Below are 86247 nucleotides of genomic sequence, written 5' to 3' on the forward strand. Positions count from 1 at the left end.
AAGCGACGAGAGGTCTCCATAGTCGCCTTTGTCGGGGGATTTTGTATTTGCATCGGGATATTGTTTTAGAAATAATTTTGATTAAGGTGTTAACGATGTATAGACGGAACCCTTCATGTAGAGAACTATGGAGATGTCTCGCGATGCTCGACATGGCAGGTGACACCCACCTCGAGTGAGCGAAGCGACGAGAGGTCTCCATAGTCGCCTTTGTCGGGGGATTTTGTGTCTGCATCGGGATATTTTATAGAAACCAAATTCAAAACCAAATTTAAAAATAAATTTAAAACCAAAACGCCTAGTATTTAATCAAGTACTAGGCGTTTGTCATTATTCTAATAATTATTTCTATCTTTTTATTTTCTTTAAAAACTTTTCTTTCAATTCATCCGCACCGTCTACTTTTAGGGAAAAAATTATCGCTAGGTAAACTATGGCTCCACAAAGGATTGTAACTAGAAGCCAGGAGTTTGATGGCCTTAGCTTATAGGTATAATTTGTCACAAATCCGAGGGCAAGTCCCCCTATAGCAATTTTTCCAATATTTTTAATGATGTAGGCGTGGTTTAATTTGCCAAAATATTTCCTATACATGATTATGGCGAGTCCTACAAGAACAAATTGACTTAGAGTTGTGGCAAGGGCAAGACCTACTAGGCCGTATTTTCCGCTTAGGGCATAGTCCAAAAAGACGTTTACACAAAGTTGTATAAAGGAGATGATAGTTGGGATTTTAGTATTTTGTACCGAGAAAAACGATAGGTACAAGAGATCCGCAACAGCTGGTCCTATGAGGTAGATGGTGTAATAAAAAAGCACATCAGCAGTCCTCACCATGTCATCGTAACCAAAGGCTCCACGCATATAGACGAAGGAAATTATTGGCCTTGATAAAACCATGAGTCCTACAAGAGATGGGATAAACAATATCATAATCTTAACCAAGGTCTTTGAGGTGATATTTTTCACTTCATCAAACTTGCCTTCAGCAGCGAGTTTTCCTATAAGGGGATAGGCTGTGATTTGGAAGGGTACGATAAAGGTTGATGAGACTATTCTTAAAATTTTTAAAGAATAGTTTATAACTGACACACCCCCGTCATTGGCAACAATAGAAGCAAAGGACTGGTCAACTATTGTTGAAATATAAACTGCAGCCATGGAAAAGATGGTAGGGATTGATAATTTGATCAAAGTCCTGATGTCTTCATCGATTTTTGCCTTGGCTCTTTTTCTCTTAAAACCAGTTTCCTTGATTCTTTTTGGGAAAACTGCAAATTGGATGAAGTAGGCTAGGAAAATTCCTCCTGCCATGATGTAAATATTTCCCTTTGAAAACGCAACGGTGATTCCCAAAATTATATTTAAGATAAGTAGGGGAAGGGCTGGAGTTATGAAATCGCCCTTGATTTGTAAATATGATGAAAAGATAGCTGCGTAAATATTTGGATACATTGTTAAAATCACTGCTCTCATGAAAAGTGAAGCGATTTTAAGCTTTTCTCCGTCATAGCCAATGGCAAACATCTTTACTATAAAAGGTGCAAAGAGAAGACCTAAGATCATAATTACAGTGCACAAAAATAGGGAGAAGTTTAATAGCTTATTGGTAAAGGCATCTCCCTCTGCTTCGCCCCTTTCCTTGCTTATTTTTGAAAAAGTAGGGATATAAGTCTTTGATAGGGCGTAGGTTATTACAGAGAAAATCAAAGTCGCTGCGGTAGTCGATGTATTAAAGGCATCTGTGATGGCACCTGTCCCATAAAAGTAGGAAAAGACCATTTCTCTGAAAAAAGAAAAGAGTTTGCCTATGAGGTTTAGGACCATGAGAATGAGGGTGTTATTCATAGTAGCCTCCAAGCTTAATAAAAAAGCTAAAAATCTCAACAAAAAGTAGATAAGCAAGGAAAATTCCTAGCTTATCTACTTTTATTTTTTTTATTAAATTTTTTTTATAGGTTGGATTTAGAAAATTTCCTATTTTAAAATTTGTAATATTAGTCATTAGTTGTTTAAGAATCTCTTTAAGAATTCTTGTGTCCTTTCATGTTTAGGGTTTTCAAACATATCTTTAGCAGAACTGCTTTCTAAGATTATACCCTTATCCATGAAAAGTACCCTATCAGATACATCTCTTGCAAAATCCATCTCGTGGGTTACAACTACCATGGTCATGCCTGATTTGGCAAGAGAGGTCATAACGTCAAGAACTTCGCCGACTGTTTCTGGGTCAAGAGCACTTGTTGGCTCGTCGAATAAAAGGACATCTGGGTCCATGCAAAGGGCGCGAGCTATGGCAACTCTTTGCTGTTGACCACCTGAGATTTGGCTTGGTTTAGCATTTATATATTGGGCCATGCCTACAGATTCCAAGTATTTCATGGCAGTAGCCTTGGCTTCTTCCTTGGACCTACCAAGGACTTTTTCTTGGCCAACCATACAATTTTCTAGGATGTTTTTGTTGGCAAAGAGGTTAAAGTTTTGGAAAACCATGCCAACCTTGGACCTATATTTTCTCCTATCGAAGGAATGGTCTAGGATGTTTTCGCCTTCATAGATAATTTCTCCACTTGTAGGTTCTTCAAGAAGGTTTAGGCAACGAAGGAGGGTAGACTTACCAGAACCTGATGAGCCAATGATTGTAACTACTTCGCCCTTTTCAACTTCCATATTTATATCTTTTAGGACTAGGTTGTCCCCGAATTTTTTTTCTAAATTATTTACTTTGAGTATTAACATTTATCGCTCCTGTTGATGATTCTAAGATAAAGTCCCTATCATTAAATCTTCTTTCTAGTAGTAGTAATAGTCTAGTAATAGTAAAGGTTAGAACTAGGTAAATTACTGCTGTGATTAGGTAGGTTGGGAAATATTGGTAGGTTGATCCTGCAATAGACTTAGACATGAAGAATAATTCTGTAACAGAGATTACGTTAAGAACTGATGTATCCTTGATATTAATAACAAACTCATTTCCAAGAGATGGAAGGATGGTTTTAATAGTTTGTGGAAGTATGATACCAGTCATAGTCTGCCAGTTGGTAAGGCCAATTGCCTTACAAGCTTCAAATTGTCCACTATCAACCGCATTTATACCACCACGGACAACCTCTGAAAGGTAAGCACCAGTGTTTATTGAAACGATTAAAATCGCTGCAAACATGGTTGATAGGTCGATGTCGAAATATTGCTTTAAGCCGTAGAAGATGATTACGGATTGAACCATCATTGGGGTGCCCCTAAATACTTCTACATAAACTGAAAGCAAGATATTTACAAGTTTGTGGAAGTAAAATCCGATTGGATTTGTCTTCTTATTTACATCTATTCTTCTAATAATAGCTACAAGTAGACCGATTATAAAACCTAAAATGGTTGATAAAATGGCTATAAATAAGGTATTAACAACACCCTTTAGGAAGAGGGGGGAGTATTTGCTCCAAATATCTTTTACTTCTGTGATGAAAGATTTTGGTGCTTCATCCTTGGTAGTTATTGCTACCATCTCGGTCATGATTTCATCTTGGACCTTGTCAATGTCAAGCTCTTTTAGGTAATTATTAATTTCTTCTGTCAATGGTGAACCTTTGGCAAGACCAACTGCAATTGTTGTATCAGAATCAGAAGTTTTAAAGTTATGGGCATCGTCAAACTTTATATAGGTGAGGTTTGGATTTGAAGAAATTGCTGATTCTGCACCAGCTTCTTCAGAAACATAACCATCAAGGGTGCCAGCGTTTGTCGCAGCAATCATAGTTGGGAAGGAATCCATAGGTTCTTGTTTATCCACGCCCTCCATCTGGTCAACCACATCTGCGTGGAAGGTACCAAGCTGGCCTGTAATCTTTGCTCCCTTAAAGTCGTTTATTGACTTAGCATTTATATATTTAGAATTTTTTGGTACAACTACGACCATTTTTGCCCTGTAATAAGGAAGGGAAAAGTCGATTTGCTCACGTCTTTCATCTGTTGGGCTCATACCTGCAAGGATGGCATCAATCTTGCCACTGGTTAGGGCAGGTATAAGTCCGTCCCATTCAATTTTATAAATTTCTAGCTTTTTGCCGAGCTTATCAGCGATGTTTTTTGCAAATCTTACATCGTAGCCGTTGGCAAACTCTCCTGGTGAATTAGCTACAGGCACGCCTCCGTTTGAATCATCTGTCTCTGAGAAGTTGTAAGGAGCGTAGTTTACCTCCATACCAACCCTAAGTACGTCTTCACTTGCGTATGTATTACCTATTGGAAATAAGAGAATAATTGCAAGCAATAAATTAACAAGTCTTTTCATAATATTCCTTTCTTAAAATATATTTGATTGTAGAATTAAAAAAGCCCTTACTATCCATTGCTGGATAATAAGGGCGAAAATCGCGTTACCACCTTAATTCATGTATTTTTCACAAAATACACCTCTGAAAGTACAATCATACTCCTTTGCTATAACGTGCAAAACTCGTTCCCGGATCAAATATCCCCGAGAAGACTCTGAGTCTTTATTCGCCAAAGCTTTCGATATCCCATCGCACCAACAGGGACTCTCTTAAATCTATTTCTTTAGTTACTCGTCTCTTCTTCGTCTTTCGATTATGTTACACCATAAGTAATTTTTTGTCAAGTTGTTTGGGAAAATATTTAAAAATTTGGAAAAATATTAATAATTAAATATCAAGAAGATCCAAGCTTACAAATATTTTAATGGAAATTTAACTCACAACCAATATAATTAAGACATGAAGTTGATAAGAAGGAGAATTTATGACTAACAAAACACCAAATTTCGATAAATTTAAAATAGAAACCCAACCAGGCACTCAAATCGGTAAGATAATCGCAGTTATGAGTGGCAAGGGAGGAGTAGGAAAATCATCTATTGCAAGCCAGCTTGCTGTTGGCCTAAAAAACAAGGGCTACGAAGTAGGAGTATTCGATGCAGACATAACTGGCCCATCAATAGCAGAAGCCTTTGGTATAGATGAGCCTGTGATGGCAACAGCAAATGGCATAATAAACCCAGCTGTAGCTAAAAATGGAATAAAACTTATTTCTACTAATATGATTATCCCAAATAAGACTGACCCAGTTGTATGGAGGGCATCTATAGTCACTGGTGTAATCAAACAATTTTACACTGATGTAGACTGGGGAAAGATTGACTATCTTGTAGTTGATATGCCACCAGGAACTGCAGATGTGCCACTAACAGTTTTCCAATCCCTACCAATTGACGGGGTCGTAGCTGTGGCCACACCTCAAGGTCTTGTGGAAATGGTTGTAGAAAAATCTCTAAAAATGGCAAAGATGATGGGCAAAAATATCATAGGCATAGTTGAAAATATGTCCTATTATGAATGCCCAGATTGTGGTAGCAAGCATGCAATTTTTGGCGAATCTAATATAGAAGGTGTTGCAGAAAAATACGGAGTAGACACCATAGTAAAACTTCCAATCGACCCAAGTGTGGCAGCAAAAATCGATGAGGGAAAGGCGTGTGATATTAAAAATGACCTCCTAAACCCAATTTTAGAAAAAATAGAAGGACTTAAAAAATGAAAAAGAAAATTTTTGGCTTAGTATTAAGCTTTTCAATAATTTTATCAAATGTCGCCTATGCAGTAGGTTTTGACAAAGATAAAGATGATGTCATCTATGGTGTGGCCTTAAATGACCAACAAAGAAAAATTGTAGACAATGCAGTGGAGATTAATTCAGAAGATTTTAATGTTGGAACTGTAAATGGAGCTGACCTTGAAAAATATTTAGGCTATGGAACAAGTGATTCAAATATGATTTCATCTATAGTTGTAAAAAGGCTCGAAAAGGGATCTGGAATCAGAGTTATGATAAAGACACCTGGCAATATCAACCAAATCACCGAAGCCCAATACACAAATGCAGCCATAACTGCAGGTCTAACTGATGCAGAGATTTTTGTAGCAAGTCCAAAACCTGTTACAGGAGAATCTGCCCTAGTCGGAGTTTATAAGTCAGAAGAGCTTCACGGCACAAAGCTTGACCCACAAAGGACAAAAACAGCGCAAAAGGAATTGAAAACTGTAATCGAAGTGTCAAAAGAAAATGAATCCAACCCGAATTTTGACAGCAAAAAGTTAGATAGGGCAGTCATTGAAGTAAAGGAAAAACTCGCTGATTATAAGGAAAAAAATGGTCAAACTGCACCAGATGATGAGATTTTAGTTTTTGTTTTAAATGCGTTAGAAAATGCTGATATGAAAGATGTCCTCTCAAATGAAAATTTAAAGAGCTTGATAACTTATTTTAAGTCCTACCAAGACCTATCAGGCATCACCAACCCTGAAGTAAGGGACAACCTATTTAAACTAGCCAAAGACATAGGTGGTAAGGCTGGTAAATTTTATGAAGAAAATAAGGAATCCATAGATAAATTTGCCAAGGATAATAAGGAAAATTTTGAAAAAATAGCCAAAGACGCTAAGGACTCCGGCCTTTTGGATAAGGTTATTAATTTCTTAAAAGATGTAGTAAATTCAATAATCAAAGTATTCAGTAAGGATAGTGATTCTTCAAATAACTAAAAAAATTGCTGGCTCGGTAGGTCGAGTTCAGCAATTTTTTTAATTTACTATTCTTTTAATTGAGATTGGATTTCTGATTGGGCTTATTATGATGCCGACTCTTGGAGATGAGGCGTGGACCATATTGCCGTAGCCATCAGCTATACCAACGTGGGTAATATTATCTAGGCTACTACCAAAGAATACCAAGTCTCCTGCTTTTTCTTGGCCAAATGGTACTTCTATACCATATCTTTGCTGGCTTTGGGCAAAGTGTGGAAGGCCAATTCCGATTGTTTGGTAGACTCTCATGGTGAAACCTGAACAGTCGATTCCATTATAGAGGTCTTCGCCACCAAATACATATGGGTTGCCTAAAAATTTCACAGCATAGGAATAAAGGTCAATTCCAGTTTGTGAGCCTGTCATGTGGACTGTAATTTGTGGCAACTTGCTAGTAGCTTCGTAAGTTTCGCCAGGATATAGGTTATAAACCGGACCATTTTCAAAACTAGGTGTCTGCCTATAGGTCATAGATGCATTTAGCAAATGGTAATAATTATAGAGCTTATCAATGACATCTTGGTCCCTGTGGGCAAGGGCTAGGTCCTTAAAATGTATGTAGCCAATCTTCTCTTTTGCATTTGCAACTTCGTCGTCAACTGTGATTGTAGTTGGACTTTTGCCATCCCTGCCAATGGTTTCAACAGGAACAGGATCTAAAGTTAGGGTTTCGACAAAACCTTGGCGAGCCTTTTTGACCCTATCAGCTAGGTTTATAAATTTATTCTCAAAACGATCTTGCTCATAGGAAACTTTCACAAAGTCATCTACATTTATAAATTCAAGGATTGTAACCTTAGTTCCTTTTTTTAGCTTATAGGAAGTAAGGTTGGTGGCTTCGTCAGTCGGATCTTTTTTGATGTCACAATCATTTACAAGGCTGGTGTGGTTTAGCTTGTAAAAATTATTTTTATCGACATAGCCAATCTTTCCCTTATATTCGATTTTATAAAAATTATCATCCTCGCTAACCATATTGTATAGGTCGGTAGTATCAATGTTTGCACTAGGATTGAGTCTTCCATTTTCTTCTGTATAGAAGCTAGCAGAATCAGCTACTTCCTTATTTATCATAACAGAATCTGCTAAAGAAGTTTTTGGAAAGAAGAGTCCTAGGCCCAAAACAAGGCCAGCGAGATATGCCTTTGGTCTTTTCAGCATATAATTCTCCTTATACACTTTAATTTTATATTTTTTCTACAAATAAGTCAATAGCTAAAAGTGCTCGTAGAGGTCGTAGGAAAACTCAACTAAGTCTTTAGAGAAAGAATTTCTCAAATACCTTGGGTCCAGGTGGTTAATTCTCACCCTATCAAGGGCATCTGCATCCTTAAAAAGTTCTGCCAAAAATTTAGTCCTGGCAAAATCATCTTCTGGACCTATGAAATTTTTTATAATCTTATCCATGGCCTCATCTTCTGGAGAATGGGCGGCAATTACGGCTTGGATTATTTTTTTATCTTCATCTCTAGCGTATGAATAGCCAATAGATTCAACAGCTGCTCTCGGACCATGGCCAGGATCATAGGAATCATCTCGCCTTCTAGTATCGTGGAGGCTTGCGGCATTTCTTAAAACATCTAGGTCATAAAAATCGAGTTTGTTGTAAAAAGCCAAGAGGTGGACGAAAAAAATCACCCTTTCAATATGGGCTGGGCCGTGGACATGGGATTTAAAAAGAATTTTTTGGTTTAATCTTTTGTAAGAATCGATTAGACTCTCATAATAGGTAGACTTCATGAAATCTTGGTAAAAATCATATTTTCTAATCCATCTTTCATTTTCTAATATATCTATAACTCTCATGGTTTTCTCCTAATTTTAATTCCTACTTATATTGTATCACTTATCCTATTAAAGTACATTAAGGTTAGTAGATAATAAAATTTAGGAGTATGACTTTATGTTTTTTGATAGAAATGAAATTGATAGGAGAATAAGGCAGTCCATTAGGAAGAGTGAGAAGTTTATTGGTCAGGGGGAAGTGGCTTCGTATATACCGGAACTTTTGAATGTAGAGCCTGACACTTTTGCCCTTTCTATCACATCTACAAGTGGGGACACATATAGCTATGGAGACATCGACAAGGAATTTTCCGTTCAATCCATATCAAAAATCCTAGATCTTTTGCTTGCCCTCCATGACAACACCATAGAAGAAGTTTATTCTAAGGTCGGAAGCGAGCCAACCAAATTTGAATTTAATTCCCTTGTTCCAATTACGGATAAACCAGCCAACCCCTTTATAAATGCAGGTGCGATTACAACATCATCTATGATTAGGGGAAGGGATGTGGATGATAAATTCCAAAGAATTTTAGATTTTTATAAGATGATATCAGGCACAGACAAGGCAAGGCTTATGGAAGATATCTATAAGTCAGAGATGGAAACATCTGATAGGAACAAGGCCATAGCCTATTACCTAAAATCTAAGGGAATTTTTGATGAAGACCCAAGCGAGGTTTTAGACCTTTATATAAGGTCATGCTCCATAGGTACAAATGTAGTAGACCTATCACATTTTGGAGCCATCCTAGCCAATAAAGGCTACGGCCTATATGAAACCAAAGACCTAATTCCAGAATCAATTGTATCCATAATTGTAAGCCAAATGTCATCTTGTGGTATGTATGAAAATTCTGGCAAATACCTAATGAACGTAGGCATCCCATCAAAATCAGGAGTCAGTGGGGCGATTTTAGGTATAGTCCCAGGACTTTGTGGCATAGCAGTATATTCCCCAAGACTCGATAAAACTGGCAACTCAGTTAGGGGTAAGGAATTGTTAAAAATTTTATCCTACGAATTGGATCTTAATATTTTTATTAGGTAGTCATGCTAAGAAGTAAAAAACTGCTCCCAAAGTTATTTAAAAAATAACTTGAGGGGCAGTTTTTGTATGGAAATCTTGCAGACCGCTTAAGCCTTAAGTTAGGCTCAATACTTGCTACAAAACTTATCTAGCATTATTTATTTTCGTATTTTAAAAATTTGTTGGATAGGTATAGGGATATTATTAATTCAGCTAGGGCAAAAATAGCCAGCAAGATTAAATCATGTGGACTTATAAACCTAAAGTTGTTAGCTTCAATTGCCAAATAGCTTAGGCCGATTATTTTTAGGGCCCTGTAGGCTGTTGCAAAACCAAATATGGTAAAGATTGTAGATAAGAGAACTATGATCCCAAAGGACCTTATCCTTATGGCAAGGGCGCCGAATATCCCTATTATCGGAAGAGCAAGCAAGATGCTAAGACCTATATAATAAAAATATATAGAAAAATCAGTGGTCGAAAATCCTCCTATATATTTTCCTCCCAGGTAGAAAAGTCCAAGAAAATATATTTGGCAAAGGCAAATTATTATAAAGGCTAAAGCCAATTTTGCTCCTACAAAGTCCATATTTTTCTTTGGGCTTAGCCTAATAAATTTTAGGCCTGCCTTGTGTTCTGTAGCCCAAAGACTTGCTATTATTATTGCAATTAATGGGATGTAGAAAAATGAAAAGTAAAACAAGCTAACCTGGGTCCACAAAGATTGCCATTCTTGGGTCAAGGTCTCCCTATTTCCCATAAAGTTTATAAGGCCAAATGCGTTAGCTAGTAGGGGTATTATCAGACTTACCAACAAGATATTTGTAAATTTTATTTTTTTTAATTCTAACTTTAACATAAGTCCTCCTAGTCCTTGTATAGATTATAAGTTTTCATTGCCTTCAAGTATCCAAGGCAGGCTATTAAAAGGATAAGGGCAATTATTGGTGTATAAAAATTTATTGGATTTAGAACCTGGATAAATTTCCCACCTTCGCTTACATAAGAAATATTTAATAAACTTGCCATCCAAGCAAAGGGATTTACAAAAGCGAGAGTCTCTGATGTTAGCATAGTGATTACTCCAGTTAGCCCTCCAATTATCGCTATAAATGATAGGGTGTAGACTCTTTTTGATTTCATTTCTATTATCATAAATAGGGCCATAAAAAATAAATTTATTATTATGGCAGATATATTTACCAAGGCATATCTTAATATCATGTCAGTGTCCATATTAAAATGAGATGACTTTTTTGCTAGTAGGAGAAAGACAATAGCTTCTATTATTTGCAATAAAACTAGCTTTAGGGATAGGTTTTTAAATTTATTTATGAGTATAGAGTTTACTTTTTCCCCAAGACTTACTTGCAACTGCCACATCTTGTTTTTTTCCTCGATTTCAATCACTTTTTTCACCAAAGATGAGATTAAAATCGGATTTATCAATAAGGAAATAAATAGATATGTGTCTAGGATGTAGGCTAGGGGATAATTTCCCTCTGCAAATGATTTTGAATGGCTGACCCCTGCCACCATTAGCATTTGAGCAAAAAATACTATTAGTGTTAAAAAATTTATCCCCAGTCTCTTATATTTTTTTCTTTCTAAATTTGCCATGCTAAGACCTGCTTTCTTCGATGAAGAGTTTTTCTAGGCTTTCTTTTTCTTCTTCAATCCTGTATATATCAACCTTACCATGTAGGAAATTCACAATTTCTGATATTTCCTTGTTTGAAACTTTGCCCAAAATAATCTTTTTACCATCTATCCTTGTTTGCCCCATATCTAAAAGGGCAAGGGCCTTTTGGTTGTCAGATGTTTGTAGGGAAATAAATGGCGGATGGAGTCTTCTATATTCTTCCAAACTTCCGTTGTAAGTTAATTTCCCTTCCTTGAGGATACCGATGTGGGTGGAAATTTTTTCTATTTCATCAAGGATGTGGGAAGAAATTAAAATGCTAGTAGAAGTGTTTTTCACTATGTTTTTAAATAAATTTCTCATCTCTTCGATTCCCTGAGGATCAAGACCATTTATAGGCTCATCCAAAATCAAAAGTTTTGGATTTCCAATAAGAGCGATGGCAATACCGAGTCTTTGCTTCATGCCCAGCGAATAATCCCTAGCCTTTTTCTTGCCTACATTATAAAGACCAACAAGGTCAAGAGTTTTTGAGATTTCTGCCTTGTTTATTCCCTTAAGGCTACAAATTATTTCTAGGTTTTCATAGCCACTTAGGTGGTCATAAAAGGAAGGATTTTCTATTAGGGCTCCGAGATTTTTGTTAAGGTCTTTTTGGTTTTTAGGACTTACTTCCTCACCAAAAACCCTAATTTCCCCTCCGTCTTTTCCCACAAGACCTAATATAAGCTTCATAAGAGTTGACTTTCCAGCTCCATTTTTGCCTATCAGGCCATAAATAGCTCCTTCCTCTATTGCCAAAGAGTCAATATCTAGGACTTTCTTCTTGTTATATGATTTTTGTAAATTATTTATTTCTAAGATTTTTTTCATAATTATTCCTCCTAAAAATAGGATACCAAGCTAAGATAACGATAAAATCTAGCCAAGGTCACTTTTACATCACAAAATCCAAAAAATATAAAGACTGGTGTATAATTAGGATAATAAGGAGATGCAAATGGATTTTAGAAGCAATTTTTCTATATTAATAGTAGATGATGAAGCAAGTTTATTAGAAAATTTATATAATTTTTTAAAAGATAAGGGTTTTGAAAAACTTTATACTGCAAAAAACATCAAAGAATCTAGGTTTAAACTCGCAAACTTCAAAATTGACCTAGTGGTCCTTGACCTAATGCTTCCAGATGGGAGTGGTTTTGATTTGCTAAAGGAAATAAGGAAGGAATCCGATATGGCAGTCATAATCCTATCTGCCCTTGATGGGATAGATGATAGGAAGGAAGGCTTTGAAAATAAGGCTGATGACTATCTAGTCAAGCCATTTTTCCCTGATGAACTCCTTTGGAGAATAGATGCAGTTTTAAGACGCAGTAAAAAAATAAAAAATGATGGGAAAATATCCTTAGGCAAGGTAATTTTCGATAAGGCCAAGGGTATCCTTATCAAAAATGGTGAAGAGATTCCCCTAACTGCCACCCAATTTAAAATCCTAGCCTACCTAGCCGATAACATGAATATGATCGTCTCGATTGACCGCATTTTGGAAAATATTTGGGAAGATTCCTATGGATATGAAAATACATTGATAACTCACATCTATAGGATTCGTGAAAAACTCGAAGACAATCCGAGAGAGCCTAAAATCTTGATAACCATAAAGGGTCTGGGCTATAAACTTGTGAAAGAAGACTAGGATGTTTAACTATATAATAAAAAGATTTAAAAAAATTGTAATTAGAATACTGCTCTTGCTATTTTTTCTGATTTTTTTGCTCATGACCTTTTTATATTTAAACTACAAGTTAAGTGTTGAATATCCAAACCCAAATGATGTTTATACTTATATAACTGATAATAAGACGGACGTTTATCTTAACGAAAAAAATAGGGGATTTTTAAAAGAAAAAAATATATGGGCGTTAAGGCTAGATAAGAGTGGGAAAGTCACCGAATCTTTTGGCAAGCCAAGGGAAGTAAAAGATAAATTTAATCTAACAGATGTTGCAAGTTTCACTAGGTATTATTTGGCTGACTACCCTGTATTTACTTATATCCTAGGTGATGGCCTGCTTGTCTTTGCCTATCCAAAAAATTCTCTGGATAAGTTGCCTTTTAATTATTATAACTACCACAACCTTATTTTTAATTTGTGGTTAGTTGTCTTATTTATAATTTTATTTTTACTCTTTGTTTATATTTTTTATAGGTTGGATATAAGGGATATCCTTAAAAATATAAGTCCTTTTCAAAAGGCGATTGATGAGCTTTTTGAAGACGACTTTGAAAAACTAGATGAAAATGGAGAATTAAGAGATCTGGCCTTATCTATTAATGAGGCAAATGAAAAATATAAGATCTTAAAACAATCGCAAAGTAAGTGGATAAGGGGAGTAAGCCACGATGTTAGAACTCCTCTTGCAAAGATTTCCTGGGAGCTTAGCAAAGCAGATAGAAAAGACCTTGACATTAGAAATATCCAAGACCAAGTCTTAAAAATTTCTAATATTTTAGAGGGCTTAAACCTAACTATGTCGCTTGCCAATTTGGATAAGGAAAATTTTGTGGAAAAAAGTCCGGTAAAGCTAATTCGAAAACTTATAGTTGATAAGTTAAATGAAAATCCAACCAGGGAAATTATTTTTGAAAATAAATTAGCAAAGCAAAATCAAGAAATAAAAATGGATCCTAACTTATTTTATAGGATGCTAGAAAATATTTTAAAAAACTCACTTATTTATACAGGTGGGAAAATATGGACTACAATAATGGATGCTGACGATAAGCTAATAATTACCATCTTAGATGAGGGTGGGGGAGTTGACGAAAGTATTATAAAAAGAATCAATGAGGAAGATCTAACCAATATAACAAGTCATGGTCTTGGTATTTTTATCGCCAAACAAATAGCAGAATTGCACGGGGGCTCTTTTTTAATAAGAAATAGAAAGCCTGGTCTTGAAGTATCTTTTATATTTGATCTAATGAATTAAATATGATTTGGATTTATAATTTAGGTTTGATTAGGAGAAATCTAGAAAAATACGTTGGAAAGATTAGGGTTTTAAATAGTAAAAAATTCCAGAGCTAGGACTCTGGAATTTTTATAAGCTTTTTTCTACCTAAGTCTAAAAGACCTTACACTTAAATATTCGTAGAAGTAAACTGCAAAAAATCCTAGATAGAGGACTGAAAAGCCCATGAAGGCCGTGGTTGGGCCCTTTAGGTTGAAAAACAAGGTCACTAAACTTAAGAAGCTTGATGCCAAAAATCCACCTAGGTTTGATCCTACAAAGATTAGGTTATTTACAATCCTTGATGAGGATGACCTGGTAACTCTCGCAACTTCTGCGAAAATATAAGGAAAACACAAACTTTGGGAGACGGCAGTAAGGGCCATGCCTACCATATAAACATAAACATTTTGCCCAAAAACGCTTAGGATAATATTTTTAAATATATAGATGAGAAGGCCAAGTAAAATGGTTTTTGACCTTAATTTCCTATTTATCTTGCCAAAGAAAAACCCTGTTGTCATGCCAAATATTGGTATAACCATGGTTAGCATATTGATGTTGGCGTTAGGACCCAGGCCTTGTGTAGCTATGGTTGAAAACCTGATAGTGACAGCTGTGGTATCCATCAAAGTCACCCCAGCAAAAACCATAAAGAAGATGGTTTGGAGCGTGATTTTAAATTTTTCCTCAGCTAGGGTTTTGGGATGGACTACATCTTCGACTGTGAGGTTAAAAAATATCAAAATCAAAAAGGCTATGGTATAGGTTAGAAAAACGTAGTGCCAGGATATTTTTAGGATGAGTCCAGCTATAAATAAGAGCAACATTAATCCTATGTACTCACAAGAATTCCTAATTCCGTGGAGACTTGCCGCCTCATCACCTTTGTAAAAAATATTTATAAGGCTGGCTGCGTGACCATTGTAAAGTCCTACCCCAAAGCCTAGTATGAGTCTAGAAATAAAAATACTTAGGTAGGTCCTTGAAAGGAGGGGCAGAAAGGCAGAAGATCCAACTAAAAAAAGCCCCAGGCTCACACATTTTTTAATGCCAATCCTTTGGCTAATCGGTTCGCTTAAAAGAATGGCGATGATGGTTGTGATGGATGGAAGGCTTACCAAAAATTCTGCTTGGGCAAGGGAAATGCCGAGTTCATCCTTAATAAAAATAAGACCACCACTTATGATTGCATTTACAGCCAAAATGATGGAAACAGATAAGATTCCTGGTTTTCTGAGCCAATTTTTATTAGAATTTTCCATTCTTCACCTCCCTTGTTAACTACCCTTATAATACCACCTAAAAATCTTTAAAGCTAGAAAGGGGAGAATTTTAACAAGGAAAAAGACACAAAAATTGGGTCGAGATTTTATCTGGCGTCAACATCCTCATATTTTCTATCTTCGTCAAATTTTTTTGCTACGTACGAACAGGTTGGAAAAATTTTCTTGTTCTCATTCCTAGCCAAATTTACCACTTCATCTAGGAGCTTCTTTGCGATTCCCCTGCCACCATAGGCCCTATCGACTTCTGTGTGGTAGATGTCAATTACCCCGTCATTAATTTTGTATTCGCAAAGACCGATTATTTTATCATCTTCAATCGCTTCAGCTCTGGATTTATCTTTATTTATTTTAATCATTATATCACCTCAGTAAATTAATACCCAATTATAGATTAATATGGTAAAATTTTATAAATTGTGGTAAATTAATATAAATGAAAAAAATTAACAATGGAGAATTTTATGAAAAGAGAATATAGATTTTCGTCTATACTTTGGATAATGATTATAGGTGGGCTTACAAATTACCTTTTGATTAAGCTAATATCTGCTATTGGTGGAGATAATTTCATCGTAGATATATTAGGAGATTTACTTACAGGAATAATTTCCTTTGTATTTGTTTTCTCTTTATCAAGTGGTCTTATTAGAAATAGGATGGGTTCAGTAGGAGACTACCTAAACCAGGTAAATTATTTAAATGGAAAGGTCCTTACAGTAGGATTTTTAATTTCTATAGCGCAAGCTATTGCCCAATACGCTTTTTCAGCAAGTGGGGCAGTCGGTGTATTTTCAGCTGTAGCAAGTCCAAGCAATAAGTCTGTTTTTGCTATTGGTACGATAATCCTTCCTATAGTGTGCGCCATAATATTTTTAGTTCTTGCTATATTTTTTGCCTACTCAAACTTTTATCTAGCCGATCATTATGATAGTGAAGATGGAGTTATGACAATTATAGGAAAGATTTTTAGCCAAGGCAAGAAACTCTTTAAAAAGACCCTAATCTTAGGTTTAAAATGGGTTGGCATACCACTTATAATATTTTTAGGTCTAATAGCGTCCGTATTTTTAATAAAGGATGAATTTCTTGTATGGGGATTGCTTAGTTTCTATATTTTAGTCTTTGCAGTTATAATGGTAATTACAACTATTATCCTAATGGCGAGATTATCCGATGCATATTTAGATGATAGATATGAAATCCAATCATAAATTTGCTGGTCCAAGTGACCAGTATTTTTTTGCCTATTATTAGCGAAAAATTTATAATCTAATAAAGCTTTACAAATTATATAATAAATTTTTTGAAAAAGAGGTATACTTTTTATAATGAGAAAATGTTGGGGGGTGTTGTATGGATAAAAATTATGAGAAATATTCTGTAGTTCTTGATGGAGTTTCTAAGTTTTTTGGAGACGAGGAAGTTTTAAAATCCGTTGACTTGGAGCTTGAAAAGGGAAAGTTTTATACTCTTTTGGGTCCTTCTGGATGTGGCAAGACTACAATTTTAAATTTAATAGCTGGATTTTTGGAACCTAGTAAGGGTTCTGTTTACATAAATGGGAAAAATGTTGGTGATGTGCCTGCGAGCAAGAGAACTGTTAATACAGTTTTTCAAAATTATTCGCTCTTTCCCCATATGAATGTTTACGACAATGTAGCTTTTGGCTTGGAAATTAAAAAAATTGACAAGGCTATAATCAAAAAAGAGGTGGAGAAGGCCCTTGAAATGGTAAACCTTGCTGGTTTTGAAAGACGTGAGGTAAGCCAGATGTCTGGTGGACAAAAGCAGAGGGTGGCGATTGCTCGTGCGATTGTAAATAAACCGGATGTACTTTTGCTTGATGAACCTCTTTCTGCTCTCGACATGAAATTAAGAAAGTCTATGCAAGTTTTACTAAGTGATATCCAGTGGGAACTTGGAATCACCTTTGTGTTTGTAACTCACGACCAGGAAGAGGCCCTAGCCCTATCTGACCATATTTTTGTCATGGATAAGGGAAAAATTGTCCAGCAAGGTCCTCCAAAAGATATATATGACGAGCCAATCAACCGTTATGTTGCAGAATTTATTGGTGAATCTAATATCCTAAAGGCAAGGATGGTTGATGACTATAAGGTAGAATTTGCTGGCAAGGTTTTTGACTGTTCTGATGCTGGTATTGCCAAGGGTGAGAGGGTAGAAGTTGTAATTAGACCTGAAGATATTGAAGTTGTTCCGCTTAATCAAGCAGACATAGTTGTAAACATTGACAATATTCTTTTCCGTGGTGTCTTTAATGAATTAATTGCCATTGATAAGATGGAGTTTTCTTGGAAAATCCATACAACTAGACGTTTTGAAGAAGGCGATGACATCGGAATTAAGATAGATGCTGAAAATATCCACGTTATGCGTTACAACGAAACCGAAGAGGCTTTCGATAAGAGAATCGAAAAGTACGCTACTGGAGAAAGTGATGACTAAAAAATACCAAAAATTAACCTTTATATATTACATTTGGATTTTGGTTTTCATAATAGCTCCAATTCTGCTTTTGCTTTACCAGTCATTTTTTGATATTTATGGTAACTTTACCTTTGATAATTATATAGCTTATTTTTCCAACAAAAACTATATAATCATGACCCTAAATTCATTTTTGACTGCCTTTTTAATTACATCCTTTACACTTTTGTGGGCCTATCCATTTTCATATTTTTTGACTAAGTCCAAGCACAAGGATTTGATTTTGCTTTTGGTAATTTTGCCAACTTGGATAAACCTCGTTCTTAAAGCCTACGCCTTTATAGGACTTTTTAATAAAAATGGAACCATAGTGGGTCTTTTGGGCCTTGCAAGCCAAGGATTTTTATTTACAAATCCAGCCTTTATCCTAGTAGCTTCTTATGTAGAGCTTCCTTTTATGATTTTGCCTATCTTTAGATCGATTGATACTATTCCTAGGGAGTATATAATTGCAAGCGAAGACTTAGGAGCAAGCAAGCTTCAAACTTTTAGGAAGATTATCCTACCCCTTTCAATGGACGGAGTTATAGCTGGATTTCAGGCAGTTTTCATCCCTTCCTTGTCCTTGTTTTTGATTACAAGGATAATTGGAGGCAACAAGATAATCACCCTAGGCACAGCTGTTGAGCAGCACTATCTTGTGACTCAAAACTGGGGCATGGGTTCAACCATAGGCCTTATCCTAATCGGGATTATGTTTGCAGTGATTTCGCTTTTGAACAAGAAGGGGGAAGTAAATGGAAAATAAATCAAACAAATTATCTAAATTATTTTTGATTTTTGTTTTTATCATTATGTACCTTCCTCTGGCATATTTAATTTTTTATTCCTTCAATAGTGGTGGGAATATGAATTCTTTTGAATCATTTACCCTTGAACATTACCAAGCAGTTTTTTCTGACAAGAGGTTGTTAAATATTGTTTTGAATACCATAATCTTAGCCCTCTTGTCATCTCTAATTGCAAGTATTGTTGGAACTTTAGGAGCGATTTCTATATACTATACAAAAAATAAAAAAATCAAAAAACAGCTTCTAAGTCTAAATTCAGTTTTGATGGTTCTTCCAGACATCATGATGGGTGCTAGCTTCTTGATTTTGTTTAGTATTTTATTGAAAATTCCTATGGGATTTTTCTCGGTCCTTCTTGCTCACATTGCTTTTTCAATTCCTATAGTTGTCCTTATGGTTTTGCCAAGGCTTTATGCTCTAAATGAGGATATGATAAGGGCTGCCGAAGACTTGGGCGCTAGTGATATGATGATTTTAAATAAGATAATCTTGCCAAATATAGCAAGTGGGATTTTTGCAGGATTTTTTATGGCCCTTACTTATTCGCTTGACGATTTTGCTGTTACATTTTTCGTGACCGGGTCAGGTTTTTCGACCCTTTCCATAGAAATTTATTCTAGGGTTAGGAGTGGAATTTCTCTTGAAATTAACGCCCTATCAGCCATAATTTTTGCTATTTCCTTAGTTATGGTAATTATCTATTATATAATCGAAAGAAGGGAGACAAAGAAATATGAACAAGGTTTATAAATTTATTTTAGGAATTTTAGGCCTAACCCTTCTCCTAGTTTTTTGTAAAGATAGATTAAATGCGAGCTCTACAGGTTCAAGTGATAAGGATATATACTTTTACAATTGGGGAGACTATGTTGATCCACAAATCCTTAGAGATTTTGAAAAGGAAACAGGCTATAGGATAGTCTACGAAACCTTCGACTCCAATGAGGCCATGATGGCCAAAATCGAGCAGGGCAAGACCCATTATGACCTCGCCTTTCCTTCAGAATATACAGTTGAGATGATGAAGCAAAAAGGGCTTTTGGAAAAGCTTGACCATTCTAAAATCAAGGGGCTTGATAATATTGATGAGAGATTTCTAGACCAGATTTATGACCCGGGCAATGAATATTCAGTACCATATTTTTGGGGAACTTTTGGTATAATTTACAATACAGAAAAGTATGGGGCAAAAGATTTGGATTCATGGGCTAAGCTTTGGGATCCTAAGTTTAAGGGAGAAATTCTTTCCTTTGATGGGGCGAGAGAAACCCTTGGCATTGGTTTGTTAAAAAATGGTTATGATATAAATGAAAAGGATGAAAAAATCTTAAGGAAGGTTAAGAACGACCTGGTGCCTTTTATGGCAAATGTTAAGGCTATCCTTGCTGATGAAATAAGGATGTATGTGGCCCAGGGCGAAGCTGACATAGGAATAACTTTTTCCGGTGAAGCTGCCAAGGCAGAGGCCTTAAACGATAAGCTTGCCTATATTATACCTAAAGAAGGGTCAAATATTTGGTTTGATACCATGGTTATTCCAAAAACTAGCAAAAACAAAGAAGGAGCTTATGCCCTAATTTCTTATCTTTTAAGACCTGAAGTTGCAGCTAAAAACGCAGACTATATACATTATGCAACTCCAAATAAAAAAGCAATGAAATTAGTAAAACCTAATCCAAGGATAGATAAGACTCTTTATCCAGATGATGATATTATTGACAAATTAACAGTTTTTAAAGATTTGGGCAAGGAAACAACTATTTTATACAATGATTTGTATTTGGATTTAAAGATTGCTCCACAAGCAGAATAGGAAAAAGGACTTAGTTTTAAAGCGCTTTTATAGATAAGAGCGATTTATTATAGACTAAGTCTTTTTGTTTTGGGTATATATAATACGATAATTAGAAAGGAAAACTTATGACAGATACTATAAAAAAATCAATATTAGCCAATGAAGAAAAAATGATAGCAGATAGGAGATATATGCACGAAAATCCTGAGCTATCTATGAAGGAAGTGAAAACCACAGCTTTTATAAAAAAAGAACTTGAGGCTATGGGTTTTAATCCTGTAGAAATCGACCCGACAGGTCTTATGGTTGAAATAAATCCAGAAAGTAAGGGCAAGACTGTACTTTTAAGGGCAGATATAGATGCACTTCCAATCAAAGAAACAAACGACTTTGATTTTAAAAGCCAAGTGGAAGGTGTAAGCCACGCTTGTGGTCACGATATCCATGCAGCCATGCTTTTAAACGCAACAAAGGCACTTTTGAAGGTGAAAGATGACCTAAATGGCAGGGTGAGAATAATTTTCCAACCTGGTGAAGAAACTGGCGAAGGTGGAAGGGCTGTTGTTAGTGGGGGTTATACAAAGGATGTAGATACAGGTTTTGCCATCCACATCCACACTGCTTGGGATTTAGGCAAAGCTGCTACTGGCTACGGGGAAGTCATGGCAAACAATACCTTTTTCACAGTGAAATTTAAGGGTACGTCTGCCCATTCATCCACTCCTTACCAAGGCAATGATGCCATGCTTATGCTTGCAAATTTTATAAACGTAGCCTACGCTATCCAGGCTAGAAAAATTGACAATGTCTTTCATCCAGTTGTGCTTAACTTGGGAGTTGTAGAAGGTGGATCTGCATCAAACGCAGTTGCAGCTGATATAAGACTTGATGGATCCTTCAGGTCTTTTTCTAATGAATCAGTAGATTTTATGGTGAAGGAACTTGAAAAAGCAGCCAAACTTTCTGCAGAGATTTACGGAGGAGAGGCGGACTTTGATTACCACATGGGAGCAGGTGCTGTAATCAACGAAGAAAAATCAACTGACCTTTCAGTAAAAATAGCAAGAGAAATTTTTGGTGAAGAAAATGTTTCAACTGACCTAAAACTCGCCGGCTCAGAGGACTTTGGTTTTTACTTATCAGGTTATAAGGATGTGCCGGGAATCAAGGGCACTTATATGTTTATAGGTGGCAGGGACCCAGAAAACAAGGCGACCTACCCACAAAACCACGCCACAGACTTTAATCCAGATGAAAGAGCTATGAAATATGGTGCAGAGCTTTTAGCACGCTATGCCTACGATTATCTAAAGAAATAAATATGGGAAAATCTATAAATGAGGTAAGGTATTAGTAAGATCTTTGAATTTCCTAAGGAGCTTTGATGAAAATAATTATTTTAGGAGCCGGCAAAGTCGGCTCTTTTGTGACAAAAGACCTCTCCAACGAGGGGCACGATATAGTTGTAATTGACAGAAATAAGGAAGTTTTAGAAGAGCTTTTGGCGACCAATGATGTAATGGGTTTAGTGGGTGATGGCAGAGATGTGGAGGCCCTAGTTGAGGCAGGAGCAAAGGATTGTGACCTCTTTATAGCAATAAGCCAGTCTGATGATGTAAACCTAATCGCATCGACTTTCGCCAAAAATTTAGGAGCCAAAAACATTATTATAAGGCTAAGGGAACCTCGCTATGTTAAGCACAGGAGATTTATAGGTGAAGTCACCGATGCCATGTCCATTGTGAACCCAGAATACATAGCAGCCAAGGACCTACAAAGGAGCCTTAAATACTCTCATGCCCTCAACGTAGAATCTTTCTTTAAGGATAGGGCTATAATGATGGAGCTTGTAATAGACGAAGGCTCAGACCTTGATGGCAGAAAGCTTTCAGATTTAAGAACCTATTCAGAAAATTATCACACCCTAATCGGTATCATAAATTCTGATGGAGATGTTAATATTCCCCACGGTGATGATATCCTAAAAGCTGGGGACAAGATTTATGTAATAGGTGCAAAGGAAGCTGTGGATAGTTTTTATAGGCACGAACAAAAGGGTGCCTACGACATAGAAAACATCTTGGTAATAGGAGCTGGAAATATTTCTAAGTACCTTGTTGGTCTTTTGGTCGACAGAGGCTTTAAGGTGACTGTTGTAGAAATTGATAGAAAAAAAGCAGAAGATATCAGCGAGATGCACGAAGCAGCTGTAGTAATAAATGCTGATGGTACCAGTCCTGAAGTCCTAGAAGAATTAAGGTTAAATCATTTTGATGCCCTTCTTGCCCTAACAGGTATAGATGAAGAAAATATTTTGATATCCCTTCTTGCCCAAAAATCAGGACTTGAAAAGGTAATTGCCAAGGTCAATAGGACTAAGCTATTAAAAATGACTGGAATCCTAGACAATGATACAACTTTTGCACCAAAGATGGCAGCAAGTGATGTGATCAATAGGTTGGTAAGAAGCAAGGTAAACGCTAGGGGCAAGTCAATTTCATCCCTATATAGGCTAGAGGAAGGTGAAGTTGAGGTGATAGAATTTAAAGCCATCGACCATTCTAGAATACTAGACAGACCTCTAAAAAATTTAAGTATTAGAGACGATAGTTTGGTTTTGGCAATTGACCATGGTCAGGTTGAAATAGAAATCCCAAATGGGTCATCAAAGATTAATCTTGGTGACTCGGTTCTTGTTGCGACAACCAACCACAGCTTTAAGGTTTTAGATGATATATTGGAGTAAGTATGAATATTAAGACGATAAATTATCTTTTGGGCAGGCTCCTCCAAGTCTTGGCACTATTAATGTTGGTCCCACTCTTGGTTGCCTTTATCTACCAAGAAGGATTTAAGGATAAGTTATACTTTATTTTGCCGATATTAATTTCTGGTCTAGGTGGAAGCCTACTTGTAAAAATAGGCGACGAACAAGGTCATATCTACACCAGAGAAGCTCTTTTTACTACAGCGGCATGTTGGGTGATTTTTTCTATAATCGGAGCCATTCCCCTCTACCTTACACCGACAAATTACCACACCTTCCTAGATGCTTTTTTTGAGATGGCAAGTGGTTTTACAACTTGTGGGGCATCTGTAGCAAACGATGTGGAATTATTGCCTCATTCAATTATTATGTGGAGGTCCCTATCCCACCTTATCGGAGGTATGGGGATTTTGGTATTTACCCTAGCGATTTTGCCAAAATCAAATAAAGAATCGTCAAACCTCCTTCAAGCAGAAATGCCAGGACCATCTTTTGGCAAACTTACACCAAAGCTTGGTAAGACTGCCAGAGTCTTATACATAATTTATTTGGTAATGACCCTCATTACAGTTATATTTTTAATGTTTGGAGGAATGAACCTATTTGATGCAATAATTTATGCTATGGGTGCAGCGGGTACTGGAGGCTTTGCCAATAAGGGTCTATCAGTAGGCTATTATGACTCAAGATATATTGAATTAGTACTTTCTGTTGCCATGATTTTATTTGGGGTGAACTTTAACCTCTATTATTACGCCCTAATTAGGTCTGCAAGAGAGGGCTTTAAGTCAGAAGAACTTTATTGGTACTTGGGAATAATCGCCATCTCTACTGGTTTGATCTTCTTTAATATCAGAGGCTATTATGATGATCTAGCCTACACTGGCATTCAATCCCTATTTACCGTCTCATCAATAATGACAACAACAGGTTATGTATCTGCGGACTATGGTGCTTGGCCGATGTTTTCAAGAAACATTTTAATCTTGTTAATGTTTATAGGTGCATCTGCAGGCTCTACTGCGGGTGGCTTTAAGGTTTCAAGATTTTTAATCTTATTTAAAGCAACCATCAACCACATAAAAAAAGTTATCAATCCAAGAAGAGTAACTATCACAAAACTTGACGGCAAAAAGATGGATGAGGAATTAGAAGAAGCAGTAAACAAGTATTTGGTTTCATATATCTTGCTCTTTATCCTCTTTATGGTAATAGTTAGTAGGGACGTAGAAAATTTCGAAGCAGCCTTCGCAGCTGTTGCTACAACCTTTAATAACGTAGGACCAGGCTTAAAAGATTTTGGTCCCGTATCTTCCTTTGCAGCCATGGCACCAACATCTAAGTTTACCCTAACCTTTGCCATGCTCTTTGGAAGGCTAGAGCTTTATCCTATGCTTCTACTCTTTTCTCCTTATACTTATAAAAAACTTGCAAAGAGAAAATAGAAAATATTGACAAAAGCTCTAAAAGCTGGTATTATATATCAGTCGACTCAGACCTTCATAAGGAATCGAGACGAATCGCATATCCTGGGAGCGATAGATAAGTGCCAGGACGAGTACAGCCGCAAGCTACTAATGCGGTGTCTAAATATAGTAGCCGAAAAAATTATAGGAGGATGAGATGAAACATCAAAAGACATGGACTGCGACTCCATCAAACATCGAAAGAAAATGGTATGTTGTTGATGCAGAAGGCATGGTTCTAGGTAGACTAGCTAGCCAAGTTGCAGCAATACTAAGAGGAAAGAACAAACCAACCTTTACTCCACACTTTGACACAGGAGACTATGTAATAGTTGTTAATGCTGACAAGGTAGTGCTTACAGGAAACAAAGAAGATCAAAAAGAATACAAGAGATATTCTGGATACACAGGTGGTCTTAAAATTACTAAGTTTAAAGACATGAAAGCTAAGTTCCCAGAAAGAATTGTAGAAAATGCAATTGTAGGAATGCTTCCACACAACAAACTTGGTCGTGCTATGGCAAAAAAACTAAGAGTTTACGCTGGCCCTGACCATGGTCATGAAGCACAATTCCCAGAAGCTTTAGATCTTAAGTAAGGAGTAAAATATGGCAGATAACATTATACAATCAACTGGTAGAAGAAAAACCTCTGTTGCAAGAGTAACAATGGTACCAGGATCTGGAAATATAATAGTAAACGGAAAAGATTTAGATCAATATTTTGATTTTGAATCTCTTAAAATTATAGCAAGAAGCCCACTAACATTAACAGAAAATCTTACAAGCTTTGACATCAGAGTTAATGTAAACGGCGGTGGCTTCAATGGTCAAGCAGGAGCTATTAGACACGCAATCGCAAGAGCGCTAATCATAGCAAACCCTGACCTAAGAATAGCCCTAAAGAGAGCTGGCTTCCTAACACGTGATTCACGTAAAAAGGAAAGAAAAAAACCAGGTCTCAAAAAGGCGAGAAAATCTTCACAATTCTCAAAGAGATAATATGCAAATCGCAGGAATGTTTATTCTTGCGATTTTTTTGCTTGAAAGGTTTATATGAACAAAATTAATTATAATAGGATGATGGAAGAAATCATACAAGGACTTGATAAAGAAGGAAGAAAGCCAAGCTTGTTGTTGCAAGTATGCTGTGGCCCATGTTCAACCCAAGTCATAGAAAGACTTAGGGAATATTTTGTTATGGACTTATACTTTTACAATCCCATGATCTATCCAAGAGAAGAACTTGAAAAACGTGCAGAAAATTTACAAATAGTTGCAGAAAAATCTGCTTTCGACGGCGAAGTTATAATTCCAGCTAATGATATGAGGGATTTTGAAAAAGTCGCCCAAAAAAGAAAAGACGACAAGGAGTTTGGTAGGGCTTGCTATGATTGCTATAAATTAAGGTTAGAAGAAACTGCAAGACTTGCCAAGGAAAAATCCTATGAATATTTCACAACCAGTCTATCAATATCTCCTTATAAAAACGCTCAATGGCTAAACGAAATTGGCAAAGAACTTGAGGAAAAATATGGCGTTAAATACCTATATGCAGACTTTAAAAAGAAGGATGGATATAGGAAATCAATAGAACTTTCAAAAAAATATGGGATATACAGGCAGGAATATTGTGGCTGTATCTTCTCAAAAAAAGAAATGGAAGAAAATAATTGTTAAATTTTTTTTAAAAATGGGTATCTTTATTAATAGGAGATGGCTATGAAAGACTTACTTTTAATCAAAAAATTAAATCCTCTAATAGATTCTACAAAAGTATTTCCTATAACCTTCCAACTAGATGGAAAATTCACTAAGAAGAAGGCGATGGAGATTTTCTGTGGCTTAAAATCAAAGGGAATAATAGCTGGGGATGAATTTATGATTAAGGATAAGAGTTTCACAGTCAATATAAATTCCGAAAATACAACACAAGTAATAAAGGAGATATTAGCAAGAAACCTAGATATATACGGTGTATATATTCCTTACGGTGAAATGCTAGAAAAAGGAGAAATAAATGAGTAAAGTATTAGATTTATTAAATGAACAAATGAATTTTGAGTATGAATCAGCATACATCTATAAAGCAATGGCTGCTTATACAGACAGACTTGAGCTTGATGGATTCACACATTGGTTTGATAGTCAAGTTAAAGAAGAAATCGAACATGGCGAAGCCATAAAACACTTCCTTCAAGAAGTAGGCTATGATGTTAGATATAAGGCAATAGCTGAACCACAATATGACTATGAAAGCCTAGTAGACGTATTTAAGGCAGCCCTAGCTCATGAAAAAGAAGTATCAAGAAGAATTTATGAAATAGCAGAACTTGCCAAAGAAGAAGATCTAAGAGTATTTTCATTTATCAAAGGCTTTATTGATGAACAAGTTGAAGAAGAAGATACAGTAGGCAAGATTGTAACAAGACTAGAAAGAATTAACGGCAACTGGGGTGGAATCTACATCCTTGACCACGAATTTGGTTATAGAAAATAGTTTAAGGGGAGCTAGGCTCCCTTTTTTTGTTCCTTACATATATTAAAACCGAACTTAAGATATAAAAGAATATCCAAAATAATATTAAGATACTTGACATAAAACTTCAATATATGTATAATATTAACAAAAGGAGTTCAATATGTTAACCTTACTTTTAATCATAGGTGCCATTTTCATTGGCATCCCACTTATAAAATTAGTTTTTAAATTGATCTTAGGAGTCCTAGGTATCACCATTGGTCTTGTAAGCCTACCATTATTAATAGTCGGTGGGTTAATAATTTTGCCAATAGTAATAATTTTTGGAATCCTAACCCAACTTCTACCTATCCTTATTGTCGGAGGACTTATATATATGGGCTATAGGTATATGACAAATAGAGAATATTATTAGAGAAAAAATAGACTAAGCTTGGTTTTCCTAGCTTAGTTTTTTGTTGCCCATCTAAGAGAGACAAGCAAACAAAAAGAGCGAAACAAAAAACCACCTGCTATGCAGGTGGAGGGATTTATAGGTTTAAAACAAATTTTTCTATGGCTTCACCTACGGCACCTTTGCTGTTGTCTAGGCTGGTGGTGTAGTCGGCTGTTTGTTTTACTTGTAGTCTTGCGTTATTTACTGCGACAGACCTGCCTACTTCTTCTAGCATGGCTACGTCGTTGTGGTTATCTCCGATGGCTAGGACGTCTTTTAAATCTATGCCATAGTAGTCACAGACTTTCTTTAAGGCTTGTGCCTTATTTACGCCCTTGGCATTTATTTCCATATACATATTTGAAGAATAGGAAATTTCGAGGTTATAGTCTGTTATCTTTGCTATATCAACTTCTTGAGCTTGGAGCTTGTTCATGTTTTTGTTTTTTATTATTACCTTTAGGATGGTTTCATCTTTTAAAAATTCAATGTTGTCAGTATCTAGGATATTGATATGCTTTTCAGCCACGATTGATTCATCAGATAGATTGATTCCGTATTTTTTATTTAGGGTATAAAGATAGAATGTGAGATTGTTCTCATAGGCGTAGGCAAAAATTTTTCTCGCATAGGCAAAATCCATGTCTACAACATTTACAATTTCCTTGGTTTTTACATTCATTATAACTGCGCCATTACAACAAATTATATACCTGTCATCGGCGATGACTCCTGCCTGATCTGGGATATCAAAGATTTCATAAGGCCCCCTTCCGGTTGCGAGGATAACAATTATGCCTTTTTCTATGGCTTTTTTTATTGCGTCTTTATTTCTTTCTGGGACCTTTTGATCGCGGCTTATTAATGTTTCATCAATGTCAGATGCAATTAATTTTATCATATATAACCTTACTTATAATTCTCTTTTAGATATTTTATTATATCATCAGATTCGTATAGGTACTCACCGTCGTGGTAGAGGCATGGCACTTGTCTTTTGCCGCCCTTTTCCATTAGCTCCAACATAGCCTCTCTATCATCGTTTATATTTACTAGGGGAATATCTATATTGTTTTCTTCACAGAAAGTCTCGACTTTTTTGCAAAATCTACAAACAGTTCCTACGTATAACTTGTAATCTTTCATAGTTTCTCCTTTTTTTCTAAAATACTTTTAATTATGCTCTGTTATGGTATATTATACTAATGAAACATACTTTTTAAAGGTGGTAAAATGAAATCAAAAATAATGGCATTAATTAGATTTGTCCTAATTTTAATAATCTTAGCCTGCGTGTCTATCTTAGGTAAGAGGGGTCTTGATTATTGGACAAACATGAAAAACAATAGATACATAGAAGATTTATCAAAGCAAGTTGAAGCGGATGTAGATAAGGGCAGTAATGGTGATATAGATGTTGAAACTGTTAAAAATCCTTTGGCTAGACTTGAAAAAATTCACTTAAGCCTTCTTAAAAAATTAAAGGAACAAAATCCTGACGTTATAGCTGTAATAGAGATTCCTGGAACAGGTATCAAATATCCAGTTCTTCAAGGGCCTGACAATGAATTCTATCTAAGAAAGGGACTTAATAAGGAATATGACATAGCTGGTTCTATATTTATGGATGTATATAATTCGCCAGATATAAATGACGACAATTCTGTAATATATGGTCACCATCTAGAGATTGATTCGATGTTTACACCACTTGACCAATATAGGAAGCAAGAATTTGCAGAAAAAAATAGGACTATCTACCTAACAACAAAAGACGGTCTAAGGGAATATGAAATATTTTCTGCCTACGGAACACCTTCTAGTTCAGATTACAGGACCTTAGATTTCACCTATGATGGGGACAAGGTGCCATACTTTAACAAACTCAGGTCAAGTTCTGAGGTTAAGCTTGATACTAGACCCTTCACTGAAAAGGATACAATTATAACCCTATCAACCTGCCAATATGATTATGCTGATCAAAGGCTAGCTATCCATGCTGTTAGGATTAGATAATGAGATATATTACTGATAAAAAAAGAAAATTAAATATCAAAGAGTCTCCTGAGGGACTTATCCTCAGGGAGGATTCTTTTAAGGTTGACCATATTTTCGAATGTGGTCAATGTTTTAATTTTAGAAAAAATGATGACGGTTCCTTTACAGCTGTTTTTTTAGGGAAAATTATAAACTTATTAGAGTGTGATGGTTACACCCTAGTCCGTAATGTAAGTTTTGATGACTTTTACGATATTTTTTACGATTACTTTGACCTGGGCACTGACTATGGGGCAATCAAACAAGCATTGTCAGAATCAGAAATATTAAAAGAGGCGAGTGATTATGGTTACGGAATTAGGATTTTAAATCAAGAATTATTTGAAACAACAATTTCTTTTATAATCTCTGCCAACAATCAAATTCCTAGGATAAAAAAGGCTGTGAGGATAATCTCTGAGAGGTACGGCACCTACCTTGGAGAATATATGGGCGAAAAATATTATTCTTTTCCATCTCCAGAAGTCCTAGCAAATGTTGATCCACTGGAGCTAAGAGAATATGCGAGAGTGGGTTTTCGTGATGTGAGGATAGTAGAAACAGCAAAGGCCTTTGTGGACGGATTTTTAAATTTTGAAGATGAAAAAACTCTCACAGATAAAGATCTGCACAATAAACTTAACAACCTTCCAGGTATCGGTCCAAAGGTGGCTGATTGTATCATGCTTTTTGCCTACCACAGGAGGGAGACTTTCCCTGTTGACGTATGGATTAAAAGGGTAATGGAAACACTTTTTATAGGCAAGGAAGTACCAAAAAAACAAGTAGACAACTACGCTAGAGAAATATTTGGAGACCTTGCCGGCTACGCCCAACAATACCTATTTTATTATGGTAGGGAAAATGCTATAGGCAAATAATAATAAAGATGAAAGATTAGAATAGAGAAGTCTATTTTGATATTTCATCTTTTTTTGATACAAAATATTTAAAGTATGCTAGAGTTAATGATAATATTTTAACTAATTCCTATATAAACTTATCTTGACATTGTAAAAAAACTATGTTAGTTTTAAATAGAGAAGATGTTTTTTTATGAATTGAGGACTTTATGAAAAAGAGCAAAAACAAAAGGCTGGCTATAATTATTATATTTGTTTTTATAATTATCACCCTATTTGTTATACTTTTAAATAATAAAAAAGAACCAGTAAGTCTTACAATGTGGCATGTTTATGGCGAACAGGCTTCATCTCCTATGGATAAGCTCGTTGATGAGTTTAACGAAACCGTGGGTAGTAAGGAAGGAATTGTTATAAATGTTACTGCGACAAGTAATTCAGCAGAAATTGGCGATGAACTTTTAGATTCTCAGGCGGGCAAGTCCGGGGCAAAAAAAATGCCAGATTTGTTCTTTTGCCATAGTGGAAATGCCGATGATTTGGGGAGTGAAAACCTAATTGATTGGCAAGATTATTTTACAAAAGAAGAACTCAGTGATTATCAGGAAGATTTTTTAGAAGATGGCAAGGTGGGAGATAAGCTTTTAGTTTTTCCTATCTCAAAATCGACCCATATGCTCTTTATAAATGGGTCTATGTTTGCTAGGTTTTCTAAAGATACAGGCCTTGATTATGAAGATTTATCAACTTGGGATGGATTTTTTGATGCGGCTGAGAAATTTTATGACTGGTCAGATGGCAAGGCTTTTTGTGCCATGGACTACATTTTAAGAGAAATTGAACTTGCTTGTCTTTCAACAAATCCAAATGCCAAACTCCATAACGACCATGGTTGGTATGATGAAAATAATAAGGAATTTAAAAAAGAATTTTATAAATTTATGACCTCTCTGGTAAAGGGCCATATCATTGTGTCAGATCTTTATGCCAATACCCAGATGATGACAGGGGAGAGCTTAGCAGGGATAAGTTCATCTGCCGCTGTTTTGTATTATAATGATACGGTGACCTACCCAGACAATAGGTCTGAGCCTATGGATCTAAAAGTTTTAGCTTTGCCAATAAGTAAGGGTGGTAATAAGGTTGATACCCTAGCTGGTACAGGGCTTTGCGCCTATAAGACTACCGATGAAAAGGCAAAGGCGGCAGCCATATTTGCCAAATGGATTACAGAAAGCCAAAGAAACTTAGATTTTGTTACAAAAACTGGCTATATGCCTGTAAGAAATGAGGCCTTTAACAAAGTTTTAGATATGGAATTTGAAAACCACGATTATAAAGACCTATACCATAGCTTATCAAAGATGGAAAAAGACTACAGCTTTCTCTCTGAGTCTTATGATTATAATAGGGTTCTAAATTTTTATGATTGGCTTAGGGCTAATCAAAAATCCTTTGAAGAAAGATATAAAAGTGGCGAAGATGTTAATAGTCTGATAGAAGAATGCTGGGAAAAGCTGATAGGATAATTTTAGGAGCAGCCCTTGTTTGATATAAATAAGAAATATCAAAAAAATTCAATGTATAGAAAACTTTTTATCTATATGATTATTTTTGCTGGGCTTTTGCTATTCTTCATAGTTTTGGCTTTGGTTTTATTTGACCAATACAAAAATGTCAGAAAAGATTATGTAAAGAGCCTTGATATCCAAGTATCTATGCTGGATAAGGAAATAAAGGGTTATTTTGATAAGTCAGCTATTTCTGCCATGCACTTATCCCAAGATACAAGTGAGTGCCTAGAAGAGATTTTGGATAAGGAAAAAATTTCTTTTGAAGATTTGAGAGATAATCAAAAACTCCTTAGTCAAATACAGGATAGGATATTCGAAAACCTGAAAAGCTCCATGTTTTACGCAGATACATCAGGAGCCTTTGTCTTGTTCAATACCACTGTTAATTCTAAAAATAAGGGGGCAAAAGATTCTAGGTCTGGTTTGTATTTAAAACTTGATTCTAGGAGCTTGAAGGAATCGTCTGTTACTGTATATAGGGGAGATGCAGAGGTGGCTAAGAAACACTCGGCAATGCCTCATAGGAAGTGGAAGTTAGAATATGATTTATCAAATCTACCTGCCTACGCTCTCCTTGCTAAAAATGTAAATAAGTCTATTTATGATTCTTATAGGATGACCAAAGTATTTACCCTACCTGGAACAAGTGAAAAGGTAATGTTAATAAGCCTTCCTATTGTGAGTAGGGATGGCAAGCTTTATGGAGTCTGTGGCTTTGAAGTAGAAGAAATGTATTTTAAGGAAAAAATTGCCCAACCATCCAAGATGAAGAGGTTGACTTCTGTATTTTTGCCAGTAGCAGATAGTAAAATAGATACCGAAAGGGCCCTCAGCAGCGGAACCCAGGAGGGATATTATTTTCTTCCAGATGATGTTTTAGAAATCAAAAATCATGGTAGGGATTTAAAGGAGTTTGTAGGCTCAAAATCCAAATACATAGGTTTATTGAGAGAAGTTTCCCTAATAGAAAACGGGGATAAGTCCTTAATTATTTCTATGATTCCTCTTGATGAATATAATAGGGATATTTTTAAAAATATATCCAATATTGCCATTTCTGTTGTCTTATTTTTATTTTTTGCCATAGTCATTAGCTGGAATTTTACTAGAAGGTACATAAGCCCAATTACAGATGGACTTTCCCTAATAGAAAACCAGGAGAAAATCTTAGACGAAGACTACAGGCAAGACATTTTAGACTCTGGTTTTTACGAGATAAATAAGTTTTTGGAAAATGTTAGGGAGAAAATTAAAGATAAGTCTATCAAGGGGCTACCTCCTTATCTGGAATACAAGTTCAAGAAATTTATTGAAGCAACTTCAAGCCTCACTCCCGCCGAGTTAAATGTTTTAGTTCTTTTGATAAAGGGTTATGACGTAGACCAACTACCTGAAATACTCTACATTAGCAAGAGCACTGCCAAACACCACATTTTGAAAATTTATAAAAAACTTAATGTATCATCTAGGGGTGAATTACTTCTTTACCTTGACCTTATTAAGGGATGTGGAATGGTTGATCAGATAATAGGAAATGTTAATGAAGAAAATGACCAGGTAAATGAAAAAATAGAATAAAAGAAAGTTATAAACCACTTCCTTATTTTAGTAATTATGCTAGCAATAGGGAGGTGCTTTTTTTATAGGTTTATTTATATAGACCAAAGGTCTATCTTTGTGAATTTCAACAAAGATTGACCTCTGGTCTATTTATTATATCAATTTAATGTGATTTAATAAAATTAAGAACAGGGGTAAAAAAATATTTTACCTAAATCCAAGATAAAAATTAGGAGGTAAAAATGGGATTTATAAAAGCATTTACAGGAGCACTCGGAGGAAGTTTTGCAGACCAATGGCTAGATTTTTACAAACCTATGCCAGGAATTTCTGCCACAGCAGGAATTTTTCCGGCAGTAAGCCAAGGAACTAATCAAGATAGAGGATCAAATACAGGGGCCAGTAAAAATATTATTTCTAATGGGTCTAAGATAATCGTGCCAGAAGGCACAGCTCTCATTACAATCGAAAATGGGATGATTACTGGCATAGTTGCAGAAGCCGGTGGCTTTATATTTTCAAGTGACGAAACAAGTTCCCAGTCAATTTTCGTAGGTGATGGAGTCATGAGTTCGCTAATTCAGTCAACTTGGGAAAAGATTAAGTTTGGCGGCCAACCAGGAGCTGAACAACTTGCCTTTTATGTTAACCTAAAAGAAATTCCAAACAACCGCTTTGGCACCCAAAGTGAAATCTATTGGGATGATGCATATTTTGGCACTCAAGTAGGAGCAGTTACCAGAGGAACATACACACTTAAGATTGTCGATCCCCTTCTTTTTGTCAAAAATTTCCTTCCTCAAAAATACTTAATTGAGGATGCACCTGTTTTTGACTTTGGTGATATGGATAATGAGCTAGGTGAACAACTCTTTAACGAGGTTGTAGGCAGCTTATCCGCAGCTTTTTCTAATTATACAAATGACCCTTCAAGGGGAAATAGGATGAGCAAAATCCAGGGTGATCAAATTGGTTTTGCGAAGTCCCTAACCAAGGCTGTTGAGGATGCCTACCAATGGAAGACAGATAGGGGACTTGAAATTATAAAAACAGCAATCCTTGCTATCGAATATGACGAAGATACAAAAAAATTATTATCAGATGTCAAAAAAGCGGATGCTCTTTCTGGAAATCGTGGAAATTCATTCTTCCAACAATCAGTTGCTAGGGGTATGCAAAGTGCAGGAGAAAATGGCGGTGGTGCAGGAATGGCCTTTATGGGTATGGGAATGAATGCTGCAGGATCCATGGCAGGTGGACTTAACCAGCCAGAGGGAGCAAATTCTTACCAACCTAATTTTGGAGTAGGACAAAATATTCCAAACCAAAACCAACAAAACCAACAAGCATCAAATAACGCACAAGTCGACCCAACAGAAAAATTAATCCAAATGAAAAAACTTTTAGATGCAGGAGTTATTAGCCAGGAAGAATTTGATAAGGCTAAATCTGATCTTTTAGGATTCTAAGGAGGAGGCTATGGTAGGCGAAAGAGATAATAATGAAAACATAAACATTATTAAAGACACAGACCAAGTAAAAGATGGCCAGGTTAAGTGCCCGAAGTGTGGTTCTACTGATATTTCTACTAATACCAAGACTGGCAAGCTTAGGTGTAATTTCTGTAGGAATGAATTTGACTTAGATTTAGCAGAGGCAGATGATGAAATATCAAGTCTTGAAGGGAGCAAGTCCCATAGTGGGGCAGCAGATATAGACTTAGAAGCTAGTAATATCATTACCCTAAAATGTGAAAGTTGTGGGGCTGAGGTAGTTATCGATACAGCAACTTCTACCCAAGCCAGGTGTCATTGGTGCAGAAATACCCTTTCAATAAATTCTAAAATTGATAATGGAGCTGTACCTGACGTGATTTTGCCATTTTCTGTGACTAAGAATGAAGCAAAAGAAGAAATTGAAAATTTTGTTGGTCAAAGAAAGACCTTTGCTCACCCACAATTTATCAAGGAATTTAATGCCGAAAATATATGTGGGGTGTATTTTCCATATATGCTTGTTGATATAAACGGCCATATGAAACTTAGTGGTAAGGGAGAAATCTTAACCAATACTAGGAAAGTAAAAGATGGTGATGATGAAAAAACCGTTTATGATGCTGATCTTTACAGGGTAGGCAGGGACTTTGACATAAGCATTGATGATTTAACAATAGAATCAAGTTTGGATAAACTTGACTATTCTTCAAAGGAAAAGACAACAAATATCATAAATTCAATCATGCCTTTTGATACAGAAAATTGTGTTAAATACAATGCCAACTACCTAAAAGGCTATACATCCGAAAAGAGAGATACCAATGTATCTGACCTTAAAAAAATTACAGACGTATGGGGCTCAGATGTGGCTAGATTTGCCATCAAAGATACCATCGAAGAATATGACAGAGGAGTTAACTGGCAAGAAGAAGAATTTATTGTAAAAGGCGATTCTTGGAAGGCTTCCTATTTGCCGGTTTGGCTTTACTCCTATATGGAAAATAAGGGCGATAAACACGTTTTACACTATGTTGCAGTAAATGCAAGGACTAAGGAAACCATGGGATCAGTGCCTATAAACTTCAAAAAACTTTTTATGGCATCAGCCCTTGTGGAAGTTATAAGCTTCTTAATAGCCCTTGTCCTATGGTTCGTTGCAGCTTTTGATATATTTGATGATACAAAGTTTCAAGATTCCAGAAACTTTTTCTGGGTACTCTTAGTTGCTGGCTTCATATATTATTTTAATGTCTACAGCAAATATAGGAATCAGGATGCAAGGCACTCCTATGAGGTTGAAAACAAACACGAAGTGACTAATCTTATAAGTCTTGATGAATTTATAAGGCATGAATACGGCCTTAAAAACTCTTGTATTGAAGGAGAAAATAGCTGTGAAATCAAGGGAAATAAGATTAAATTTGAGTAAGGAGGGGTTATGATAGGCAAAAAGCAAAAAGTTCTTCTTATTTTTCTAGCCTTGGCTCTAGTAGGCTGTGGTAAAGAAAAGCTTGACGAAGAACTTACAAAGGTAAGCGAAGAAGAAAGGGATAAAAAAGTAAATACCTTGGCAGAAAAATCTGAAGATGAAGAAGCAAATCCTAAAGAAAAAAACCTAGCCAAGAAAGAAAGCAATGAAGATATAAAATTAGTAAATGAAATAAATTTTAAAAGAAAACCAATAAAGGCTCAGGCCCTAGAAGGAGCAAAGGCTGGTAGTAAGTCAACCCTAGTAGAAGATAGGCAAGCCCGGAAGGATTTTGTAACTAAAAAACAAATGGAAAAGGCCAAGGGCCTTCGCTTTGGTATCCACCTACCAAAAATTTTGCTAGATTCAAAGGATGCGGACCTAGCCAATAAGGAAATAGAAAAGGACCTTGAAGAGTTAAAAACTATGTACAAGGATGCGGACGAATATTCTAAAAATAGCGATGAACCCTTTGTTCATGCAGAGTTTTCAACCTACCAAGACGAAGAAATCTTAAGCCTCTTTATCCATCTATACAATAATATTGACTCAAGTTTTCAAGTATATAGGACCTATAATTTTTCAATTAAGGATGGCAAGCGTCTTACAGATGATGAACTCTTATCCTATTTTGCTATTAGTCCTGACCAGAAATTAGACCTCATGGAAAAAAGCTTAGCGGACTACTATAGGCACATAATTGACCATTATGACAGTTATTTATCAAATCCTTCCTACCAGTATGACATGGGAAATAAAGAAGGTTTTGCCATCAAAGACTTGTGGCAAGATAATCCTAATATATTTTATGTAAATGAAGTAGGTAGGCTAATGTTTTTTAGCAAAATCTATCCAGATATAGGCATAGGGGAAGTAATAGAAACCCAAACCCTTGCTGGACCTGATTATAAAACTAATCGATACTCAGATGACTTTGTAAGGATGGCTACAAAGCTTGGCATAGACCCAGATGATGAAAAGGTAAATGCCTTTATAATCTATATGGGCAGGGCCAATGCTGAAGATACTCTACCTAATGTAATGAGCAAACTATTTGCCTGGCAAGCATGTTTTGCAGACTATAAAGACCCAAGACTAATCTTAGAAGGCCAGAGAGATCCTTATGATGATAATAATGCATTTTTAACTGGTAATGACTTTTACTTAGTCGTACCAAAATGGGAGAATGCAGTGATAAGTCTAAGGTCTGTTGAGAAGCGTAATGATGGTAAGGTCATCGAAAAAGATAATGACTTTCTTGATGGGATTTGCCAGAGGTCAACAGTTCTCATTTGCCAGAGCCAAGAAAAAGACACTCCAGGTGTGAAAATCAAAATCGCCTACAGGGATAAGGAAATAGAAAGCCTTGTAAGTTTAGATAAAAATGGCAATCTTACTGGTCTAAACCCAGAGATGATAGATGCAAGGAAAATTTTAGATTGGGATAAAACAGTTGTAGAATATTCATTCTCAGGGCCACTCTACGAAAAGATCCTAACAATTATGGGTAGGGGATAAAAAGAGTAAAATATTAATGATTTTAGCTCGTTTTTATAAGCTTTATCGTTTGGAGTATAGAAATGATTATTTCAAAAAAACAATGAAAATAGTTTTTTAAGTAAATATAAAAATAGTTATGCTAAAATAATCTTGAATATTAATAAAAATTTAACCCCAGGATAAAAATGACCAAGTTTTAGCTTCAATAAAAAAATCATCTCCTTGTCTATTGGAGATGATTCAGAATGTCTACAAAGTATATAAACATACGTCATTCCGACAGAGAATCCATCAGGATTCGACGAGGAATCCTATAAATTACAGGATTCTTCCTCACTTCGTTCGTCTGAATGACATCAGAATATGACTTTGTCTATAGCCTAAATCATCTCCTTGTCTATTGGAGATGATTTTTAATTTCTATTTTATAGGGCCTTGATTATTTCAAAAAGTTCCCTAGCTGATTTTAGTGGACCGTCTGTTTCCATGCCACTAACACCAAGTTGGGTTTTGATTTGACCGACTTTCTTATTGTTTTCGTATAGTTTATTGAAATATGTTTCGATTAGCTTATCACAAGTATCTTGTTTTTGATAAGGGCCGAATGGGTTGGCAAAGTAGGATTCTACGAGGCCTGTTTCTGTGGTTGTGCCCTTAGCAAATCTTGCACCTCTTTTAAAGATTTTGATAGCTTCTTTCTCATCATCTAGAATTGAGATTGAGTCTTCGTCCTTTTTTAGCTTATCGTAGTTGTTAGCATAGAGGAAAAAGTCTACTTCATAGCCTTGCATGATTGTTGCATAATCAGCAACTGGCATGATTAGCCTTGCGTTTACCTTATCAGGATTCATGAAGATGGACCTATCTATTTGCTTAAAGGCATAGCCTGCATCTAGGTCGTCTAGTCTTACAAAGGCGCCGATTTCTGTACCAAAAGCCATAACCTTGTCATCCTTTATTCTGAATGTGCCCATATCATCAAAGATTACTGTCATATCCTTGATGTAGTCTTTGGCAAGGGTTCTGAAGGCTTCGATTGATTCGCTCTTACCTGCTCCAGAGTCTCCGAGGATTACTACATTGGCAGACTTTCCATTTTGTAAAACTATGTTTACTCCTGCTCCATGGATAGGGAGGTAGGATTTTTTCATTGAAATGATGTTTGAAAGGGTGAGGCACATTTTCTTCAAATAGCCAAAGTAATCTTTTTGGTCAGTATAGTTTACATAACCAATTAGAAGTCCATTTTTATTTTCATAAAAGACGTTTTGGTCCTTAGAATTCTCTCCACCAAATAGGTAGATGGCATCTGGTCTTTTATTTAAAATTTCTTCTTCATCTGCAAGGTCAAAGAGGTTTGATGCAGAAATACCGTGGGTAATTAGGTCTTGGTGGAAGTAGATATAAATGAGATTGTCACCAACCTTGGCAGGGTAACATAAGAATTCATCTGTATCTATATCAAGGCCTTCGATTGGGTTTTCAAAAATTTCTTTGAAGTAACCATCCCTCTTGTTGGACTTAGTATAGGTGATGTAAGGTGTTTCAATCATAACCTTGGTTATAAAAGGTATTTCATTTAAAAATTGTAATTCTTCTGGATAAGAAATTTCAAAATTTTTAACTATCACAGAAGCATTGGCACCTGCTGGCACCTGCCTAAATACTTTTGGAACCTGGCCTGTAACAGAAAATTCTGCTTTTCTGTAGACATCTAGGATTAGGTCCTTAAATCTAATATTAGAACTTAGGAAGTTTTCTACCTCCAAGCCTCTTTCATAATCAGATTGTTCGATAATTGAGTATCTTTCAAGCTTTCTCCAATAGTCATATATATCTTCAACTATTCTAATTAAGGCATCTCTTTCCTTATTAAGATCATGGTACTTGTTGATTTTTTCTGAAATTTCATCAATACTCATCACTGTTAGGATTTTAGTGATATCCCTAATTTCACCTGCAAGAACTTCTATATCACTAGCCCTGAAAAATTTTTCAAGATATGTATAGATCCTTGTCTGGTTTTCCTTGTGGAACCTTACAAAAGAACAGATTACTTCAAAAAATCCTTCGCTCTTTAGTAGGTCATCAGTGTCATTAAAAAAGGCCTTTGAAAAGTTAATCACGGCCTTATTGTTTGAAATGTTTATTTCTTTTTTCATATGAACCTCATTAATTAATTCTTTTCTATATTAATACTTTACTACTATTTTAGACAAACACTAATTGAATGAGGACCATATATATAAAAGTGCCAATAGAAATTGAAAGAAAGAGTTTTCTGAACTTGGCATGAAGGATTATAACTGATAAAGAAGCTATAATTTCAGGCAGCCCGTAGGGATAAACCATAAGGTTTATATTTCTAATGGCAAAGATTACAAGTAGGGGCATGAGGGCAAAGGGTAAGTATTTCCCAAAATATTTAATAAGGTCCGGGATTTCTTTTTTTGAAAAAAACAAAAAAGGAGTTGACCTAATTAAAAAAGTTGTAAGGGATGATAAAAATATCATTATAAGTACTCTAGTCATTTTTCACCTCGATTTTATCTTTGAAACCATAAAGGCTTAGGGCTATTAGAAGTAGGGCTGGGATCATGAAATTGCCTGGCTTAAATATTAAAAGCGATGCAATAGCAATAGCTAGCCCGACTTTAAGTGGCTTATGGTTTGGTGTAGAGAAATATTGTTCAACCAATAGCACTAGGAAAAGGGCGGTTAAGACAAAGTCCATACCCATGGTATTGAAGTTAATCATTCCGCCAAGGATGGCACCAAGGTAGGAAGAAAAAATCCAAATCAAGTAGTTTATTATTCCTATGGCAAGGTAAAAATCAGCTTTGTTTACATCCTCTGGTGGTTTGACTGCTGTATCAATAGCAAAGGTTTCATCAGATAAGGTTAAGATAAAAAGAAATTTACTTCTTGAATTTTTGTAGTCTTTTAGAAGGCTTACCCCGTAAAACATCATCCTAATATTAACCGATAAGGTAAGAATGATAATTGCAATGAAAGAAATATCGGATTTTAGGAGAGGGAGGATTACAAATTGCATACTGCCAGCATACATGGTCATCGACATAAGGGGAGCAAAAAGAGGATTGTAACCAGCTTGGCTGACCATTATGCCATAAGTTATTCCCAAAAACAAATAACCGATTATTACGGGTATAGTATAGGGGAAGGCTTTTTTAAATGCTTTTTTCATAGGACTTCCTTTCTTAGTGAAAGCTTGTAGGCTGTGTAAAATTTTTATTTTTTACTTATCACTTACAAGTGATTCATTAAATTACATATATTTTAACATATATTTTCAAAAAGTAAAGGATAGTTTGAAATTAGGCATTTAACTTGTATAATATAGCAGGTTAAATTAGAAAAATGTGCCTGACTTTTATAAAATAGATGGGGGAATTATGAAAAATTATGATATTATAGCAGTAGGAGCAGGGGCTGCTGGTGCATTTCTTGCTTATGAACTTACAAAGTTAGAGACAAAGAAAAAGGTCCTTATTATAGATGGGGGACGCAGGGTTGAAAATAGAACTTGCCCTATCACAGATGGTAAGGTTGACCATTGTATAGGATGTAAACCATGTAATATCATGTATGGTTTTGGTGGTGCAGGTACTCTTTCAGATGGCAAGTATAATATCACAACTAATTTTGGTGGTGATCTTCATCGTTATGTTGGTGAGAAAAAAGCCATGGAGCTTATGGAATATGTTGATAGTGTCCTAATGAGTTTTGATGGTGGGGACGACTTGGAATTATATAGTACAGATAAAAATGACCTAAAGACTAAGTGTCTACGTCATGACCTTCACCTCTTAGATGCAAAGGTTCGCCATTTTGGAACTGATAGAAATAAAATCATCCTACATAGGATGTATGAATATGTGAAAGATAAAATTGATTTTGAATTTTCAACCATGGTAGAAGATGTTGATTATGAAAATGGCAAGTACATAGTTAAGACTGATAAGGGCGGAGAATTTTCTGCAGATGACTTGGTTTTGGCTGCAGGCAGGTCTGGATCCAAGTGGATTGGTGATGTTTGTGATAAGTTTGGTATAAAGTCTAAAAGAAATAGGGTTGATATAGGTCTTAGGATAGAAGTGCCAGCTGAAGTTTTTAAGCACATCACTGATGATGTTTATGAAGCAAAGATAATGTATCAAACTAAACAATATAACGACATTGTAAGGACTTTCTGCATGAATCCTTATGGCCATGTTGTAACAGAAAACACCAATGGTATCCTAACTGTAAACGGACATTCATTCACAGATCCAAAACTCCAATCAGAAAATACCAACTTTGCCCTCCTAGTAACTAATAGGTTTACCGAACCATTTGAAGACTCAAATGAATATGGTGAATCCATAGCAAGACTTTCAAATATGCTTGGTGGTGGGGTATTGATGCAAAGATTTGGTGACCTTGTTAAGGGTCGTCGTTCTTCAGATAGGAGAATGGAAAAATCTTTTACCAAGCCAACCATGAAGGCAACACCAGGAGACCTCTCACTTGTAATGCCAAAAAGACAACTTGATGATATAATCGAGATGATTTACCAACTAGATAAGATTGCACCAGGTATGGCAAATGATGATACACTCTTATATGGAATCGAAGTTAAATTTTATAACTCAGAAATAGAAGTTGATGAAAAATTCGAGTCAAAACACAAGGGCCTATATTGTGTTGGCGATGGTTCGGGTGCGACCCACTCCCTATCCCAGGCTTCTGCTTGTGGAATTGAAGTAGCGAGGATTTTAGCTTAATGAAATACTTTTATTCACAAATAACTAAGGAAGATGGCATAGTCATGAGGGGTGTGGTTAATACTCCTGATGACTTTGATGAAAATAAAAAATATCCAACTGTAATAATTTTTCACGGTTTTGGTGGCGACAGGAATGGTAGTGTAAATTTTAGGATAAACCATGCCAAGTACCTAACAGAAAGAGGTTTTGTTGTCTTTAGGTTCGATTTTTCAGGCTCTGGAGAGTCTGACGGTAGTTTTTATGATATGACTGTAAGTCGTGAAGAAAAAGAACTAGAAATGATCCATGACTTTGCCAAGATGAAATATTATGTGGACAAGGACAGGCTATATTGGATCGGTCATTCCCTTGGTGGAGTCCTTTCTAGCCTTATGGCCTATAAATTAAAACCCGAGGCTATGGTACTTTTGGCTCCTGCTAGCGATATGAATAATAAAGATTATTTGAAGGTCATGGCAAAGACTGTTTTTGAAGGAGAAGTTTCAGGCAAAACCAAGATAGAAAGCAACATGCCATATGAAAGCTTAATTTCAAAAGTTAAAGAAGCGGATATAGGCGGAGTTAAAATTCATATAAATTTCCTAATAGATTTTATTTTAAAAGACATATATGGGTCAGCAAGCAAATATGATGGCAATGTTTTAATTATAAGGGGTACAGATGATACTTTAGTTTTTAGAGATTCTAACGAAAAGCTAAGGGACGCTTTTAAAAACGCCAGCTACTATGAAATCGAAGGGGCAGACCACTCTTTTACCAACGAAGATTACAGAAAAAATCTTTATGAAAAATCATTTGAATTTTTAAATGAAAATTAATTGCCACGAAAGTGGCTTTTCATTTGTAAAAAAAGATGAAAAGAGTCAAAAATCTGTTATAATACAAGTATGGAAAAAATACTAATTAGTACAAGCTTTGGTCTTGAAAGCCTAGTGAAATTTCAACTAAAAGATTTAGGCTATAAGGATTTCAAGGTGAGTGATGGATTGATTAGCTTGGAAGGCGACTTATCCGACTTAGCAAAATTAAATATCAACCTAAGACATGCTGACAGGGTTTACTTAGAACTTGCTAGTTTCAAGGCTATGGACTTTGAGGAACTTTTTGAAAATGTCAAAAAAATTTCCTGGCAAGATATATTAAACGAAGATAGCAATTTTATAGTCAACGCGAGAACTTACAAGTCAAAATTATTTTCTCTAAGGTCTATCCAGTCTATAAGCGAAAAGGCAATTATTGACAAGCTTAAAGTTTATTACAAGAAGTCTTTTTTCGAAAAAAAGGCCGAAAGAGTAAATATAGAAATCATGATTGAAAATAACTTGGTCAGGGTTTGCCTAGACACATCTGGTGAAGGTCTCCACAAAAGGGGCTACAGGGAGAACAGTGTGAAGGCACCCCTTAGAGAAAACCTTGCAGCAGCCCTTGTCGACCTTTCTTTTTACAATCCAGATAGGTTTTTGTTTGATGGATTTTGTGGCTCGGGCACAATACTGATAGAAGCTGCAAGGATAGCAAGAAATATTGCACCAGGTATAGATAGGGACTTTGATTTTACAAGTTTTAAATTTATTAATCCAAAGTTTTTTAAGGATGCCAAGAAAGAGGCGATGGATAAAATCGACTATTCCAAGAAATTAAATATCCTGGGCTCTGATATATCGGGTAGGGCCATAAGCCTAGCCAAACAAAACGCCATAAATGCGGGCGTTGAGGAAGATATTTCTTTTATAACCAGGGATTTTGGATCAGTTGCAATCTCTAATGACTATGGTGTCTTCATCTCGAATCCACCCTACGGGCTTAGGTTATCTGATACAGATTTATCTGAGATTTATAAAAAAATCAATCATAAACTAGCAGGTCTGGATACTTGGTCCTTATATTTTATAACAGCGGATGATAAATTTGATAGGCAGTTTAAGAGAGTTTTATCCAAGAAAAGAAAATTATATAATGGTGGCCAAAAGGTAGACTTCTACCAATATTTTGGCAAGAGACCAGAGTGAGGAGGACGTCATAACAGAAGTAAATAACAAAAAGAAATCCAGGACCCTAACCCTCGTATTTCTTGTAATAATAGCACTTTATTTAATAGTTACAGTAATATTTAGTTTTATAGCCTTACCAAATACAAAAGTAAACGGCAGGGATATTTCCTTTGCCTCAAAGGATGAGGCCCTAAAAAAACCGGCTGAACCTTTTACAATTGAAATTGTTGGAAGGGATGAGAGAAAGGCAAGCCTTGATTTAAAAGACTTTGACTACAGTGCGAGCATCCCGGAGTCAGCCTCAATTGATCAGAATCCTTTTAAATGGCCACTAGCCTTTGCAAACATAGCCAGTGATGATTTTCATTTTGACTATAATGTTAAGTATGATGAAGAAAAGTTAGAAAAAAACCTAAAGGGACAAGCCTTGTTAGCCAAGGTAAAAGAACCTGAAAATGCAAGACTTGAATATGAAAATGGAGCCTTCAAAATAATTCCAGAAGTCATGGGCAACAAGATTGACTTTGGCAAGTTGAGCAAAAAAATCAAGGACGCTATCTATAGCCATAAGGAAGAAGTAGTCCTTAAAGATGACGATTATATAAATCCGACAGTTAAAAATAACTCTAAGGAACTTGCCGCCCTCTTAGAAGACGGTAAAACCATAGAAAAAATGAAAATTGGTTTTAACTTTAACGGCTTTGATATAAAACTTGAAGGCGAAAAGTTTATGGAAATGTTTGATACTGATAAGGGCAGTTTTGAGCTTAACTATGACAAGCTTACAAAGTTTGTTGATGAAGTAGCCGACAAGACAGACACCTACGGTAAAAAAAGGACTTTCAATGCGACAGGTATAGGCAAGATTACAGTTAATCCTGGTGTTTATGGTTTTGTTTTAGATGTGCCAGCTACAGTCGATGAGATATACCAACTTGTAAATACAAGAAAATCTGGTGATATAGAGCCGGTTTATGAAAGAACTGGTTTTAGGAGAGAAGCTGATGGTTCTGATTTAGGTTCTACCTATATCGAAGTAGACCTTTCTCGTCAATATATGTGGTATTACCAAGATGGCCAAGTTGTTTTAGAAACTCCAATTGTTTCAGGTCTACCAAACACTACTCAATGGGCAACAAATGTTGGAGTCGGTGCAATCCTTGAAAAAGCAAGCAATAAAACCTTAAGAGGTGCTGGCTTTGATGGTTCAAGGTATGAAACCCCTGTTAAATATTGGATGCCAATAGGTTGGGACGGCGAAGGCTTCCACGATGCGCCATGGAGAGGTGCTTTTGGTGGTGCAATTTATTTTTCAAATGGTAGCCACGGTTGCTTAAATATGCCACCAGCTATGGCAAAAAAATTATTTGAGCTTGCTCCACATGGTACACCAGTAGTAGTTTATGAATCAAGCACACATTACAGCCCAGCGATGAGTTATTAGGAATAAAAATGATAAAAATAAAAAATTTAACCTATACCTATCCTGGTATAGACGAGGATAGCGAGGGTAAAACTGCCCTTTGTGATGTATCAATAGATATAAATAAGGGAGACTTTGTTGCCATTTTAGGCCATAACGGATCTGGCAAGTCTACCCTCGGAAAACTTTTAAATGCTCAGATCAAACCGACCATGGGAGAAATCCTTGTTGATGACATATCAAGCTCTGACGAAGGAAGTGAGTGGGATATTAGAAAAAAATGTTCCATGGTATTTCAAAATCCTGACAACCAAATGGTAGCAACTACTGTTGAAGAAGAAGTAGCCTTTGGTCCGGAAAATCTAAGAGTACAACACCCTGAGTTAAGAGAAAGGGTTGATAAGGCCATAGACCAAGTAGGAATGAGTGCCTATAAGCATAGAAATCCTTCAAACCTATCAGGTGGACAAAAACAAAGAGTATCAATAGCAGGTGTAATCGCCATGCTTTCTGACTATATAATTTTTGATGAGCCTACAGCCATGCTAGATCCTCAAGGTAGGAAGGATGTAATTAGTCTTATACAAAGTTTAAATAAGGACTACAATAAAACTATAATTTACATCACCCACTATATGGAAGAGGCTGTTCTTGCTGATAAAATCGTAGTTTTAGATAGGGGTAAAAAGGCTCTTGAGGGCAGTAGCAGGGAAGTTTTTTCCCAAGTCAAAAAGATGAAAGAGTTAGGTTTAACAGTTCCCCAAGTTACAGAAGTAGCCTATGGTCTTAGCCAAAAGGGAATAAAATTTGACAGGCTTCCTTTGACTGTCGAGGAGTTTTTAGAAAGCTTATGAAAATAGAGATAAAAAACGTTGACTATATCTATAACCAGGGCCTGCCCAATGAGGTCTATGCCCTTAAGGATATAAATTTAGAAATAAATAGTAGGGAAATAATAGGTCTTATCGGTCAAACAGGATCAGGCAAATCAACCCTAGTACAACTTTTAAATGGTCTTTTAATTCCGACAAATGGTGATGTGATCATTGATGGTATAAACTCTAAGGATAAGTCTAATAGAAAGGCTGCCAGATTTAAGGTGGGCCTAGTCTTCCAATATCCAGAAAACCAATTGTTTGAAGAAACCATAGCTAAGGATATTGCCTTTGGTCCCAAAAATATGGGCCTTAAGGAAGGAGAAATTCATCAAAGAGTGAAGACTGCCATGGAAAAAGTCGGCCTTGACTATGAAACTTATAAGGATGTTTCTCCTTTTGAAATATCTGGTGGTCAGCAAAGAAGAGTTGCTGTTGCAGGAATTTTGTCTATGAACCCAAAAGTCTTGGTCTTAGATGAATTAACAGCAGGTCTTGACCCAATAGGTCGTGAGGAAATTTTTAAGGAACTTATGAAAATTTATGAGGCAGATGATGAACTAACTATTGTCCTTGTTAGCCACTCTATGGAAGATGTAGCAGAATATGTGGATAGGGTAATAGTTATGAATGGTGGCGAAGTTTATTCTGATAAGTCTACCTTTGACACTTTTACATCTGTTGACCTTGATACCATAGGCCTTGATGTGCCACAAATAACTAAGTTTATGAGAGCTTACAAAAAGAAAAATCCAGATGTGGATGATAAAATTTACACCGTTGATGGTGCGATTGAAGAATTATACAAGCACTTAGGAGGAAAAAATGACTAACATAACCATAGGTCAGTACCTTCCTTTTGATAGTTTTATCCATAAGCTAGACCCAAGGGTCAAAATCATTGGGGTATTTTTATATATTATTACAATATTTTTTGTAAAGGACTTTATTACTTATATTCCTTTCATAGTGCTTTTAATTACAGTATTGGCAATAGCGAAGATTCCTTTTAAGGCAATAATAAAATCGTTAAAGCCCTTGATTTTTATAATAGTGCTTACAGGTGTGATAAACTTGGTGACAACACCAGGTAAGGCAATTTTTAGTATTTGGAAGTTTTCTATTACAGAAGAAGGTATTTATAGGACTGCCTTTACAATATTAAGGCTAGTATTGATAATCCTTTCAACATCTGTACTTACTTATACAACAAGCCCGATGGAATTAACCTATGGTCTTGAGAAACTTTTCTCACCATTAAAGAAATTTGGATTTCCTGCAGGTGAGCTTGCCATGATGATTTCAATTTCATTAAGGTTTATCCCAACTCTTTTCGATGAAGCCAACAAGATTAAGATGGCACAGATGGCAAGGGGAGCTGATTTTGAATCAGGAAATGTCATAGACAGGGCGGTATCCATGATTCCACTCTTGGTGCCACTTTTTATCAATGCCCTAAAAAGGTCAGGCGATTTGGCAACAGCCATGGAAGCTAGGCTTTATAGGATTGGTGAAGAAAGAACTAAACTTAATGAGATTTATATGCACAGGTCTGATTGGATATCAATAATTGGTTTTACAATCTTTTGTGCTATCATAATTGTTTTATACTTCCTATGATCAAAAATGTTTTGTTAAAACTCGCTTTTGATGGTAGGGACTTTAAGGGCTACCAATATCAGATAGACCAAAGAAGTGTTGAGGAAGAATTAAGAAAAGCTATTAAGGAAGTGACAGGCGAAGATAATAGGATAATAGCTTGCGGGAGGACAGATGCAGGAGTCCACGCTAGGAGTTTTTATATAAATTTTCTAACAGCCTGCGATGTAAATCCTAAGGGTTTTGCCTACCATATCCAACCCCACTTGCCAGATGATATCTTAGTTCTTTCTTCAAAAGAAGTTGGACTTGATTTTCATGCAAGATTTTCTTGCAAGTCCAAAACTTATAAGTATATAATTAACCAGGAAAAAAATCCTCATCCTATCTATAGGTCCTATATGGAAAATATCACCTATAGGCTCGACTATGACAAATTAGATGAAGGTCTTGAAATTTTAAAGGGTGATCACGATTTTAGACTCTTTATGAAGGAAGATAAAAATATCGACATCAACACTAATAGAAGGATTGATGATTGTTATTTTAAAAGGGGAGAGACTAGGCTAGAGCTTTATTTTAAGGCAGAATCCTTCCTCCACAACCAGGTGAGGATTATGACAGGAAGCCTAATAGAACTAGCGAGGGGAAAACTTAGCCTTGATGATTTCAAAGCTTATTTTGATCCGGCAACAAAAAAAAGAGCAAACCCAGCCCTAAGTCCGGTTGGCCTATATTTGTGGGAGGTAGAATATTGATTGTTATAGATGTAATTAAGGAGCTTAAGGCCCTTTTAATAATGATATTTTGTGTTCTATCAGTATTTTTTGTCAGAAAAGCTGATATGACAATTTTCCTTGCTGTAATCTCGGTTTTTCTTTTCCTAACCAGTCTTTACATTAGGGCCAACGGTTTAATCATAAGTAAAAATATTTTTTACATATTAATTGCAAGTTTGAATGTATTTACTATGTTTTTTGTGATACAATATTTAATACAAGGAGAAATAACAACCGAGCTTTTAGAAATGGTCTTTGCTGTTTTTATGGGGCAAGATCAGACACTTTTTTATATCAAATGGCTATTTTTCCTAACATCAGGACTTATTATTTTAGAAAAACTAGGTGGTGGCAAGAGTGGACGATAAAAAAATCAAGATTGACGAAGAATTGATTGAAGATAAAAATGAAAATAAAGAAGAAAAACCAAATGAAACCAAAAAAATAGACCTTCCAAAGATTTTGGAATCACTCAATAAGAGGTATCTGATTTTTGGGCTTATCGGTTTAGTTTTAATGGGCTTGGTTATTTTTAAAATTTCGTCAAAGAAAAATGCTTCAATCCAAAATGTGGCTACTACTAGCCAAATCGACGAAAATTCTTACAACCAATCTAGGATAATGAGGGTAGACCTAAACAAAATCAAGTCAATTGACTTTGACCTAGGCTCATCCGATGTAAGAATCCAAAGATCAAATACAAATCCTTATATCGAATATACAGAATTGTTTAGGGGTGATGATAACTCCTATAAGCTAGATGTAAGTTTTGAAGAAGGGGTTCTAAAGCTAAAAAGCAAGGTTAAAGGCAAGCAACTCTACATGAAGGATAAAATTCCTATAGTGAGAATCTTCCTACCTAGTGAAGGTGGTATTGAGGAGATTAAGGGTTCTATTACTGCAGGTGATGTCAAAATCGACGACCTTGAAGTTAAAAACTTTGACCTTAGGATAGTAAGTGGAAATATCAGCCTTAATAATGGCTACTTCCAAGGTTCTATAAGAAATGAATCTGGATCAATCAACCTAACAAAAAGTGAGTTATTAAATACTAAGCTTACAACAGTTACAGGTGATATTAATATAAAGGAATCAAAACTTGGCAATAGACTTGATTTCACTACTTCAACAGGAAATATCATAATAGACGCCAAAGATACTATAGATAATTATAATGTAAATGCCTACCTGGATGTTGGAAATTTTGTTTTGGGAAATATTTCCTATAGGAATATAACAGACGGATACCTATCTGATAACAAGGCGAAAAACAATATCAATCTTAGGACAAAAATTGGTGATATAGTCTTTAACAGGGGTGAGGGAGCAAAAATCGAAAACGAAGAATACCTCACAAAGACCAGCAAGGTTAAAGACGAAGAAGACAATGCCCTTGAGAAAAATATTGATAGGACCGAAAAAGAAAATAAGAAACGCAAAAAGAAAAAGAAAGAAACAAATCAAGATTCTCTAGAAAATCAAAATGAAGAGTCTAATGATAACGAAGACCAAGATTTAGAAAAAAATTCAGAAGAGGAAGAAAATAATTAAGTCCTAGGGCTTAATTATTTTTTTGTAAGTTTGCCATGATAGAAAAAATCGCAGAAAAATTAAAAAAACATTTCGGCTTTGCTTCCTTTAGACAGGGCCAGGAGGAAATCATAGGTAAAATCTTGGAAGGTAGAGATGTGTTGGGAGTCCTCCCAACAGGAGGTGGCAAGTCTATTTGCTACCAATTGCCTGCCCTTATGAAAGATGGGCTTACCCTAGTAATATCTCCTCTAATTAGCCTTATGAAAGACCAGGTCGACGCCCTAAGAGAAGATGGAATCGAGGCAAGCTTCATAAATTCAAGCCAGGATTATGAAACTTACATCGACACCTTAAACGACCTTAGGAAGGGGAGAATAAAACTTCTCTATATTTCGCCAGAAAGACTTGATAATGAGTTTTTTAGAGAATTTTTAAGGGAGATAAAGCTCTCTTTTGTTGCAGTTGACGAGGCCCACTGCATTTCCCAATGGGGACATGACTTTAGGCCATCCTATAAATTAATAGCCGACCTCTATAAGGTTTTGGGTGATGACTTACAAATTGCAGCCTTCACAGCTACAGCAACCAAGGAAGTAAGGGATGATATAATAAAAAATCTTTCACTTAAAAATCCCTATGTGAAAGTTACAGGCTTTGATAGACCAAATTTAAAATTTTTAGTCAGAAAGCCTAAGGATAAGTTAAAATTTTTAAAAACTTATCTGGAAGAAAATGAGGGCAAATCGGGAATCATCTATGCATCAACTAGAAATAGGGTAGATAAACTTGAGAGAAATCTTAAGGCTATGGGATTTAGCGTTACCAAATACCACGCAGGTCTTAGCGAAGAAGAAAGAAAAAAAGCCCAGGAAGAATTTATTTTTGATAAAAAAGACTTGGTTGTAGCGACTAACGCCTTTGGTATGGGGATTGATAAGTCAAATGTAAGTTTTGTTATCCATTATAATATGCCAAAGGATATGGAATCCTACTACCAAGAGGCAGGACGTGCTGGTCGTGATGGAGCAGACGCCGATTGCATCCTTCTTTATTCTGCCCAAGATATAATTATAAATAAGCATTTGATAAACCAAGGAACCAACCTCGCCTACAGGAAAATACAACTTGATAAGCTCCAAACCATTATAAATTATGTCAACACTAGCAAGTGCCTAAGGGCCTTTATACTTGAATATTTTGGTCAAGACTATAAGGGACCATGTGATTTTTGCTCAAATTGCCTAGATGATATAAAAAAAGAAGACAAGACTATTGATGCTCAAAAAATCCTATCTTGTATTTATAGGCTTGAGCAAAGGTATGGTATAAGTACGGTCGTTGATTGTCTTAAGGGGTCAAAAAATAAAAATTCTACAGAAAAGGGTTTGAAAAATATTTCTACCTACGGGATTATGAAGGATAAAAGTTCGGATGAAATAAAAGATTTGATTGGAGTTTTAATCGCAGATGGCTATATAAAGGTGGTAGGCCTTGACTATCCAATTTTGGCATTAACTGAAAAATCTAAGGATATTTTGTATTCAAAGGATAAATTTTTTGCAAGAAAAACCGAAATTAAAAAAGTTAGCAAAAATAAAACAAGGAGTCTTGCAAGCGATGAAGACCAAGATTTATTTGACAGGCTTAAAAAATTAAGACTTGAATTATCAAAATCAAGGAAAATCCCACCCTTTATTATATTTTCAGATCAGACCTTAAAGGATATGGCAATTAAAAAACCAAAGAATGAAGAAGAATTTTTAGGAGTAAAGGGTGTAGGTGAAAAGAAATTAATTCAATATGGGGATTTGTTTATAGAAGAAATAAAAGATTGTTTGAGTTAAAGAAAAAAAGAATTTTAGGACTGATTTTTTTGTTTAATCAGTCCATCAGGTTTATATCAAACCTTCTTTTTTCATTAGGGATAGTTCTCTTGAAAGGGCAGACCTATTGCAAGCTAAAAATTTAGCCAAATCTTCCCTTGATAAGTTGTTAGAAAATAGAGCGTTTTTACCATATTTATCAATATATTTGTTGATTCTTTCTTTGATTTTTGGCTTAGCATATATATCCAATTTGTAAGTCAAGTATGAAATTTGTTCATCATACAAGTTAATAATATTTTCCATGAAAAGTGGTCTGCTTGTGCAGGCCCTTTTATGCTTTTCAAAGACTTTGTAAACATCAAGTACCAAAACTTTTGAATCTTTTTTGCAAATCATAAACCTATCAGCTAGGGAAGAAAAGTTTATAGAAAAAGAATCAGAAACCCTATAAATCCTATCTATAATCTCTCTACCATCATCTATGGTACATAAATCAATCCTTCCTTTTAGGACAATACCAGCCTTAAAACCTTCAGAAAAGTCATAGAGGTATTCGTCTCTAGAGAAATTTAAGATTTTATGGTCAATACAAGAAAAAATATGTTTTATAGTAGCCTCATCTAAACCATAAAATAATTCACTTTTTAAAATAATCTTATCCATAAAATGCCCTCATGTTGCTTTTGCAACAGTAAATAGTAAAAATTTATGATATAATTATATATGTAATGATAATTATTATCAAGGAGGAAGATAAAATGGAAAAAAATAAAATTGTTTTTGGACATGATTTTTTGAAGATGCTTGGCAGGACAAGACTAAGGCCAGGAGGTGGCCTTATGACTGATTGGCTATTAGATCAGATCCAAATTGATAAAGATACAAAGGTTTTGGAAGTCGCTTGTAATAGAGGTGATAATCTTATAAGAATTTATACTAAATATAAATGCAAGATAATAGGCATAGATAATGACCAAGTTGCCATAGACCAAGCCTTAGAGAATATAAAACTTTTAGGCTTAGAAAAAGAAATTGAAGTTATGAATATGGATGCCTTAAACTTAGATTTTGAGGATGAAACATTTGATTTAATAATTAATGAGGCCATGCTCGCCTTGCTAACAAATGAAGAAAAAGCAAAGGCTCTTAAAAATTATCATAGGGTCTTAAAAAAGGGTGGGTATTTACTAACTCATGATCTGGCAGTAGAAAATGAAAGCGAAGATATAAGAAGGCAACTTTCGAAACTTAGAAATATGAATTTTTATCCTCTAACCGCAGAAAATTGGAACAAGCTGTTTATAGAAAATTCTTTTAGACCTTTTTCACAAAGGACTGGCAAAATGATTATCTTAGATAGGGATACAATCATAAAAGATGAGGGACCAATTGGTGCTGCAAATTTTTATAGAAATGCTTATGCAGAAGAAAATAGGGATAGGTTTACAAAAATGCTAGAAAGGTCTAAAAATTCAAGCGATTCATATATAGTTTTAGCGAGTAAAAAGGATGATTAGATGAAAAATATTAAAAAAATATTATTGATTTTATGCTTACAAGCCTTTGCTTTAACAAGCATGACAGCTTGTGGCAAGGCAAAAACTGAAGATAAGTCAGAAAGCAAGGAAGTAGTTCAAAACGAAAATAAAGAAAAGAAGATACAAAGGCAGATAAGAAAGAAGAAAAGCCTGAAGAAAGCAAGGATGAAAGTAAAAAAACAAGGACAATAACAGACCATGCAGGCAATAAAGTTGAAGTTCCAGAAAAAATTGAAAGAATAGTAATAGATCAGATTCCAATTTTATCTACCTATATGGCTTACCACCATGGAAAGGCTCCATATATCGTAGGTTATGCGGGCTCACTTAAAGAAGTAATTTCAAATACAGTTTTAAAGGACATAGCACCAGAGCTTCTTGATAGCCAAAATACGGTTCAAGCTCAATCTGACATTAATATTGAGGAAATAATGAAACTTAAACCAGATGTTATTTTCTACAATGCTTCAAATAAGGAACACTACGAAGCCTTATCTAAAACTGGCATACCATGCGTTGGTTTTGCTACAGTTGGCACCAACGGTCCTGCTGACCCAATTGAGAGATACACCCAGTGGTTAAAACTTTTAGAAGATGTATTTGGCGAAAGCGGAAAGACAGATGACTTTATAAAAGCTGGTCAAGAAATTGTAAAAGATGTTGAAGACAGAATCGCAAAAATAGATGATAATAAAAAACCAAGTGGTATGATCTTGTGGAAATATGCTCAAGGTGTGCCAATTGTAGCCGGTAAGGGAGTTTTTGGAGATTTTTGGCTAAAGAGAATTGGTGTGAAAAACCTAGCTGGTGAGGCAAAGGGCTTTGCTAAAGTTCCTGTAGAGCAAATTTACCAATGGAATCCAGATATACTTTATCTTGATGGACCAGGTCTTCTTGATATCAAAACAAAAGATGTATATGCAAATTCAGTAGAAGGTATTGATTTCTCAAATATGAAAGCAGTTAAGGATAAAAAAGTTTATAACACAAAGCTTGGTATGTGGAACTGGTTTACACCAAATCCAGACGGACCACTTGTCCTAGCTTGGCTTGCAAAATCAACCTATCCTGAAGAATTTAAGGACTATGATCTTAAGTCTATGATTAAAGATTATTATCAAAAATGGTATGGATACGAATTAAATGATGAACAAATTAAGGATATGTTTGATATATGATTAAAGAAATCTTTATCAAAGATAAAAAAATAAAATTAAGCTCATATCTAATACTTATAAGTCTACCCATATTGATAAGCATTTTGGCACTTGCCATAGGTAGGATGCCACTTAGCCTAGGGCAGATTATAGATTTTTTTGGCGCTTATTTATCTGGTAGAGACTTTGATCCCATGCTTGAATCAGTGATAATAAATGTAAGATTACCAAGAATTATTACTGGTCTTGTAGTAGGAGCGGGTCTTGCCACAGCTGGTCTTGCCTTTCAAGGGGTTTTTTCAAACCCCTTGGCAACTCCAGATATTTTAGGCGTTAGCTCAGCTGCAAGCCTTGGAGCTATAATCGGCATACTCCTATCACTTTCAACCCTATCTATTCAATTATTTGCTTTAGTTTTTGGATTGGTTGGAGTTGTCTTTACCCTATACATTGGCAAGACTAGGACTAGGTCATCAACAATAATGCTTATCTTAGCAGGTCTGGTAGTTTCTTCTTTATCAAATGCCCTTGCATCCTTATTAAAATACACAGCAGATCCAACAGACAAGTTGCCAGCAATTAGCTATTGGCTCATGGGTTCCTTTGCAAGATCATCTTACAAAAACTTGATCTTATCAGCACCCTTAATAATTTTTGGAATTATTTTAATAAGGCTTTTGATATTTAGGTTAAATATTATGAGCCTATCAGAAGATGAAGCAAAAAGTTTAGGAGTAGATGTCAGAAAAACTCGACTCATTTTTATATTTGCTTCTACACTTATAACTGCATCATCCATATCAATGTGTGGCCAAGTTGGTTGGATTGGTTTGATAATTCCCCACATGGCAAGGATGATGGTGGGAGCAAACAACACCCACACCCTACCCTTTAGTATATCTTTAGGAGCAAGTCTGATGGTATTAATAGAAGCCTTATCAAGGACAGTTTCTGTAATAGAATTACCTATTTCAGTCCTTACAGCAATTATAGGCGCTCCAATTTTTATAAGCCTAATTAGGAAAACTGGGGGTGGTTTCAATTAAATTAGAAGTCAAAGATGCAGGATTTTATTATGATAAAAATCATGTATTATTTAAAAATTTATCATTTAGCCTCGACCAAGGAGAGGTTTTATCGATTTTAGGACCCAATGGAGTTGGAAAGACAAGCCTCATAAGATGCATATGTGATTTTGAAAAATGGAAAATTGGTAAAAGTTATTTGGACGGCAAGGATATTGCAAGCTTTAGCCGAAGGGAATTATGGTCTAATATATCATACGTTCCACAAAAAAGGTCATTTTCTTTTGAATATTCTGGTATAGATATGGTAGTTCTAGGTCTTGCTAGCAAGCTTGGACCTTTTGCAAAACCAGGTGAAAGAGATTATGAGAAAGCAAATAATATTATGAAAAGCTTAGCTATAGAGAAGCTTAAGGATAAGTCTTGCTCTGTAATGAGTGGGGGAGAGCTCCAGATGGTTCTTATAGCCAGGGCTTTGATTTCAGACCCAAGCCTAATTATATTAGATGAACCAGAAAGTGGCCTTGATTTTAAAAATCAACTTAAAATAATTTCCTTAATCAAAAACCTATCCAAAAAAGAAAATATTAGCGTTATCATAAATACCCATTATCCAGCCCACGCTCTTGAAATAGCAGATAAGTGTTTGCTTTTAATGAAAGATGCAAGGTATAAAATTGGTAAAACATCAGATATTATCTCTAAGGAAAATATAAGAGAAGCATTTGGGGTAGAAGTTATACTCGAAAAAATAAAAAATGATGAAAAAGACTATAATACAATCATTCCGATTAGTATAGTAGGAGATTAAAATGAAAAATATTAGTAAGGGAATAATCTTAAAGGCAGAAGAGATGATACCTACAAGAGAAAACCAAACTATAAGCAAGAAACTTATAGATTTGGAAGATTTTCATATCTTGCTTATGAGTCTTGGCCAAAATACAAGTATTTCCCCAGAATTTTATGGCCAAGAGAGGATATACCTTGTTCTAAAAGGCGAAATTAACTTTAATAATGAAAAACTTGTTAATAACGAATTAATATTTTTCGAAAAAAATAGGCTTTTTGGTATTGAGACAGATAAGGAAAGTATTTTTTTAGAAATAGGAATCAATTTAAAGGAGGAAGAGATGAAAAATATTGATAAGGGACAAAAAATAAAATTAGTTGACTATTTGGATTATATTGACGGAGCCATAGCCAATATTGACCTTGTTTCAAAAGATGATTTTAGGGTGGTAATGATGGCTTTTGATGCGGGAGAGGGTCTTAAAGCTCACAAAGCTCCTGGAGATGCTCTTGTAATGGCACTTGAGGGAAAGGCAAAGCTCCTTGTTGGAGATAAGGAAGTAGAGATTGAAGCTGGTGAACAATTAGTTTTCCCAGCAAATGTAATCCATAATGTAAGTGCAATTACAAAATTTAAGATGTTATTAATTTTATCTATAGAAAAATAATAAAAGACCTTGAATGATTTTTTATCATCAAGGTCTTTTTTCTATAAGAGTTGGATACCCTTGTTGGCTAGGAGTCTTCTTTGGTCGTCTGGCCAATAAGATACTTGGACTTCGCCGATGTGAGATTTTTGTAAAAAGAACATACATAGCCTTGATTGGCCGATACCACCACCTATGGTTTGTGGGAGCAAATCATCAAGCAGCATCCTGTGGTAGTCATATTTTAGCCTATCGAGGTTGCCAGATTGTTTCAATTGCTCGTTAAGTCTTTCGCTATTAACCCTAATACCCATAGAAGAAAGCTCTAGGGCATCGTCAAGAACTGGGTTGTAGACAATTATATCTCCATTTAAATGCCAGTCATCGTAGTCTGGGGATCTACCATCGTGTTTTTGACCATTTGATAAGAGATCGCCTATTTGTAATAGGAATATTGAACCGAATTCTTTTACGGCTAGTCTTTCTCTTTCTTTGGCATCTTTGTCAGGATACATATCAAGAAGCTCTTGACTTGTAATAAATCTAATTTGATCTGTTAGAAGTTTGCTTCTTGTAGGAATAAGGCCGCAAAGATATTCGTCAAGACTCTTCATAGTCCTGTAGATAGTTTCTACAGTTTGTTTAAGGTAGGTTTCGTTCCTATCGTCCTTATTTATTATTTTTTCCCAATCCCATTGGTCTACATAAAATGAATGAGTATTGTCTGGCTCTTCGCATGCTCTTATGGCGTTCATGTCGGTATAAAGACCTTCATGGACTTTGAATTTGTATTTCATAAGGGCGTATCTTTTCCATTTGGCGAGAGAATGGACGATTTCCATCTCTTCATTATCAGCCTCAGGGAGGTTAAAAGAAACAGGTTTTTCTACACCATTTAGGTTGTCGTTAAGACCTGATTTTTTTGATACAAAAAGTGGGGCAGAGACTCTTTTCAAATTCAAGTTATTAGCTAGGTTTATTTGAAAATAATCTTTTATTTCTTTTATCAATACTTGGGTCCTATAAAGGTCCTCAGTTGACTTGTAATCTTCTGGTATTACTAATTTCATTTGCTTATTCTCCCTATTCTATCTTTCACTATTCTTCTATTTTACTACCATTATTTAAAAATAAAAATCAATTTAACTAAAAAAATTTATCCAAAACTAACTTTTATTTTTGTTTCTAGTCTTACTTGACTAAGATAATTTTTCTTGTATAACTTATTCTGAAATGGTTAAGAATTAAGCTAATTTATATTTAATTATCAAAGCCATTTCTAGTCCGGAACTAGGATAAGTGAATAATTTTGTCACCTGAGGGTGACTTTTTCTTTATCCAAATAAAAATAGGAGAGATAATGGAAAGTAAATTTAAAGAATTGTTTCAATTTGAAGGCAAAGTTTCCTTCAAAGAGGCCTTCCCTCTAGCGCTTCAACACGTAATCGCTATGATTGCAGGTTGTGTAGCACCAGCTTTGATTTTTGCTCAAGGAGCAGGACTAAGTCATGCAGATAGTATTATTATCGTTCAAATGGCACTCATTGGCTCTGCCCTCACTTCCTTTATAATGCTTTATCCAATAGGTATTTTAGGTAGCAGGCTACCAATGATTTACGGTGTATCCTTTGCTTATGTGCCAACCATGATTGCCCTTTGTAGTCAATTTGAATCGGCAGGCCCTGCTGGGATTGTAGCAGTTGTTTTAGGTAGCCAACTTATTGGTGCTATAGTTTCTATAGTATTTGGTCTTGCCCTTAAATACATAACCCCATTTTTCCCACCACTTGTTTCAGGAACTGTAGTTTTAGCCATAGGTCTTACTCTTTATCCTGTTGCAATTACTAACATGGGTGGAGCAGGATCAGTAACAGCTCCTGGCTGGGGAGCGTGGCAATATTGGCTTGTTGGCATTATTACCCTTCTTGTAAATGTTGGTTTAAATCATTTTGGTAAGGGTATTAGCAAACTTGCTTCAGTTTTATTTGCCATGGTTGTTGGCTATATTATCGCTTATTTCTTTGGAATGATTGATTTAACACCTGTTAAGGAAGCAGGCTGGATATCTGTTGCAGCCCCACTCCACTTTGGCATAAAATTTGACCCATCTGCTATAATTTCTTTTGTAATCATCTTTATGGTTACCTGTATAGAAGGTATTGGCGATATGTCATCAACTACAATCGGTGGTATGGACAGAAACCCTACCGATGACGAGCTTAGGGGTGGTATAGTTGGCTTTGGTGTAGCAAATGTGATTGGCTCCTTCATTGGATGTCTTCCAACAGCTACATTTTCACAAAATGCAGGTATTGTTTCAGTAAATAAGGTTATCAATAGGAGGGTATTTTTCCAAGCAGGTTTAATTATCCTTGTGGCAGGTTTTATGCCAAAAATATCTTCACTACTAACAACCATCCCAGCCCCAGTAGTAGGTGGTGCAACTCTTTCAGTATTTGCAGCCATCACTATGAACGGAATTAGGATGATAACCGAGCAACCTCTCACAGTTAGAAATACTTCCATAGTAGGTATTGCTATTGCCATTGGTTTTGGTTTTACAACCATAGTTACAACAGCAGAAGGAGCAGGAGTAAACTTTATGCCAGAAGCTCTTAAAAATGCCATCGGAGTTTCTCCAGTAGTCCTTGCAGCTATTACATCAATTTTGATGAACGTAGTAATTCCAGAAACAGAAGCAGATAAGAGACAAGAAGCTGTTGCAGAATAAGTCTTTAGAGATTGAAAAAATAATGATTTTTAGGCGAGGAAACCCTCGCCTTTTTTTGCTTTATTTTACATAAGTTTTACAAAGATTTAAAACCTTTCGAATAATGACCTAGTATTATAGACTTAAGTTAAAAAACTTAAGGAGATAATAATGAAAATAACTAATAAGAAAATACTAGCAGCAACACTTTCACTTGGACTTATCCTTGCTGGATGTGGTAAGGATCAAAAGGCAGAAGAAAAACCAGGAGAAACTCAAACAGAACAGGCACCAGCAGAAAAAGAACAATCAACCGAAACAGCAAATCAAGAAGATTATGATTTCTCAGTTGTATCTCGTGAAGAAGGTTCGGGTACAAGGGGTGCCTTTATAGAACTTGTTGGCCTTGAAGAAGAAGTTGATGGCTCTAAGGAAGATATGACAACCCAGGAAGCCATTGTCCAAAACTCAACTAACGGTGTTATGCAAACAGTAAGCCAAGATAAAGAAGCCATCGGCTATATTTCACTTGGCTCCCTAAATGATACTGTAAAAGCAGTAAAAGTCGAAGGTGTAGAAGCCACAGAAGAAAATATAGTAAATGGCACCTACAAAATTTCAAGACCATTTAACCTAGCTTATAAGGAAGACAAAATAAACGACCTAGCTAAAGACTTTTTAAAATTCTGTCTATCAGAACAAGCTCAAGCCCTTACCCTAGAAGAAGGCTATGTTCCCCTAAAGGATACAGAGAAATATGAACCAGCGAAAGTATCTGGTACCCTTACAGTAGCTGGTTCTACATCTGTAACCCCACTTATGCAAAAAATGGCAGAAAAATACCAAGAGCTTAACCCAGATAGTAAGATTGAAATACAATCAACAGGTTCATCTGCAGGTATAGAAGCAGTAATCGACGGAGCAGCTGATATAGCAATGGCCTCTAGAGAGCTAAAAGATGAAGAAAAAGATAAACTTGCCGTAGAAGTAATCGCAACAGACGGTATCGCAGTAGTAGTAAATCCATCAAGCAAGGTAGAAGACCTTACAATGGATGAACTTAAACAAATCTTTAAGGGCGAGCTTAGAAATACAAGCGAACTAGGAAAGTAAAATGGGAAAGATAAGAGAAAAAATTGGCGAAACAATTTTCCTCTTGTCTGCAGTAATGTCCGTATTTTTGATACTTCTTATAATCTACTTCATATTTTCTGAAGGTCTTAAGTTTGTAAATGAATACGGACTTTTAAAATTCATAACCGGCAAGGTTTGGAAACCGACTGCAGGCAATCCGAGATTTGGAATTTATCCAATGATTATAGGTTCTTTAATAGTAACCAGCTTATCAACCATAATAGCACTTCCATTCGGTCTTGCAATTTCAATATTTATGGCCTATTATGCAAAAAAATCCTACAAACCTCTTAAGGCTCTGATGAACCTTATGGCAGCTATACCATCAGTTGTATATGGATTTTTTGCTATGATGGTCCTTGTGCCCCTAATAAAAGATATTTTTAAGGCTAAATCAGGTATGAATATGCTAAGTGCATCTATCCTCCTAGCTTTTATGATTTTGCCAACCATGGTAAATATTTCAGAAAACTCCCTAAGGCAAGTGCCTAAGACTTTCATGACAGGGTCTCTCGCCCTTGGGGCAACCAAGGAAGAAACTATCAGAAAAATCTTAGTGCCTTATGCTAGATCTGGGATATTTTCATCAATAATCCTTGCCATCGGTAGGGCCATTGGTGAAACCATGGCAGTTTACCTAGTTATAGGTAATCAACCTGTAATGCCAAGTTCAATCTTAAAAGGAGCCAGGACCCTAACAACCAATATCGTCCTAGAAATGGGATATGCATCAGGGACTCATAGACAAGCCCTAATCGCCACAGGCATGGTTTTATTTATATTTATCCTAATAATTAATGTTGGATTTAATATTATAAGATCTAAAAGTGAAGAAAGATTATAGGAGATTTTTATGAGTAAAATTTATAAGGCTTTAATAATAGGTCTAACATTTCTTGGCTATGCCATGGCTGGGATTATTATTTCCTATATTTTAATAAAGGGCATACCAAATATCAGCCCATCCTTATTTGAAATGAAATATACCACAGACAATGTTTCCCTCATGCCTGCTCTAATAACAACTTTGGTGACTATAGGATTGACTTTGATAATTGCCCTTCCTATAGGAATTTTTACTGCAATCTATCTTTCAAACTACGCAAAAAATAAGTTTCTTATCAAGTCCGTTAGGTTTTCAACTGAAATCTTATCATCAATTCCCTCTATAGTTTACGGTCTTTTTGGTTACTTGTTTTTTGTATCAGCAAAAGGCTACGGCTTAGGAATGAAGTATTCCATCCTAGCAGGATGTTTGACAGTGGCAATCATGGTTCTTCCGACCATAATAAGGACAACTGAGGAGGCAATTTTGACTGTAAATCCCCTTCAGGCTCACGCCTCTCTTGCCCTTGGGGCCACAAAAATCCAAACTATCTTTAAGGTCATCATACCAGATGCCATGGACGGAATTCTAGGAGGAATATTCTTATCAACAGGTAGGATTGTAGGTGAATCAGCCGCCCTAATTTTCACTATGGGATCAAACACTGATATACCAAAGGGCTTATTTAAGTCAGCAAGGACTATGGCAGTTCACATGTACGTCATTTCGTCAGAAGGTTTCCACGTTAAGGAAGCCTACGCCACAGCAGTCCTCCTCCTAGTCTTTGTTGTCGTAATAAACTTCGTTTCAGCAAAGATTAGTAAAAAAATTGTAAAAGCTTAGGAGCGATAATGGAAAAAGTAAAAGATAAGGGACCTTTAGTAGATGACATCTATAAAAAGGCCCAGCAAATAAATAAGAAAAACAAATCAATAATAGCTCAAAGAAATGTTGAAGATAAGGGCACAGCCATCTTAGTCAAAGATTTAGATTTATGGTATGGAGATTTTAAGGCCCTTAAAAAAATAAATATGGATATCAAAAAGGGTAAGGTTACAGCCTTTATAGGACCCTCTGGTTGTGGTAAGTCTACAACTCTCAAATGTTTTAATAGGATGAACGACCTTGTTGATTCGTGTAGGATAGAAGGTTTAATAGAAATAGATGGAGCTGACATTTATAAAAAAGACGTGGACCTTGTAAGCTTACGTCGTAATGTCGGCATGGTCTTTCAAGCACCAAACCCCTTCTCCAAGTCCGTTTATGACAATATAACCTATGGGCCAAAGCTTTCAGGTATTAAGGATAAGGACACCTTAGATGGGATTGTAGAAAATTCTCTAAAGGCCGCTGCAATTTGGGATGAAGTTAAGGATAAACTTGACCAAAACGCCCTATCATTCTCCGGTGGCCAGCAACAGAGGATTTGTATAGCTAGAACCCTTTCGGTAAATCCTGAAATAATCCTAATGGATGAGCCTACAAGCGCCCTTGACCCAATATCCACATCTGCCATAGAAGACTTGATGGATGAGTTAAAGGAAAAATACACCATAGTAATTGTAACCCACAACATGCAGCAGGCAGCAAGGATATCAGACCAAACAGCCTTCTTCCTAACAGGAGAGGTAATAGAGATGGATGAAACCAAAAAGATTTTTGAAGACCCAGCTGATAAAAGGACTGAAGATTATATTACAGGAAGGTTTGGATAATGAGGACTAGGTTTAATAGTGATTTGGGATCAATCAAGGATATGACCAGGGAAGTAAGCCAATTAATCCTTATTTCCTATGATAGGATTGACCTTTATCTTGACAATAAAAACGATGAAAATTTAGATCATGTCATAGAACTCTATGACGACATCAGAAGAGCAGCATCTGGAATAGAGAGCTTTTGCTTTGAACTCTTGGCACTCCAACAACCTGTGGCCAAAGATCTTAGGCTCTTGCAAATGGAAATAAAACTTGCCTCAACCTTCAAAAGAATAGCAAGTCACCTAAATTCAGCAGCAGAAATCTTAAAATCCTATTGGCTTTCTGAAAAAGAAATAGATTTTCTTAAAAATTTCATCAAAAATGAAAAAAATATGCTAGAAGATGGCATAGGGGCCTTTGTGTCCAATAATAAGGACCTAGCCCTTGCCACAATCGAGAAAGACCAAATTAATAACGACTTATTTATGGATGCCATTAATTTTGCGGCAGACGAAAATAAAAATGACAAGATAAGTGCAGTAGAATTATCGAATAAAATTTTACTTTTTAAATACTTTGAAAGGCTTGGCGACAGGCTTGCCAGGGTGGCAGACTTAGCAACGAGGTTATAATGATATACGTAGTTGAAGATGATGGGGCAATTAGAAATCTAGTATCCTATGCTCTTACTGAAAAAGGCTATCAAGTAAAATCCTTTGAGGATGGTAGGTCTATAGTAAAGGAAATTAGGGAGAATCCCTGCGAACTTTTGCTTCTAGACCTCATGCTTCCAGAAAATGACGGAGTCACAATCCTAAAAGAGCTTAGGGAATTTTCTGATATACCTGTTATAATTCTTACGGCAAAAACTGATGAATTTGACAAGGTTTTGGGCCTTGAAAGTGGGGCTGATGATTATATAACCAAACCATTTTCTATCCTAGAACTTCTATCAAGGGTCAAGGCTATCTTGCGTCGAGTAAATAAGGCTGATTGTGACCATCTCACCTACAAAAATCTAAGCATTAATACCAAAAAACGAACTGTGAAGGTTAATGGAGAAAAAATCGACCTTACCTACAAGGAATTTGAGATGTTATTTTTATTTATGAACAATATGGGAAATGTCATCACCAGGGAAGATTTCCTTCTAAAAATCTGGGGCTATGACTACCAAGGTGAGACCAGGACTGTTGATGTTCATATAGCAAGCCTCAGATCCAAGCTAAAGGATGTAGGCTCCTACATTTCAACCGTAAGAAACCTTGGTTATAAATTTGGAGAGATATGAAAAAGTTAACTAAAAAATCATTAATTATTACAACAACCATAGCGACCGTCCTTGCTGTGGTTGTTAGTTTTTATACAAACCAATACAAACTCTGTCTTTTATTTTGGGCTATTCTAATGATTTTGTTGGCATCATCTCACTTTTATATCGACAAAAGACTAGATACCTATGCCAAAGAAATTTCGAAATTTGACAAATACTACGATTTTAACCACATTGGCGAAGATTTTGAAGATGTAGGTAAGATTTATGGCAAGCTTCTTAACAAAAATATCAAGCTTGAGAAAAATATTTCCATCTTAAAAAGGCAAATCAAAGAGTTAAAAAATATTACCTCAAATATGGAAGAAGGCTTTATAGTATTTGATCCTAAGGGTGGGGTAGAACTGATGAATGATTCGGCCAAGGTTTTTTTAAATAAGGATGAGAAGGTTAGGCTTGATAAGCTCATAGATGACAAAGAATACAAGCTCGCCTTAAGAGAAGCGAGGATTTTATCCAGATCAAAAAGCCTGGCCCTTGATGTAAATTCCTACCACCTAAAGATTTTCATCGACCCAATTTATGAGGATGGCAACATGGGTTTTGTAGTAATTATCATTGATTATTCAGAAACAAGGAAGGCAGAGCTTATGAGAAGGGAATTTTCTGCCAATGTCACCCACGAACTAAAAAGTCCCCTCACCTCTATAAATGGCTATGCAGAGCTCATTGCTACAGGGATAGCCAAAAAAGAAGACGTTAAAAAATTTGCCCAGATAATTTTTGATGAGGGAAATAGGCTCCTTGAAATAATTGACGATATCCTTAGACTTTCAAAACTTGATGAAAAAGGCCTTGATATAGAAAAATCCTACGTTGATATCAAGGAAGAGATGGATATTATCATCGATAAGTTTAGGCAAAATTCAGATAAAAAAAATATAAAAGTGGAAAATAATTTGACTTCCTACAGGATTCACACAGTCAAATCTCTTTTTGTGGACCTTTTATCAAACATTTATGAAAATGCTATTAAATACAACAAGGAAGGTGGGTCTATCGAAATTTCTTCGATTCTTATAGATAGGTCGCTTAGGATTTTTATAAAAGACACTGGCATAGGAATAGCAAGTTACGATATAAAAAGAGTTTTTGAGAGGTTTTTTGTGGTTGATAAATCAAGGGATAGGAAGCTTAAATCAACTGGCCTTGGCCTTTCTATTGTAAAACACATAGCCGATACCCTCGGCTTTAAATTAGATATAGAAAGCAAGCTAGGAGAGGGTTCTACTTTTATTATAGAAATACCTGTTAAGGAATATCTATAATTCATATTGAAATATTTTGTTATATTTGATACAATCATAGTGAGAATATAAAAAGGAGACTAAGATGAAGGTAACTATATGTTCATGCGCAAGGTGCACAGCTCATGGTAATGAGTACTTACATGACTCTGCCGAGCTTGTTAAAAAAGACGTTGAAATTGCTTATGAAGTAGATAATTTAGGCCAAGCACCAGAAATTGAAATAGTTTATAAGAATGTTATGGATGAAGTCGAAAATTCACAAAGATTATCACCTATAGTAAAAATAGATGAAGAGTACATAACCAAGGCTAAACCAGAAGTTCTTATGGAAAAAATGTATGCTGAACTTAAGATTGAAAGAGATAAAAGAAAGTCAGAAATTAATAAATAATATAAGAATAGGTTAGTTGAGGTATTAAATGAAAGAATCGTACATAGATATATTAAATATTAGAAGGATGGCCTTCGAGGCAATTGCAAAGATTGCCTATGAAAATAGACCACTGACAGATATAGGAAATGAAGTTTATAATATTTTACCTGGTGAGGAAGCATCTTACAGGGAAAATATCTTTAGAGAAAGAGCTGTAATGGGCGAAAGACTAAGAATGTGTATAGGTCTAGATGCAAGAACTGCTGATAAGACAGAAGCAATCACAGCTGGTCTTGCTGATATGGATGTTGATAGGAGAATTTACCATCCACCATTAGTATCTGTAATCAAGATCGCCTGCGAGGCTTGTCCAGAAAACAAGGTCACAGTTACAGACCAATGCCACGCTTGTATAGGTCACCCATGTGTAAATGTTTGTCCTAAAAATGCTGTAAGCTATTCATCTAAGGGTGCAAAAATAGACCAAGATAAGTGTATCAAATGTGGTAAGTGTGTAGAAGCTTGCCCATACAATGCTATAAACCATCAAAAAAGACCATGTGCAGAAAGCTGCGGTGTAAAGGCAATTAAATCAGATGAACTAGGTCGTGCATCAATCGATGAAAATAAGTGCGTGGCTTGTGGTAGGTGTATAATAACCTGTCCATTTGGAGCTATATCAGATAAGGGAGAAATTTATCAATTAATCAAATCTCTCCAATCAGATAGAAAAGTTTACGCTATAGTAGCCCCATCTTTTGTAGGTCAATTTGGTGCGAATGTAAGTCCAAAACAAATCAGAGAAGCTGTCAAAATGCTAGGCTTTGATGATATGATAGAGGTAGGTCTGGGTGCTGACCTTACTACAATGAATGAAGCACACGAATTCTTAGAATCTGTGCCAACAGGCAAAATACCATTTATGGGTACATCTTGCTGCTTCTCATGGAAACTCATGGTAAGGAAAAATTTCCCTGACATCAACGATAAGATTTCTGAGTCATCCACACCTATGATATATTCAGGTAAGCAAATGAAAAAACGTGATCCAAACTGCGAAGTAGTTTTCATCGGACCATGTATTTCTAAAAAGCTTGAAGCCCTTGAACCAGAAGTTGCAGAAGTTATTGATTTTGTAATTACCTACGAAGAACTTTTAGGTATGCTCCTTGCTAAGGGCATAGAGCCAGCTGAAATAGAAGTAGAAGACGATATTATGGATGCTTCTCAAACTGGTAGGTACTACGCTGTAAGTGGTGGTGTTGCCCAAGCTGTTGAAAAGAGAATCCACGAAATCGACCCTGATGCAGTAGTAAATATGGAAAATGCAGAAGGCCTAGCTGACTGCGTGAAACTAGCTAGAATGGCAAAACTTGGCAAGATGAATGGCAAGTTAATCGAAGGCATGGCTTGTATGGGAGGTTGCGTTGGTGGCCCTGGTACAGTTGTTGATATCAAAAAATCTGGAAAGGCAGTTAAAGATTTCTCAGCAGCATCAATCTTCATATCTCCAGCAGACAATACAAATATTCCAGTAGAAGATAGACCAAACGATAGCGTCTTACAAAAATAAATATTAAAATTATTCAAAAGAGGAGTATAGCTCCTCTTTTTTCCTGCCAATTAATAAGTTTTCAAAAGTACTTTGGTTAAAATCTGATACTGAAATCAATTGCGTGGTTCTATTTCCTATGATAAAATGAAATCAATAGAGATTATTAGACGAGGTGGTTTATGGTTAATAAAAAACTTGTAGCAATCCTACAGGGATCAAAAAAATACTTATACCTAAATTTATTTTTTAGGTACCTAGCTCTTTTTATGCAAATAGGCATAGTATGCATCTTTGGCGAAGTGATGTCAAAGGTTTTTGGCCAAAAAATAGGAGAAATCTCCCTAGTGAGAATTGTCATCTATGGACTTTTATTTTTGTCTATCAAACTTTTTTGCCAATACATGGTAACTAGGATTTCCTTTTCTTCTACAAAATTCATCAAGGAAAAAATGAGAAGAATTATTTTTGCAAAGCTCATGGATGATAGGATAGGCTTTGAGGAAAAGCTCCCAACATCAGCTATTTTACAATTGGCTGTTGAGGGAGTAGACCAGTTGGAGATTTATTTTACATCATATCTTCCACAACTTTATTATTCACTAACATCTGCCCTTATACTTTTTGCCTTAATTGCTTACATAAGTATAAATGCAGCCATTACCCTCCTTATTTGCTTGCCACTCATACCGGTCTCCATAATTTTAATTCAAAAAATCGCCAAGAAACTTTTGGGTTCCTACTGGACATCCTACATGAGCTTGGCTGATATTTTTCTAGAAAACTTAGAAGGCTTAAATGAATTAAAATCCTATGGAGCAGACTCTTATAGGCAAGATTTGATGGATAGTTTTGCAGAAAAATTCAGAAAAGCGACTATGAGAGTTTTGGTTATGCAATTAAATTCTACTTCTGTGATGGATATTATTGCCTATGGTGGAGCTGCCGCAGGCATCGGGGTAGCTCTGATGGAATTTAGCCAAAGGGATATAAATATCTTTGGTCTTGTCTTCATCAGTCTATTAGCAGCTGAATTTTTCCTTCCTCTAAGGCTCCTTGGTTCATATTTTCACATAGCCATGAATGGAATAGCGGCCTCAAACAAATTAATGGTCCTAATTGATAGCTATGATAGGAACTTAGGTGGAGAAACTCTAGGTGGAGAAAATATTCAAGTTAACTTTGACCAGCTAGGCTTTTCCTATGATGGAGATAGGCAAATTCTTGATGGCATTGATCTTGAAATAAAAACTGGCAACCTAATAAGCCTTGTTGGTCTAAGTGGGTCAGGCAAGTCAACTATCGCCAAGCTAATTAAAAATCCAGGCCTTACTTATGAAGGAAAAATTTTGATAAACGGCCTTGAAAAAAATGCCTATGATCCAACAAGCCTTAACAAAAAGATAATAAATGTAGATTTTGATGGTAGACTCTTCAAGGGAAGTCTTAGAGAAAATTTGAAAATAGCAGGCAAGGATATTACTGACGAAAAAATGCTTGATGCCCTAAAGAAGGTTAATCTTTACGACTTTTTTATGGGCGAAGATGGGCTTGATACAGAAATTTTGGAAAATGCTTCGAATATATCTGGTGGTCAAAGACAAAGGCTAGTCCTTGCCAGGGCATTTTTGTCAGGTGGCCTCTTGTATATTTTTGATGAGGCAACCAGCAATATTGATGGGCCAAATGAGGCACAAATAATGGAAATAATCCAAAAACTTGCCAAAGAAAAGGCAGTTTTAATTATTTCCCACAAGCTAATAAATTTAGTTAATAGCGATAGGATTTACTTCCTAGAGAACGGAAAAATCCAAGATTCAGGCAGCCACGCCTACTTATATGAAAAATGCGAGGCTTATAAAAATATTTTTGACAAGCAAGAAGAGCTTTGTTCTTATGCAAAGGGGGTAGGATATGAAAAATAGAAGATCTGGCTTTGCCATCATGAAAAATATGATAGGTCTAGTTGGCGAACTCAAACCTGTCATGGTCCTAGCCATTTTTATCGGCAGTCTCGGTCACCTTTGCGCAAGTTTTGTCACCATCCTTGCAGGCTATGGAATTTTGTCAAACTATGCCAATGACGGAAAAACCTTATTAATAATCAAGATCATGATTGCTCTTGCAGTCTTTAGGGGGATTTTCCACTACATTGAGCAATACGCCAACCACTACCTAGCCTTTAAAATTTTGGCGAAAATCAGACACCTTGTCTTTAAAAAAATGAGAAGTCTAGCTCCGGCAAAACTTGCTGGCAAGGACAAGGGCAACCTCATAAGCCTAATCACATCAGACATAGAACTCCTCGAGGTTTTCTATGCTCACACAATTTCACCAATTGGTATAGCGATTACCTATTTGGTTTTTATGGAAATTTTCATAGGAAGCTTTTCTATCTACCAAGCTATCTTGGCGTTTTTTGCCTACGCTAGTCTTGGCATCCTAGCTCCCCTTATAATTAGTAGGAAAAATTCAAGTCTTGGTCTTGACCTAAGGAATAAAACAGGAGATTTAAACTCCTTTGTCCTTGAAACTATCAGAAATATGGAAGAGGTCAAGCAATTTGACCTAAGAGAAAGACAAGTTTTCATTCTTAGAAAAAAATCTAGAAAGCTAAGAGCAACTGCCAACAACCTAGACCAGATAAAGGCATGCTCGGAAGTCCTAATTGGTGGTTTAATCCTAGGATTTTCCTTTGCCATGCTCTTTTTATCACTTATGCTCTACCAAAACAACATCATTGACCTAAGGGGCTTTATTATCCCTACTATAGCCATGTTTTCAAGCTTTGGTCCTTTCGTTGCCCTATCAAACCTTGGCAACATCCTATCCCACACCCTTGCAAGTGGGGACAGGGTTCTAGACCTCTTGGAAGAAGATCCGATGGTAGAAGAAGTACTCGGTGATGACGAAAAAGAAGCATTCGAATCTGCAAAAATATCTAATATTTCCTTTGCCTATGGCGAAGAAAAAATCCTCGAAGACTTTTCTTTGGAAATTAATAAGGGCAAAATTTTTGGCCTTTATGGCAAAAGTGGGTCTGGAAAATCAACCCTCCTAAGGCTCCTTATGAGATTTTGGGATGTAGACCAGGGAACTATTACTATTAATAATGAAAATATAAAGGAAATTCCTAGCAAAAGATTAAGAAAAATGCAAAGTCTCCTCGCCCAAGACACCTATATTTTTAATACTAGCCTAAAAGACAATATCAGACTTGCAAAACTTGATGCAAGCGATGAAGAGATAATAAAGGCTGCAAAAAAAGCTTCAATCCACGATTTTATTTCATCTCTGGCAGACGGATATGAAACTAGGGCAGGGGAACTGGGTTCGACCTTATCAGCAGGTGAAAGACAGAGAATAGGCATAGCAAGAGCCTTCCTCCATGACTCAGACCTCATGCTTTTTGACGAACCAACCAGCAACCTTGATATTCTTAATGAAGCGAGTATCCTAAAATCAATCAAAGAAGAAGCCGAGGATAAGACAGTCCTCCTTGTAAGCCACTCTCTATCAAGCCTTTCCATAGCTGATGAGAAAATTTTGGTCAAGGGAAGGAAAAATTCCTAAAGCCTTAAATTTGTCTTTGATTACCAAAATGATATAATAGTAAAATAAGACATAAAGAGAGGTTTTATGGGACAAACTACATTTATGCTCATGATAATAACCATCATATCCAAGGTCTTTGGTTTTGCCAGAGAAGCTGTGATGGCATCTTACATCGGAGCAGGTGATTTAAAAAGTGTATATACAACAGCAAATACCCTCCCAGTAGTGGTATCGAACTTCGTGGCAATGGGTATTATTTCGGGTTTCATCCCTATATATAACAAGGCAAAAAATGAAGAGGGAATCGAAGCTGCAGAAGAATTTACATCAAATGTCTTTAATATTTTGATGCGCTTTGCTCTTTTCGCAGTAATCTTTGGGATAATTTTTGCAAGGCCATTTTCAAAAATCCTAAGCCCGGACCTTGAGGGCAAGTGGCTAGACCTGGCGACAAATTTCACTAGGATAATGATGTTTGCGGTCTTTGCCTACTTGTATTCTGCAATATTCAGGGGATATTTAAACCTCAAGGGCAATTTCTTTGACCCAGCCATCACTGGAATTTTGATGAACATTGTAATCATCATATTCACAGTCCTTACAGGCATAACTGGTAACTCCTACTTGCTCATAGTAGGGGCACTTTTGGGAAATGTTTTGCAATATATATTATTTCCAAAAGCAGTAAGGCAGGCGGGTTTTGAGCATAAAAAAATTATAGACATCCACAACAAGTATGTCAAAAACCTGATGATTGTGGCAGTGCCAATAATTATTTCATCAGCCGCTGGAGAACTTTCTATAATAGCAGATAACTCTATGGCATCCTACTTTTTTGGAAAGGCAGCCATTTCAAAATTATTTTATTCAAAAACTATGCTTACCCTAATCACAGGCGTAATCACAGTTTCTGTTACAACAGCGATTTTCCCAAAGATAGCCTCCCTTGGTCAATCTGGGCAAATCAAAGAAATGAAGGCATCAATCTCATCTGCAGTTGTAACAACCATGAGTCTGGTAATCCCTGCCACAATAGGCATGACCGTTTTGTCAGCACCTATAATCGAGTTGATTTTCCAGAGAAATGCTTTTACAAGTGATGATACAATCATAGTAGCAAGTCTGCTCTCAGCTTACGCACCTTACATCATTTTTCAATCCCTATCAGATGTTGTGGACAGGGGATTTTATGCAGTTGGCGATAGCAAGACTCCTGTAATAATTGTAGTAATCCAGCAAGTTTTAAATGTTATTTTAAACTTTGTTTTGATAAAAATTTTCGACATCCAAGGCCTTGCCTATGCTACAGTAGTCTCAACAGCCCTTGGATCAATGATGATGCTTTACAAATTTAGGGCAAACTTCGGTTCCTTTAACTTAAGGCAAACCCTTCTTTCCCTAGGCAAAATCATTGTCGCAACAGGACTTATGGCCTACTTGGCAAACCTAACATACACCATGCTTGCTGGTAAAATTTCTCACCTGCTTGCTATCTTCGGGGCAATCCTTGTGGCAGGCTTTGTTTACTTAGTAGTTATCTTGCTAGTAAGAATTCCAGAAGTAATGGACCTTGTCAACCAATTCTACCACAAGTTTTTTGAAAAAAACCAAGACCCAAAGAGGGTGGCAAGGAGAAAAAGAAAAAATAGGTACTAAAAAAGATGGCTCTTAAGCTTTTGGCTTAAGTATGCCATCTTTGTTTTTTACAAATATCACTAATTTTCCGATTTATGGTAAAAAGGCTCCTAGTTTATGAGATTCCTCGCTTTCGCTCGGAATGACTTTGTGTGATGAAAGTGCATCGCTGTTTTCCATAAGCCTAATCTCAACCGGGGTCATTTCGATGACCAGAGGGAGGAGAAATCCCATAAATGAGAGAATCTTTTATATTTTCATAATAGTATTTTTCATAAAAATTGAAACGATTTTGGAGAAATTTTCAAGGCTGGTTATCCTACAAAAATCTGTCCCATAAATCAGTTTTCCATTTTCTATATCTTCGTCTTCGCCAGTAAAAACGCCAAGAACAGATATCTCTTCGTTTTTTATATTTCTAATCTCCTTGGCAGTGTCATTCACTGCCACATCACCGACATACTGCTCTTTTTCAAGGAGTTTTACAGTATTAATATTGGCTTTCTCGTCATTTGGTCTGCCGTCTGAAAGAATAATTACTATGTGTTTTTCATTATCCTTAGTCTTATCTATCAATTCATTTAAAACCTTAAAAGCGAGTCCGTCCCTGTTTGATCCAGAGGCAAAGTATTTGAAAATTTCCTTGTTGTTGTGTTTTTCGTTGTAGTCCCTAAAGAGATTGAAGACAGTGTGGTCACGAAGGGTTGAAAAAGACATGACCCTTATAGGAATGCCGACTTCATCCATTGCATTTTCAATGATGTAGGCTTGGTTGGCGATGACCTCCTGCCTGTTTCTTTGACTCGCCGAAGAATCCAAAAGCAAGTCAACTTTGAAAGTTGAAACGTCGTCATTTTCCACATTATCAAAAATATTGAAATCTTTTAAGACACTTGCCTTCCAAGCCTTTGTAGAATCCACAATCCCGTAGGCCTTGCTGACATCGGCAAAGTCCTCGTAGTTAGCTATGGAATTTTTTATTGTCTGGGCGAGTTCCTTGATGGAACGGTTGTTTATGGCGAGATTTTTTTCTATATAATCCTTGTTTTTAGAAAAAACCTCATCCCTGTTCTTCTTATAAAACTTGGCATTTGGGCTATCGGTGTAAACTCCCTTGGTAAAATATAAAAATTTGCCAGCATGGACACCTGTTGCGAGTTTCTTCTCGAGAGATCTGACCCTCATTTCAGGAAATACAGACTTGCCATAAAAATCTTCTATAAATTTGTCACTACCATGGTAGCCTTCCTTATCGAGATTTAAGAGGATAAGGTGCCTATCCATGTCCTTGTTTTTTTCTTCAAGATAAATATTTCCCGTAAACTCTGCCGACCCAATGTTAAACTGGTCCTTGATAAAGTCATCTGAAAAATCAAAGTCCTTGGCGTCCTTCTTGTTATTTTTAAAATTCTTGGGCTTCTTATCCTTGATCATCTCCTTAAGGAGGGATTCATTTTCCTTAGACTTTTCAAAACGGAAATAGGTCTTAAAGACTTCGTTTAATTTTTCGATGAGCCTACCTGTATCAAGCTCGTAAATTTTAAAAATATCCCTATAAATTGTCCTAAAAAATGGACCCTCTGTGATTGGCTTAGCCAAAATTTTTCCGTAGTAGGCTTTTTCGATTTGCTCATTAAGGTTGTCTGCCTCGTGGAAGTTGTATTTTCTGAGGGCTTTTTTGGCAAAATCCTTTCTAAAAGAACCTATGACAAGATTGTCCTTGGCAAGACTCTTGTAGGCAATATCTTCCATCAAGAGATTGGTTATGAAGGAAAATTCTGAAAAAAATGGACTTTCAGCCCTGAGATAATCAAAATACGAGTCCAAAACCTTAAAATCAAAGGTCTTGATGATAAAACCCCTAGTCATATTCTTGTAGACTTCATCCATAGGATAGGATTTTTGTGGCAAAAAGTCGTAATTTTCTGCAAAGTCCCAGATGATATTATATTCTCTTATCTTGTCAAAATTCTCACTCATCAAAGACACTCTCGTCTATTTTTTCAGGAATTTTTGTCTTTATCAAATCAAGTACCAAATCCCTTTCAAACTTGTCAAAGGACTTATTAACAAGACCCATCTTGATTGCGTCAAAAGGATTAAGACCTATTTTCATAGTTTCAATCGCCCCGATTAGACCTCTGAGGTCCACAGCCTTGGTAGAAATTTCGTTGTTTTCGCTCTTTAATTGAAGGGAGATAAACATATCAATCAAAGCGAGTCTGTATTTTTCTTTAAGACTTGGGAAATTATCCTTTAGGAGTAAATCGAGATTTGCTTTGGTAATATTTGGCACATTTATAATCATAAACCTCGAAGCAAGAGCTTCGTTAAGCTCACGAGTGCCAACGTAGCCATAGTTCATAGTTCCAATAAACCTAGTATTGGGATCAAGACTTATCTTGTCAAAACCAGATATGTCGATAATTCTCCTGTGGTCAAGGCTCGCGTGGAGGACAGAAATAGCCTCGTTTTTTGCCATGTTAATCTCATCCAAGATGGCAAAGCCACCCTTAATTGCTGCTTCATATATAGGTCCCTTCCTAAAAGTCACCTCTCCATTTTTGAAAGTGTCAGCTCCTATGAGGGAAGCAAAGTCAGTATTGACATGGAAGGAAACATTGTAAGTTGGTCTTTTGAAAAGATAGGAAAGGTTTGAGGCAAGGACGTTTTTGCCAGTAGCCTTTGCCCCAGTAAGAAGGATATTTTTGCCTGCAAGGAGGGCTGCAATCGCCTGTTCCAATACATCTTTTCCATAGTATTTGTACTCAGGTTTTATTATCCTGTCGTTGTTATCAAGTCCGTTTTCTTGTCTATATTTTTCTAATTGGGCAATCAATCTCTCGTCGATGCCTTGCTCTTTTAAATATTCAATCATAATACACCTCGGATTTATTATACAATGTGCAGGGGAAATATCACTTTTAAAATTTTTTTTGACAAAATAAGAATTATCAAATTATTTTGCAACTATCAATATATAATTGACGATTAATGTTTAAATTTTTCATGGTTTGGTGTATAATAAAAGGTGATATAATGGAATTTTAAATCAATAAACTATATATAAAACAACAGTGAAAGTTAGGAGAAGAAGATGAAGAAATTAAGGAAGCTAATGGCCCTAGTGATAGCCACTACCATGATGGCATCAAATATCGCCCCGGCCTTTGCAAGTGGCGTGACTTATAAAAGCTCGCCAGCGGAGATAGTTAATAATACTAATAGCAACTCTTTGCCTGTTGTGCCAGCAAATACAGATAATGCCAAAGATTTTACTAAAAACCCAGAACAACCTGAAATTTACACCCTACGCACAGACTATAAGGTAAAAAGAGGGGATAGGTACTATGTAAACTACCAACCATACATAGCAAGTGTGGGTGAAAAGGCAAGTCCTGAGGAACAAGCTAAGGTTAATAAAAAAATCGACCTACCAGACCTAGCTGGCTATAAGAAGCCTGATGGTGTAGATTCTTTCACAGATAAGTATCAATATATTGTAGATGAAGCAAAAAAAGGCAAACAATCTGGAGATGACAAAACTGGTATTAGATATAGGGCAAAAAGAGATTTTAAATACCAAGCTAGGTCAAATCAAATCAAGGTCAAGCATATATTCCAAACTGACCTAGCTGATTTTGACAAATACACAAACCCTGATGGGACTATTACAAGTTTTGATTTAAGCAATAACGAAACTGAAAATAATGGAGTTTTGGTACAAAATGGTAAAACAACCAAAGGATTATCAAAATCTGATATTGAATCATATGAGCTTATTAATTTCCAAGATGGAAATACCGGTTCTACCTTAGAAGTCCAACCTATAACATCTTATGAAGCTGGTCTTAAAGGTATAGATATTAACGGCTATGTACCAGAAGCCAGGTCCATTTCTATGCAAGTGCCAGACGATGCCAAGGATTTTGTATTGGAATACCGCTACAACCGTGCCCATTTTGATGTGACATTTGATACAGCTGGCGGAACAGAACTTCCAGCTCGTACACTTTATTATGAACAAGTAATTCCTAAAATTGCCGATGAATCTATACCTACAAAAGTAGGCGGCGAGTTTTTAGGCTGGAAGCCATCCGTTGATTTAAAAACAAATGATGGAAAAACTTTTAAGGCAAATGAAATCATTAAAGATGGAAATGGCAAAGCTATAGAAAATCTTGATGCTAATTTGATTATGCCAGCAAGCAAGGTCACCTTCACAGCCGTATGGAAGGATAAGGAAAAGGCTGACTATGCTGTCCAATTCTGGGTAGAAAAGGCAGACCATGCTGATAATGCCGGACTTTTAGATAAGTACGACTATATAGGTACTCGTGTATATAAAGACCAAGACACAGGTTCGAGACCAGACTTGAATAACGTGTCTGTAAAAGACATCGTCTTTCCTGACCTAAACCAAGCTCGTCTTAATAAGATATGGAAAGGCGATAGATTTAATCGTGGAAAAGATCTTTATCTAAATAAATTCTATGTCTACAACCAAGCTCTAACTCATGATCAAAACAAGGACCCGAAAGATGTAAATTTAGTTAAGTCTGTGGATTCAACAGGTAAGACTGTCTACAACATCTACTACGACAGACAAGTCTATGACCTCTACTTTACCAAGTCGAATGCCCTACCCGCTGAAAACACCTTCTACCCTGAAATATGGGGATATGATGAAGCTAAAGGCGAGGCAGTGAAGAAGGGCGGTCCTGGCAATCCTTACCATTACAAGGCAAGGTTTAACCAGCTCATGCTAGGTTGGCCAAACGATGCCATGCAAACCAAGGGCTTTAGCAAAGACATGCAATCCTTTGGCTGGGGACCAAACTATAGTAATCCATATTTTCCGGTTCACTTAGACACACCTCCTTATAGATTAAATGCCGATGAATTTTTGGATATGAAAAACTACGATACTTGGGGCGGCTATACCAAGAAGATAGATAAGGGTGATGGAACAAGCATAAATTTAGAGTGGTACGATTATAAAATTCTTTCCTTTGGTATAAAGCAAGAAAAAGACTCTATGCCCCACCACATGGACTTTTGGATGGATGGCTTTAAGGACGACGAAACAATTATCCGCTATGACCTATACAGGACTAAGGCAGATACCAATTCTGACACTTATGCTCCTAGCTACCCAAAGGTTCAAGGCTTTACTGGTAAGAGAGGTACTGAAAAACCGGAATTTCTTGATTCGGATGGCATAGATGATAAAAACGATGAGCGTGAAGACGTAACCCCATTCCCTGCTAAGACGTATACAGACATGTATGGAGCACGCCCTGTAGGTAAGATGAAATTTATTAAGGCCTTCTTTAATAATGCCGATGACTGGGGCGATCCTGACGGCTGGGACGGATTTGAAACAAATGGCTACCTTAAATTTGAATACACTCGTAACAAGTACCCACTAAGGTTTAACTACGACCCATCAAAGATTAGAGATGATTCTTACTTTAATTCAAAAAACCAATTAGACACTTTCTATGAATTCCCATTAAAGGCCCTAAGTCCTGATGTAGATGAAAATGAAGAATATAAGAAAGTGGGTACCAAGGAAGGTCCTAAGAACTTATTGGATAATCCGGAAAATTTACAAAAATTACAACTTACAGACCTTGTGTTTACAGATCCAAAAGATAATAAACTAAAGGTTAAAAGACCAGAAGGTCTTTCAGACCAAATGGTATTTAAGGGCTGGGCATTAGACCCTGCTGGCACAAAACTTGTTTGGGAAAACCCGGGCGAAATCATGCCTAACCACGCACTTAACTTATACGCAAAGTGGGGCGAGCCAGACTACAAATGGAAGGTGACCTTTGATCCTGATGGAGGAAAATTACCACAAATTTCTGAAGAAAAAGTCACCACAGAAAGAAAAACAATACAAGAAGGAGACAAAGGCCAAGAGGAAGAAAATACCTATGCAAAAAAGGAAAAGGACGATGGTGACAAGCAAGTCTTTACAGTTATCCAAAGACAAAAGCTTGTAGAGCCTAAAAACCCTACAAGGAAGGGCTACACCTTTATGGGCTGGGAAGTAATTCGTTATAAGAAGGATGCCACAACAGGCGACTATACAGACGAAATCGACAACTCATATCGCGAAACCTACAAGGTTCCAGAACTATACTCCTTCGGTAACGACGTTGTAGCTCCTGTCTACCTCAAGGCAATTTGGGTCGCAAACCAAAGAGTCGATGTAAAGTCAAAACACTATTATTTGAACAACAAATACGAGGTTGACTTAACTAAGGATGATAATCCTAGAGAAGACACACTCGAAGATAAGAGGGTAGGCTACCTTGTTGCAGCATCAGGTGATAGGCAAAATGGAGACTACCTCCTAGCAAGTAATGGGGAACTTGAGGAAAAATTAACAGGCAAACTAAAGAATGAGTATGAAGCATACAATAACCGTGTAAAATCAAACAACTCATTCTTCCAGACCTTTAGGGTAGAACCAGAAAAGATTCCAGACCCAGATGATTCAAGTAAAATGATAGACAACCCAAATAACATCTTCAAATTCTTCTACAGACCATTTAGGAAACGTGTCTACAAGGTCAATTATATAGACGAAAGATTTAAGGGCACAGAAAATGAAAAAGACGGGGCAATTATTGATCAAGAAGTAGTGAAAAATGGTAATCGCTACTTTGATGCTAGAAACTATAGACCAATCCCAGGTTGGAAGCTTGTAAGCGACCCGCAACAACAACTCATCTTCGATGTCAATGAAGACACAAATGAATTAGAAGGCATCAATGGTACAAAGAGTGATGAGATTACCTTCTATTATAAGGACGTAAGAGTAATTGAAGTGCCAAAGGACGACCCAGTTCCAGATGGATACGTCAGAGTGACCTTCAAGGCAGACAAGGGTGGCTCTTTTGGTAAAGATAAAGATGGCAATGATATTAAAGAACTTAATTACGATGTAATAAAGGGCCTCAAATCAGACCACCTTCCAGTACCAAAAGAATTAAAAGCTGGAGAAACAAAGGAAGCCGGCAAGTACTACATCACCCCAGATAGTGGCAAGATGTTTAAGAAATGGGATGAGAAACCATTATTAAATCCAAACACTATAGTAGAAGATAATCATACATTCACTGCCAAATTTGATTGGGAAGGCGTAGTGGCTAAGGAATATGTAACTACAGAATCCTTCAAAAAAACTGATGGTACTTGGATAAATAAATTCGGTCCAACTATAGAGGATTTAAAGAATCAAGTCGTTTATAAAGAAAAAGATAAAGAAAAGCTATTACCATCTGATGCAACAGTTACAATCGTTGACGATCAAGGCAACGCTCTTACAGATAAGGATGTTTATAAAAAAATAAAGGAACTTGGCAAGCATGACAAGGAAGAAGTTGTTAGAACTATAAAATTCAAGGCAAAAGTCAAATTTAAGGGCAATGATAAAGAAGACATGGAACTTGAAATTCCAGTCAAGATTTACAAGAACGTCTACGAAGCTCTAACTAGCACAGAAAAACCAGCGTTCCTATCAGAAGCTGAAAAAGGCGAGCTAAAAGAGATAACTGGAGAATATGTAAAAGTCACAGTTGCTCCAACAGGCGACATGACAGCCAAGGACAACAAGGTCTACTACGTAAATAAAAAGGCTTGGGTAAATATCCCAGAAGCTAAGCCAGACGGATCAACCACCTTCATAAATTGGACAGCTGATAAGATTGACCAAAACGAAGATAAGGCAAAAAATGGCAAATTTGACTTTAAAAAACGTCATATGTTCACAAAAGACACAGTCATTAAGCCAGTTGATGCTCATGATGTTGTTGAACAAAAAGAAGGCGAAGACAAGCCAGATGTGCCAGACAGCTTTGTAAAAGTAATAGTAAAAGCAACAGACAAGGCAACTGATGCATTTACAAAAACTTTCTGGGTTAACCCAACTAAGGAAGTTGCCATAACAGTTGCAGAACCAACAGGAAAAACTGACCAAGAAGTAGTAATAACAGGACTTGGTAAGAAGAAAGTTAACTATATCTTCAAGGAATGGCAAAAGGTTAAGACTGGTGAAGACGATAGCAACTTAAACAAAGTTGACCCACCAGTAAAAATTGACCTAGGCAAAAACAAATTCACAGATAAGGTAACTGTAATCGAAGCAGTTTATAAAAAATCTTTTGCAGGTGAAAAAATTCAAGATCCATTAAAGACTAAGAAACTTGACACACCTCAAGGTAAAGAAATAACAAACGATGATTTAATTAAACAAATCACACCTCAAGAAGGAAAAGAAATTGAATCAATAGAAGTTATTTCAAAACCTGATCCATCTAAACCTGGCGAACAAGAAGCCAAGGTAATTGTCAAATACAAAGACGGAACTACACAAGGAACAAATGACAAACCAGTTGTAATCCCAGTAGAAGTTCATAAAAACATAATCCCAGCAAACTCTGATGGATCAAAACCAAAAGACGCAATGGAAAATTATGTCAAAGTAACCTTCAAACCAGGGGAAGGTGGAAAATTTGAAAAAACACTTACAGGAGACTTTGTCTACTACGTAAGCCCAGAAGTAGAAGTTGATTTAACAAATACAGCTAATAATATTAAAAATACTCCAAATGTTGGATATATTAGCGGAAATTGGGATACAAGCAAAACTAAAAAATTAAAAGACACATTTAAAACTGAAACAGAATTTACTTTTAATTTCACAAAGAATGCTAATATAGTAGAAGCTAATCCAGACGATCCTGACCAAGTAATACCAGTAGGCTATGTAAAAGTAACATTTAAGACAGAAGATGTTAATAAGGGTAAGCTTGAAGGAGATAAAACAGAAAAAATTTACTATGTTAATCCAAAGGCTGATATAAAACTAGTTGAATTAGCTGAAGGACAAACAGCAGGTGAAAAACAACTTGCAGTACCAAAAACTATAGCTAATGACGGTTATACATTTACAGAATGGGTTGAAAATCTTGATACTACAAAACCAATTACTGGTGATAGAGAATATGTAGCACAATTTTCAAAAGGCCAAGTAACTTTGACCTATAACAAGGGTGGAACAGATGTAACTGGCGATGTACCAGCAAATGTAACAGTAAAAGTTGGAACAACAGTTAGATTAGCTGGCAAAGGAACATTAGCTAAGCCAAATGCCACTTTCGAAGGCTGGAAGCTTGATGGAGAAGAAAAAATCTACCTACCAGGCGATGAAGTTAAACTAGAACAGGCAAGAACAGCCACAGCCCAATGGACAAAAGATGCGGATATAATCCCATACAATCCAGATGACCCAATCACAAAACCAAAAGGCTATGTAAAGGTAACCCTAGTGCCAACAAATTTGGCACAAGATAGCCAAGAAAAAGTCTACTATGTAAATCCAAATGCGAAGGTAGCTATTCCTGAAAAAGACCCAACACCAGCAGATAACAAATATACTTTTGTGAAATGGTATTACCTAGATGATCAAAATAAAAGGGTAGAAATCAAACCTGGAGATAGAAATAACTTTAAAAAGGATACTAAGATTTACGCATTGTATCAAACAAAGGGAAGTCCAATAACTCCTCTTAAGCCAACTGTTAATACAATTATCAAAAACATTGGCGATAGTCTATCAGACATTGACTACAAGAAGGCAATCACACCACCATCAGGAAAGACTGTTGATAGTGTTGTTATCCTTGAACAAGATCCAGATAAGAGGGTGAACACAAACGAGGCTGGTGAATTTAAAGAAAAAGTAAAAGTCCGCTACACAGACGGATCTAGCTATGTGGTTTATGTACCTGTTATAGTAAGCAAAGATTTTGTGGAAAAAACAGATGACTCTATACAAAAACCAGATGGTTTTGTAGAAGTAGTTGTTGACTATACTGATAAGGCAGACTTAGGAGCAAATGGCGAGCAAGTAAGAACTTTCTATGTAAATCCTAAGAAGAAAGTAAGCCTACCAGTTGATAAGCCAAGTGGAGCTAAGGTTAAAGGTAGTGATATAGCTTATGAGTTTGAATATTGGCAAGTAGAAGATGGAGATAAAAAATATCAAGATGGTATTTCTGATACCTTTACTGCTGATAAGACAACTATAAAAGCTAAATTCAAGCTAAACCAACAACCTCTAATACCATCTGCAAGTAATAAAGTAATACCAATAGGCTCAAATCCAAAACCAAGAGATTTCATAAATAACATCTACGATGATGAGGACCCATCATCAAAGACAAACTTGCCACCAGGAACAAAGATTGAATTTGATGGTAATGGGCCAGATACTTCTACTACAGGTGAAAAAGAAGCTAAGTTAAAAATCACCTATCCAAATGGTAAGACAACAACTGTAACAGTTAAGGTGACAGTTGTTGATAATATTGTTCCTCAAAAAGAAGGAGATCCAGACCCAATTGTTCCTGGAAACTATGTTAAAGTATTCATCGATAGGACAGAAAAAGCATTCTTAGGTCCTGATGCTAATGGAAATACAATTCCACAAAAATTAACCTACTGGGTAAATCCTGAGGTTGATGTCACATTTGATGTAGAAAACCCAACAGGTAGGGCTATTAATAATAAGGGCGATAAGTTTGTATTCAGTCATTGGGATAGGCCACTAAGTGGCAGATTTGTAGTAAAAACTATAATAAAAGCTCAATATGATACGTATATTAAGCCAGAACCTAAGAGAGATGCAAACACTATCGTGACTTATGAGGGTAGTACCCTTACTAAGGATGATTATAAGAATAGCATAAGCGCATTAACCATTACAAAGAAAAAGGAAACTGGTGGAGAAGAAACTGAGACAATCAAACCTGAGCAATTTACAGTCGAAGAAGTGGTTGAGGGTCCTACTAGTGAAACAAAAGTTCCGGGTAACGACACATCCACTACAGTAAATGCAAAGGTTAAAATAAAGTTAACTGATGGTAGGGAATATGAAGTTAAAGTCCCAGTTAAGATTTACAAAAACTTGATTCCTGTAGATCCAAAGTCTACTGACAAGGTTGATGCACCAGAAGATTATAAGAAAGTCATAGTCGACCCTACAGAAAATGCTGAAAATCCAGAAATTAAAGTATATTATGTAAATCCAAAAGTTAACGTAACAATTCCAGAAATGGATGTTACACCAAAAGATGGAGGATTCTTAAAGGGATGGACTGCTAGTGATGAAGCTGAAAGCCCATTCGGACCAAGGCAGTTCACTAACAACGTGACTACTATAAAAGCATCTTATTATCCAAGTGTTATTAGACAAGTTGATAAGACAACTGAGATTGCTAGGCCAAATACCTATGTGAAGGTAGTAGTAAAACGTGAAGATGATGTTTATAATAAGGAAAGCATCTATTGGGTAAATCCTAAGGCTGAAGTCTTCTTGCCAGAAACAGATGGGGCTAGCAGAAAGGGCTACATGTTTGATGGATGGAATTATGAAGAAGGAGATAAAGAACAGGAACTAACAGAAGTGACTGATAAAAACTTCAGCTTCTTTAAAGATGACAAGCAAGTAGGCCATACATTTAGCAAAAATGTAACTGTAATAAGTGCTAAGTATGTTAGATGTGATGTCTGCATAATACCACCAGGCCCAACTCCAGGACCTACTCCAGGTGGAGATGGTGACAACCCAGGAGTTGTTACACCAAATCCTGAAAATCCTGATGGAGGAAATCCAGGCGATAAACCAGGGGACAAACCAGGCGACAAGCCAGAAGATAAGGACAATCCAGACAACAAGGACAATCCGAAAGATAAGGACAATCCAAATAAGAAGGATAATCCAAAAGACAAAGGAAAGAATCCAAATCAAAAGGGTGGTAATGAAATAGTTGAAATCCAAGCGAAGATAGACCAGACTGTGAAAACAGTAGGAAATGCTGCAGGCAAGATTGCAGGAAGTGTATCAGCAACTGTAAATAGCGGAGTAGCCGGTACAAAGAAAGCCCTAGCCAAAGTATTAAATCCACGCACTGGAATTATAACAAACTATGAATTCTACCTAGGATTGATGGCAGCATCAAGTGTCGGACTGTTCTTTACAAGAGAAAAAAAGAATAAGGACGAAGAATAAAATCAAAAGATCGTA

The 86247-nt window shown here is 36.1% G+C and carries 76 protein-coding genes and 1 other annotated feature; of the genes, 57 read left to right on the top strand and 19 right to left on the bottom strand.

The window, feature by feature from the left end; all coding sequences use genetic code 11:
* Positions 1–348: 348 nt before the first annotated feature.
* The 3 genes from murJ (HMPREF1630_RS05345) to HMPREF1630_RS05355 form a co-directional block, all read right to left on the bottom strand.
* Positions 349–1848 (bottom strand): murein biosynthesis integral membrane protein MurJ, encoded by a 1500-nt coding sequence (gene murJ / locus HMPREF1630_RS05345; protein ID WP_037327802.1) that lies wholly within the window; start codon positions 1846–1848, stop codon positions 349–351.
* Positions 1849–2004: 156 nt separating this feature from the next.
* A complete protein-coding gene (locus HMPREF1630_RS05350) occupies positions 2005–2739 on the bottom strand; it encodes an amino acid ABC transporter ATP-binding protein (RefSeq protein WP_037327803.1) in 735 nt (244 codons plus the stop codon).
* The gene (locus tag HMPREF1630_RS05355) at positions 2717–4291 is read right to left on the bottom strand and encodes an ABC transporter substrate-binding protein/permease (RefSeq protein ID WP_037327805.1); all 1575 of its coding nucleotides are present in this window, start codon (positions 4289–4291) and stop codon (positions 2717–2719) included. The genes HMPREF1630_RS05350 and HMPREF1630_RS05355 overlap by 23 nt, the downstream gene beginning before the upstream one ends.
* 66 nt (positions 4292–4357) lie before the next feature.
* Positions 4358–4586: a binding site (T-box leader), on the bottom strand.
* Positions 4587–4758: 172 nt separating this feature from the next.
* Here HMPREF1630_RS05355 and HMPREF1630_RS05360 point away from each other — a divergent pair.
* The gene (locus HMPREF1630_RS05360; RefSeq protein WP_037327806.1) at positions 4759–5553 is read left to right on the top strand and encodes an Mrp/NBP35 family ATP-binding protein; all 795 of its coding nucleotides are present in this window, start codon (positions 4759–4761) and stop codon (positions 5551–5553) included.
* Positions 5550–6557: a DUF1002 domain-containing protein gene (locus tag HMPREF1630_RS05365; RefSeq protein WP_052039381.1), complete on the top strand. Its 1008-nt coding sequence runs from the start codon at positions 5550–5552 to the stop codon at positions 6555–6557. The genes HMPREF1630_RS05360 and HMPREF1630_RS05365 overlap by 4 nt, the downstream gene beginning before the upstream one ends.
* 39 nt (positions 6558–6596) lie before the next feature.
* Here the strand turns inward: HMPREF1630_RS05365 and HMPREF1630_RS09235 are convergent, their stop codons facing one another.
* Positions 6597–7760, bottom strand: coding sequence for a C40 family peptidase (locus tag HMPREF1630_RS09235; protein ID WP_052039382.1), 1164 nt, complete (start codon positions 7758–7760; stop codon positions 6597–6599).
* 54 nt (positions 7761–7814) lie between these two features.
* Entirely contained in the window at positions 7815–8405 is a 591-nt protein-coding gene (locus HMPREF1630_RS05375; RefSeq protein ID WP_037327808.1) for an HD domain-containing protein, read from the bottom strand.
* Between the two features lie 97 nt (positions 8406–8502).
* Between HMPREF1630_RS05375 and glsA the strand changes: the two genes are divergently transcribed.
* Positions 8503–9435 carry a glutaminase A gene (gene glsA / locus HMPREF1630_RS05380; protein WP_004826713.1) on the top strand — a complete coding sequence of 311 codons (933 nt, stop codon included), beginning with the start codon at positions 8503–8505 and terminating at the stop codon, positions 9433–9435.
* 133 nt (positions 9436–9568) lie between these two features.
* Here glsA and HMPREF1630_RS05385 read toward each other — a convergent pair whose 3' ends face one another.
* The 3 genes from HMPREF1630_RS05385 to HMPREF1630_RS05395 are packed head-to-tail and all read right to left on the bottom strand — an operon-like array spanning position 9569 to position 11929.
* Positions 9569–10273, bottom strand: a complete 705-nt coding sequence (locus HMPREF1630_RS05385; protein WP_004826712.1) for an ABC transporter permease — start codon at positions 10271–10273, stop codon at positions 9569–9571.
* An 8-nt stretch (positions 10274–10281) separates the two neighbouring features.
* Positions 10282–11034, bottom strand: a complete 753-nt coding sequence (locus HMPREF1630_RS05390; RefSeq protein WP_004826710.1) for an ABC-2 family transporter permease — start codon at positions 11032–11034, stop codon at positions 10282–10284.
* 1 nt (position 11035) lies between these two features.
* Positions 11036–11929 (bottom strand): ABC transporter ATP-binding protein, encoded by an 894-nt coding sequence (locus tag HMPREF1630_RS05395; protein ID WP_037327816.1) that lies wholly within the window; start codon positions 11927–11929, stop codon positions 11036–11038.
* Positions 11930–12056: 127 nt separating this feature from the next.
* On the opposite strand from HMPREF1630_RS05395, the gene HMPREF1630_RS05400 reads away from it, so the two are divergent.
* A complete protein-coding gene (locus HMPREF1630_RS05400) occupies positions 12057–12752 on the top strand; it encodes a response regulator transcription factor (RefSeq protein ID WP_037327817.1) in 696 nt (231 codons plus the stop codon).
* Between the two features lies 1 nt (position 12753).
* The gene (locus tag HMPREF1630_RS05405; protein ID WP_037327818.1) at positions 12754–14049 is read left to right on the top strand and encodes a sensor histidine kinase; all 1296 of its coding nucleotides are present in this window, start codon (positions 12754–12756) and stop codon (positions 14047–14049) included.
* 125 nt (positions 14050–14174) lie between these two features.
* On the opposite strand, the gene HMPREF1630_RS05410 is transcribed toward HMPREF1630_RS05405, so the two are convergent.
* Entirely contained in the window at positions 14175–15335 is a 1161-nt protein-coding gene (locus HMPREF1630_RS05410; RefSeq protein WP_004826703.1) for an MFS transporter, read from the bottom strand.
* A gap of 107 nt (positions 15336–15442) precedes the next feature.
* A complete protein-coding gene (locus HMPREF1630_RS05415) occupies positions 15443–15715 on the bottom strand; it encodes a GNAT family N-acetyltransferase (RefSeq protein WP_004826702.1) in 273 nt (90 codons plus the stop codon).
* Positions 15716–15820: 105 nt separating this feature from the next.
* On the opposite strand from HMPREF1630_RS05415, the gene HMPREF1630_RS05420 reads away from it, so the two are divergent.
* The 14 genes from HMPREF1630_RS05420 (at position 15821) to HMPREF1630_RS05485 (ending at position 27582) form a co-directional block, all read left to right on the top strand.
* Positions 15821–16570: a hypothetical protein gene (locus tag HMPREF1630_RS05420; RefSeq protein ID WP_037327819.1), complete on the top strand. Its 750-nt coding sequence runs from the start codon at positions 15821–15823 to the stop codon at positions 16568–16570.
* A gap of 142 nt (positions 16571–16712) precedes the next feature.
* Complete coding sequence (locus HMPREF1630_RS05425; RefSeq protein WP_004826698.1) at positions 16713–17825, top strand: ABC transporter ATP-binding protein; 1113 nt, start codon at positions 16713–16715, stop codon at positions 17823–17825.
* Positions 17818–18615: an ABC transporter permease gene (locus HMPREF1630_RS05430; protein WP_004826697.1), complete on the top strand. Its 798-nt coding sequence runs from the start codon at positions 17818–17820 to the stop codon at positions 18613–18615. Before HMPREF1630_RS05425 ends, HMPREF1630_RS05430 begins: the two co-directional genes overlap by 8 nt.
* Positions 18605–19408 carry an ABC transporter permease gene (locus HMPREF1630_RS05435; protein WP_037327821.1) on the top strand — a complete coding sequence of 268 codons (804 nt, stop codon included), beginning with the start codon at positions 18605–18607 and terminating at the stop codon, positions 19406–19408. The genes HMPREF1630_RS05430 and HMPREF1630_RS05435 overlap by 11 nt, the downstream gene beginning before the upstream one ends.
* Entirely contained in the window at positions 19392–20471 is a 1080-nt protein-coding gene (locus HMPREF1630_RS05440) for an ABC transporter substrate-binding protein (protein WP_004826693.1), read from the top strand. Before HMPREF1630_RS05435 ends, HMPREF1630_RS05440 begins: the two co-directional genes overlap by 17 nt.
* 107 nt (positions 20472–20578) lie before the next feature.
* Complete coding sequence (locus HMPREF1630_RS05445; RefSeq protein ID WP_037327824.1) at positions 20579–21772, top strand: M20 metallopeptidase family protein; 1194 nt, start codon at positions 20579–20581, stop codon at positions 21770–21772.
* A gap of 65 nt (positions 21773–21837) precedes the next feature.
* Complete coding sequence (gene trkA / locus HMPREF1630_RS05450; RefSeq protein ID WP_037327827.1) at positions 21838–23199, top strand: Trk system potassium transporter TrkA; 1362 nt, start codon at positions 21838–21840, stop codon at positions 23197–23199.
* A 2-nt stretch (positions 23200–23201) separates the two neighbouring features.
* Positions 23202–24665 (top strand): TrkH family potassium uptake protein, encoded by a 1464-nt coding sequence (locus HMPREF1630_RS05455; protein WP_037327829.1) that lies wholly within the window; start codon positions 23202–23204, stop codon positions 24663–24665.
* A 178-nt stretch (positions 24666–24843) separates the two neighbouring features.
* Entirely contained in the window at positions 24844–25284 is a 441-nt protein-coding gene (rplM, locus tag HMPREF1630_RS05460) for a 50S ribosomal protein L13 (RefSeq protein WP_004826685.1), read from the top strand.
* Positions 25285–25294: 10 nt separating this feature from the next.
* Positions 25295–25687, top strand: a complete 393-nt coding sequence (gene rpsI, locus HMPREF1630_RS05465; protein ID WP_004826683.1) for a 30S ribosomal protein S9 — start codon at positions 25295–25297, stop codon at positions 25685–25687.
* Between the two features lie 54 nt (positions 25688–25741).
* A complete protein-coding gene (locus HMPREF1630_RS05470) occupies positions 25742–26365 on the top strand; it encodes an epoxyqueuosine reductase QueH (protein WP_037327832.1) in 624 nt (207 codons plus the stop codon).
* Positions 26366–26407: 42 nt separating this feature from the next.
* The gene (locus HMPREF1630_RS05475) at positions 26408–26713 is read left to right on the top strand and encodes a hypothetical protein (protein ID WP_037327834.1); all 306 of its coding nucleotides are present in this window, start codon (positions 26408–26410) and stop codon (positions 26711–26713) included.
* Positions 26706–27185: a ferritin gene (locus tag HMPREF1630_RS05480; RefSeq protein WP_037327837.1), complete on the top strand. Its 480-nt coding sequence runs from the start codon at positions 26706–26708 to the stop codon at positions 27183–27185. Before HMPREF1630_RS05475 ends, HMPREF1630_RS05480 begins: the two co-directional genes overlap by 8 nt.
* 142 nt (positions 27186–27327) lie before the next feature.
* Positions 27328–27582: a hypothetical protein gene (locus HMPREF1630_RS05485; protein ID WP_004826674.1), complete on the top strand. Its 255-nt coding sequence runs from the start codon at positions 27328–27330 to the stop codon at positions 27580–27582.
* A gap of 115 nt (positions 27583–27697) precedes the next feature.
* Here the strand turns inward: HMPREF1630_RS05485 and HMPREF1630_RS05490 are convergent, their stop codons facing one another.
* Together HMPREF1630_RS05490 and HMPREF1630_RS05495 are read right to left on the bottom strand one after the other, a co-directional pair.
* Complete coding sequence (locus tag HMPREF1630_RS05490) at positions 27698–28504, bottom strand: Cof-type HAD-IIB family hydrolase (RefSeq protein ID WP_037327840.1); 807 nt, start codon at positions 28502–28504, stop codon at positions 27698–27700.
* 8 nt (positions 28505–28512) lie between these two features.
* Positions 28513–28749, bottom strand: coding sequence for a glutaredoxin family protein (locus HMPREF1630_RS05495; RefSeq protein ID WP_037327842.1), 237 nt, complete (start codon positions 28747–28749; stop codon positions 28513–28515).
* An 87-nt stretch (positions 28750–28836) separates the two neighbouring features.
* Between HMPREF1630_RS05495 and srtB the strand changes: the two genes are divergently transcribed.
* From srtB to HMPREF1630_RS05530, 7 genes are all read left to right on the top strand, one after another.
* Positions 28837–29619, top strand: a complete 783-nt coding sequence (gene srtB / locus HMPREF1630_RS05500) for a class B sortase (protein WP_037327845.1) — start codon at positions 28837–28839, stop codon at positions 29617–29619.
* Positions 29616–30521, top strand: a complete 906-nt coding sequence (locus tag HMPREF1630_RS05505; protein ID WP_037327848.1) for a DNA-3-methyladenine glycosylase family protein — start codon at positions 29616–29618, stop codon at positions 30519–30521. Before srtB ends, HMPREF1630_RS05505 begins: the two co-directional genes overlap by 4 nt.
* A 191-nt stretch (positions 30522–30712) precedes the next feature.
* Entirely contained in the window at positions 30713–32032 is a 1320-nt protein-coding gene (locus tag HMPREF1630_RS05510; protein WP_037327857.1) for an ABC transporter substrate-binding protein, read from the top strand.
* 15 nt (positions 32033–32047) lie between these two features.
* Positions 32048–33655 (top strand): helix-turn-helix transcriptional regulator, encoded by a 1608-nt coding sequence (locus tag HMPREF1630_RS05515; RefSeq protein ID WP_231549514.1) that lies wholly within the window; start codon positions 32048–32050, stop codon positions 33653–33655.
* Between the two features lie 224 nt (positions 33656–33879).
* Entirely contained in the window at positions 33880–35106 is a 1227-nt protein-coding gene (locus tag HMPREF1630_RS05520; RefSeq protein ID WP_037327859.1) for an SHOCT domain-containing protein, read from the top strand.
* 10 nt (positions 35107–35116) lie between these two features.
* Positions 35117–36562 carry a TFIIB-type zinc ribbon-containing protein gene (locus HMPREF1630_RS05525; RefSeq protein WP_037327861.1) on the top strand — a complete coding sequence of 482 codons (1446 nt, stop codon included), beginning with the start codon at positions 35117–35119 and terminating at the stop codon, positions 36560–36562.
* Between the two features lie 9 nt (positions 36563–36571).
* Positions 36572–38119: a hypothetical protein gene (locus HMPREF1630_RS05530; RefSeq protein ID WP_037327862.1), complete on the top strand. Its 1548-nt coding sequence runs from the start codon at positions 36572–36574 to the stop codon at positions 38117–38119.
* 407 nt (positions 38120–38526) lie between these two features.
* Here HMPREF1630_RS05530 and HMPREF1630_RS05535 read toward each other — a convergent pair whose 3' ends face one another.
* The 3 genes from HMPREF1630_RS05535 to HMPREF1630_RS05545 are packed head-to-tail and all read right to left on the bottom strand — an operon-like array spanning position 38527 to position 41309.
* Entirely contained in the window at positions 38527–40263 is a 1737-nt protein-coding gene (locus tag HMPREF1630_RS05535; protein ID WP_037327865.1) for a hypothetical protein, read from the bottom strand.
* A 49-nt stretch (positions 40264–40312) separates the two neighbouring features.
* Positions 40313–40633 carry a branched-chain amino acid transporter permease gene (locus HMPREF1630_RS05540; protein WP_037327868.1) on the bottom strand — a complete coding sequence of 107 codons (321 nt, stop codon included), beginning with the start codon at positions 40631–40633 and terminating at the stop codon, positions 40313–40315.
* A complete protein-coding gene (locus HMPREF1630_RS05545; protein ID WP_004826650.1) occupies positions 40626–41309 on the bottom strand; it encodes an AzlC family ABC transporter permease in 684 nt (227 codons plus the stop codon). The genes HMPREF1630_RS05540 and HMPREF1630_RS05545 overlap by 8 nt, the downstream gene beginning before the upstream one ends.
* Positions 41310–41517: 208 nt before the next feature.
* On the opposite strand from HMPREF1630_RS05545, the gene HMPREF1630_RS05550 reads away from it, so the two are divergent.
* From HMPREF1630_RS05550 to recQ, 11 genes are all read left to right on the top strand, one after another.
* On the top strand, positions 41518–42888 hold the full coding sequence (locus HMPREF1630_RS05550; protein ID WP_037327871.1) for an NAD(P)/FAD-dependent oxidoreductase: 1371 nt from the start codon (positions 41518–41520) through the stop codon (positions 42886–42888).
* The gene (locus HMPREF1630_RS05555) at positions 42888–43709 is read left to right on the top strand and encodes an alpha/beta hydrolase family protein (protein WP_037327873.1); all 822 of its coding nucleotides are present in this window, start codon (positions 42888–42890) and stop codon (positions 43707–43709) included. The genes HMPREF1630_RS05550 and HMPREF1630_RS05555 overlap by 1 nt, the downstream gene beginning before the upstream one ends.
* Before the next feature lie 69 nt (positions 43710–43778).
* On the top strand, positions 43779–44900 hold the full coding sequence (locus tag HMPREF1630_RS05560; protein WP_004826642.1) for a THUMP domain-containing class I SAM-dependent RNA methyltransferase: 1122 nt from the start codon (positions 43779–43781) through the stop codon (positions 44898–44900).
* Positions 44881–46326: a L,D-transpeptidase family protein gene (locus HMPREF1630_RS05565; protein ID WP_052039383.1), complete on the top strand. Its 1446-nt coding sequence runs from the start codon at positions 44881–44883 to the stop codon at positions 46324–46326. Before HMPREF1630_RS05560 ends, HMPREF1630_RS05565 begins: the two co-directional genes overlap by 20 nt.
* Before the next feature lie 8 nt (positions 46327–46334).
* Positions 46335–47159 (top strand): energy-coupling factor transporter ATPase, encoded by an 825-nt coding sequence (locus HMPREF1630_RS05570; protein WP_037327874.1) that lies wholly within the window; start codon positions 46335–46337, stop codon positions 47157–47159.
* Complete coding sequence (locus tag HMPREF1630_RS05575) at positions 47156–48013, top strand: energy-coupling factor transporter ATPase (RefSeq protein ID WP_037327875.1); 858 nt, start codon at positions 47156–47158, stop codon at positions 48011–48013. The genes HMPREF1630_RS05570 and HMPREF1630_RS05575 overlap by 4 nt, the downstream gene beginning before the upstream one ends.
* On the top strand, positions 48006–48800 hold the full coding sequence (locus HMPREF1630_RS05580) for an energy-coupling factor transporter transmembrane component T family protein (RefSeq protein ID WP_004826635.1): 795 nt from the start codon (positions 48006–48008) through the stop codon (positions 48798–48800). The genes HMPREF1630_RS05575 and HMPREF1630_RS05580 overlap by 8 nt, the downstream gene beginning before the upstream one ends.
* Positions 48797–49537: a tRNA pseudouridine(38-40) synthase TruA gene (gene truA, locus HMPREF1630_RS05585; protein WP_037327876.1), complete on the top strand. Its 741-nt coding sequence runs from the start codon at positions 48797–48799 to the stop codon at positions 49535–49537. The genes HMPREF1630_RS05580 and truA overlap by 4 nt, the downstream gene beginning before the upstream one ends.
* Complete coding sequence (locus tag HMPREF1630_RS05590; protein ID WP_037327884.1) at positions 49534–49926, top strand: hypothetical protein; 393 nt, start codon at positions 49534–49536, stop codon at positions 49924–49926. Before truA ends, HMPREF1630_RS05590 begins: the two co-directional genes overlap by 4 nt.
* Positions 49916–51109 (top strand): DUF4097 family beta strand repeat-containing protein, encoded by a 1194-nt coding sequence (locus HMPREF1630_RS05595; protein ID WP_052039384.1) that lies wholly within the window; start codon positions 49916–49918, stop codon positions 51107–51109. The genes HMPREF1630_RS05590 and HMPREF1630_RS05595 overlap by 11 nt, the downstream gene beginning before the upstream one ends.
* A gap of 35 nt (positions 51110–51144) precedes the next feature.
* A complete protein-coding gene (recQ, locus tag HMPREF1630_RS05600; RefSeq protein WP_037327885.1) occupies positions 51145–52935 on the top strand; it encodes a DNA helicase RecQ in 1791 nt (596 codons plus the stop codon).
* A 51-nt stretch (positions 52936–52986) separates the two neighbouring features.
* Here the strand turns inward: recQ and HMPREF1630_RS05605 are convergent, their stop codons facing one another.
* Positions 52987–53580 carry a Crp/Fnr family transcriptional regulator gene (locus HMPREF1630_RS05605; protein ID WP_037327887.1) on the bottom strand — a complete coding sequence of 198 codons (594 nt, stop codon included), beginning with the start codon at positions 53578–53580 and terminating at the stop codon, positions 52987–52989.
* A 95-nt stretch (positions 53581–53675) separates the two neighbouring features.
* On the opposite strand from HMPREF1630_RS05605, the gene HMPREF1630_RS05610 reads away from it, so the two are divergent.
* The 6 genes from HMPREF1630_RS05610 to HMPREF1630_RS05630 all read left to right on the top strand — a co-directional run bounded on the left by HMPREF1630_RS05610 (position 53676) and on the right by HMPREF1630_RS05630 (position 58097).
* Positions 53676–54434 carry a class I SAM-dependent methyltransferase gene (locus HMPREF1630_RS05610; protein ID WP_037327889.1) on the top strand — a complete coding sequence of 253 codons (759 nt, stop codon included), beginning with the start codon at positions 53676–53678 and terminating at the stop codon, positions 54432–54434.
* Positions 54435–54647 carry a hypothetical protein gene (locus HMPREF1630_RS09635; RefSeq protein WP_231549515.1) on the top strand — a complete coding sequence of 71 codons (213 nt, stop codon included), beginning with the start codon at positions 54435–54437 and terminating at the stop codon, positions 54645–54647.
* Positions 54648–54730: 83 nt separating this feature from the next.
* The gene (locus HMPREF1630_RS05615; protein ID WP_231549516.1) at positions 54731–55633 is read left to right on the top strand and encodes an ABC transporter substrate-binding protein; all 903 of its coding nucleotides are present in this window, start codon (positions 54731–54733) and stop codon (positions 55631–55633) included.
* Entirely contained in the window at positions 55630–56658 is a 1029-nt protein-coding gene (locus HMPREF1630_RS05620; RefSeq protein WP_037327890.1) for a FecCD family ABC transporter permease, read from the top strand. The genes HMPREF1630_RS05615 and HMPREF1630_RS05620 overlap by 4 nt, the downstream gene beginning before the upstream one ends.
* Positions 56645–57448, top strand: coding sequence for an ABC transporter ATP-binding protein (locus HMPREF1630_RS05625; RefSeq protein WP_004826616.1), 804 nt, complete (start codon positions 56645–56647; stop codon positions 57446–57448). The genes HMPREF1630_RS05620 and HMPREF1630_RS05625 overlap by 14 nt, the downstream gene beginning before the upstream one ends.
* Before the next feature lies 1 nt (position 57449).
* Complete coding sequence (locus HMPREF1630_RS05630; RefSeq protein WP_037327896.1) at positions 57450–58097, top strand: cupin domain-containing protein; 648 nt, start codon at positions 57450–57452, stop codon at positions 58095–58097.
* 41 nt (positions 58098–58138) lie between these two features.
* Here HMPREF1630_RS05630 and asnA read toward each other — a convergent pair whose 3' ends face one another.
* Positions 58139–59146: an aspartate--ammonia ligase gene (gene asnA / locus HMPREF1630_RS05635; protein WP_037327899.1), complete on the bottom strand. Its 1008-nt coding sequence runs from the start codon at positions 59144–59146 to the stop codon at positions 58139–58141.
* A gap of 290 nt (positions 59147–59436) precedes the next feature.
* Between asnA and HMPREF1630_RS05640 the strand changes: the two genes are divergently transcribed.
* The 13 genes from HMPREF1630_RS05640 (at position 59437) to murJ (HMPREF1630_RS05700) (ending at position 74165) form a co-directional block, all read left to right on the top strand.
* Entirely contained in the window at positions 59437–60807 is a 1371-nt protein-coding gene (locus HMPREF1630_RS05640; protein WP_037327902.1) for a uracil-xanthine permease family protein, read from the top strand.
* A 150-nt stretch (positions 60808–60957) separates the two neighbouring features.
* Complete coding sequence (locus tag HMPREF1630_RS05645) at positions 60958–61899, top strand: substrate-binding domain-containing protein (RefSeq protein ID WP_037327905.1); 942 nt, start codon at positions 60958–60960, stop codon at positions 61897–61899.
* A gap of 1 nt (position 61900) precedes the next feature.
* Positions 61901–62764 carry a phosphate ABC transporter permease subunit PstC gene (gene pstC / locus HMPREF1630_RS05650; protein WP_037327908.1) on the top strand — a complete coding sequence of 288 codons (864 nt, stop codon included), beginning with the start codon at positions 61901–61903 and terminating at the stop codon, positions 62762–62764.
* Positions 62765–62773: 9 nt separating this feature from the next.
* On the top strand, positions 62774–63589 hold the full coding sequence (gene pstA, locus HMPREF1630_RS05655; protein WP_037327910.1) for a phosphate ABC transporter permease PstA: 816 nt from the start codon (positions 62774–62776) through the stop codon (positions 63587–63589).
* 8 nt (positions 63590–63597) lie between these two features.
* Positions 63598–64461, top strand: coding sequence for a phosphate ABC transporter ATP-binding protein PstB (pstB, locus tag HMPREF1630_RS05660; RefSeq protein ID WP_004826601.1), 864 nt, complete (start codon positions 63598–63600; stop codon positions 64459–64461).
* Positions 64461–65078: a PhoU domain-containing protein gene (locus tag HMPREF1630_RS05665; RefSeq protein ID WP_037327920.1), complete on the top strand. Its 618-nt coding sequence runs from the start codon at positions 64461–64463 to the stop codon at positions 65076–65078. Before pstB ends, HMPREF1630_RS05665 begins: the two co-directional genes overlap by 1 nt.
* Positions 65078–65737, top strand: coding sequence for a response regulator transcription factor (locus HMPREF1630_RS05670; RefSeq protein ID WP_037327921.1), 660 nt, complete (start codon positions 65078–65080; stop codon positions 65735–65737). Before HMPREF1630_RS05665 ends, HMPREF1630_RS05670 begins: the two co-directional genes overlap by 1 nt.
* On the top strand, positions 65734–67047 hold the full coding sequence (locus HMPREF1630_RS05675; protein ID WP_037327923.1) for a sensor histidine kinase: 1314 nt from the start codon (positions 65734–65736) through the stop codon (positions 67045–67047). Before HMPREF1630_RS05670 ends, HMPREF1630_RS05675 begins: the two co-directional genes overlap by 4 nt.
* 64 nt (positions 67048–67111) lie before the next feature.
* Positions 67112–67420 (top strand): hypothetical protein, encoded by a 309-nt coding sequence (locus tag HMPREF1630_RS05680; RefSeq protein ID WP_004826591.1) that lies wholly within the window; start codon positions 67112–67114, stop codon positions 67418–67420.
* Positions 67421–67448: 28 nt separating this feature from the next.
* On the top strand, positions 67449–68975 hold the full coding sequence (locus HMPREF1630_RS05685) for a 4Fe-4S dicluster domain-containing protein (RefSeq protein ID WP_037327924.1): 1527 nt from the start codon (positions 67449–67451) through the stop codon (positions 68973–68975).
* A gap of 161 nt (positions 68976–69136) precedes the next feature.
* A complete protein-coding gene (locus HMPREF1630_RS05690) occupies positions 69137–70879 on the top strand; it encodes an ABC transporter ATP-binding protein/permease (RefSeq protein ID WP_037327926.1) in 1743 nt (580 codons plus the stop codon).
* Positions 70869–72527: an amino acid ABC transporter ATP-binding/permease protein gene (locus tag HMPREF1630_RS05695; RefSeq protein WP_037327928.1), complete on the top strand. Its 1659-nt coding sequence runs from the start codon at positions 70869–70871 to the stop codon at positions 72525–72527. The genes HMPREF1630_RS05690 and HMPREF1630_RS05695 overlap by 11 nt, the downstream gene beginning before the upstream one ends.
* A gap of 66 nt (positions 72528–72593) precedes the next feature.
* Positions 72594–74165 (top strand): murein biosynthesis integral membrane protein MurJ, encoded by a 1572-nt coding sequence (gene murJ, locus HMPREF1630_RS05700; RefSeq protein WP_004826582.1) that lies wholly within the window; start codon positions 72594–72596, stop codon positions 74163–74165.
* A gap of 228 nt (positions 74166–74393) precedes the next feature.
* Here murJ (HMPREF1630_RS05700) and HMPREF1630_RS05705 read toward each other — a convergent pair whose 3' ends face one another.
* Together HMPREF1630_RS05705 and HMPREF1630_RS05710 are read right to left on the bottom strand one after the other, a co-directional pair.
* Positions 74394–76124 (bottom strand): vWA domain-containing protein, encoded by a 1731-nt coding sequence (locus HMPREF1630_RS05705; protein WP_037327931.1) that lies wholly within the window; start codon positions 76122–76124, stop codon positions 74394–74396.
* Complete coding sequence (locus HMPREF1630_RS05710; RefSeq protein ID WP_037327933.1) at positions 76117–77022, bottom strand: AAA family ATPase; 906 nt, start codon at positions 77020–77022, stop codon at positions 76117–76119. The genes HMPREF1630_RS05705 and HMPREF1630_RS05710 overlap by 8 nt, the downstream gene beginning before the upstream one ends.
* A gap of 219 nt (positions 77023–77241) precedes the next feature.
* Here HMPREF1630_RS05710 and HMPREF1630_RS05715 point away from each other — a divergent pair, with 219 nt between their 5' ends.
* Positions 77242–86232, top strand: a complete 8991-nt coding sequence (locus HMPREF1630_RS05715; RefSeq protein ID WP_052039385.1) for an InlB B-repeat-containing protein — start codon at positions 77242–77244, stop codon at positions 86230–86232.
* Positions 86233–86247 lie beyond the last annotated feature (15 nt).

Source organism: Anaerococcus lactolyticus S7-1-13, assembly GCF_000758765.1.
In the GTDB taxonomy this organism is placed as follows: Bacteria; Bacillota; Clostridia; order Tissierellales; family Peptoniphilaceae; genus Anaerococcus; species Anaerococcus lactolyticus.

What these genes read in the sequence shown, in the direction of transcription:
- HMPREF1630_RS05410 (WP_004826703.1), bottom strand. Translation starts at nt 15,335, where the DNA reads ATGGAAAATTCTAATAAAAATTGGCTCAGAAAACCAGGAATCTTATCT.
- HMPREF1630_RS05420 (WP_037327819.1), top strand. Translation starts at nt 15,821, where the DNA reads ATGAAAAGAGAATATAGATTTTCGTCTATACTTTGGATAATGATTATA.
- HMPREF1630_RS05400 (WP_037327817.1), top strand. Translation starts at nt 12,057, where the DNA reads ATGGATTTTAGAAGCAATTTTTCTATATTAATAGTAGATGATGAAGCA.
- HMPREF1630_RS05395 (WP_037327816.1), bottom strand. Translation starts at nt 11,929, where the DNA reads ATGAAAAAAATCTTAGAAATAAATAATTTACAAAAATCATATAACAAG.
- glsA (WP_004826713.1), top strand. Translation starts at nt 8,503, where the DNA reads ATGTTTTTTGATAGAAATGAAATTGATAGGAGAATAAGGCAGTCCATT.
- HMPREF1630_RS05490 (WP_037327840.1), bottom strand. Translation starts at nt 28,504, where the DNA reads ATGATAAAATTAATTGCATCTGACATTGATGAAACATTAATAAGCCGC.
- HMPREF1630_RS05715 (WP_052039385.1), top strand. Translation starts at nt 77,242, where the DNA reads ATGAAGAAATTAAGGAAGCTAATGGCCCTAGTGATAGCCACTACCATG.
- HMPREF1630_RS05385 (WP_004826712.1), bottom strand. Translation starts at nt 10,273, where the DNA reads ATGTTAAAGTTAGAATTAAAAAAAATAAAATTTACAAATATCTTGTTG.
- HMPREF1630_RS05435 (WP_037327821.1), top strand. Translation starts at nt 18,605, where the DNA reads ATGGAAAATAAATCAAACAAATTATCTAAATTATTTTTGATTTTTGTT.
- HMPREF1630_RS05560 (WP_004826642.1), top strand. Translation starts at nt 43,779, where the DNA reads ATGGAAAAAATACTAATTAGTACAAGCTTTGGTCTTGAAAGCCTAGTG.
- HMPREF1630_RS05575 (WP_037327875.1), top strand. Translation starts at nt 47,156, where the DNA reads ATGAAAATAGAGATAAAAAACGTTGACTATATCTATAACCAGGGCCTG.
- recQ (WP_037327885.1), top strand. Translation starts at nt 51,145, where the DNA reads ATGATAGAAAAAATCGCAGAAAAATTAAAAAAACATTTCGGCTTTGCT.
- pstC (WP_037327908.1), top strand. Translation starts at nt 61,901, where the DNA reads ATGGGAAAGATAAGAGAAAAAATTGGCGAAACAATTTTCCTCTTGTCT.
- HMPREF1630_RS05690 (WP_037327926.1), top strand. Translation starts at nt 69,137, where the DNA reads ATGGTTAATAAAAAACTTGTAGCAATCCTACAGGGATCAAAAAAATAC.
- HMPREF1630_RS05455 (WP_037327829.1), top strand. Translation starts at nt 23,202, where the DNA reads ATGAATATTAAGACGATAAATTATCTTTTGGGCAGGCTCCTCCAAGTC.
- HMPREF1630_RS05415 (WP_004826702.1), bottom strand. Translation starts at nt 15,715, where the DNA reads ATGATTAAAATAAATAAAGATAAATCCAGAGCTGAAGCGATTGAAGAT.
- HMPREF1630_RS05695 (WP_037327928.1), top strand. Translation starts at nt 70,869, where the DNA reads ATGAAAAATAGAAGATCTGGCTTTGCCATCATGAAAAATATGATAGGT.
- truA (WP_037327876.1), top strand. Translation starts at nt 48,797, where the DNA reads ATGATCAAAAATGTTTTGTTAAAACTCGCTTTTGATGGTAGGGACTTT.
- HMPREF1630_RS09235 (WP_052039382.1), bottom strand. Translation starts at nt 7,760, where the DNA reads ATGCTGAAAAGACCAAAGGCATATCTCGCTGGCCTTGTTTTGGGCCTA.
- rpsI (WP_004826683.1), top strand. Translation starts at nt 25,295, where the DNA reads ATGGCAGATAACATTATACAATCAACTGGTAGAAGAAAAACCTCTGTT.
- HMPREF1630_RS05640 (WP_037327902.1), top strand. Translation starts at nt 59,437, where the DNA reads ATGGAAAGTAAATTTAAAGAATTGTTTCAATTTGAAGGCAAAGTTTCC.
- trkA (WP_037327827.1), top strand. Translation starts at nt 21,838, where the DNA reads ATGAAAATAATTATTTTAGGAGCCGGCAAAGTCGGCTCTTTTGTGACA.
- HMPREF1630_RS05570 (WP_037327874.1), top strand. Translation starts at nt 46,335, where the DNA reads ATGATAAAAATAAAAAATTTAACCTATACCTATCCTGGTATAGACGAG.
- srtB (WP_037327845.1), top strand. Translation starts at nt 28,837, where the DNA reads ATGAAATCAAAAATAATGGCATTAATTAGATTTGTCCTAATTTTAATA.
- HMPREF1630_RS05495 (WP_037327842.1), bottom strand. Translation starts at nt 28,749, where the DNA reads ATGAAAGATTACAAGTTATACGTAGGAACTGTTTGTAGATTTTGCAAA.
- HMPREF1630_RS05405 (WP_037327818.1), top strand. Translation starts at nt 12,754, where the DNA reads ATGTTTAACTATATAATAAAAAGATTTAAAAAAATTGTAATTAGAATA.
- HMPREF1630_RS05365 (WP_052039381.1), top strand. Translation starts at nt 5,550, where the DNA reads ATGAAAAAGAAAATTTTTGGCTTAGTATTAAGCTTTTCAATAATTTTA.
- HMPREF1630_RS05480 (WP_037327837.1), top strand. Translation starts at nt 26,706, where the DNA reads ATGAGTAAAGTATTAGATTTATTAAATGAACAAATGAATTTTGAGTAT.
- HMPREF1630_RS05520 (WP_037327859.1), top strand. Translation starts at nt 33,880, where the DNA reads ATGGGATTTATAAAAGCATTTACAGGAGCACTCGGAGGAAGTTTTGCA.
- HMPREF1630_RS05530 (WP_037327862.1), top strand. Translation starts at nt 36,572, where the DNA reads ATGATAGGCAAAAAGCAAAAAGTTCTTCTTATTTTTCTAGCCTTGGCT.
- HMPREF1630_RS05485 (WP_004826674.1), top strand. Translation starts at nt 27,328, where the DNA reads ATGTTAACCTTACTTTTAATCATAGGTGCCATTTTCATTGGCATCCCA.
- HMPREF1630_RS05475 (WP_037327834.1), top strand. Translation starts at nt 26,408, where the DNA reads ATGAAAGACTTACTTTTAATCAAAAAATTAAATCCTCTAATAGATTCT.
- murJ (WP_037327802.1), bottom strand. Translation starts at nt 1,848, where the DNA reads ATGAATAACACCCTCATTCTCATGGTCCTAAACCTCATAGGCAAACTC.
- pstB (WP_004826601.1), top strand. Translation starts at nt 63,598, where the DNA reads ATGGAAAAAGTAAAAGATAAGGGACCTTTAGTAGATGACATCTATAAA.
- rplM (WP_004826685.1), top strand. Translation starts at nt 24,844, where the DNA reads ATGAAACATCAAAAGACATGGACTGCGACTCCATCAAACATCGAAAGA.
- HMPREF1630_RS05375 (WP_037327808.1), bottom strand. Translation starts at nt 8,405, where the DNA reads ATGAGAGTTATAGATATATTAGAAAATGAAAGATGGATTAGAAAATAT.
- HMPREF1630_RS05680 (WP_004826591.1), top strand. Translation starts at nt 67,112, where the DNA reads ATGAAGGTAACTATATGTTCATGCGCAAGGTGCACAGCTCATGGTAAT.
- HMPREF1630_RS05360 (WP_037327806.1), top strand. Translation starts at nt 4,759, where the DNA reads ATGACTAACAAAACACCAAATTTCGATAAATTTAAAATAGAAACCCAA.
- HMPREF1630_RS05685 (WP_037327924.1), top strand. Translation starts at nt 67,449, where the DNA reads ATGAAAGAATCGTACATAGATATATTAAATATTAGAAGGATGGCCTTC.
- HMPREF1630_RS05525 (WP_037327861.1), top strand. Translation starts at nt 35,117, where the DNA reads ATGGTAGGCGAAAGAGATAATAATGAAAACATAAACATTATTAAAGAC.
- HMPREF1630_RS05540 (WP_037327868.1), bottom strand. Translation starts at nt 40,633, where the DNA reads ATGACTAGAGTACTTATAATGATATTTTTATCATCCCTTACAACTTTT.
- HMPREF1630_RS05610 (WP_037327889.1), top strand. Translation starts at nt 53,676, where the DNA reads ATGGAAAAAAATAAAATTGTTTTTGGACATGATTTTTTGAAGATGCTT.
- HMPREF1630_RS05555 (WP_037327873.1), top strand. Translation starts at nt 42,888, where the DNA reads ATGAAATACTTTTATTCACAAATAACTAAGGAAGATGGCATAGTCATG.
- HMPREF1630_RS05470 (WP_037327832.1), top strand. Translation starts at nt 25,742, where the DNA reads ATGAACAAAATTAATTATAATAGGATGATGGAAGAAATCATACAAGGA.
- HMPREF1630_RS05580 (WP_004826635.1), top strand. Translation starts at nt 48,006, where the DNA reads ATGACTAACATAACCATAGGTCAGTACCTTCCTTTTGATAGTTTTATC.
- HMPREF1630_RS05645 (WP_037327905.1), top strand. Translation starts at nt 60,958, where the DNA reads ATGAAAATAACTAATAAGAAAATACTAGCAGCAACACTTTCACTTGGA.
- HMPREF1630_RS05545 (WP_004826650.1), bottom strand. Translation starts at nt 41,309, where the DNA reads ATGAAAAAAGCATTTAAAAAAGCCTTCCCCTATACTATACCCGTAATA.
- HMPREF1630_RS05620 (WP_037327890.1), top strand. Translation starts at nt 55,630, where the DNA reads ATGATTAAAGAAATCTTTATCAAAGATAAAAAAATAAAATTAAGCTCA.
- HMPREF1630_RS05510 (WP_037327857.1), top strand. Translation starts at nt 30,713, where the DNA reads ATGAAAAAGAGCAAAAACAAAAGGCTGGCTATAATTATTATATTTGTT.
- HMPREF1630_RS05440 (WP_004826693.1), top strand. Translation starts at nt 19,392, where the DNA reads ATGAACAAGGTTTATAAATTTATTTTAGGAATTTTAGGCCTAACCCTT.
- HMPREF1630_RS05425 (WP_004826698.1), top strand. Translation starts at nt 16,713, where the DNA reads ATGGATAAAAATTATGAGAAATATTCTGTAGTTCTTGATGGAGTTTCT.
- HMPREF1630_RS05670 (WP_037327921.1), top strand. Translation starts at nt 65,078, where the DNA reads ATGATATACGTAGTTGAAGATGATGGGGCAATTAGAAATCTAGTATCC.
- HMPREF1630_RS05350 (WP_037327803.1), bottom strand. Translation starts at nt 2,739, where the DNA reads ATGTTAATACTCAAAGTAAATAATTTAGAAAAAAAATTCGGGGACAAC.
- HMPREF1630_RS05550 (WP_037327871.1), top strand. Translation starts at nt 41,518, where the DNA reads ATGAAAAATTATGATATTATAGCAGTAGGAGCAGGGGCTGCTGGTGCA.
- murJ (WP_004826582.1), top strand. Translation starts at nt 72,594, where the DNA reads ATGGGACAAACTACATTTATGCTCATGATAATAACCATCATATCCAAG.
- HMPREF1630_RS05535 (WP_037327865.1), bottom strand. Translation starts at nt 40,263, where the DNA reads ATGAAAAAAGAAATAAACATTTCAAACAATAAGGCCGTGATTAACTTT.
- HMPREF1630_RS05355 (WP_037327805.1), bottom strand. Translation starts at nt 4,291, where the DNA reads ATGAAAAGACTTGTTAATTTATTGCTTGCAATTATTCTCTTATTTCCA.
- HMPREF1630_RS05605 (WP_037327887.1), bottom strand. Translation starts at nt 53,580, where the DNA reads ATGGATAAGATTATTTTAAAAAGTGAATTATTTTATGGTTTAGATGAG.
- asnA (WP_037327899.1), bottom strand. Translation starts at nt 59,146, where the DNA reads ATGAAATTAGTAATACCAGAAGATTACAAGTCAACTGAGGACCTTTAT.
- pstA (WP_037327910.1), top strand. Translation starts at nt 62,774, where the DNA reads ATGAGTAAAATTTATAAGGCTTTAATAATAGGTCTAACATTTCTTGGC.
- HMPREF1630_RS05445 (WP_037327824.1), top strand. Translation starts at nt 20,579, where the DNA reads ATGACAGATACTATAAAAAAATCAATATTAGCCAATGAAGAAAAAATG.
- HMPREF1630_RS05705 (WP_037327931.1), bottom strand. Translation starts at nt 76,124, where the DNA reads ATGAGTGAGAATTTTGACAAGATAAGAGAATATAATATCATCTGGGAC.
- HMPREF1630_RS05665 (WP_037327920.1), top strand. Translation starts at nt 64,461, where the DNA reads ATGAGGACTAGGTTTAATAGTGATTTGGGATCAATCAAGGATATGACC.
- HMPREF1630_RS05675 (WP_037327923.1), top strand. Translation starts at nt 65,734, where the DNA reads ATGAAAAAGTTAACTAAAAAATCATTAATTATTACAACAACCATAGCG.
- HMPREF1630_RS05615 (WP_231549516.1), top strand. Translation starts at nt 54,731, where the DNA reads ATGGCTTACCACCATGGAAAGGCTCCATATATCGTAGGTTATGCGGGC.
- HMPREF1630_RS05710 (WP_037327933.1), bottom strand. Translation starts at nt 77,022, where the DNA reads ATGATTGAATATTTAAAAGAGCAAGGCATCGACGAGAGATTGATTGCC.
- HMPREF1630_RS05390 (WP_004826710.1), bottom strand. Translation starts at nt 11,034, where the DNA reads ATGGCAAATTTAGAAAGAAAAAAATATAAGAGACTGGGGATAAATTTT.
- HMPREF1630_RS05430 (WP_004826697.1), top strand. Translation starts at nt 17,818, where the DNA reads ATGACTAAAAAATACCAAAAATTAACCTTTATATATTACATTTGGATT.
- HMPREF1630_RS05630 (WP_037327896.1), top strand. Translation starts at nt 57,450, where the DNA reads ATGAAAAATATTAGTAAGGGAATAATCTTAAAGGCAGAAGAGATGATA.
- HMPREF1630_RS09635 (WP_231549515.1), top strand. Translation starts at nt 54,435, where the DNA reads ATGAAAAATATTAAAAAAATATTATTGATTTTATGCTTACAAGCCTTT.